The sequence below is a fragment of the Pseudomonas sp. HOU2 genome, from assembly GCF_040729435.1.
Taxonomy (GTDB): domain Bacteria; phylum Pseudomonadota; class Gammaproteobacteria; order Pseudomonadales; family Pseudomonadaceae; genus Aquipseudomonas.
Window position 1 is genome coordinate 5,447,613 of the sequence record NZ_CP160398.1, and the last position, 115,343, is coordinate 5,562,955.

Genomic DNA, 115,343 nt, shown 5'->3' on the forward strand with positions numbered 1-115,343 from the left:
CAAAAGCGGGAACAGACATTGATGACTCCAGGGTTGCAGTGGGAATGGGCAGGAGTATCCGCGTCTGTGTCCTTGAGAAAAACCGCTGGTGGGGCAAAGCACTGTTGAGCAGAAGTCATGAATCTTTCGCCGCCAACAACACTCCTGTAGGAGCTGCGGCACGCTGCGATCTTTTGATTTTAAAAACGACAAGATCAAAAGATCGCAGCGTGCCGCAGCTCCTACAGGGCTTTGTAGACAGGTGCATCACTGTTCTGCAGATGGAACACTGAAGCTGGTTTTTGCCGTCTAGTCCTCCAGCCGTCATGGATTTATGCTCAATCCATTGCGTCACCCACCTTTTGGAGGCAACCATGAAAAACATCATCGGTATCTACACCAGCCCTCGCGGCCATTGGGTCGGCGATGGTTTCCCGGTGCGCACCCTGTTTTCCTATGACAACCTGGGCAAACACATCAGCCCGTTCCTGCTGCTCGATCACGCAGGTCCGGCCGAATTCACCCCGACCACTGAGCGTCGCGGCGTCGGCCAGCACCCGCACCGTGGTTTTGAAACGGTGACCATCGTCTACGACGGCGAAGTGCAGCACCGCGACTCCACCGGCAGCGGCGGCACCATCGGTCCCGGCGACGTGCAATGGATGACGGCTGCCTCCGGGATCCTGCATGAAGAGTTTCACTCGGATAACTTCGCCAGAACCGGCGGCAAGCTGGAGATGGTGCAGTTGTGGGTCAACCTGCCGGCCAAGGACAAAATGGCTGCACCCGGCTATCAGACCATTGTTGATCGCGACATCCCGAATATTGCGCTGAAGGATAATGCCGGCAATCTGCGCCTGATCGCCGGCGAGTTCGAGGGGCATAAAGGCCCGTCGCAGACTTTCACGCCGATCGACGTCTGGGACCTGCGGCTGAATGCCGGCAAGCTGCTGACGCTGGATCTGCACGAAGGGCGCAACACCGCGCTGGTGCTGTTGAAAGGTTCGGTGCAGATCAACGGTGTGGAAACTGCAGGTGTCGGGCAGTTGGTGCTGTTCGAGCGCGACGGTCGTCAGTTGACCCTTGAGGCCAGTGAAGACGCCGTGGTGCTGCTGCTCAGCGGCGAACCGATTGACGAGCCGATCGTCGGCCATGGCCCGTTCGTGATGAACACCGAGCAGGAAATTCACCAGGCATTCGCTGACTTCCAGTCCGGGCGTTTTGGCCAGATGCACGGCTGATTGGCCTTTGTGGGAGCGGGCACTGCAGCGAGCCACAAATCCCAACCCAGACCCTGATCCCCTGTGGGAGCGGGCTTGCCCGCAAAAGCGTACGGCCAGTCGATGCTTATTTGGCTGACCCACCGCCTTCGCGGGCAAGCCCGCTCCCACATTGGTTTTCGGGTGTTTTTGCGCGGGCGTTCATCCTCTGAAATCAATTACTCCTACACTTGCCCAATCTGTGCGATCTTCTCGCGATTGGGCCCTGTCGGAGTGCTTTGATGTTGTCTTTTTTGACCGAACATCCGTTGTTTTGCGCGTTGATCCTGATCCTCCTCGATCTGGGCTTGTGGCGCCTGATCAGCTCCCGTGGCAGCGAGTGGAAGCTATTGGTGCGGGTGCTGATTTTCAGCCTGTTCAGCGTGCTGTTGTTCAACGAAGGCCTCAATCCGATGGAGCCGGCGCCATGGGCTGACAACGTGCCGTTGCACCTGGCGGCGACCGGCTTGCAGATCGGCTGGTGGCTGTTCGGCGCGCGCACCCTGACCGTGCTGATCGGCGCGGTGATGATGCAGCGCGTCGGGCACACCGGGCGGCTGTTGCAGGATCTGCTTGGTGCGGTAATTTTCCTGATCGCCATTATCGCGGCGCTGGCCTACGTGCTGGATCTGCCGGTCAAAGGTGTGCTGGCGACGTCCGGGGCCCTGGCGATCATCGTCGGTCTGGCGTTGCAGAGCACCCTCAGCGACGTGTTCTCGGGGATCGTGCTCAACACCACCAAGCCCTATCAGATCGATGACTGGATCTCGATCGACGGCACCGAAGGCCGGGTCATCGACATCGACTGGCGCGCCACGCGTCTGCAGACCAGCCAGGGCAGCATGGCGGTGATTCCCAACTCGCTGGCGGCCAAGGCCAAGATCATCAACTTCAGCCGACCGAGCAACATGTTCGGGGTGGCCGTCAGCGTCCAGGTCAGCCCGCACGCGCGCCCAAATACGGTGATCGATGCGCTGGAGCGGGCGATGCAGGGTTGCCGCCCGCTGCTGGACAATCCCTCGCCGAGTGTCGCGCTGAAAAGCTCCGGCAGCGCCGGCGCGGAATATGAAATCAGCGGTTTCGTCTCGTCGATGGATCAGAAGCGCTCGGTGCGTAATCAGCTGTTCGATCTGGCTTATCGGCATCTGCAGGCATCCGGGGTCAATCTGTTGTCGAGTGTCGAACCGATCGTCGCCGGCAACCTCTCGCGGCCACGGGCGCTGCTCGACAGTTCGCCGATTTTCTCCACCCTGCGCCAGGAAGAGAAAGACACCTTCAGCCAGAACATGACCCTGCAAACCTTCCGTGCCGGCGAGACGATTCTCGAGGCCGGGGAGGTCAGTGATCATTTGTTCATCATCGAATCGGGTGTGGTCACCGTGACCTTGACCCGCCATGGCAGCCCGTTCGAATCCGGGCGCATGGGGCCGGGGGAGGTGATCGGCGAGGCCGGCATCCTCTCCGATTCGTCAGTGCCGGCGACCTTCGCGGCGAAAACCTTCTGCGCGCTGTATCGCATCGAGAAGACCTACCTGAAGCCGTGTCTGGATGCCCGCCACGACATCAACGAGGCGATGAAAGCCTTGCTCGATTATCGCCTGCACAAGGCCCAGACCCTGACGCAGGACGTGCCGGTCGTGGTGGCGAAAACCGGGTTCCTGCACTGGTTGCGCAATCGCGTGTGACGGGTGGTCTACTCGTCTTCCGGGAGATTGGCTATTTGTCCGGGGCAGTGGCGGGACTACCTTAGTCACACATTCACTGGCCCCGGAAATTCAATCATGAAAGCTCGTACCGATTTCTACACCGCTTCTCCAGACGCCCTGAAAGCGATGATCGCCCTGGAGACCGCGGTCTCGAAACTGCCGCTGGAAAAGACTCTGGTGGAACTGGTCAAGCTGCGCGCTTCGCAAATCAACGGCTGCGCGTTCTGCATCGACATGCACACCGCTGATGCAATCAAGGGCGGCGAAACTCCGCGCCGGCTGTTCGCCGTCACCGCGTGGCGTGAAGCGCCATTCTTCACCGAGCGTGAACGTGCGGCGCTGCTGTGGACCGAATCGCTGACCCAACTGAGCCTGACTCACGCCCCGGACGAAGACTACGACATCGTCGCGGCGCAATTCACGCCCAAGGAGATGGTCGACCTGAGCGTGGCGATCAGCACCATCAACAGCTGGAACCGTCTGGCGGTGGGCTTCCGCAAAACCCCACAGCTCTAAGCCGCAACACATAACCCCCTGTAGGAGCTGCCGAAGGCTGCGATCTTTTGATCTTGTTTTTAAAAATCAAAGTCAAAAGATCGCAGCCTTCGGCAGCTCCTACAGGGGCCGGTCGTTTTGGAAGTCTGGATCAATGTGCATCCGCACTCGGCGCCGTCGGTGGTTGTACCTTGCGCATCAAGGGCACCATCGCCGTGGCGATGATGAAGCACAGCATGATCATCAAGAAGGTATCGCCGTAGGTCTGGGTCTGTGCCTCGCGGTAAGTCAGCAGCCACAGCTGACGCAGGCCGGCGGTGACGCCGACGTCACCGCTCTGACCCAGCGTCGCCAGGTTGCCACCGACCTGCGCCAACCACTGATTCAGCGCCTCGTTGCTGCTGTTCAAATGCTCGGCCAGGCGGGTGAAGTGCAGGTTGGTGCGGTCATTGAGGATGGTCGCGCACGCGGCAATCCCGATAGCTCCGCCCAGATTGCGCATCAGGTTGAACAGCCCCGAAGCGTGCTTCAAGCGTGCCGGTGCCAAGCCTCCCAACGTCAGTGTCACCGCCGGTGGCACCGCCAGTTGCTGGGCGATCCCGCGCAGCGCTTGCGGCAGCAGCAACTGACCGGCGCCCCAGTCGTGAGTGATCGGACTGAATTCCCACATCGACACGGCAAACAGGCCCAGCCCGATCATCATGATCCAGCGCAGATCCATGCGATTGGCGAGAACGGCATACAGCGGAATCGCCATGATCTGGAACACCCCGGTGGAAAAAACCGCCAGACCAATGTCCAGCGCGCTGTAGCCACGCACCCGTCCGAGAAACAGCGGGGTCAGGTAAATCGTTGCGAACAGGCCGATCCCGGTGACAAAGGAAAAGAAACAGCCCAGGGCAAAGTTGCGATCCTTGAGCGCGCGCAGATCGACGATCGGGTTGGCCACGTGCAAGGTGCGCCCGATAAAGGCCAGCCCCGCCAGACCGCTGATCCATGCCGTGGTCAGAATCGTTTGATCGCTGAACCAGTTCCAGCGCGGGCCTTCTTCGAGGGTGTATTCCAGGCAGCCGAGAAACAGCGCGAGAAACACCATGCTCAGGTAGTCCGCGCCCTTGAGCAGCGCCAGTTCCGGCTGGTCGATCTTCACCAGCATCGGCACCGCCACCGTGACGAAAATCCCCGGCAGCAGGTTGATGTAGAACAGCCAGTGCCACGAGGAAATGTCGGTGATCCAGCCGCCGATCACCGGCCCCAATGTCGGCGCCAGCGACGCCACGGCACCGATGGTCGCGGCGGCGATCACCCGCTGTTTGCCGCTGAAGAAAAAGAACGCGGTGGTGAACACCAGCGGAATCATCGAGCCGCCGAGAAAGCCTTGCAGCGCACGAAAGGCGATCATGCTCTGGATGTTCCAGGCCACGCCGCAGAGCAGACTGGCCAGGGTGAAACCGACCGCCGAGGCGCAGAACAGCCAGCGCGTGGAGAACACCCGCGACAGCCAGCCGGACAGCGGAATCACGATGATTTCGGCGATCAGGTAACTGGTCTGCACCCACGCGGTTTCGTCGGTGCCGGCCGAGAGTCCGCCGCCGATATCGCGCAGCGAGGCCGAGACGATCTGGATGTCCAGCAGCGCAATGAACATGCCGATGCACATGGTGGCGAAGGCGAAGACCTTGGTCGCGGTGGCCATGTCGGCGGCGTTGAACGGTTGCGCCGCGGCGGTGAGGGCGGTGCTCATGGCGCGACGGCCACGGCGCTGGTTTGAGTTGGCGCGCGGGTGTCGACTTCTGCGGTGACCGACAGCCCCGGCCGCAGATGGCCGAGCACGCCGTCAGCCGGGTCGAGCAGAATCCGCACCGGCACCCGCTGGACGATTTTGGTGAAGTTGCCGGTGGCGTTCTCCGGTGGCAGCACGCTGAATTGCGAGCCGGTGGCGGGGGCGAGGCTGTCGAGACGGCCGTGAAATTCCTGGCCGGAGAGCACGTCGGCGCGGATGCTCACCCGTTGCCCGGGTTGCATCCGCGCCAGCTGGTCTTCCTTGAAATTGGCATCCACCCACAGACCGCTGGCCGGTACCACCGACAACTGCTGCGAACCCGCCTGGGCATAGGCGCCGACCCGCGCGCGGCGGTTGCCGATCACCCCGTCGACCGGCGCGCGCAGTTCGGTGTAGCCGAGGTTCAATTGGGCCAGATCACGCTCGGCCCTGGCTTGTTGCAGGGCGGCGCGGGCCTGTTGTTTCTGGGTGTCGATCACCGCCAGTTGGCGCTGGGCGGCGAGCAATTCCGCCTGGGCACGGGCACTCAGGGCCTGGGCGGTCTTGAAGGTGGCGTCGGCGCGTTGGGCGCTTTCCACCGACACGGCATTGGTGCTCACCAGGCGTTTGTAGCGCGCATTGTCATCCCGCGAGCGGGCGGTTTCAGCACCGGCAGCATCGATGCCGGCCCGGGCCTGGCCGATCACCGCTTGCTGCAGTTGTTCAGTGGCGTCGAGGTTGGACAGCAGGGCTTCTTCAGCGGCGACCGCGCCCTCGGCCTTGGCGAGGTTGGCGCGATAGTCGCGCGCGTCGAGGCGGATCAGCACGTCGCCGGCCTTCACCGATTGGTTGTCACTGACCAGCACTTCTTCGATATAGCCGGCGACTTTCGGCCCGATCACCGTGACGTCGCCACCGATGTAGGCATCGTCGGTCTCTTCGAGAAAACGCCCGGTACCCCACCAGTGCGTGGCATAGACCCCGGCAACCAGCAGAGCAATCAGGCCCACGCCGGGCAGCAACAGGCGTTTGCGCAGCGGCGGTTTGGCGGTGGGGAGCGCAGCAGACAGGTCGGGCTCAAGGGTGGGCATGCTGGTCATGGCGTAATACCTGCGCAAATCAAGTCGTTATTACGGCTGTAATATGACGCGAGTAATATTTTGTGGCAATTGAATTTTTGTGCCGATTGTCAGTTGCTTATTTGAGCCACTGGCCGGGCGTGGTGCCGCTCATGGATTTGAAGAAAGCGATGAACGCACTGTCGCTGGCGAAGCCCAGTGCGTAGCCGCAGTAACTGAGGCTGCGCCCGGTGGCGAGCAATTCCATGGCGCGCATCAGCCGCCACTGCTGGCGCCATTGTTGATAGCTCATGCCGGTATCACGCTGGAAGATCCGCCCGATGGTGCGGCTGCTGGCGCCAATCTGCTGCTCCAGCGTCTGCAGTTCCGGCGGCAGTTGCTCGGGTGTCGACAGCAACGGGGCCAGGCGTTTGTCCCGGGGCAGGGGCAGCAGCATCGGTTGCTGAGCGGCCTCCCGAATTTCGCTCAGGCACAGGCCCAGCAGATGAAACAGTCTGCCGTGCTGCCAGTCGCTGTCGAAATCAGCCTGCGCCATCGGCTCCAGCACCGCGCGCAACAAGGGGCTGACTTCAATCACGCACACCTGCTGCGGCAGGTTGTGGCACAGCTCGGGCACGAGCCAGATCGAGCGGTAATCGACGCTGTGCTGCATCACCGCGCGATGGCTGACACCGCCGGGAATCCACGCCGCCCGCGACGGCGGCAGCAGGCACAACTGCTGCGCGAGGGTGATGCGTGTGCAGCCTTGCCGGGTGTAGAGCAATTGCCCGCGCTGATGGCTGTGCAGGCCGGAGTCGTGATCGCCGAGGGTGGAGGCGATGCCGATGACCGGCGCGCTGAAGTGATCAGGGTCGAAGGATGCGTGGGCGTCGAGCCAGGCCATGGTTTGTCCGATTTCAACGATAAATTGGCAAGGCTCGGATAATACGTCAGTCCAGACTTTTTAGACTCCTCGGCGTTTTCACATGAGGAGTCAACATTATGAACAACCGACATTTATTGTTGCTGGCGATTGCCCTGCTGATGTTTCCGCAGATCGCCCAGACCCTCTACAGCCCGGCGCTCGGCGACATCGGCCGAGCGTTCGGCGTCGGGCCGCAGGAGGCTGCGCAGACGTTGTCGGTGTATTTCCTGGCGTTCGCCTTTGGCGTGGTGACGTGGGGGCGAGTGTGCGACCGCATCGGCCGGCGCCCTTCGATGCTTGCCGGTCTGGCGCTCTACATGCTGGCCTGCGTCATCGGCTTGAGTGCGCGTAGTTTCAACACATTGTTGATGGCCCAGGCGTTGGCGGCATTTGGCGCGGCGGTCGGCTCGGTGGTCACCCAGACGCTGTTGCGCGACCGCTTTCAAGGCGCGGAACTGGCGCAGGTGTTTTCCCTGGTGGGCATGGCGCTGGCAGCCAGCCCGGCAATTGGTTTGTTCAGCGGCGCAGGGTTGGTGGAGGGGTTTGGTTATCGCGGGGTGCTCGCGGCATTGCTGCTGATCGCTTTGGCGCTATGGTCATGGAGTTGGTGCGCTTTACCCGAAACCCGCACGACCGCACCGGCCTCGGCGGGGCTGCTGGAAACCCTCGCGCGCATGCTCGGTGATCTCGACATCTGGCGTTCGGCACTGTGGATCGCCCTGTTCAACGTGGCGCTGTTCAGCTATTACAGCCTTGGTCCGTTCCTGTTCGAACGACTTGGCTTGAGTGGCTCGGAGTTCGGCTACAGCGGCGTAATTCTGGCGTTGGGCTCAGGGTTTGGAGCATGGCTCAACCAGCGCTTGCTGCGCCGCGGTTGTCACGCGCTGCAACTGATTCGCCTCGCCGCAGTCATCGGCTTGCTCGGTGGGCTGGGTGTGTGGCTGATGCAGGACAGTGGCGCGTTTGTGCTGGCGATGTTGCTGGTGGTACTGGCCTTCGGCATGGCGATTCCGAATATTCTTGGTTCGGCATTGGCCAATTACAGCGACCGATTGGGCACCGCCGGGGCACTCTTGGGGCTGATTTATTACCTGCTGATCGGCGCGGGGCTGATGCTTGCCGGTTGGACCCAGGCCCTCGGGGAAACCCTGATAGCGTGCAACGGCGTGGCTTTGCTGCTGACAATCAAGGCTGATAAATCAATTGTTTAAGAAATGTAAGCAGCGTAGGAAGCGTCTTGCATTTGTGTAGGAAGGCTCTGACTATCACTCGCATTGATGAGGTGGCATTACGCTACTTTATGATTGCAAGGATGTTGCGTGCCGTATTCGCTTCGCGTTGTTTTTCGTCTTCGTTCCACGCTTTGCCCGCTGTTGTCGGCCTTTGTGTTGAGTGTGTGCGCGTCCTCGATTCAAGCGGCTGACCCCGTTGCGCCGGGCCAGGAAGTGCTGCGCCAACAGCAACAGCAACAGCGCGATCTGCAACAACTGCAGATGGAACAACGCAAGCGCCAACTGGAGCGCGGTGCGTTCGGTCCGACGCCTGCCGCTCCGGCCCTCCCGCAAACCGTCACCCCCGATGAACGCTGCTGGCCGTTAAGCGGCACGCGTATCGGCGGCGTCACGCTGATCGACAGCGACAAACTCAACGCCCGGATCAAACCGCTGCTGGCGCCGTGCATGGGTGTCGGCCAGATCAATCATCTGCTGGCGACCATCACCGCGATCTACGTCGAGCAAGGCTACATCGCCAGCCGCCCGTACCTGTTGAGCGCGCCGGCAGCGGGGCAGTCGCTGGACATCATGATCGACGAGGGCTACATCGAGTCCATCGAACTGGCCGATCAGAGCCTGCCGGTGTCGCTCGGTGGCGCGTTCCCGCATATGCTCGGCCAGCCGCTGAACCTGCGCGATCTGGAGCAGGGCCTGGATCAGTTGAACCGCTTGCGTTCGATTGACCTGACCGCCGACATCGCCCCCGGCAGCCTGCCCGGCGCCTCGCGAATCATCCTGCGCTCGCGCACCTCCGGGCAGTCGCGCTGGGCGTTGGGCCTGGGCATGGACAACCTCGGCAGCGCCAGCACCGGACGCGATCGCAATACCGTCAGCCTGAGCTTCGACAGCCCGTTGCAGCTCAACGATCTGTTGAGCCTCAGCGCCAGCGACACGTTGAATCAGGGCGACCGCTACAGTCGCAACGCCAGCCTGTATTACGCGATTCCCTACGGCTACTGGACCTACAGCGCGTTCGCCAGCCATGCCGAATATCGCGCGCCGTTCAAACTGCCCAGTGCGACCTTGTACAGCACCGGCATCACCGATCAACTGAGTCTGCGCGCCGACCGCGTGTTGTGGCGCGACCAGAGCCGCCAGCTCAGCGCCAACCTGCAACTGGCACACAAGGACGTCGACAGCTATCTGGAGAATGTCCGCCTGGGCATTCAAAGCCCGACCCTGACCGTGGCCGAAGCCGGACTCAATCTGTTCTGGCTCGACCGTGCGGTGTGGAACCTTGACTTCACCTATTCGCAAGGCCTGCGCTGGCTAGGCGCCGATGACGACGCCAATCATGCGGTCAACAATTTGCCCAAAGCGCAGTTTCGCAAGTACCGCGCCGGCCTCAGTCAATGGCGCAACGGCCAGTTCGGCACGCAAGCGTGGCAGTGGCAAAGCCAGCTCAATCTGCAATACAGCCTCGACCCGTTACCGGCCATCGAACAGTTGCTCGGCACCGACGATTCGGCGGTGCGCGGTTATCGGGTGAGCAGTGCATCCGGTGCCAGCGGCGCGATCTGGCGCAACACGCTACGTCTGCCGCTGCGTACCGACTGGCCGCTGCAGATCACCCCGCGCGTGGGCCTGGACAATGGCTGGCTCAAGGCCGATCACGGTGCTCAGGGCCAACGCCTGAGCGGTGCCAGCGTCGGGCTGAATCTGGGCTGGAAGAATCTGCAAGTGGACGTCGATTACCAGCGCGCCCTCAACACCCCCAGTGGTTTGCAGCACGAGCCAGAGACCTGGCTGATGCGCGTGGGGTTGCAGATATGAGCAGCACCGAAACTCATCAAGCAGTGAACAGACAGCCGTCGGATCTGAGCGCGACAGCCACGGCCAAGACTAAATCGCGCGCCGTGATGCCGTACTTACATGGAGACGTTTTTATGCCAGCACACACCTTTGCATTCCATCTTTCTCCTCGGGGCAAATTGCGCTGGGCGATCGCCAGCCTGTTCTTCGCCGTGCACCTGCCCAGCGCCATTGCCGGCGGTGTGGTGGTTGCGCCCGGCCCCGGCGGCACCGCGCAATTGCAGACCCAGGGCGGCGTGCCCATCGTCAATATCGTCGCGCCCAACGGCTCGGGCCTGTCGCACAACCAGTTCCTCGACTACAACGTCGACCGTCAGGGCCTGGTGCTGAACAACGCCTTGCAGGCCGGGCAATCGCAGCTCGCCGGGCAACTGGCGGCCAACCCGCAACTGCAGGGCCAGGCGGCGAGCGTGATCCTCAACGAGGTGATCAGCCGCAACCCTTCGGCCATCAACGGTGCCCAGGAAATTTTCGGCCGCGCCGCCGATTACGTGCTGGCCAACCCCAACGGCATTTCGGTGAACGGCGGCAGTTTTATCAATACGCCGAACGCCAGTCTGCTGGTCGGTCGTCCGGAGTTGAACGACGGCAAACTGCAAGCCTTGAACACCCGCGACGCCAGCGGTCAGTTGCAGATCCACAGTGGTGGCCTGCGTAACGCCGAAGGTTCGGTCAACCTGATCGCCCCGCGTATCGACAGCCAGGGCCGCATCGATGCCCGCGATCAACTGAACCTCACGGTCGGACGCAATCAGGTGGATTACGCCAGCGGTCAGGTCAACGCCGTGGATCCAGCGGGCAACACGAAAGATCAACGCATCGACGCCAGCCTGTTCGGTGCGATGCAGGCCGGACGCATCAATATCGTCAGCACTGCCGAAGGCGCGGGCGTGCTTGTGGGTGCGGTGCAAGTGGCCGGGCGTGATGGCGTGCAGATCCGCTCGGCGGGCGACTTGAGTGTCAGCGGTGAAGCGATCCCCAACAGCCTCGAAGTGACGCGTGCCGGCATTCGCAGCAGTCAGGGTGATGTCGGCCTGCACAGCGGCAACGACCTGACGCTGGCGGCCACCGATGTCAGTGCTCGCGACGTCAGCGTCAATGCCAAGCGCAACCTGACCTTGAGTACCGTCGAAAGCCGCAAGCTCCAGGAACAGCGCGAAAACTGGAGCAACAGCACCATTGGCATCACCTGGGAAACTTACGATCGCACCCAGACCGACAGTGAAACTCGCCAGCACGGCAGCCAGATCGTCGCCAGCCGCGACGCCAGGCTTACTTCCGGAAAAGACACCGAACTCAAAGCCGCCAAAGTTGAAGCAGCGAAAAATCTCGATGTGCAGAGCGGCGGTGATCTGCGCCTGACCGCAGCTACCGAAAGCCACACCCAGACCGATCAGGGCAACCATCGCAAGCATCTGTGGAAGGCCGACTGGAATAACAGCAGCGAAGAACAGCGCAGCATCGGCAGCCAGTTGAAGGGCGGCAACATCGCTCTGCAGACCGCCGCGTTGTTGCGTGCCGAAGGCGCCGAACTGAACAGCGTCGGCGATGTGAAACTGGCGGGCAAGCAAGTGGACGTCACCACGGCTACGCGCACCAGTCGCAGCAATAACAACAGTTATTCCGGCGATCTGGTCGGCGGCGGATTCTTCGGCAAGGCCGGTGATGCCGACAAGGGCCAGACCCGGCATCAGGGCAGCAAAATCAACGCGGCCGGCAAACTGCTGGTGAAGGCTGACGACGTGCGCATCAGCGGCAGCCAGGTCCGTGGCGGCACCGAGGCCAGCGTGATCAGCGATCAGGGTTCGCTGGTGATCGACGGCGTGCAGGACACTTCGCACAGCAACAACCACGACAAGGACAGCAAGTTCTTCGGCATCACCAAGGACGAGTCGCGGCAGAACTCCAGGGACAGCACCACAGTGCGCAGCGAGCTGGTTTCCGACAGCAACCTCAAGCTCAAAAGCGCCAAGGACATCGAAGTAGCCGGCTCCACGGTCAAGGCTGGCGGCGCGCTGACGGCGGACGCTGCCGGTGATGTGAGCGTGCATTCCACGCAGAACACTCACGACAGCAGCTCGACCACCGAGACCCGTGGCTTCGATGCCTACGCCAAAGAGCAAACGCCGGAGCAATACCGTGCCGGGGTGCACTACGAAGACAAGCAGCAGACTGTCACGCGCAACGACGTCAACCAGCAAGGTTCGAGCCTTAGCGGCGCCAGCGTGCAAGTGAAGGCTGGCGGCGATCTGACAATCAAGGGCGGTGAAGTCAAATCCACCGCGGGCGACACCACGCTGAGCGGCAAGAATGTGTCGTTGCTGGCCGAACAGGACAGCCACAAAACCTCATCCGACACCTCCAGCACCGGCGGTGGTTTCTACTACACCGGCGGCCTCGACCGCGCCGGCAGTGGCGTCGATTTCGCTCACAGCACCACGCAAGACAGCAGCAGCAAAACCACCGCGCAAACCAGCAACGTGCAGAGCAGCGGCAGCCTGACCATCAACGCCGACAAACTGCTGACCGAAGGCGCGCAGGTCAAGGCTGGCAACGGCCTGAATGTCGCGGCCAACGAGATCGACAACCGCGCCGCCAGCAACACCGAAAGCAGCACGCACAACCAGAGCAACTGGTCGGCGGACATCGGCGCCAACGTCGAATACAAGGACATCGCCCGCCCGATTGCCGGTGCGGTCAAGGATGTGCTCAACGCCAAGGTGCCGGACAAGGAAGCCCTGAGCAATCTCGGCCAGCCGAACGTCGGCCTCGACGTGGCGATCGGTCACGGCAGCGCCGACAAGACCGAGCAGAGCAGCACCGCCGTGGTCAGCCGTTTCGACGGCGGCAGTATCGAGGTGAAAACCGCCGGCACCCTGCACGACCAGGGCACTCAGTACAGCGCGAGCAACGGCAAGGTCAACATCAGCGCCGACAAACTGGTTGCCGATTCCGCGAGCAACACTCACAGCAGCACCGATAACTCAGTGGATGCCAAGGTCGACGTACGCGTCTACACCAAGACCGGCGAGGACGTGAACGTCGCCGGCAGCGGCGCCGGTGGCAACAGCTACAGCAGCAAGGACAGCAGCACCGCAGTGGTCGGCGGTTATGCCGGCAATAAGGGCGTGAACATCAACGTCGGTGCTGACGCGCAATTTGCCGGCAACCATTTCGACGGCGGGCAGGGTGGTGTGAACATCACCACCGGCGGCGATCTGGCGCTGAATCAGGCCAATGACCGCCAGAGCAGCAGCGACTCCAGCCTGCGCGGCAACGGCTCGCTGACGGTCGGTACCTTGCCGGGCACCGACGGCACCAACGTCGACCTCGGCGCCGGGTTCCAGCTCGATCACAGCGGCAAGCAGACCACTGACACCCAGGCTCACGTCGCGAGCATCAGTGGCAACGGCCCGGTGCAACTGAGCAGCGGCGGCAATCAGTTTCAGCAAGGCACGAAGATCGACAGCGCCGGCGCCATCGATCTGCACGCTGACGGCAAGCTTGATCTGCAAGCGGCCGTTGATACCCACACCGCGACTGGCAGCAATCTCGGCGGCGGTTTGAAGGGCGGCGGCAGCAAATCCAGCAGCGAGAAGAGTCGTGATCAGGGCGGCAATCTGAGCGGCAACTTCAACATAGGCCGCATCAACGAAAACTCGCAAACCCTGACCGGTGGCCAACTCAATAGCCAGAGCCAAATCGCCTTGAGCGGTGATGCGGTGCACCTGCAAGGCACGCAAGTCGGCGCGCCGAGCGTCAGCATCGATGTGCAGAAGGGCGGTTTGGTTCAGGAGTCGGCGCAGTCCACCGAGAGCCGCAACAACTGGAACGTCGCGCTGAATGCCGGCGGCAACCTGAGCAGCAAGACCCCGACCGCAGCCGATGAAAAGGCCAGCAGTGACCACGGCTTCAACGCCGGAGCGAAGGTTGGCGTCGATTACCTGCAAGGCACCACCCAGCAAAACAGCCAGATCAAGGCTGGCAGCGTGGTGCTCAACAGTGCCGGTGATGCACAGCTGTCGGGTGCGCGGATCGACGCGAACACTGTCAGTGGCAAGGTTGCCGGTGACCTGACCGTCGAAAGCCGTGAGGACTCGACGACCCAAGCCAAGGTCGATGTCGATCTGGGCTTGACGGCGAAGAAGAACCCACCGAGCGACAAGGAAAAGCTCGCCGGCACTGACTACAAACCAACGCTGAAAGCGCAGGGCGAATACGCGCACAAGGACAGCGTGGTGCAGGCATCCGGCATCAGTGGCAATCAGGGCGTGAATCTTGCGGTGGGCGGCGCAACGCAGCTGACTGGCGCGCGGATTTCATCGCCTGAGGGCAAGGTCGATCTGGGCGGTTCGAAGGTCGGTAGCAGCGATCTGGTCAACCGTGACTACGGGGTGAAAGCAGGGCTGGACCTGCCGCAGAAAACCGAGGAGAACGCACCGAAGGTGTCGTTCGATAACGGCAATCTGAAAGTCGGTCCGGTGACCCTGAGCGGCCATCTGGATAGCCAGACCCTGCAAGCCGGGATCGACGAAAAAGGCTGAGCAGCACCGCTATAAAAAATTGTGGGAGTGAGCCTGCTCGCGATAGCGTCAGTTCAGTCAGCGATGTTGTTGACTGAACCAGCGCCTTCGCGAGCAGGCTCGCTCCCACATTGTTTTGATAGCGGTGAGACCTTGGGGTCAGTTCGACGCCTTCGCCTTACCCGCACTCATCAGCACGACCACCGCCAGCAGCGCGGACAGGATCGAACCCAGCAACACCCCAACCTTCACCGAATCGACCAGATGCGCTGCTCCGGGGAAAGCCAGTGCGCCAATGAACAGGCTCATGGTGAAGCCGATCCCGCAGAGCAGGGCGACGCCGTACAGTTGCAGCCAGCTCGCGCCTTGCGGCAGTTGCGCCAGGCCGCTGCGAATCGCCAGGGCACCGAGGCCGAGGATGCCGATCTGCTTGCCGAACAACAGGCCCAGCGCCACGCCCAGCGGTACCGGCTCAAGCAGGTTGCTCGGAGAAATGCCGGTCAGCGACACGCCCGCATTGGCGAAGCCGAAAATCGGCACCACGGCGAACGCCACCCACGGATGCATTTTTTCTTCGAGGTACAGTAGTGGCGAATTGTGCTCGTCTTCCGGGTTACCCAGCGGAATGCACAACGCCAGAATCACTCCGGCGAGGGTCGCGTGGATCCCCGATTGCAGCATGAAGAACCACAACAGGGCACCGGCGATCAGGTACGGCCACAGCTTTCTGACGCCGCAGCGGTTGAGGATCACCAGCAGTGCAATCACCGCCAACGAGGCCAGCAACATGCTCACTGACAGGCCGCTGGTGTAGAAAATCGCGATGATCACCACCGCGCCCAGATCATCGAGGATGGCCAGCGCCGAGAGGAAGATCTTCAGCGAAACCGGTACCCGTTTGCCCAGCAGCGACAGCACGCCCAAGGCAAAGGCAATGTCGGTGGCGGCAGGAATCGCCCAACCGCTGAGGGTCTGCGGATTGCCCCAGTTGATCGCGACGTAGATCAGGGCCGGGACCAGCATCCCGCCCAGCGCGGCGAAGCCCGGCAGCGCACGCTGGCCCCAGCTCGACAACTGCCCGGCGAGCATCTCGCGCTTGATCTCCAGACCCACCAGCATGAAGAAGATCGCCATCAGACCGTCATTCACCCAGTGCTCGATCGACAGACCGGCGACTTTGATGTGCAAAGTCGAGAAGTACGTGGCCGCCCACGGCGAGTTGGCGACCAGCAGCGCAGCCAGGGCAGCGGCCATCAGAATCAGGCCACCGGCGGATTCGGCGGCGAAAAATCGCGAGAGAAAGGCCAGGGCAGAAGGCGACTCCTGGCGGGCAGGGGCAGTCTGCAGGCGTGACGGATCGTGGCTCATAGGCACAGCAACTCCGCGCGGCGGCCCGACCTGCGCTGAATTAAACCTGCCCTGCCGCGTTGTTGCGGTGGCACCCGGGCGGCATTTTACACAATAGGCGGGCCGGCTGCGAAAAACTCGACGACGTGGGTCGCTGCCCGGCAATTTCTCGATACGTGGAAATTGGCTTGCTGATGTGTGCTTAGCTGTGCGCCGTCCGTTTCAGCCTCTGACCCTCTATAAAAATGAAAGCAATCCTCATCGCCTTATCCGCTTTTTTATCAGTCATTCAGACCTCCCTGTCCGTTGCGGAAAATGCCAACGGCAAGACTCTCTACACACAGCGATGTGCCGTGTGCCACGGCGCCGATATCAAGGCAACCGGGCCATTGGCCAACAAAAGCAATCCGCCGACACCAGACCTGACAACCTCCGCGTTCAAGAAACGGCTCAATGATTATCCGGGCGTTATCGTGTCCTCGATCATCCTTCGTCCGAATGGCAACCTGATTCCAAAAACCTTGCGGGATAACGGCGTAAAGATCGCGCCGCACGCCTGGAGCGTTCAGGATTTTCGCGATCTGGATCAATACATGAGTGAGGTGATTGCAAAATCACGCTGATCCCGGGATCAGCGGCGGGCTCGGCTCCAAGGAATGAATTGCCGGGCTTAATAGGAAGCATTACTATTCACGCCCCTTTCCACCGCACGCTGCCATGAATCCCATGCTGCCCCGCAGACCCGGCTTTTTCGAGCATTACGAAGAGTTGATCGGCACCTGGACCCGGCGCCTGCGCAATCGTGCGCAGGCCGAGGATCTGGCGCACGACACCTTTGTGCGGGTGCTTGAATCCGATTCGGCAGCAGTGCAGCAGCCACGGGCGTATCTGCACCAGACCGCACGCAACATTGCGGTCGATGGTTATCGGCGTGAGGATCGGCGGGAAGCCATGGAGTCGCAGGCGATCGATCACAGTGTGTCGTCCACCGGCGACCCGGAGCATTACATGCAGGCGATCCAGTTGGCCGACTCCATCGAACGGGCGCTGCAGGAACTGCCGCTCAACTGCCGGAAGATTTTCGTCTGGCAGAAGATCGAAGGGCTGACGCAGGCGGAAATCGCCGAACGCCTCGGGCTGTCGAGGAACATGGTCGAAAAGTATATGATCCGCACCCTGCGCCACTTGCGCGATCGCCTTGACGGCATGCAGTCATGAGCGGTCGCCGCTTTTCATCCCCAGCCCGACAGGACATTCCATGATGGATACCCGTGATTGTGCGTGCGGGCAAACAACGGTGCGCGATGAAGCGGCACGCTGGTTTGTGCGTCTGCAGGAGCCGCTGATCAGCGCCGACGAACAGCAGCGTTTCGACGTCTGGCTGAACCAGCATCCGCAACACCGTGACGAATTCCAGTTGCTGCAAGGCTTGTGGACGGCGGCGGATCTGCTGCCGGCGCCACGCCTCAAGGCCCTCGTCGAAACCCCGCCAGACCGCCGCGAGCGTCGTCCGCTGCTGCGCTATGCCGTGGCAGCCAGTGTGCTGGCGGTGGCGCTCGGCCTCGGTTTGTTCAGTGGTTTGAATCATCCGGATGGCTATAGCGCCGAGTTCGCAACGGCGCTGGGTGAGCGCAAACATGTGGCGCTGCCGGACGGATCGGTGATCGACCTGAACAGCCGCAGCCGTCTGCAGGTGCGTTATGAGAAGGATCGCCGGCTTATCGAACTGTCCGAAGGCGAGGCGATGTTCAGCGTTCAGCACGACACCGCGCGCCCGTTCGTGGTCGAGGCCGGCAGTGGCAAGATCACCGTAACCGGTACGCGGTTCGACGTGCGCCGCGATGTCACGCAAACCCGGGTCGCGGTGGAGCAGGGCACGGTCAAGGTGCAGGGGCGCACTGCGCCGGACGACCAATTCATCAACCTGACCGCGGGCCTCGGCACACATGTCGATGCCGAAGGCAAAGTCGCTGCCGCCTACGCGGTCAACCCCGCCGAACTGACGGCGTGGCGCAGCGGCAAACTGGTGTTCAACGACGCCAGCCTCAGCGAGGTAGTAGCCGAAGTCTCGCGTTATCGTGACAAGCCGCTGACGGTCAGCAACCCGGCCGTGGCCAGTCTGCGCCTGACCAGCGTGTTCAAATCCGACAACACCGACGCCTTGCTCAAGGCCCTGCCAAACATCCTGCCGGTGGCCGTCCGCACCCTGGCCGATGGTAGTCAGGAAATAATTTCAAAATAACATTCAGGTTTTTTTCGAGTTCATCGTCTTCCTGTTCAACTGCAACTGGTTTGCATTAACAGACGCACACTCTTGCGCTCCACAGGACTACGTTCGACGTGAAAAACACCTCAGCCCACAACAAAAAATCCCCTTGGTTACCGCTGGCCCTGGCGCTGGCGGTCAACGCTGCCATGCCACTGGCGTATGCCGCCGACGCCATTCATATCCGCGCCCAGCCGCTGGGCCAGGCTCTGAGTGAACTGGGCCAGCAAACGTCGTTGCAAGTGTTTTTCAGCCCGGAACTGGTGGCCGGCAAACAGGCTCCAGCGGTCGATGGTGACATTTCCCCGGAGCAGGCACTGCGCCAGTTGCTCCAGGGCAGTGGCCTGGATTATCAGATCAACGAAGGCTCGGTGACCCTGTCGCCGGCCGCAACTGCCGCCAGCAACGGCCCGCTGGAACTCGGCGTGACCGACATCAAAGTGGTCGGCGACTGGCTCGGTGACGCTGACGCCGCCGTGGTGCAGAACCACCCGGGCGCACGCACGGTGATCCGCCGCGAAGCCATGGTCGAGCAGGGCGCGATGAACGTCAGTGACGTGCTCAAGCGCGTGCCCGGTGTGCAGGTGCAGGACTCCAACGGCACCGGCGGCAGCGACATCGCGCTGAACGTCGGCGTGCGGGGCCTGACTTCGCGCCTGTCGCCACGCTCCACGGTGCTGATCGACGGCGTGCCCGCTGCGTTTGCGCCGTACGGCCAGCCGCAGCTGTCGATGGCGCCGATCTCCTCGGGCAATCTCGACAGCATCGACGTGGTACGCGGCGCCGGTTCCGTGCGTTACGGCCCGCAAAACGTCGGCGGGGTGATCAACTTCGTCACCCGCGCCATCCCGGAAAAAGCTACCGGGGAAATCGGCACCACCCTGGAAACCACCCGTTACGGCGGCTGGAAGCACATCGACACGGCGTTTCTCGGCGGTACTGCCGATAACGGCATGGGCGTGGCGCTGCTGTACTCCGGGGTCAACGGCAACGGTTACCGCGAACGCAACAACGGCAACGACATCGACGACGTGCTGCTCAAGACCCATTGGGCGCCGACCGATCAGGATGATTTCAGCCTCAACTTCCATTACTACGACGCCAGCGCCGACATGCCCGGCGGCCTGACGCAGAAGCAGTACGACGACAAGCCGTACGACTCGGTGCGCGACTACGACAACTTCAGCGGTCGGCGCAAAGACGTGTCATTCAAGTGGATCCGCCAGATCGACGAGCGCACCCAGGCAGAAATTCTCACCTACTACACCGACAGCTTTCGCGGCAGCACCATCGCCGCCCGCGACCAGAAAACCCTCAGCTCGTACCCGCGTTCCTACTACACCCTGGGTGTCGAGCCGCGAGTGTCGCGGGTGTTTGACGTCGGCCCGACCACTCAGGAAGTCAGCGTCGGTTATCGCTACCTGAAAGAGGCGATGCACGAGCAGTCGAGCCGTCTGGCGCTGGTCAACAATCAGCCGGTGGTCACCCCGACGTCCGACGGCCATGTGTTCCAGGACCGCACCGGCGGCACCGAGGCCAACTCGGTGTACGTCGACAACAAGGTCGACGTCGGCAACTGGACCATCACCCCCGGCATTCGCTTCGAGCACATCAGCACCGACTGGCATGACCGCGCCGTGCTCGACACCGCAGGCAAACGCGTGCCGGAGAAAAACCGCAGCATCGAAAGCAACGAACCGCTGCCGGCGCTGAGCGTGATGTATCACCTGTCGGACGCGTGGAAACTGTTCGCCAACTACGAAACTTCGTTCGGCAGCCTGCAGTATTTCCAGCTCGGCCAGGGCGGCTCGGGTGACCAGACCGCCAACGGCCTGGAACCTGAAAAAGCCAAGACCTACGAGATCGGCACGCGCTACAACGATGACGTGTGGGGCGGGGAAGTGACGTTGTTCTACATCGACTTCGATGACGAGTTGCAATACATCAGCAACGATGTCGGCTGGACCAACCTCGGCGCGACCAAGCACCAGGGCATTGAGGCGTCGGTGCATTACGACATGGCGGCGCTCGATCCGCGTCTCGACGGTCTGACCGCCAACGCCGGTTTCACCTACACCCGCGCCACCTACGAAGGCGAGATTCCGGGCTTCAAGGGCCGTGATCTGCCGTTCTATTCGCGGCAGGTGGCAACCGTGGGCTTGCGCTACGACGTCAACCGCTGGACCTACAACATCGACGGTTTCGCTCAATCGAAACAGCGCTCGCCGGGCACCGGGGTCAACGCCGATGGCAGCTTCAACGGCAACTACATCACCGAAGGCACGGCCGACGGGCAGTACGGCGACATCCCGGGTTACGTGACCTGGAACGTGCGCGGCGGGTATGACTTCGGGCCACAGGTGTCGAACCTGAAACTCGGCGCCGGGGTGAAAAATGTCTTCGACAAGCAGTATTTCACCCGTTCCAGCGACAACAACTCGGGGATGTATGTCGGTGCGCCACGGACGTTCTTTGTGCAGGCCAGCGTCGGCTTCTGATAACGCCTGACCTGTGGCGAGGGAGCTTGCTCCCGCTGGACTGCGCAGCAGGCCCGATTTTTTGGGGTCGCTTCGCAACCCGGCGGGAGCAAGCTCCCTCGCCACAATGATGGGGTTCAGACCTTGAGGACTTTGCCGCCGATCGCCACGGCTACCAACAGCAGCGCCATCAACCCGAAAGCAAAACTCAGACTGCTGGCATGCGCAACAAAGCCGATCACCGCCGGCCCCGCCAGAATCCCCGCGTAACCCAAGGTGGTAATGGCTGGCACTGCGATGCTTTCCGGCATCACCGTCTGCTTGCCCACCGCCGTGTACAGCACCGGCACGATGTTCGAACAGCCGGCGCCGACCAGCGCATACCCCAGCAGCGCCGCTTCCCAGCTCGGGGCGAAGGTCGCCAGAAACAGACCTGCCGCCGCCAACAGCCCGCCGAACAGAATGACCCGCGTGGCGCCGACACTGCGCACGATCCGGTCACCCAGCAAGCGTCCGGCCGTCATGGTCAGGGCAAATGCGGCGTAACCCAAACCCGCATACGCCGTGTCGATCCCGCGTTCCTGCGCGAGGAACACCGCGCTCCAGTCCAGCGCCGCGCCTTCGGTGAGGAACACGATGAAGCACATCCCGCCGATGAACAGCACAATGCCGTGGGGAATCGCGAACGCCGGCCCGGAACTTTCACTGCCGTACGGCAACATGTGCGGCACCGCTTTGAACAGCGCACCGATCAACACCGCCACCACCACCAGCATCGCCGCCAGCGGCGTCAGCCCGAGGCCGAGCAGGGCACTGACACCCGCTGCGCCGACAATCCCGCCAAGGCTGAACAGGCCATGAAACCCCGACATCATATTTTTGCCGCTGGCCCGCTCGACAATCACCGCTTGCAGGTTCACGGTCGAGTCCACCGTGCCGAGCCCGGCGCCGAACATGAACAGCGCGGCGATCAGCGCCGGTATCGACGACACCGTCGCCAGCAACGGCAGCGCCGCGCAAATCAGCAGGGTGCCGCCGGTGGCGACTTTGCGGCAGCCGAAGCGCGTGGCGAGAATACCCGCCAGCGGCATCGCCAGAATCGAGCCGACTCCCAGGCACAACAGCAACAGGCCCAGCGTGCCTTCATCGAGTCCAGCCCGGGCCTTGGCGTACGGCACCAGCGGCGCCCACGCGGCAATCCCGAGGCCGGCGATGAAAAAAGCGATGCGCGTCGACATCTGTTGCAGGCGTCCGGGGACGAAGGTGTCTTGGGGGTTGAGGCTGGTCATATCGATCCTTGGCAAAAAACGTCGCGTCCCCGAATGACAGTGATAGCGCGTCGAGGTTCGATCGCAGGTCTCGGGGCGGTGCAATCGACATCCTAACCTGTGGCAGCGAGCTTGCCCGCGAATGCGGTGGTTCAGGCAATGAATATGGCGACTGACACGCCGCTTTCGCGAGCAAGCTCGCTCCCACATTGGATGACCGGTGTTCACAACTGCCCGTTCTGTGCAGAACCCTGTGGGAGCGGGCTTGCCCGCGATTGCGGTGGTTCAGGCAATGAATATGACGGCTGACAAACCGCTTTCGCGAGCAGGCTCACTCCTACAGGGGATCGCGGTTTACAGTGATGGCTTCGACAAGGTGAGTGAGGCCGGTGATGACGCAGTTCTACGATGCGCGGGGCAATATTTACGGGGTGGTTTCGCCTGAGGCGCTTCGCGAGGCGGGGATCGATTTGCCGAACGATGCCGCGCAGTGTGCTGTGTCGAGACCGGCATGGAGTCGCGCAGCCATTGCGCTGTGCTGCGACTGGCCCGAAGGGCAGCGTCCAGCGGGGAGCAAATCCCATCGCAGCGATGGCCTGCTGATCGGCCCGTTCCAGGCAGCGCCGCCGTTCGACGTGCTGATCGTCAACACCGACGGCACCTTGGCCGAGCGCAGCGGCAATGGCCTGACGATCTTTTCCCAGGCGTTGCTGGAGCAGGGGCTGATGCCGGCGGAAGGGGTGGCGCTGCGAGTGCATCACGACAAGGGTGACGCTGTGGAAACCTCGGTCAAACCGGCTGAAATCGAAGGTGACAGCGGCTTCTGGCTGGACCTCGGTCAACCGGTCTTCGGGCCGTCGGCGGTGAATGCGCAGAATATTGAAAGTCGCGAGTTCAACGGGCGTGAAGTGAGCCATGTAGAACCCTTGGCCCAGCTCGATCCTGCGTGGCAGCACAGCCAGTTCGTGCGCATCGGCAACCCGCATTGCGTGACCTTGCTCACCGACGTTGCCGCGTTGCCGAGCAACCCGCAAATGCGCGAATCGCCCTGGGCTGAAGGCCTGACCCGAATCGCCTACGCCATGCCGACTGGCGCCGGCCAGCCATGCCCGGCGGGCGTCAATCTGCAATGTGCCGCGCTTGAGTCAGCGCAGCGCATCGTCGCCCGCGTGTTCGAGCGTGGCGAAGGGCCGACGGCATCTTCAGGCACCAGTGCCGGTGCGGTGGCCTGCGCAGCATGGGCGGTGGGTTGGGTGGCGAGCGGCGAAGTGCACGTCGTCATGCCGGGCGGGACGGCGCCGGTGTTGCTTGAAGAAGAGCAGGGCGAATTGGTGCGGGTCAGGCTGTTTGGTACGGCGCGATTGATCGACTGAACCGGCTAACGCCTTCGCTGGCAAGCCAGCTCCCACAGAGTTATATGGTGAACACAAATCACGCGTTCACTGCTGAATACTGTGGGAGCTGGCTTGCCAGCGATGAGGCCATCAGCCTGACAACCATTTCAGATCTGTCCGCCGCTGAACTCCACCACCGGCATCTGCCGCTGCATCAGCACCTTGCCGCCGCGAATCGAATACAACGGCAAGCCTTGGCTGCGAATAACCTCGTAATCGCTGTCCGCCGACAGAATCAGCAGGTTCGCCGGGCGCCCCTCTACCAGGCCATAACGCTCGCCCAGGTGCATGGCCTTGGCACTGTTGTCGGTGACCAGATCCAGCGCGTTCTGCAGGTTGCGGTAACCGAGCATGTGGCAGATGTGCAACCCGGCTTCCAACACGCGCAGGATGTTGCCGTTGCCCAGCGGGTACCACGGATCGACGATCGAGTCCTGGCCAAAACACACGTTCATCCCGGCTTCGAGCAATTCATTCACACGGGTCACGCCACGGCGTTTCGGGAAGTTGTCGAAACGTCCCTGCAGGTGAATGCTTTCGGTCGGGCACGAAACAAAACTGATCCCGGAGTGCCCGAGCAGGCGGAACAGTTTGGCGCAGTAGGCGTTGTCGTAAGAACCCATTGCCGTGGTGTGGCTGGCGGTGACCCGCGCGCCCATGTCGCGGCTGCGTGCCTCTTCGGCGAGCACTTCGAGAAAGCGTGAGTGCGGGTCGTCGGTCTCGTCGCAATGCACATCCACCAGGCACCCGGTGCGCTCGGCCAGATCCATCAGAAACTTCACCGAACTGACGCCCTGATCACGGGTGTACTCGAAATGTGGAATGCCGCCAACCACGTCGGCGCCCATGCGAATCGCTTCTTCCATCAGCTCGCGACCGTTGCGGAACGACTCGATGCCTTCCTGCGGGAACGCGACGATTTGCAGGTCAATCAGGTGCCGGGTTTCTTCGCGCACTTCGAGCATCGCCTTGAGTGCGGTGAGTTGCGGGTCGGTAACGTCGACGTGGGTGCGCACGTGCTGGATGCCGTGGGCGGCCAGGGCCTGGATGGTCTTTTTGGCGCGGGTTTTGGTGTCCTCTTCGGTGATGGTGACCTTGCGCTCACCCCAGCACTCGATGCCCTCGAACAGCGTGCCACTCATGTTCCAGCGCGGTTCGCCAGCGGTGAGGGTGGCGTCGAGGTGGATGTGCGGCTCGACGAAGGGCGGCACCACCAGATTGCCGCCGGCGTCGAGGTCGCCGGGGTTGAGGGTCGGGGCTTCGGTCTGGCGGCCGATGCTGCGGATCAGGCCGTCTTCCAGGTGCAATTCGTGCAAACCGTCCTGGTTGCGCAGTCGGGCGTTGATGATGTGCATCAGGCGAATCCTTCTTATAGGTCTTGTAATGGCACGGTGGCGCGACGGGCGCCGAGCAGGCCGGTGACGATGACATACGTTAGCGCGGCGGCGGCAATCCCTACCAGCGGCGCGACCCACGGCGAGTGGAACGCCGCGAGCGTACCGACCGCGTAAGCCCCCAGCCCCGGCCAGTTGAACGCCGGCAGCCGTGCGTCGGCCAGACGCGGATAACGCCCACGCCAGCGGAAGAAAAAGTCGGCCATGATCACCCCGCCAATCGGCGGAATCACCGTGCCCAGCAGAATCAGGTACGGCACCAGCATGTCATACATGCCCAGCAGCGCGAGCAGGGTGCCGATCACCGCACCTGCGAGGGTCACGGTCTTGCGCCGTCCGGTGCGCAGCAGGTTGCAGCCGGCGACGGCGAAGTTGTAGATGGTGTTGTCCTGGGTGCTCCAGATATTCAGTAACAGCATGGCCATCGCGGCCATGGCGAAACCTTGCAGCAGCAACACTTCAACCACGTCGGGCTGCTGATAGACGATCGCACCGTAGGCGCCGATCAGCACCATCAGGCCATTGCCGATGAAAAATCCGATCAGGCTGGCCAACACGGCAACCCGTGCCGAGCGTGAGAAGCGGGTCCAGTTGGTCGCCTGGGTCGCGCCGCTGACGAAGGTGCCGAACACCAGCGTGATCGCGGTCGACCAGTCCAGCGAACCCGTCGGCACCACGCTGAGCAAACCATCGAGGCCACCGACTTTTACCGTCGCGACCCACATCGACAGCATCAGCAGCAACATCATCGCTGGCACTGCGATGTACGACAGAATCTCCAGGCCGCGATAGCCGACATACGCCGTGGCGCAGAACACCAGGCCGAACAGCACCATCAAACCGAGCACCGTGCCTTGCTCCAGTTCGAAGTATTTGCCCAGCACCACCGCCGCCGTCGCGGTGCCCCAGGCGTACCAGCCGATCTGGGTGAAACCGAGGATCAGGTCGCTGAGCTTGCTGCCGACTTCACCAAAACAGAAGCGCCCCATCAGTACCGAGTTGAGACCGCTCTTGAAGGCGATATAACCCAGCCCCGCCGCATACAGTCCGAGCAGCAAGTTACCGACGACGATCACCGCCATCATCTCGCCAAAACTGAACGCCACACCGAGCTTGCCGCCGGCGAACATGGTTGCGGTGAAAAACGTGAAACCGAGCAACACCATGGCGGTTGAGGCCAGACCTTTGCGGGCATGCATCGGCACTTCGCTGAGCGGGTAGTCGTTGCCGGGGTCGTTCTGCGTCATGGGGCGTTCCTTGCTGAAGAGGGGGGACGCGGTGTGGGTTGCAGTGGTCGTGCCAAATGCTGATTGGCGCCGGTTATGTATAGACGAGGCACGCCGTCAGGCGCGAAAACAGTGCATCTGAAAGCACCAAAGCCCAATGTAGGAGCTGCCGAAGGCTGCGATCTTTTGATTTTGATCTTTAAAAACAACATCAAAAGATCGCAGCCTGCGGCAGCTCCTACAGGGGGATTTATGTGGGTCAGAGAAATCTGAGCAGGGCGGCGACGATGGCTTCCGGGGCGTCTTCCTGAACGAGGTGGCCGGCGTTGGCGATTGGGTGAAATTGCGCGCCGGGGATCATCTTGTGCAACGCCCGGCCGCGCTCGATGGGAATCCACTGATCCGCTTCGCCCCAGAGAATCTGCACCGGGCAGCGGATGCTCGGGTACAGCGGTTCGGCCTCGCGGGTGTAGCGCTCGTCCATTTGCGCGATCTGCCGATAGAACGCCGCTTGCCCCGGATCGCCGAGCCACGGCTGCACGTAGGGCGCCAGTTCATCATCGGGAATGTCGCGGTGAATCGCCCCGCGAATGTAGGTCGGGACGATGGCGCGCTGAATGTAATCCGGCAGGCCGTTGAACGCCGCTTGATGCTGGCGCACGTGTTGCACGAACGGCGAACCCCAGGGCGTCAGCGCCACCGGATCGATCAGCGTCAGGCTGCGGTAGTCCTTGCCATCGAGCAAATGCGTGCGCAGTGCGGTGGCACCGCCGAAGTCGTGGGCGACCACGTCCGGGCGCTGGATGTTCCATTGATCGAGCAACTGCGCGAGCAGTTGATTCTGCACGCCGAGGGAGACATCGGCATCCGGTTGTGCGGAGCGCCCGTAACCCAGCAGGTCGAAATAATGCACGCGGTGGCTGGCAAAGAAATACGGCGCGATGCGGTGCCACACATAGGATGAAAACGGTGTGCCATGCACCAACACCAGCGGCGGGCCGTCACCGCGCACGGCGTGGCGCACCGGATGCCCGTTGAACTCGAAGACCTGATCCAGCAGCCAGTCAGTCATCGGCCTGTCCTCTTGGCGGGTTTAAGCCAAAAAGCATAGGCGTAAAAAAACAGCCATGAAGGCTGTTAACAAAGATCCCCCCTGTAGGAGCTGCCGCAGGCTGCGATCTTTTGATCTTGATCTTTAAAAACAAGATCAAAAGATCGCAGCCTTCGGCAGCTCCTACACAGGGATTTGTTTGGATCATTCACCGCGATAGATGCAACCGCTGGTGCAGGTCTCGTGAATGCGGATGGCGCTGAGTTCCGGCAGCAGTGGCTTCAGTTCATTCCAGATGAATTTGGCCAGCACTTCGCTGGTCGGGTTTTCCAGGCCGGGAATGTCGTTCAGGTAGTTGTGGTCCAGACGCTCGTACAGCGGCTTGAAAATCGCCTTGATCTCGGAAAAATCACGGATCCAGCCGGTGTGCGGATCGAGGTCGCCGCTCAAATGAATCGCCACTTTGAACGAGTGACCGTGCAGACGCCCGCACTTGTGGCCGTCCGGTACGTGCGGCAGGCGGTGGGCGGATTCGAATGTAAATTCCTTGAAGATTTCCACAGTATTTTCGGCTCTGTTCAGGTGGCGTTCGCCGCAGCGATTCGGGCAGGCGGCGAGTTTACCAGCTTGTGTTTGGCGATGCGGGAAAACACTGACTAAAGGGTCAGCAAGCGCTCGGCGAGGCGACCGTTGGCGGTCAGTTCGAGAAACTCGTCGCCCAGCCGGCGGCTTTCGTCCATCGCCGCGTGCCAGTATTTCTGCCGGCTCGGCGCATCGCCCATGAAGCGCTTGAAGTCGTTACGGTCGGGCAGTTTGCCGTAGGGCAGGCGCGCCAGATATTCCTTTGATGGCGCGAGCAACAGCACGTCCTGCAAGCGCTCGACCGAAGCGCGGCGCCACGGCAGGGTCTTGTCGAACCAGCCGGGGATCACCCGGTCGGTGAAGTGCGGATAAAGCACGATGCCGTCGCCGCTGTAGGGCAGGTCGAGGTGATAGTCGAGCAGCCCGCCGTCGCGGAACGTGCCGGCCCCGGCGCCCGGCAGGTCGCGCACGCCTTCCATGACCATCGGAATCGACCCCGAGGCCAGCAGCGCCTGACGCAGGTTGCCGGCATTGAGGGCGACGAAGCGCGACGGGAAGTCATTCAGCGCATTCACCGGCGGGGCGAGGCGCGGGTCGTGAATGATCAGCCGTTCGAAGTGCCGCGACAGGCGCGCGCGACCGCGCAGGTTATCGGCGATCACCGAACCCAGTGCCAGGCCGAGGCGGCCGCGATGGTCATCGGCCAGGCGTCCGTGGCTTTTGACCACCATGATGTTCAGGCGGTAGTCGGCATTGTTGAGGATGCTGGCGTCGCGGCCGTCGAGCAGGTCATTGAGCATGCGCTGCGAGCTCGCGCTGATCTCTGCCATGGTCACGCCTTTGTTGAAATTCTGCTCGGCGTACAACTGACCGAGGCGGCAGATGCCTTCGGCGGCGTCCGGCAGGCAGGCACTGGCGAAGCGCCAGGAACCGACCGAAGCACCGATCAGCGAGCGCTCACGCGGTGCGCTCGGCAGCCATTCACCGAATAACGCCAGGTCCAGCCCCTGAATCCCCAGAGCCTTCGGCCCGCCGGCCGCACCGGGCAGGGTGCCGACGTCGGCGGCGTTCAGCCCTTGGGCACGAATGCGTGCCATGGCCCGAGGGCCGGCCTTGAGGGTGAGGGCGGGGAACTTGATGTGGATGGCGGTCATACCGGTCTCGATCGTTAGCAAGCGAACAATTATAAGCACATGTTACCGAACTCTGTAGGAGCTGCCGCAGGCTCGGGCCGCGTTCGGACGATCTTTTGATCTTGCCCTCTAAAAGTCAAAAGATCGCAGCCTGCGGCAGCTCCTACAGGGCAATGATGGCAATTCAGTTTCAGTTAAGTTGCTCCCGCTAAGGTGCCCACCGTAGCTGCACATAAAAATACGGAGACACCCATGAAAACCCTGACTGCCCTGTCCATTGCCGCGATCATCGGCCTGACCGCCAGCCTCGCCCACGCTCGCGATCTTGGCCCCGATGAAGCCCTGCGCCTGCGCGACGCTGGTACTATCGTCTCCTTCGAGAAGCTCAACGCCACGGCGCTGGCCAGACACCCGGGCTCGACCATCACCGATACCGAGCTGGAAGAGCAGTACGGCAAGTACGTTTACCAGGTCGAAATGCGTGATCCGCAAGGGCTGGAGTGGGATCTGGAATTAGACGCGGTCACTGGGCAGGTTCTCAAGGATCATCAGGATACGTAATGAAGGTTAATGTTCGCGCCACCAGCCGTACGGCGTTGGCGCTTGTGATTGTTTGCTCGGCGGCGATGGCCCGCGATCTCGATCAGGACGAGGCGTTGAAGCTGCGTCAGCAGGGGGTGATCCTGCCGCTGGAGCAGGTGCTGCAACAGGCGCTGGATCGCTATCCGGGGGCCAAACTGCTGGAAGTCGAGCTGGAGGAAAAGCACGACGTCTATGTTTACGAAGTCGAACTGCTGACGGTCGAGGGCGTGGCGCGCGAGCTGCACCTGAAGGCCGACAGCGGCGAACTGCTCAAAGACAAGGAAGATTGACCGATGCGTTTGCTTCTGGTGGAAGACCACGTGCCGCTGGCTGACGAACTGATTGCCGGCCTGCAGCGCCAGGGCTACGCGGTGGACTGGCTGGCGGACGGCCGCGATGCGGTCTATCAGGGCAGCAGCGAGCCGTATGACCTGATCATTCTCGACCTCGGTCTGCCCGGCGTTCCCGGACTGGAGGTGCTGGCGCAATGGCGCGCCGGTGGCCTGTCGACCCCGGTGCTGATCCTCACCGCTCGCGATTCCTGGGCCGAGCGCATCGAAGGCCTGAAGGCTGGCGCCGACGATTACCTGACCAAACCGTTCCACCCCGAAGAGCTGCACCTGCGGGTGCAGTCGTTGCTGCGCCGCTCCAAGGGCCAGGCCAATCAGCCGACGCTCAAGGCCGCCGGTCTGCATCTGGATGAAGGTCGCCAGTGCGTGATTCGCGACGGCAGCGAGATTCAGCTGACCGCCGCCGAATTCCGCCTGCTGCGCTATTTCATGCTGCACCCGGAACAGATCCTGTCGAAAACCCACCTCGCCGAGCACCTCTATGACGGCGAGACCGAGCGTGATTCCAACGTCCTCGAAGTTCACGTCAACCACCTGCGGCGCAAACTCGGCAAAGCGGTGATCGAAACCCGTCGCGGCCAGGGTTACCTGTTCGGCGGGCAAGCTTCGTGAGGTCGATCCAGCGCCGTTTGAGCCTGGGCTTGATCAGTGTGATGGTGATCGTCGGCCTGGTGCTGGCGCAAACCAGCCTGTGGTTGTTCGAAGTCGGTTTGCAGCGGTATCTCGAAGCGGGCCTGCGCAATGACAGTGAAAGCCTGCTGGTGGCACTGGTGCGTGGCCCGCAAGGTTTGCAACTGGATGAGCGGCACCTGTCGCCGGCCTATCAGCGACCGTTCTCAGGGCATTACTTCCGTATCGATTTTGCCGACAGCCATTGGCGTTCACGCTCGCTGTGGGATCAGGATCTGCCGCTGCTGGAACACCCCGGTTTGCACAGCAACCTGCAACTGGGGCCGGACGGTCAGCAGTTGCTGGTATTGCGCTCGGACTATCGACGTCTGGGGCAGGCGATCTCGATCAGCGTCGCCCAGGATTACACTCCGGTGCGCGAGAGTTTCCAGCGCATGCGCCAGATCGGCCTCGGGCTGGGCCTGGCCGGTTTGCTGCTGATTCTGCTGCTGCAACGGCTGACGGTGCGGCGCGCGTTGAAGCCGCTGGAACGCGCGCGCGAGCAGATCGCCCAGTTGCAGCAGGGCCAGCGTTCGCAACTGGACGATCAGGTGCCGGTGGAACTGGAGCCGCTGGTGGCGCAGATCAACCATTTGCTGGCGCACACCGAAGACAGCCTCAAGCGCTCGCGCAATGCGCTGGGCAATCTGGGGCATGCGCTGAAAACGCCGTTGGCGGTGCTGCTGAGTCTGGCCTCGAACGAAAAACTCGATGCCCACCCGGAGCTGCGCCGAATCCTCAAGGAGCAACTGGAACAGGTGCAACAGCGGCTCAGTCGTGAGCTCAATCGCGCACGGTTATCCGGTGATGCGCTGCCGGGTGCGCTGTTTGATTGCGATGCGGAACTGCCGGGATTGCTGGCAACGCTGAACATGATCCACGGCGAGCATCTGGCGTTGAGTTACGTCGCGCCGCCGGGGCTGCAACTGCCGTGGGATCGCGAGGACTTGCTGGAACTGCTCGGCAACCTGCTCGACAACGCCTGCAAATGGGCGGATGCCGAGGTGCGTCTGAGCGTGATCGAACGGACTGACGGCTACGCCCTGAGCGTTGAAGATGACGGGCCGGGGATTCCTGAAGAGCAACGCACGCAGGTGTTCAGCCGTGGCACGCGGCTCGATGAGCAGACTGACGGGCATGGCCTGGGACTGGGGATCGTGCGCGATATCGTCGAGACGTGGGGCGGGTTGCTGGTGCTGGGCGAGAGCGAGTGGGGCGGGTTGAAGGTGGTGATCGAATTGCCGAAACGCTGATCCCGGATCCCCACAATCCCCCTGTAGGAGCTGCCGAAGGCTGCGATCTTTTGACTTTGATTTTTTAAAACCCAAGATCAAAAGATCGCAGCCTGCGGCAGCTCCTACAGGGGAGGTTAATGCCGTCAGACCCGGAACTGGTCCATCAGACTCTGCTGCTGATTCGCCAGGCTGTTCAGCGACTGGCTCACCCGCGCCGACTCATTGGCCTGTCCGGACAGCGATTCGGTCACGTCACGAATGGTCGCCACGTTGTTGTTGATCTCCTCGGCCACCGCGCTTTGCTCTTCCGCCGCGCTGGCGATCTGCAGGTTCATGTCGCTGATCACCGTCACTGCATCGCCGATCTGGCGCAGTGCGGTCACCGCTTGCCCGACCTGTTCGACACTGCCCTGAGCCTGACGATGGCTGTTGCCCATCGACCCGACCACATCCTGGGTACCAGTCTGCAATTGCTCGATGACCTGACGGGTTTCTTCCACCGACTCTTGGGTGCGGCGGGCAAGGTTGCGCACTTCGTCGGCGACCACGGCAAAACCACGCCCGGCTTCACCGGCGCGGGCGGCTTCGATCGCGGCGTTGAGGGCCAGCAGGTTGGTCTGTTCGGCGATGGCGCGGATGGTCTCCAGCACGGTGCCGATCTTCTCACTGTTGGCGGCCAGACCTTCGACCTGCACCATGGCAGCGCTCATGTCGGCGGCCAGGGTGTCGATGCTCGCAGTGGTGCGGTCGATCACGGTCAGGCCCTGACGGGTGGCGCGATCGGCGTCCTTGGCGGCTTCGGCGGCTTGCGCGGCGCTGCGTGCAACGTCCTGCGCGGTGGCGCTCATTTCGTGAGAGGCGGTGGCGACCTGATCGACCTGGCGGTATTGCTGCTCCATGCCGGCGCTGGTCTGGGTGGCGATGGCCGAGGACTGGTCGGCGGTGTTGCGCGCGTCCTGCACCGAGCGTTTCACTTCGGCGATGATCGGCTGCAACTTGTCGAGGAACTTGTTGAACCAGCCGGCCAGTTGACCGAGTTCATCCTGCTTGTCATAGGCCAGACGGCGGGTCAGATCGCCCTCGCCACTGGCGATGTCTTCAAGCATGTGCGCCACGCCAAGAATCGGCTTGGTCACACTGCGCGCCATCAGCCACACCAGCAGCAGGCCGACCAGCGCCGCGAGCACGCCGAGGCTCAGTTCGATCAATGTGCCCGAGTTGTTGCTCGCATCCAGTTGCTGCTTGAGCGCTTCGGCGCGGCTGACCAGGACTTTTTCCGGCACATCGAGCAACACGCCCCACGCCGGCCCGCCGGGGATCGGCTGGAACGGCGACAGCACTTTCAACTGGCCGTTGCCGTGCAGGCTGCTGACGCTGCTGCTGGCGCCGAGTTGGCGCAGCAGTTCGGCGCCGCTGACGGTGTCCACGGCATCCAGGCGCTTGCTCAGTTTGCTGGCGTCCGGGCTGTAGCCGGCGAGCAGGCCGGTGGGGCTGATGATGCTCACGGCGGTCTGGCCGTCGTAGAGTTTTTTGCTCGCGCCCTGGCTGATCGCCTGCAGGCTGTTGAGGTTGATGTCCACCGACAGCGAGGCGATGACTTTGCCGTTGACCATCAGCGGGAAGACGATGCTGGTCATCAGCACGTTCTGACCGTCGATCACATAGAAGTACGGTTCGATCACGCACGGTTTGAGCGTGGTGCGCGGGCAGGTGAACCAGGCGTTGGCCGCCTGACCGCTGGGGCCGGTGCTGGTGTCAGCCATGTCGCTTTCCGGCAGGGCCATCGAGGTGACTTTGCCGGGAGTCGGCTGCGACCAGTACAGGGCGAAGCGGCCCTTGTCGTTGCTGCCCAGTTCGGCCTGACCGGCGAACAGTTCATCCTTGCCGTCCAGCGCGTTGGCTTCGAACACCAGCGACAGACCGAGCAGCTCCGGGTTGGCCTGCAGTGCGGACTTGACCTGACGGGTCATGTCTTCGCGCAGGTCGAAGGCATCGAGGAAGCGCTTCTCGGCCTGCTCGCGCAAAAACAGCACCTGACGCGAGAAACCGTGACCGTATTGATAGGCGTCCATGAACTGCTGGCGAATCCCGGCAGCCTGCACCTCACCCTGCGATTCAATGCGCGCCTGGGCCGACTCGGTCAGCATCTCCATGCTCGACGCCTTCACCAGCTCGGAGCTGTGCTCCATGCGGTACAGCGAAAGACCCACCAGCAGGGTCACGATGCCCGCCAGGCACAGGCCGGCGAGCAGGGTGATTTTCCATTGAATGGAAAGTTGTCTGAGCGACATGGAGACGTCCTTATTCGATAAATATCTGAGACTTTGCACTGTAACGGCCGCGTTTCGGCTTTCTTTATTGTTCAGGCGCAATATGACCGATTGCCGCAGCCGAGTGACATTTAGATCCCTGTGGCGAGGGAGCTTGCTCCCGCTGGGGTGCGTAGCGCCCCTAAATCCTGCTAACGCGGTCATTCAGGCATAACGCGTCTACCGGTTTTGCGACTGCTGCGCAGCCGAGCGGGAGCAAGCTCCCTCGCCACAGGGATCTCCTGCGCATCACCGGGTTGTGCATTGCCAGTTACATTTCAGTTCAGCGGCTCGCTTTGACACCGCCGCCACTCTGCGGCACAGTGCGCGCCCTTCTAATAAGACCCTCTTTGCAAATCCGCCGGTTAACCGTTGGCGGACTCATCCTGTCTGGCGGTGATGATTTCATCGCAGTGTTTTTGAGGTAGTGAAATGAATGCAGTGATTGCTGCGGTCGGCGTCATGCTGATCCTCAGCCTGTCCCGCGTGCACGTGGTGATCGCGTTGATCGTCGGTGCACTGGTCGGCGGCCTGACCGGTGGTCTGGGCATCGACGCCACGCTCAAGGCGTTCAACAGCGGCCTGGGTGGTGGGGCCACGGTGGCGTTGTCCTACGCGTTGCTCGGCGCTTTCGCCGTGGCGATTGCCAAGTCCGGCCTGGCCCATGCGCTGGCCGACAAGGCTCTGGCGATGGTTGACCGCCAGCATTCGAGCGGCGGCGGCAGCGTCAAATGGCTGCTGATCGGTCTGCTGTGGGTGGTGGCGATTGCCTCGCAGAACATTCTGCCGATCCACATTGCGTTCATTCCGCTGCTGGTGCCGCCGCTGCTTTATGTACTGACCAAGTTGCAGTTGGATCGCCGGCTGATCGCCTGCGTCATGACCTTCGGCCTGATCACCCCGTACATGGTGTTCCCGGTGGGTTTCGGCAACATCTTCCTCAATCAGATTCTGCTGGCCAACGTCAGCAAGGCCGGGGTCGATATCAGCCAGATCAACGTCATGCACGCCATGGCGATTCCGGCGCTGGGCATGGTCTTCGGCCTGTTGCTGGCGGTGTTTTTCAGCTATCGCAAGAAGCGCGTTTACGATCTGCAGAAGATCGAACAGGTCGAGCAGGTCAGCGTGGCGTACAACCCGAAGACCATCGGCATTGCCGGTCTGGCGATTGCCGCCGCGTTCATCATTCAGTTGCTGCTGGACTCGATGATTATCGGCGCACTGGCCGGGTTCCTGATTTTCTCGGCCTCGGGCATCGTCAAATGGCGTGAGACCGACGACCTGTTCACCGAAGGCATGAAGATGATGGCGATGATCGGCTTCATCATGATCTCCGCCTCGGGTTTCGCCGAAGTGCTCAAGGCCACCGGCGAAGTGCGCTCGCTGGTCGAAAGTGCGGCGGCGTGGATCGATCACAGTCAGGCGATCGGCGCGCTGTTGATGCTGCTGGTGGGCCTGATGGTGACCATCGGTATCGGCTCGTCGTTCTCCACAGTGCCGATTCTGGCGGCGATTTTCGTGCCGCTGTGCGTGCAACTGGGCTTCAGCCCGATGGCCATCGTGTGCATCGTCGGCACCGCCGGGGCGCTGGGCGACACCGGCTCGCCGGCCTCCGACTCGACGCTGGGCCCGACCTCCGGGCTGAACGTCGATGGCCAGCACCACCACATCTGGGACACCGTGGTGCCGACCTTCCTGCACTACAACCTGCCGTTGTTGGCGTTCGGCTGGGTGGCCGCGATGGTCCTCTGATCCCTCTGAAAACTGTGGGAGCTGGCTTGCCAGCGATGGCGTCGGCACATTCAATATTTATGTGGCTGACACACCGCCATCGCGGGCAAGCCCGCTCCCACAGGGATATGCAGTGTCTGCAGACTCAACTTTTGCTATTGCGTGCCGTTAACGCCTTTAACCACGCCAATAAAACCAAAAGAGTGAGCCCCCCCATGCGCTTGAGTCTCAAGGCCAAAGTCCTGTCCCTCGCCGTCCTGCCGGTGCTGCTCTTTGCGCTGGTCATCAGCCTGACCACGCTGTTCATCCTTCAGCAACAGGCGCACACCGAGGTCGAGCAGACCCGCGAGCGCCTGCTCGCCGACGCCAAGGCCACGCTGCAAAGTTACGTCGCCGTGGCCATGACCACGATCAAGCCGCTGTACGACGCAGCCGCCCCCGGTGACAACGCGGCGCGGGCGCAGGCGATCAAGCTGCTGTCGGGCATTCGCTACGGCAAGGACGGCTATTTCTTCGGCTACGACTCCGAGACCGTGCGCCTGTTCAAGGCCAACGACCCTGAAGGCGTGGGCAAAAGCTTCAAGGACAACCGCGATCCCAACGGCGTCTACGTCAACCTCGGCCTGGTGAAAGTGGCGAAGGACGGCACCCACTATCTGCAATACAGCTCGCCGTTGCCGGGCAACGCCAGCGTGCTGGTGCCGAAACTTGGCTACACCGAATACCTGGCGAAGTGGGACATGGCGGTCGGTACCTCGGTCAACCTCGACGGTATCGAAGCGCAAGTCGCGGTGGTCGAGGCGCAAGTTCAGGAGCGAATGAAAGGCGTGATCCTCAGCATTGTCGGCGTGGCGCTGGTGGTGTTGCTGGTGATTGCCATCGCCGGGATGCTGCTGGCCAACACCATTCTGCGCCCGCTCAATCTGATGAAAGCCAATCTCGACGACATCGCGGCGGGCGAGGGCGATCTGACACGCCGGTTGAACATCACCAGCCAGGACGAACTCGGCGAACTGGCCGGCTCGTTCAACCGCTTCGTCGACAAGATCCACGGCCTGGTGCGGCAGATCACCGAGATGACCACGCAACTGACTGGCCTGGTGAATCAGGTCTCGGATCAGGCCCAGCGCTCCGACCAGGCCATGGAGCGTCAGCGCCACGAGACCGATCAGGTCGCCACCGCGATCAATGAGATGTCCGCCGCCGCCCAGGAAGTCGCCAAGAGCGCGCAGAACGCCGCGGTCGCCGCGCAGCAGACTGATGAAGAAGGCCAGAGCGCCAAGCGCGTGGTGGCCGGCAGCATCAAACAGATTCATGCGCTGGTGGATGACATTCGCAGCAGCGGCGTGTCGCTCGACAGCCTGCAGCAGGACGTGTCGTCGATTGTCGGCGTGCTCGGGGTGATTCGTTCGATTGCCGAGCAGACCAACCTGCTGGCGCTGAACGCCGCGATTGAAGCGGCGCGCGCCGGGGAGGCCGGGCGCGGCTTTGCGGTGGTGGCGGACGAAGTGCGCGCGCTGGCCAGCCGTACGCAGATCAGCACCCAGGAGATTCAAGGGATGATTGATCGCCTGCAAGCGGGTACGCAGTCGGCGGTCGAGGCGATGCGCCGTTCCAGTGAAGCGGGCGATGGTACCTCGGCACAGGCCAATCAGGCCGGGGCGTCGCTGGACGCCATGGCTGACTTGATCGCGACCATCAACTCGATGAACGCGCAGATCGCCAGCGCGGCCGAGGAACAAACGGCGGTGGCCGAAGAGATCAACCGCAGCGTGCATCAGATTGCGGTGGCGGTGGACAGCGTAGCGGACGAGACCCAGTTGGGCGCGCAGACCTCGCGCAGCCTCGCCGACCTCGGCCAACGCCTGGGCAAACTGGTGGGCCAGTTCCGTATCTGATAATTGTGTGAATCCTCAAGCGGGCCCTCACCCTAGCCCTCTCCCGGAGGGAGAGGGGACTGACCGCAGCGTCTCGCGTCATACATCGACCTGAAAAAAACCAGTCGATTCTGGATTCAAAGCCGATCGTTCACGTCAGCGTATCTCTTGACTATCCCCCGATCAGTCCCCTCTCCCTCCGGGAGAGGGCTAGGGTGAGGGGCTTTTGATTTTCAGCTTCAAGGTCTGTCCCAGTACGGCACTTCACCAAAGCACTCGACAAAGAAATCAATCACCGTCCGCACCTTCACCGACAACCTTCGACTCCCCGGCCACAGCACCGCAATCTGCTGCGGCTCCAGGCTGTTGGACACCTGATACTCGCCCAGCACCGGCACCAGCGTGCCTTCACGTACCGCCTCACCAATCAGCCATGACGGAAACATCACCAGGCCCAGGCCTTGCTCGGCCGCTTGCGTGAGGGTGTCGGCGTGGTTGCCGGTGATCCGGCCTTTGACCGAGTAAGGCGTCCAGTCATCCTGACCCTGGCGGAAAAACCAGCGTTGCTGGCCGGTCGCGCCTTTGTAGGCCAGGCACTGGTGCTGCGCCAGATCCTGCGGGTGTTGCGGAGTACCGTGGCGCTCGAGATAGGCCGGGCTGGCGGCGACCTGAAAGCGATGCGGCGCGAGAATCCGCGCCTGCATGCTCGAGTCGTGCATCGGACCGATGCGAAACAGCAGGTCGGCGCCTTCCTGCAACGGGTCGACGTAATGGTCGGTCTGCTGGATGTCCAGTTGCAGCTTCGGATAACGCGCGCACAGTTTGCCGAGCCACGGCGTCAGATGCCTTTGACCGAATACCACCGGCGCGTTGATCCGCACCAGCCCGGTGGGTTCGCTTTGCTGTTCCTGCAACGCCTGCTCGGCTTCCTCCAATTGCACCAGCACCAGCCGCGCATGGTGGCCGAGCATGCGTCCGGCCTCGGTCGGCGTCACGGCGCGGGTGTGGCGGTAGAGCAGTTGCTGGTTCAGCGCCTGCTCCATCAACTGGATCTGCCGCGAGATCGAAGAGGGCGCCACGCCCTCGCGGCGGGCGACTTCGGAAAAACTGCCGTGGTCGAGCACCGCCACGAACAGCCTGAGTGCCTTGAAGCCCAGTTCATTCAGCCCATGCATGGATCGTCCTGTTGTGCGAGTTGCGCAAAAGTGTTGTCCGGATGCTCCCATTTATCGCACAGCTATGCCAGCCGATAATCCGCGCCATCGTTTACTTGCGTGGGTTTTGGATGATGCAGACATTGGATGAAGTGAGTGTGCCGGCGCCGGCGACCCGGTCGTGGTTGCGCCTGTTGTTGCTGCCGCTGGTGATTCTGGCCGGCATGAGCCTGTCGGTGGAGGCCGGGTTGCTGGGGCCGTTGGGGGAGCAGGTCGGGCATCTGTGGGCGACTTTGAGCATCTTCGGCGTAGGTTCGGCGATTCTGTTTTTGCTGCTGTTGTTCGCCGGCCCGCAGAAAGGCCCGGCGCTGACCGATCTGCCGCGCTGGCAATTGATCGGCGGGTTTCTGGGGCCGATGTACGTGGTGGTGCTGACCCTGGCGACACCGCATATCGGGATTGCGATGACGATGATCGCGATTTTGTCCGGGCAGGTCGGCAAGAGTGTGCTGATCGACCATTTCGGCTGGTTCGGCGCGACGCGCAAGAAGGTCAATGCCGAGCGGTGGCTGGCATTGGTGTTGATTGTGGTGGCATTGGTTCTGATTGCGCGGGGTTGAGAATATGAGTCTGGTTATTTTGTTGGCTGTGGTGGTGTTGGCGGGCGCGGTGTTGAGTGTTCAGGCGGCGATCAACGGACGCCTGGGTGAAACGGTCGGGGTGTTGCGCAGCAGTCTGCTGACGTTTTTCGTCGGGGCGGTGGTCACCGGGTTGTTGATTGTGTTTTTTGAGCCGGCGCATGCGGTGAGTTTGCTTGATGTGCCGAAGTGGCAGGTCTGTGGGGCGCTGTTTGGGGTGGTTTACATGATGGTCATGGTTGGTGCGGTGCCTGTTGTGGGGACTGCGGTGGCGACGGTGGCGGTAATTGTTGGTCAGCTGGGGATGGGGATGTTGATCGACAATTTTGGCTGGTTGGGGAATCCGGCGATCGAGCTTTCGTCTTCTCGGGTGTTGGCGATGGTGTGTCTGGGGTTGGCTTTGGTTTTTATGTATCGGAGTAGTGTTCGTCGCTCTGATTGAGTTTTCGGTGTAGATCCGTTTTTTGGGTGAAGGCTGATTAGGGTTCCGCCCTTACGGCGGGTCACTTTTTCCAGACGCCGAAAAAGTAACCAAAAAGGCTTTACCCTGACGTTCGGCCCTCGCCTGGGCTCGGGTTCCTTCGCTCCGGGATTCATCCGGGGGGCAGCGCCTACGGTTTGCTTCGCTGCACCTCCTCTCGCTGTGTTTGGCTGCGCCAAACGGTCGCTGCGCTCCCACCCCCGGATAAACCCCTCCACTCAGCCTGCCGACGGGCCCTGAGATCAAAAGCTTTACTCGAGCTAACGCTCATCGTGTTGAGTGGTGGAAAAGCGTGCGCTCGGCTTTTGCTTTTCTGTAGGAGCCAGCCTGCTGGCGATGGCGGCCTACGAGCCGACCAGTCTCTAACTCAATTCACTCAGTCCAAATGTGGGAGCTGGCTTGCCAGCGATGGCGGCCTGTCAGCCGACCAATTTCTTAATGAATGTACCCAATCCCATGTAGGAACTGCCGAAGGCTGTGATCTTTTGATCTGCTTTGGCTTTGGCTCTTGATGTGGCTTTTGATCTTCAGCCCCTTCGGCAGGCCGAGCGTAGGTGTCCATCCGGGGGTTAGGCGCGCAGCGCCATGCGGCGAAGCCGCATCCATCGAGAGGAGGTGCAGCGAAGCAAACCGGAGGCGATGCCCCCGGATGGACACCGTAGCGAGGGAACACTGAGCCTCAGCGAAGTGCCGTACGCCGGGGCAAGACTTTTTGGTTACTTTTGAGGCGTTTGTCAAAAGTGACTCGCTGTAAGAGCGAAACCGCCAGCGGTAGCACCCGCAGAAACGGATATTCACCCAATATCGCCAGCAGGCACCCAATACCCCAAAAAAACCAGATCAAAAGATCGCAGCCTGCGGCAGCTCCTACACTGGTATTTACGGCTTATCCCAAAGCCCAGACAACCACCACAAAAGGAGTCTGTCCCATGCCCGATAGAAAATGCGATTGCCCCAACTGCAAATGCACCATCAAAGAAGGCGACCACTCTTACGCCGTACACGGCAAACACTATTGCTGTGAAGCCTGCGCGCACCACCACAAGGACGGTGCGGAGTGTTCAAGCAAAGGCTGCCATTGCGCCCACCCCAAATAACCGCGCGCATAAAAAAGTGGAGCCTAATCAGGCTCCACTTGCAGTTTCAGGCTTTCATCATCCAGCCGTTCGGTATGGCGGACCGTGCCTTGCAGTCGTCGACCGTTAACCCGCACCACCACGGTTTTCGCCTGGTCGAGGTCTTCCGGTAACGGCGCCGGCACGCGCAGGGCGAAGCTATAGGGGTCGCCTTCGACAGCCTCAAGACCCACCCGACAGTCCACGCTTTTGGTGATACGACCGAACAGGGTGTCCAGTCCGTAATCCAGATGCGCCGGGCTGAAGATGCTGGTCATTGTGTACGCCCCCAAAGAGTCCCCATCGTCTGACGAGATTCTAGCTCGCCGGTCGCCATGTGACATTTTCCACGCCGAATTTCTCCGCCATCGGTTTGCTGGTCTTTTGCACTTTTTCCCGGCCAAAGCGCGGGATGCGACCCACGCCGGCGTCGCAACTTGCCCAGTGCCACGCCTCGGCATTGTCCATCTTGTCCGAGCGGATAATGAACGACTTAGGCGTGCCGTGAAGGGTGTAATCGATGACAAACAGTTTTGCGTTGTTCATAAAGCCCGTATTCCTCCCTGTGGTATTAGAAGGATCGCGGCGCGTCGGGAAAATTCACTCGGATTGTCCGACGGTATCTATCGTTGGCGACGCATGGACGCAGTGGTTACCATGGCCGCTCCGCCAACCCCAATGAATGCTCGCCATGGCCCTCGCCGCACCCCCCGATCTCACGGATACCGATGTGCCGGTGCAACCGCTGGCGCGTACCTATCCGCGTGGTCTGTTCATCGAGCCGCACGAGCATGTCTGGGGGCAGTTGCTGTATGCGATGAGCGGGGTGATGTGGGTCGAGACCCCGCATGAGGCGCTGGTGGTGCCGCCGCAGCGCGCGGTGTGGTTGCCGCCCGGGGTGCCACACGGGATTCGGGTGGTCTCGGACTTGCAGATGCGCAATATCTACCTGCGCCCGGTGCTGGCGGCAACGCTGGATCCGACGGTGCAGGTGATCGAGGTCGGTGGGCTGCTGCGTGAGTTGATCGTCGGCCTGGTGGAGCAGGGCGATAACGGTGAGCCGGGCTATTACGACGCCCTGGTCGGGCTGGCGTTGCTGGAGCTCAAGCGCGCCCGGCGCTCGCAACTGAAGATCGCGCTGCCGGACGATTCCGACCGGCGCCTGATGAACCTTTGCCAGGCGGTGATGGCCGCGCCGTCGCTGGAGATCCCGTTCGAGCAGCACGCGGAAAACGCCGGGGCCAGCGTGCGCACGTTGGCGCGGCTGTTCAAGGACAGTCTCGGCATGGGCTTCGCCGAATGGCGGCGGCAGGTGCAGCTGGCGACGGCGGTGGCCGAGTTGATTCAGGGCGTGCCGGTGAGTGTGATCGCTCGCGAGCTGGGGTATTCGCCGAGCAGTTTCAGTGACATGTTCCGGCGCGAGCTGGGCGTGGCGCCTTCGCAATTCTCCACGGGCTGAACACAATCCTGTGGGAGCTGGCTTGCCAGCGATGGCTTCGGCACATTCAACGTCTTCATGGCAGACAAGCGCTATCGCTGGCAAGCCAGCTCCCACAAGGTCATGTGGTGACTTTCCAAGTTGGCCGAAATTCAGAAGTCCTTGGCCGATACCGCTGCCCATCCTTCCCTAGACTCTGCCCATTCTTTTAACGCGGCGGAGTTTCCTCCATGAACTACCTGATTTCGCTGGCCATCGGTCTGGGTGTCGGCCTGCTTTATGGCGCACTGGATTTCCGTTCCCCGGCGCCACCGGCCATCGCGCTGGTGGGGCTGCTCGGCATGCTCGCGGGTGAGCAGTTGTGGCCGATGGGCCGGCAACTGGTCGCCGGTTGGTTGTCCTGAATTCTCTTTTTTTCCTTTGGTGGATGTCCTCATGAAAGCACTGCAATTCGATAAAACCGGCGATCTGTCTTCCCTGCGTTTCGTCGACGTACCGACCCCAATGCCCGGCACTGATGAAGTGCTGGTCGAGATCAAGGCGGCCGGTCTCAATCCCAGTGACGTGAAGAACGTGCTCGGGCGGTTTCCGTACACCACATTGCCACGGATTCCCGGGCGTGATTTTGCCGGTGTCGTGGTCGAGGGACCGCAGGCGTTGCTCGGTCAGGAAGTCTGGGGCACCGGGCGTGAGCTGGGTTTTTTCGCCGATGGCTCCCATGCGCAATTCGTCAAATTGCCGGCCAATGGCGTGGCGCACAAACCGTCGCACTTGAGTTTTGCCCAAGCGGCCAGCCTCGGCGTTCCGTACACCACGGCGTGGGATGCGCTGGAACGCAGTCTGGTGGCCGCTGAAACCCGTTTGCTGGTGATCGGCGGCGGTGCGGTGGCCACGGCGGCGTTGGCGCAGGCCAAGGTGCGCGGCGCGCAGATACTGGCAGCGGCGCGTCGGCCGGAGCAGGTCAAGGCGTTGCAGGCGCAAGGCTTCCAGACGATTCAGCTGGATAAACCCGAAGACCTCGGTGCGCAGGTCAACGCGGTGTACAGCGGTGGCGCCGACGTGATCTTCGACACCACCGGTTTCTGGCTGCCGGCCTCGGTGGCGGCATTGGCCGCGTTCGGGCGCATCGCGATCATCGCCGCACCGGTTGACGGCCATGTGCAGTTGCCGGCGTTGGCGTTGTACCGCAAGGGTGGATCGGTGGTGGGGATCAACTCGCTGTTGTACGGCGTGCAGGCCTGTGCGGCGATGCTTGAGCAGTTCGGGCGGTTCTTTGATGAGGATCTGTTGCCGTTGCCGCAGGGGTTGGTGGAGGTGCCGTTGGCGGAGGGGTTGCAGCGCTATGCAGAGGTGAATCAGGGCAGTGGCGACAAGGTCATCCTCATCCCCTGATCTTCCAGACACCGCATAACCTGTGGTAGCTGGCTTGCCAGCGATAGCGGTAGAACAGTCAATGAAGATGTTGACTGAACTGGCGCCATCGCTGGCAAGCCAGCTCCCACAGGGTTCGTTGTTGTATTCAGGATTGCGGAACGCCGTTTTCCCACGCCGACCAGTTTTTCAGAATGTCCTGCACCAGCGGATTGCCCGCGCGATAGAGGTTTTCCAGCGCCGGCACAAAGCCGCCCTGATCGGCGTACTTCAGCAGATTGTCCACCTCACTGCCGCCCGGCGCCGGACGGTCGAAGTCAGAGCCGGCACGTACCACCGCCAAACGCTGCACATCCACCAGACCTTCGCGACTGGCGCGCAACAAGGCCTCGTAGGTCGAATTGTCTTCCTGTTGCGTGGTGCAATATTCGCCCTGGTTGTCGGTCAGCAATTTGGTCCAGACCTCGGCGCGTTCGCTCAGGCGTGTACCGGAGAACCAGGTGTTGCCCGCCAGCGTGTCGCAACGCGTGACCACTGGCGGCTGGTTGGCCGGGGCCGACGGGTATTTCCGGCGCCACGCCGCCGACTCCTTGCTCTCGCTCAGTTCGACCTTGTGGCTCAGGGCGAAGGCTTTGGCCTGCAGTGTCGGGTTGAGTTCGAAGACTTCGGTCTTGTAGTCCAGCGGCGGCTTTTCGTTCGGCCCCTTGGTGTTGATGCCGAGGTAGCCGGTCGGCCAACTCGCCGGCGCATCGCGCGAATCCAGCTCCCATTGCGTGCCGAATTCCACCAGATAATGCGCCCACGCGGCGGTGCCGATGGTGCCGTGTTTGGGGCTGATGCCGGCGATCCCGGCGATCAGGAACCAGCTTTTGCGCAGGTCGAATTTCGGCGACAGGGCCAAGGCCAGGGTTGAAGCGGCGGCGTTGGTCTGGCCCATGCCGGTGGTCAGCAGGCACACCTGTTGTGCGTTGCAGCGGATGGTCGGGTACTCGGCGGACAGGCCCGGTACGCGGATTTCCTGCTTGAGATCGAGGCGCTCGATCCAGTTCTGTGCCTCGGGGGCGAACATGGTGATCAGCACCACTTTCGGCTGGATCGGCGCTTCAGTCGCCCAGGTGGTGGAAGAGAGCAGGGCCGCAGCGGCCAGGGTCAGACGCGTCATTGCTTGCATGAGAATCTCCTGATTTCAGAACTGGTAGCCGATGCCGGCGTAGTAACCCCAACCATTGGAGCGTGCGCGGAAATTGCCGTCGCCGAAGTTCAGCTCGCTGCCGTCTTCCCAGTTGCCGCCGTTGTGGAAGTAACGGCCGACCAGGGTGAAGCGCAGGTGGGTGAACGAATACAGCAGCACGTTGGTCGCCACCGTGGCATTGGCGGTGCGTGCCGGGTTGTCCTTGTGGATGTCCGAGCCGAAGTCGAAGTTGGTGAAACCGATGTAGGTCAGCGACGCGCCGTTGCTGAATTTGTCGATGGGCACGATGTACTTGAGCTGCGCGCGGTAGCCGTCCCACGAATACTCATTGCTCGCGCCATAGTTTTCCCACTGGTAGCGCCCGTACAGATTGGCCGACAGGTTGACCCGCGAATGGGTGTCGATGTCGGTGCCGAAGCCGCTGTACAGGGTGTTGGCGCGGTTCTCCTTGCGGCTGCCGTGATCGTAGATCCAGTCGAACGCCACGTACCATTCCTTGAACGGGCCGATGGCCAGGCTGCGGCCGGCGAGGTAGTCGATGGAGATGCGCGGCTCGTGTTCCATGAACACTGGTGAGCCGTGATCCCACACGCCTTTGTCGTGGCTGTTGCCGATGTTGAAGATCTTCGGAATGTCGACGTAGCCATACAGCTCGAACGGGCCCTTGCGCCCGAAGTACTCGTATTCCAGATAAATATCGTCGGCTGGTTGCGGGCCGAAGCTGATGTCCTTGCTGCCGATCAGTGTCAGGTCCTGGTTGTACCAGTCCGACAGATAAGCGCCTTTTTTCGGCGGGGCCGCTTCCGGGCTGAGGGCTTCACCCTGGGCAGATTCGTCGGGCAGGGCCGGTTGTGCCAGTGCGCTGTGGCTGAGAACTCCGGTAACGCCGGTCAGTAGCAGGGAAACAGCAAACGTGCGCGCAAATGGGGCGCGAAGAAGAGAAGCAGCGTGCATTCAAAGTCCTTTTTTTGCGGATCGAGGCCCGGGTTCTGCGGGTCTGTACGGTTTTGTTACGAAAAAGCCGTTATAGGCAGGTCGCAAACGTTTGCACAACACGTACCAAGTCGCCCACGGTGCCCTGTGTAGGAGCTGCGGCACGCTGCGATCTTTTGATTTTGCTTTGAAGATCAGGATCAAAAGATCGCAGCGTGCCGCAGTTCCTACAGGGTGATGAAGCGTACATGGAGATCAGTGTTTACTGGCCGAAACCCCTGTTCTAGACCGCCCTAGTATTAAAGTATTAACACCATTTAATCAGTGCTCCATCGCGGGGCGTCTACTAGCTTGTCAGGCATGACGCGGTTTTGTGATGACCGTCGCAGTCTTGATTCGCGTGTGGAATAAGCACGGCTACACGCCTTCAAGGAAGAATTTGGCCACGACAAGGAGTAGCCCGTGGAAGCAAGGTTTGGTGTCGCCCTCGTTTCGCGTTTTTCCCCACTTTCCCTTGCTGTGCACCTGAGCGTCGCCGGACTGTTGTTCGGCGGGGTCAGCGCGCCTGCATTGGCCACGTGCTCCACGGCAGGCTCTACGGTGACCTGTACCGGGGTGCCGACGCTGCCGCTGTTTCTCAACAATTTCGCCAGTGCCACCAGCGGCCTGACGGTCAACGTAAACTCCGGGGCGCAGATGAACGCGACGCTCGGCGGCCACGTGATGGACCTGACCGGAGTCAATATCAGCCTGAACAACTCCGGGACGATCGACCCGGCGCTGCTCGGGCTGGTGTCTGTTTTGAGCGGCGGTGCCTTCATCGGTACGGGCGCAACCAGTACGGTCAGCGTGCTCAACAATGCCAGCGGGATCATTCGCGGTACCGGCATGCTGCTCGGGCTCAACCTGACCAGCCTCGATGGTCTGGGTATTGCGGTGAACAACGCTGCAGCCGGCACCACCAGCATCACCAACAACGGCACCATCACCTCGACCGGACTCTCGGTCGGCGGCATCACCCTGGCCGACACCCCGGTGGTCGGCGTGTACGGCGGTTCGCAGGTCAACATGACCAACAGCAGCACCGGCGTCATCAACGGCCGGATCGCCTTCGAGACCTCGGCGGCGGGCAACACCTTCACCAACGCCGGTACAATCACCGGCGGCGTGTCGATGGGCGCGGCCAGCACCAACACCTTCACCGCTGTGACCGGTTCTTCGGTGCAGGTCGGCGACGGCGTGCAGGTCAGCGTCGGCCTCGGCGGACTGATCGGCATCAACCTGACCTTCGCCCCCACCGGTACCGTCGACGGCGGCGCGGGCGGTACCAACAGCCTGATCCTGCAAAACCCGGCCGGCGTCGGCGGCGGCACCACCGGGGTCGGCACGGCATCGAGCGCCACTTACGTCAACTTCAACAACCTGACCATCAACAGCGGCACTTGGACCTTGCAGGGGCCACTGGTCAGCGGCGCGACCACGCTCAATGGCGGTGTCGCCCAGTTCAACAACAACGCCACGTTCGGCAGCGGTGTCCTCACCTCCAACGGCGGGATCCTCCAGGCCAGCAACGCCGGATTGAACCTCAGTAATCTGATCTCCCTCGGCGCCGGTGGCCTGACCGTGCAGGGCACCAACGCCACCACCCTGAGCGGGGTGATTTCCGGCAGTGGCGGCCTGAGCAAAGTCGGTGCCGGGCAACTGAGCCTCAGCGCTGCCAACACCTACCTGGGCAACACCACGCTCAACGGCGGCACCGTGCAGTTGGGCAACAACCTGGCGCTGAGCACCGGTACCGTCAACGTCACCGGCGCGACCACCTTGAGCGCGCCCGGCACGATCAACCTGAACAACGCCATCAGCCTCGGCGGCACATTGACGGCCGGCGGCACTGGCGCTCTGACCCTCGGCGGCTTGATCACTGGCAGCAGCGGCCTGACCAAGACCGGCACCGGCAGCCTGACCCTCAGCGGCGCCAACAGCGGTTATACCGGCACTACCACTTTGAGCGCCGGCAGCCTGCTGGTGACCAACAACAACTCGCTGGGCAGCGGCGCGCTGAATACCGCTGCCGGCACCAGTCTGGACAGCACTGCCAATGTCACGCTGGCCAACAACATCGGCATGACCGGCGCGCTCAACGTGCTCGGCAGTAACGCGCTGACCCTGGGTGGCGTGTTGTCCGGCACTGGTGGCATCACCAAGTCTGGCACCGCGAACCTGACCCTGACTGGCAACAACACCAACAGCGGCAGTACGGCGCTTAACGCCGGTAGCCTGTTCGTTGGCAGCAACACCGCGCTGGGGACCGGTGCGCTGAGCGCGGCAGCCGGCACCACGCTGGATGCGACCACCGCCGTGACCCTGGCCAACGCCGTCGCGCTGGCGGGAGGAGTGACCATCGGCGGTACTCAGGCACTGGGCCTGAGCGGTGTGGTCAGCGGCGTCGGCAATCTGATCAAGAACGGCACCGCGAACCTGAGCCTCAGCGGCAACAACACCTTCTCCGGCGGCACCGCGCTCAATGCCGGCACGCTGATTGTCGGCAGCAACACCGCATTGGGCACTGGCGCATTGACCACGGCGGCGGGCAGCACGCTTGATGCCAGCACCGCGGTGGCGCTGACCAACGCGGTTAGCCTCGGCGGCAATCTGAACATCGGCGGCAGCGCCAACCTGACCCTTGGCGGCATCGTCAGCGGCAGCGGCGGACTGACCAAGAACGGCACAGCCAACCTGATTCTCAATGGCGCCAACACCTTCCTCGGTGCCGTCGCATTGAACGCCGGCACCATTACAGCCGGTGCGAATGCGGCGCTCGGCAGCGGTAACATCACCGTCGGCGGCGTGGCGACGCTCGACAGCAATGCGGCGGTAACGCTGAACAACAACGTCATTCTCAACAACAGCCTGGGGATTGGCGGCAGCAACGCGCTGACCCTCGGCGGCGTGATCAGCGGTACCAGTCAACTGGTGAAAAACGGCACCGCCAATCTCACCCTCAACGGCACCAACACCTACAGCGGCGGCACCACCCTGAATGCCGGCAGCCTGACCGTCGGCAATGGCGCGGCATTGGGCACCGGTGCCTTGTCGGTGGAAGGTGCGGGCACCCTCAACAGCAGCTCCGCCGTAACCCTGAACAACAACGTGATTCTCAATGCCAACCTCACCACCGGTGGCGCCAATGCGCTGACCCTTGGCGGGGTGATCAGCGGCGTCAACGGATTGATCAAGACCGGCGCATCAAGCCTGACCCTGACCGGCAACAACACCTACACCGGCACCACCGCGCTGAATGCCGGTTCGCTGGTGGTCGGCTCCAACACCGCACTCGGCACCGGCACACTGAATGCTGCGAACGGCACCACGCTGGATGCCAGTACCGCTGCGACCCTGGCCAACAACGTCAACCTCGGCGGCACCCTGACCGTCGGCGGCAGCAATGCGCTGACCCTCGGCGGGGTGGTCGCCGGCATCGGTGGGCTGACCAAGAACGGCGCGGCCGACCTGACACTCAACGGCGCCAACACCTATTTCGGCAACACTGCACTGAACACCGGCAAGCTGATTGTCGGCAGCAACACCGCGCTGGGCGTCGGCACGCTGAATGCGGCGGCCAACACCACGCTCGATGCCAACACTGCCGTCAGCCTGAACAATGCCGTGGCCTTGGCCGGTGCCTTGAATGTAGGGGGCACGGCAGATCTGACCCTGACCGGTCTGGTGAGCGGCGCCGGCAGTCTGGTGAAAGACGGCGCGGCCAATCTGATTTTGAATGCGGCCAACAACTATGCCGGCGGCACCACGCTGAATGCCGGTACTGTGACCGTCGGCAACAGTTCGGCACTCGGCAGCGGCGCGCTGACCGTCGGCGGTGCAGCGACGCTGGACAGCAACTCGCCGCTGGTCAACCTGAGCAATGCCGTTGCGCTCAACGCCGGGCTGACGGTCGGCGGTACGCAGAACCTCGGCCTCGGTGGCGTGGTCAGCGGTACCGGCCAATTGATCAAGAACGGCGCAGCGAATCTGACGCTCAATGGCAACAACACTTTCAGTGGTGGCACTACTCTCAACGCGGGCACCCTGACCCTGGGCAATGCCAACGGTCTGGGCAGTGGTGGCCTGACCGTCGGCGGCGCGGCGACTCTCGATAACAGCGCCTCGTTCGGCATCGGCAACGCGATCACCCTCAACGCCGGGCTGACCGTCGCGGGCAATAACGACCTGAGCCTCAACGGCATCATCGACGGCGCCGGCAGCCTGACCAAGAGCGGTCTGTCGGATCTGACCCTGGCCGGCAACAACACCTTTACCGGCGCTGTGAACATCGTCTCTGGCAGCGTTACTACCCTCAACACCAACGCGCTGGGCAACACTTCTGGCGTCAACATCAGTGCCGGTGCCGGCCTGAATCTCGGTAGCGATGCCAGCCTCGGCGCGCTGACCGGCAGCGGCAGTGTGCAACTGACCGGCAGCAACACGTTGACCGTCGGTGGCGGCAACGTCACCAGCACCTTTGATGGTGATCTCAGTGGCAGCGGTGGCCTGACCAAGGTCGGCACCGGCACCTTGAACCTCACTGGCATCAACGGCATCACCGGCAACACCGCGATCAATGGCGGTACCGTGGATCTGTCCGGTTCGCTGGGCAGTGCGCAGGTCAACGTCAACACCGGCGGTACCCTGACCGGTAGCGGCTCGGCGCTTGGCACGGTGAACATCAACAACGGCGGTCATCTGGCGCTGTCCTCGGGCAATACCTTGTCGGCCAGTAGCCTGACCCTTGGTGCCGGCAGTAATGTTGACGTCGCCCTGGCGACACCGTCGACCACCTCGCTGATGAACGTCGGCGGCAACCTGACACTGGACGGCAATCTCAACGTCAGCGATGCCGGCGGTTTCGGCGTCGGTGTGTATCGCCTGTTCAACTACACCGGAGCCCTGACCAATCTGGGCCTGGACGTCGCCAGCGTGCCGGTCGGCTATGGCCTCGGCGATCTGGTGGTGCAGACCGGTGTGGCCAATCAGATCAACATTCAGGTGTCGGCACCGAACGTCAACATTCGTTACTGGGACGGCAGCCAGACCATTGCCAACGGCGTGGTCGATGGCGGCAGCGGCACGTGGAACGCGGTCGGCACCAACTGGACCGATGCCAACGGTCTGGTCAACCAGCCATGGGCCGGTGACTTCGCGGTGTTCCAGGGCGCTGCGGGCACTGTGACGGTGAACGGCACGCAAGCGTTCACCGGCATGCAATTCCTTACTGATGGCTACAGCCTGGTCAACGGTGCGGCGGGGCAACTGACCGCCGTCAATGGCACCGGCGGGACCACGGCAGTGCGGGTCGATCCGGGCGTGACCGCGACCGTCGGCGTCAATATCGATGGCAGCGGCATCCTCAACAAACTCGACACCGGCACGCTGGTGCTCAACGGCGCCAACACCTACAGCGGCGGCACGCAGCTGGACGGTGGCAAGATCATTGTCGGCAGCAACACCGCGCTGGGCAGCGGCACACTGACCGCCAACGCCGGTACGCAACTGGACAGCAACACCGCCGTAACCCTCGGCAACGCCGCCACACTCAACGGCAACCTGACCGTGGTCGGCAGCAACGCGCTGACTCTCAACGGGGTCGTTGGCGGCACGGGTGGCCTGATCAAGAATGGCGCGGCCAACCTGACCCTCGGTGGCAACAACGCCTTCCTCGGGCCGGTGGCACTGAACGCGGGCGGTCTGATTCTGGCGTCGAACAGCGCGCTGGGCTCGGCCACCCTGAACGCGGCGAATGGCACCACACTGGATGCCAGCGGCGCCTTCACGGCGGGTAACGCGATCAACCTGGCGGGCAACCTGGGTATCGTCGGCAGCAACGATCTGACACTGAGCGGCGCGATCAATGGCGCCGGCAGCCTGACCAAGAATGGCGCGGCCAACCTGATCCTGAGCGGGGCCAACAACTTCCTCGGCGGCGTCACCCTCAACGCCGGCACCCTGACTGCCGGCAGCAACGGCGCCCTCGGTCTGGGCAACCTGACCGTGGCCGGTGCCTCGGCGCTGGACAGCAACACCTCGGTGTCGCTGGGCAACAACGTGGTGCTCAACGCCAATCTGACCAATACCGGCAGCAGCGACGTAGCGCTCAGCGGCGTGGTCAGCGGCACCGGGGGGCTGATCAAGAACGGCGCGTCGAACCTGACGCTCAACGGCATCAACACTTACACCGGTGGCACCACGCTGAATGCCGGTACGCTGACCCTTGGCACTGGCTCGGCACTGGGCAGCGGTGCTCTCACCGTTGCCGGTGCTTCGAGTCTCGACAGCAGCGCGCCGCTGGTGCTGGCCAACAACATCAACCTCAACGCCAACCTCGGTCTGAGCGGTAACAACAACCTGACCCTTGGCGGCGTGATCGCCGGGGCCGGCACTCTGACCAAAAACGGTCTGGCCGACGTGACGCTGTCCGGCAATAACACCTTCAGCGGCACTTTCGATGTGCAATCCGGCAGCCTGACCACCCTCAGCGGCGCGGCATTGGGCAACAACGCCACGGTCAATCTCGCGGGCGGCGCGGCGCTGAATCTCGGTGCTTCGGGCAGCCTCGCCAGCCTGACCGGCAGCGGTACCGCGCTGGTCGGCACCGGCAACACCCTGAGTCTGGGTGGCAACAACGTCAGCAGCACCTTCGCCGGCATCCTCAGCGGTGACGGCGGGCTGACCAAACTCGGCACGGGTACGCTGACCCTCAGCGGCATCAGCGACCTGACCGGCGATACCAACGTCAACGCCGGCACCCTGCAGGTCAACGGCTCGCTGGCCAGCACCAACGTGCTGGTCAACAGCGGCGGCACCCTGGGTGGCAGCGGCACCCTGACCGGTGCGGTGACGGTGGCCGATGGCGGGCATCTGGCCGGCGCCACTGGCAGCACCCTGTCGGTGAACTCGCTGGTGTTCAACGGCAATTCCAACTTCGATGTCGGCCTGGGTACGCCGGTCTCCGGTGGCGGTAGCGCACTGGTGAATGTCGGCGGCAACCTGACCCTCGACGGCACCCTCAATGTCAGCGACATCGGCGGTTTCGGTAGCGGTGTGTATCGCCTGATCAACTACACCGGCGGCCTGACCGACAACGGCATGCTGATCGACACGGTGCCGGGCAGCGTCACCCCTGGCGATCTGACCCTGCAAACCGCGCTGGCCAACCAGATCAACCTGCTGGTCACCGCACCGGGCGTCACCGTGCAGTTCTGGGACGGCAACCAACTCGTCGCCAACGGTTCGGTCGATGGCGGCAGCGGCACCTGGGGCACCGGCACCACCAACTGGACCGACGTCAACGGCACCACCAATCAGGCCTGGACCAACAACTTCGCGGTGTTCCAGGGTGCGGCAGGTACGGTCACCGTGAACGGTGCACAAACCATCACCGGCATGCAGTTCGTTACCGATGGCTACAACCTGCAGAACGGCACGGCGGGTTCGCTGAATCTGGTCAACGGTTCGCTGGGCAACGCCTCGGTACGGGTCGATCCGAACGCCACCGCGACCGTCGGCGTTGCGCTTAACGGCAGCGGCACCCTCGGCAAATACGACAGCGGTACGCTGGTGCTCAACGCCGCCAACGGCTACACCGGCGGCACCGCGCTCAATGGCGGCAAGATCGTCGTCGGCAACAACGCCGCGCTCGGCACCGGCGTGTTGACCGCTGCGGACGGCACTGCACTGGACAGCAACGCAGCGGTCAGTCTCGCCAACGCTGTGGTGCTCAATGGCGGCTTGACCGTCGCCGGCTCCAACGCATTGACCCTCGGCGGTGTAGTCAGCGGTAGCGGTAGCCTGATCAAGACTGGCGCATCGAGCCTGACGCTCAACGGCAGCAACACTTACAGCGGCGGCACTCAGCTCGCTGGCGGCACATTGGTGCTGGGCAATAACAGCGCGATCAGCAGCGGTGCATTGAACGTGACCGGCAACGGTAGCCTCGACAGCAGCTCGGCGCTGCAACTGGCCAACGCGATCAATCTGGGGTCGCAACTGACCCTGGCCGGCAACCAGAACACCACGCTGCTCGGCGCCATCACCGGCACCGGCAGTCTGGTGAAAAACGGCAGCGCTGACCTCGTGCTGAGTGGTGCCAATACCTACAGCGGCGGCACCACGCTGAACGCTGGCACTACCACTGGCGACACCAGCAGCCTGCAAGGCGCCATCGTCAACAACGCAGCGCTGACCTTCGCGCAAAACGCCGACGGCAGCTACACCGGCAACCTCACCGGCGCCGGCACGCTGAACAAGACCGGCACCGGCCAGTTGCTCCTGACCGGCAACAACACCTTCACCGGCAACACCTCGGTGCAGGCCGGCAACCTGATCGTCAATGGTGTGCTCAACAGCGCCAACGTCAATGTCGCCAGCGGCGCGAAAATCGGCGGCAGCGGGCAACTGGGTGGCAACGTACAACTGGCCAGCGGTGCAACGCTGAGCGGTGGCGGCACGGCCACGCCGTTGTCGGTCGGTGCGCTGACATTGTCCTCGGGCACCAACCTGGACTTCAGCCTCGGCTCGGCCGCCAGCTCCACCACGGTGGTCAACGTCGCCGGCAACCTGACCCTCGACGGCACGCTGAACATCAGCAATGCCGGCGGCTTTGGCACCGGGGTCTATCAACTGTTCCGTTACGGCGGCAGCCTGACCGACAACGGTCTGGTCTACGGCAGCCTGCCGGTATCGGCGGCCAATCTGACCCTGCAAACCGCGATTGCCAATCAGATCAACCTGCTGGTGCAGGGCAGTCCGGGTGAAGTGCAGTTCTGGAACGGCGGCACCACCAATCCTGACGGCAGTATCGGTGGCGGCAGTGGCGTGTGGGGCCCGGGCACCAACTGGACCGATCCGAGCGGCACGCTGGCGCTGGCGTCCAATGGTCAGTTCGCAGTGTTTGGTGGCCAGGCCGGTACCGTCACTGTGCAGGGCAATCAGAACTTCACCGGTCTGCAGTTCCTCACCGACGGCTACAGCCTGGTGCCGGGCGCTGGCGGTACGCTGACGCCAGTCAACGGTGCGGACGGCAGCCTGGCGCCGGTGCGGGTCAATGCCGGGGCTAGTGCTGAAATCGACGTGCCGCTGATCGGCACCGGTGGTATCGAGAAACTCGATTCCGGCACCCTTGTGCTGACGGGCGCCAACACCTACAGCGGTGGCACCACCGTCAGTGGCGGTACGCTGATCGGTAACACCACCAGCCTGCAAGGCAACATCACCGACAACGCCACACTGGTGTTTCAGCAGAACGCCATTGGGCAGTTCAACGGTGTTCTCAGCGGACTCGGAGCGATGGCCAAACGCGGCGCCGGCACGTTGTTGCTGACCGGCAATCAGCCGTTCAGTGGCACCGTCTCGGTCGATCAAGGCGTGTTGCAAGTCGGCAGCCGTGCGGCCCGGGCTTCGTTGGGCGCACAAGTCACGGTCGCCAATGGCGCAGGCCTGAGTGGTAATGGCAGCGTCGGTTCGGTGGTCAACCATGGTGTGGTGGCTTCCGGGGGGGCTGACGGCACCTTGAGCGTGGCCGGCAACCTGACCAACAGCAGTGATGGTGTGCTGGCGCTGACGGTCAGTTCGCCAACCGCGACACCGTTGGCGGTGGGTGGTACGGCGGCATTGGGCGGCGGTCTGGTGGTCAACAGCCTGGCGCCGTTCACCGGCAATACCACTTACTCGTTGATCACCGCGGGCGGTGGTGTGACTGGCACCTTCAGTGCCGCCGATCTGCCGCAGTACGCGTTCCTCGACAGCTCGCTGGTCTACGGCGCCGACTCTGTCACCCTGGCCGTGAGCCGCAACGGCAACTCGTTCGCCGATGTCGCTAACACGGGCAACCAGCGCGGCACCGCCACGGCACTGTCCAATAACGGTGTGGCCGGTGCGGCGTTGCAGAACCAGATCGTCAACCTCAGCGTGGCCGGTGCGCGTAATGCGTTCGACAGCCTCTCCGGGGAAATCCATGCCAGTACCGCCAGCGCCATGCTTGAGGATTCGCGCTTCATCCGTGAAGCGGTGAATGACCGCATGCGTCAGCCATCGTGCAGCGCGGCGGACGATCCGCGCAGAACCCTGGCACCGAGCGACACGCAACTGAGCAGCAATGGCTGCCATGGGGAAATGGTCGGCTGGATCCGGGCCATCGGTGCCTGGGGTGACATGGGCGGCGACAGCAACACGGCGAAGGTCGATCGCAACCTCGGCGGTTTCATGCTTGGCACCGACAAGGCGCTGGATGACACCTGGCGTGCCGGGATGGCGGCCGGCTACACCCGCAGCAATCTCAATGCGCATGATCGCAACTCGGATGCCAAGGTCGACAGCTACCACCTGGCCGGTTATCTGAACTCGCAATTCGATGCACTGGCAGTGCGCCTCGGCGCGGCTTACAGCTGGCACAGCATCGAGACCAAACGCGATGTCAGCGTCGGCAGCTACAACGATCGTCTGAAGGCCGATTACGACGCACGCAGTGCACAGGTGTTCGGTGAAGTGGGTTACGCGATCAACGCCGGCGGTGTTGCCATCGAACCGTTCGCAGGGCTTGCCTACGTCAACTACGACAGCGATACCGGCAAGGAAAAAGGTGGAGTGGGGCGCCTGAAGGCCGACGCCGATCAGGACATCACCTACTCGACCCTCGGCGTGCGTATCGGCAAATTGGTGACCCTGGCCAATGGCAGCCAACTGACGCCACGCGCGGCCATCGGTTGGCGGCATGCCTACGGCGACACCAAACCTGACGCCGACCTGACCTTCATCGACGGCGGCGCCTCGTTCAGCACCCAGGGCGTGCCGATCGCCAAGGACAGCGCATTGCTCGAAGCCGGCGTGGACTTCCAGGTCACCCCGACCGGCAAACTGGGCATCGGCTACTCGGGCCAGGTGTCCAGCGACAACAATGACAGCGCGTTCAACATCAGCTTCAGTCAAAGCTTCTGAATCATGGTCGAAGTACTTTAGCCGCCCGAAAGGGCGGTTTTTTTTGCACAATCAAAAGCCTTTGTGGCGAGTGATTTATGCAGTGAGGCAGGAACAAAATGGATCTGTCGAAGTATTTGTTACATCTGGAAAACCGCCTGCTGTCGCGCGCCGTGCGCGAGGACGTCGCTGAACTGGCGCGATTGATCGCGGACGACTCTGTCGAATTCGGCGCCAGCGGCGGCATTTGGAACAAATCCGCTGTGCTGGAAGCGCTGCCGCAGCAAGCGTTCGCCCAACGTACCGTCAGTCAGTTCACGCTCAAGCAATTGTCGGAAGATTCGGCGCTGGTGACGTATCACTGCCATACCGTCGCTGTCGGCCAGCGGGTGCCGGCGGACAGCCTGCGCAGTTCGGTATGGCGGCGGCAGGGGGAGCAGTGGCAGATGGTTTTTCATCAGGGCACCTTTTGTGCCCGGCCGTGAAACCGTGGGGACCCGTTGATAGCTTTCGCGAGCAAGCTCGCTCCCACAGGGGATCTTCAGTGAAAGCAGGATTTGCGGATGGCAGTGATCAAATGTGGGAGCGAGCTTGCTCGCGAAGGGGGCCGAACACTCAGCGCAAAAATCTGCTGGCCCGCGCTCTGCTAGAATCCGCCCCATCAACTGCCAGAGACTCTCCCATGAGCGAGCCGATTCGTCTGACCCAATACAGCCACGGTGCCGGTTGTGGCTGCAAGATTTCCCCGCAGGTACTGGAAGTGATTCTGGCCGGCAGCGGTGCGCAGAACCTTGACCCGAAACTGTGGGTCGGCAATGCCTCGCGTGATGACGCGGCGGTGTACGAGATCGATGCCGAGCGCGGGGTGGTGTCGACCACGGACTTCTTCATGCCGATCGTCGACGACCCGTTCGACTTCGGCCGTATCGCCGCAACCAACGCGATCAGCGACATCTACGCGATGGGCGGCGACCCGCTGATGGCGATCGCGATCCTTGGCTGGCCGGTGAATGTGCTGGCGCCGGAAGTGGCGCGGGAAGTGATTCGCGGCGGGCGTGCGGTGTGTGACGCCGCCGGCATTCCGCTGGCCGGCGGGCATTCGATCGATGCGCCGGAGCCGATCTTCGGCCTGGCCGTGACCGGTCTGGTGGAAAAGCGCCACATGAAGCGCAACGACACCGCCACCGCCGGTTGCCTGCTGTATCTGACCAAGCCGTTGGGCATTGGCATCCTCACCACCGCCGAGAAAAAGGGCAAATTGCGTCCCGGCGATGTCGGTGTGGCCCGCGACTGGATGTGCACCCTGAACAAGCCCGGCAGCCGTTTCGGCAAACTCGCCGGGGTCGCTGCGATGACCGACGTTACCGGTTTCGGTCTGCTCGGGCATCTGGTGGAAATGGCCGATGGCAGCCACCTGACCGCACGCATCGGCTACAACCATGTGCCGCGTCTGGACAGCGTCGAGTACTACCTCGAACAGGGCTGTGTGCCCGGTGGTACGTTGCGTAACTTCGACAGCTATTCGAGCAAGCTCGGTCGTCTGCAGGAGTTGCACAAGCGCGTGCTGTGCGACCCGCAGACCAGCGGCGGCCTGCTGATTGCGGTCACTCCCGAAGGTAACGACGAGTTCCTCGCCGTGGCTGCCGAACTGGGCCTGAACCTGGCGCCGATCGGCGAGCTGGTCGAGCGACAGACCCACGCAGTCGAGGTGATCTGATGTCACGCGACTGCACCGATTACCGCGATATTTTCCTCAACGACCGGCCAATGATGGATGCGCGTGCGCCGATCGAGTTTGCCCACGGCGCGTTTCCCGGCGTGGTCAACCTGCCGCTGATGAACGACCGCGAGCGCGAGCAGGTCGGAACTTGCTACAAGCAGCATGGACAACAAGCGGCCATCGCCCTCGGTGAGCGGCTGGTGTCTGCCGACGTGCGTGAGCAGCGCATTCAGGGCTGGGTCGAGTTTGCCCGGGCACATCCCGACGGCTACCTGTATTGCTTTCGCGGCGGCCTGCGTTCGCAGATCGTCCAGCAATGGATCAAGGAGCAGGGCGGGATCGATTATCCGCGGGTCGGCGGTGGCTACAAGGCGATGCGCACGTTCCTGCTGGAGACCATCGATCAGGCCGTGGCCGAGTGCGATCTGGTGCTGCTGGGCGGAATGACCGGCACCGGCAAGACCGAATTGCTGGTGCAGTTGCGCAATGGTCTGGATCTGGAAGGCCACGCCAATCATCGGGGATCGAGTTTCGGCAAACGCGCCACCGGGCAACCGACCAATATCGATTTCGAAAACCGTCTGGCCGTTGATCTGCTGAAAAAACGCGCCGGCGGGATCCAGCAGTTTGTGCTGGAAGACGAGAGCCGGGTCGTCGGCAGTTGTGCCTTGCCATTGCCGCTGTACCGGGGCATGCAAGTGGCGCCGATGGTCTGGCTCGAAGACAGCCTGGAGCAGCGGGTCGAGCGGATCCTGCAGGACTATGTGGTCAACCTGCACGCCGAGTTCGTCGCGGTGCATGGCGAGCAGGGCTTTGCGCTGTATGCCGAACGGTTGATCGCGAGTTTGAACAATATCCAGCGCCGGCTGGGTGGCGAACGCCATCAGCGGATGTTCCTGCAGATGGAAGAGGCCTTGGCCGAGCAGGCGCGCAGCGGATCGGTCGAGGCGTTCCGTGACTGGATCAGCGTGTTGCTACGGGAATATTACGACCCGATGTATGCGTTCCAGCGTGAGAAGAAGGGCGGGCGGATCGAGTTTGCCGGGGAGCGCGGGGCGGTGCTGGAGTATCTGCGCGAGCGGGTGAATCAGCGGGTTTGAGGGGGTTCTTGCGGGCCCAATCGCTGGCAAGCCAGCTCCCACAGTGTTTTGTGGAAACCGTAAATATGGGCTTCACACAAACCCTGTGGGAGCTGGCTTGCCAGCGATGAGGAACCGACAGACCGCCAATCACTCAAGTCGGACAAGTCACCTTGCCGTTGTCCAGCCCCTGCTTGTAGCTGTGGCTCTGCAAACTGGCCTTGCCGTTGTGCCAGGTCAGGGTCAGCACGTACAGCGAATCGAAATCGCCTGACGCCCAGTCATCGGTGATGGTCTGCTTTTCGCCGACCGCCTTGCCGGCAACCTTGTTGATCAACTCCGGCAGATAACCGTGCGACCACGCGGTGTAGATCGTCGCGTTGTGGTACTTGTCCTCGGTCAGCTCGCGCGCCAGGTCACTGGTGTCGTTGGCGGAGAACTCGATGTTCACCGGCAGGCCGAGCTTGATCGCCGCGGGGCTGATGGTCATCAACGGACGGATGTAGCTGTAGGAGTTGTCCAGCTCGCCTTCCTCGACGTTGCGCGTCGGGTTGGCGGCGAATACGTAGTCCGCCTTGCCGAATTTTTCCGGTAGCAGGGTCGACAGCTCGATCGCCCGGTTCAGGCCCTGACAGTTGAGCTGGCCGAGACCGCCCTCGGGTTTTTCTGCGTGGCGCAGGAAGATCAGGGTTTGCGTACCGTCCACCGGTTGCGCGCGAATCTGGCTCGACTCGAGCGACAAGGTCAGCGCACTGACCGCCAGCAGGGAGGGCAGGGCCACGTAGGCGCGGTGTTTGAAGCGTTTGGCGAAACTCATGAGGTTCGTCATTGAATATAGGATTCTTCAGCAAATTCGGTTGGGGCTGACCAACCCTTACACCACGGGCTCCCAGCACCGGGTGTTGTCCATGTCGTGTCGTATTTCCCTTGCAAAGACATAGCTCAGAGTCCACTGAGGCCGCTTGGTTCATGCACCTTACCCGCAGGATGTTACGGTTCGTGTAGGAGCTGCCGCAGGCTGCGATCTTTTGATCCAGCTTTTAGAAACCAAATCAAAAGATCGCAGCCTGCAGCAGCGCCTACATTATGATCAGTGTTTTCCTTGTGACTGGATGTTTGCCATGACCGATCTGTCCGCGTTCCCGATCACCCAGAAATGGCCGGCGCAGTACCCCGACTGGATTCAGCTCTATTCGCTGCCGACTCCCAACGGCGTCAAGGTCTCGATCATGCTCGAAGAGATCGGCCTGCCGTACGAGCCGCACCGTGTGGGCTTCGACACGCAGGATCAGCTGTCTCCCGAGTTTCTGTCGCTGAACCCCAACAACAAAATCCCGGCGATCCTCGATCCCCACGGCCCCGAGGACCAGCCGCTGCCGCTGTTCGAGTCCGGCGCGATCCTGATCTACCTCGCCGACAAGAGCGGTCAGTTGCTGGCGCAGGAAGGCGCGCTGCGTTACGAGACGATTCAGTGGCTGATGTTCCAGATGGGCGGTATCGGCCCGATGTTCGGCCAGCTCGGTTTCTTCAACAAATTCGCCGGCAAGGATTACGAGGACAAGCGTCCCCGTGACCGCTATGTCGAGGAGAGCAGACGCCTGCTCAGCGTGCTCGACAAACGTCTGGAAGGTCGCGACTGGATCATGGGCGAGCGCTACACCATCGCCGACATCGCCACGTTCCCGTGGGTGCGCAACCTGATCGGGTTCTATGAGGCCGGGGATCTGGTCGGGATCAGCAATTTCCCCAACGTGACCCGGGTGCTGGAGCGCTTTCTGGCGCGCCCGGCTGTGGTGCGCGGGTTGACCATTCCTTCCTGACCTTCACCCGACCCTGTGGGAGCTGGCTTGCCAGCGATGAAGCCGGCACAGTCAATATCTATGTTGCCTGACCCACCGCTATCGCTGGCAAGCCAGCTCCCACAGGTAATCGGATTGTTCCGAGGATTATTGCACCGCCGGTAATGCTGTCTTGATTGATCCAGGTTTGTACCTGCGCCCAACGAAGGCATAAGCTTCGCCCCCTACGACTTTCGTCTCATCTTCCGATTTCAGGAAAGCCCCATGTCCAGCCAGTTCCCCGAAGCACGTCCCCGCCGTCTGCGCCGCAATGCGAGCCTGCGCAGCCTGTTCCAGGAAACCGAGTTCAGCCTGAATGATCTGGTGCTGCCGATTTTCGTCGAAGAAGAGATTGACGACTTCGTGCCGATCAAGAGCATGCCGGGGGTGATGCGCATTCCCGAGCGCAAGCTGGCCAGTGAAATCGAGCGTTATGCCCATGCCGGGATCAAGTCGGTGATGACCTTTGGCGTGTCCCATCATCTGGACGCCAACGGCAGCGACACCTGGCGCGAAAACGGCCTGGTCTCGCGCATGTCGCGGATTGCCAAGGACGCGGTGCCGGAAATGATCGTGATGTCCGACACCTGCTTCTGCGAATACACCGATCACGGCCACTGTGGCGTGATGCACAACCACGAAGTCGACAACGACCAGACCCTGATCAACCTCGGCAAGCAAGCCGTGGCGGCGGCGCGTGCCGGCGCTGACGTGATCGCCCCGTCGGCGGCGATGGACGGCCAGGTGCGGGCAATTCGCCGGGCACTGGATGACGCCGGTTTCACCCAGATTCCGATCATGGCCTACTCGACCAAATTCGCCTCGGCACTGTATGGCCCGTTCCGCGAGGCCGGTGGCAGCGCGCTGAAGGGCGACCGCAAAAGTTATCAGATGAACCCGATGAACCGCCGCGAAGCCCTGCGCGAATCGCTGCTCGACGAACAGGAAGGCGCCGATGCGCTGATGGTCAAACCGGCCGGCGCGTACCTCGACATCATCCGCGACATCCGTGAAACCTCGAACCTGCCGCTGTCGGCGTATCAGGTCAGCGGCGAGTACGCGATGATCAAGTTCGGCGCGCAGGCCGGTGCAATCGACGAGGATCGCGTGGTGCGCGAAAGCCTGGGCGCGATCAAGCGTGCGGGGGCGGATCTGATCTTCACCTACTTTGCGATGGATCTGGCGCTGGCCGGGATCTGACAGACACCGAAATACCTCTGTGGGAGCTGGCTTGCCAGCGATTGCGTCGGTACAGTCAAAATCAATGTTGGCTGATCCACCGCTAACGCTGGCAAGCCAGCTCCCACAGGAATTCAGGGTGTTCTTGGGTCAGGGGCAGGCGAAGAACGGCGTAATCCCGTGATCCCGGAAATACCGCTCGATCACCTTCGGATCCGCACTGTTATCGGCAATCGCCACATAGGTATCCGGGCGCAGCAGATAAAACCCGTTACGCGCCAACCCCGCCGTGTCAAACGCCGGTCGCCAGTCGAACACGTGCAGCGGCAGATGGTGTTCGTGGCACCAGGTGATCATTTCGTCACTGGTATCGCCGTAAACATGCACCTGCCAGCACGGCTGGCGCAGCGGTTCATAGTTATCCCCCTCACCATCATGCGCCCACGGCAAGCGGTCGCCGCCGTGGACGTGGCCGGCCGTGCCCTGGCTCAGCGGCATGCCGCGATAGTTGAGGGTGACTTGCGAAACGGTGCGAAAAAGGAATTCGCGGCTGGCCTCGAAGGTTGCCATTTTCGGGATCAGAAACGGTGCCAGGCGCGTGCGCAGCAGATCGGCGATGCGCCCCTCGGCGGTGACGAAACTGAACACTTTGTCGGTGGTCGACACCAGGCGGCGAGCGAAGGCAATTCGCTCGGTTTCGTAAGTGTCGAGCAGCTTCGCCGTGGCGCTGCCGTTGAGCACGGCGGCGAGTTTCCACGCCAGATTGATCGCATCGCCGATGCCGGTGTTCATGCCCTGGCCGCCGGCGGGGCTGTGCACGTGCGCGGCGTCGCCGAGCAGAAACGCCCGGCCGCTGCGAAAGTGCTCGGCCACGCGGTGATGCACGCGGTAGGTGGAGAACCAGTTGACCTCGTCGATGTGCACTTTCAGGTGCTCGATGGCGCGGCTGCTGACGTCGGCAAATTGCAGGGTTTCGGCGCGGTCGGCACGTTCGTCGCGCACCGTGCCGATCAGTCGGGCGCGGCCTTCACCGGCCAGCGGGAACACCGCGAGAAAATCCGCTTCGTCCAGATCCAGGTGCAGTTCACCGTTGAGCGCCGGGCCGCTGGCCTGCACATCCGCCACGTAGAAAATCTGCTGATAGGTGCCGCCCGGAAAGCCGCTGTCGAGGGCTTTGCGCACCACCGAGCGGGCGCCATCGCAGCCTGCCAGATAGCATGCCTGACACATTTCCTGTTGCCCGTCGGGCAAGCGCAGATGCGCGCTGAGCCCATCGCCGGTTTCTTCGAAACTCTCGAGTTCGGTATTGCGCTCAACCACTACGTCGTAGTCTTCGAGGCGTTCGAGCAGCAGCCGTTCGTGCTGATCCTGGGGAAAGATTTCGATGAACGAGTAGGGCGTCAGGCCTTCGCCGATGCGCTGCAACGGCAACTGCGCGACCGGTTTGCCCTTTACCCAGAAATTCGCCGCCGCGACCTTGTGGCCGTTGCGCACCACGGTGTCGGCCAGGTCCAGCTGGCGGTACAACTCCAGGGTGCGCGCCTGCACCGCCAGTGCTCGTGAGGTGGTGCCGGGCGCGGAGGTCTTGTCAATGATGCGCACGCGCACGCCCAGTTTGCTCAGCCACAGGGCCAGCACCAGACCGGTCGGGCCGGCACCGATGATCAGTACGTCGCTGCGGTTCATGGGCCTGTCCTCCGTTGGCTGTGCAGCAAGTATGGATCAGCAGGGCGGGGCGGCCAGTTTGTCGGCCAGACGGAAAAAGGCCCCGCGGCGGTGGCGCTGCCGAGCCTTATTGATATCTGGCTGAGATTTTGTGGCGAGGGAGCTTGCTCCCGCTGGGTCGCGAAGCGGCCCCCCGCTTCTTTGATCAAAGCGGACTGCTGCGCAGTCCAGCGGGAGCAAGCTCCCTCGCCACAGGGGGTGTTCAACAGCGGGTTAGAAATCGATGGTGCCCGACAGCTTCGCCACCCGTGGCTCACCCTGGGTCAGATAGCCGCCCTGCGCCGATTCCCAATACTTCTTGTTGGCCAGGTTCTCGACGCCCAGGCGCAACGTCACGTCTTTCTGCGCGACCTTGAAGGCGTAACGCGCACCCGCGTCGAAGCGGTTCCAGGTCGGCAGGCTGAGGTTGTTGGCCGCGTCGGCGTACTGGCCGCCGGTGCGCAGCATCCGCGCATTCAACGCTACGCCTTGCAGGCCCGGTACATCCCAGTCGGCGCCGGCGTTGAACTGGAAGCTCGGCACGCCAATGGCGCGGTTGCCGTCGTTGGCGCCGTTCTGGGTGTTGCGCAGCTCGGTGTCCATCAGCGTCAGGCCGCTGATCAGGCGCAGGCCATTGATCGGCTCGCCGAACACGTTCATTTCCACGCCTTTGTTGATCTGTTCGCCTTCACGCACGTAAGTGCAGGTGGTGGCGCTGTTGATTTCGCAGTAACCGTCGCTTGGCTGTTCTATGCGATACACGCCCAGGCTCGCGCCGTAGCTGCCCATGTCGACCTTGACCCCGGCCTCTGTCTGCTTGGAGCGCGCCGGTGCGTAGACTTCGTTGCCGTTGGTCACGCGCAAACCGCCGGTGCTGGTCGGCGAGGTCGGGCCTTGCGCCAGGCCTTCGATGTGGTTGGCGTAGAACGACACATGTTCCCACGGCTTGAACACGATGCCGTAGACCGGCGTGGTGATCGATTCGTCGTAGCTCGACTTGCGGCTGCCGCTGCCGTAACTGGCGTAGTTGTAGCCCTGCACCACCAGTTGCTGACGACGCAGGCCGGCGGTGATCAGCAGGCGGTCGTCGAAGAAACCGAGGGTGTCGGAGAGCGCGAGGCTGCGGTTGAAGGTCTTGCCGACGATGCCCGGATCGCTGAGGTCGCCGCCGGAAAAATTGCCGACCGGCGACGGCGTTTCCACCGGGTGGTAGATGTTGTTGGCGTACTTGGTCAGGTCGAAATCGTAGGCGCTGCGCTGTTCCGCCCACAGGCCGCTCAGACCGAAATTGAGCTTGTGGCTGACCGCGCCGGTGTTGAACTTGCCGTTGAGCCCGGCCATCAGGCTGGTGTTGTCTTCATCGTGCGGAATGAACGAGCCGGTGGTGTACGAAGCGCCATTGTTGCCCACCAGCGTGGTCGAGTTGTAGCGGCCGACTTCGCGGGTGTGTTTGGCGCCGCCGGCGACGTACGCGGTCCAGTTGTCGTTCAGGTCGTATTCGGCGCGGAGCATGCCGAAAGTGTCCTCGATGTCGGTGTAACCCCATTTCGGCGCGTAGTTGGTGTCGGCCGATGGCGCGTCCGGAATGTGCGTGGCAGTGCCGAGGTTGACCGAGTTGCGGCCGCCGTTGACGCGCTCCTTCTGGTAGGCGAAGTCACCGGAAATACGCAGCGCGTCACCGCGATAATCGAGGCCGACGCTGAACAGTTTCGAGCGCTGGTTTTCGTGGTCGATGCCGGTGTCGCCTTCGCGCTGGGACAGGTTGATCCGCGCGCCGAAGCGGTTGTCTTCGCCGAAACGCTGGCCGATATCGAAGTGCTGACCGATGCGACCTTCGCTGTTGATGTCGGTGGTGTAGCGGCGCAGCGGCTCGTCGCCGGCACGCTTGGGCTGCAGGTTGACGCCGCCACCGATGCCGGAACCGGTCGGGGTTACGCCGTTGATGAAAGCGTTGGGGCCTTTGAACACTTCCACGCGCTCCAGGGCGTCAGTGGAAATGATCTGCCGCGGCAGCACGCCGTACAGGCCGTTATAGGAAATGTCGTCACCGTTGAGCGGCAGGCCGCGGATCATGAACACCTGCGCCTGGTTGGAGAAGCCCGAAGCCTGGCGCACCGACGAATCGTTGAGCAGCACGTCGGCAACGTTTTCCGCTTGCTGGTCCTGAATCAGCTGTTCGGTGTACGACGCGGCGCTGAAGGGCACATCCATCATGTCCTGATTGCCCAACACGCCGAGCTGACCGCCACGCGCTACCTGACCGCCGGAATAGGCCGGGGGCAGGGCGTTGGGCGTCGGTGCCTGGGCGTTGATGTTGACGTCTTCCAGCACCAGCGCTTTGTTATCGCCTTCGGCGGCGTGAGCGGTGACAGTCAGGGAGCACAGCAGGGCGAGAAGCGTCGGGCGAAAAGGGACAGCGAGACGAGCTGAGGCGGGCATGTCGATACCTGGAGGCGTACGGCCGGTGAGAAAAATTGAACGGCGCGGGGGAACTCCTTGCGCAAATACGACTCCAGGCGCAAATGATAGTAGTTCGCAGTAACGTTTTGCAAACTGTTTATCTTGCTGAAATTCCAGATCCGAATGAAAACCTGTGGCGAGGGGATTCATCCCCGATGGCGCGCGGAGCGGGCCGCTTTAATATTGGAGGGCTGCTGCGCAGTCCATCGGGGATAAATCCCCTCACCACAAAGGTCACAGTCCTAGCCTGCGTCACTCCTTTGATCGTATGGTGAACCCGCCTCAATGCACGCCAAGGAGCGCCATGCACACCCCTCGATTACTCATTACCCTCGCCGCGCTGCTGGCGCTCGCCGGTTGCGCCGGCCAACGCAGCCAGGAGCCGGCGCCACGTGCGCCCGCCGAAGTAAAGGCCGAAATCGTCCGGCTGATGCCGACAAAAGTGCCCGACCGCCAAGGCTGGGCCACCGACATCTACGCCGCATTCGCCGCGCAGCACATCAGCCCGACCACGCAAAACCTCTGTTCGGTGCTGGCCGTGGCCGAGCAGGAATCAACCTATCAGGTAGACCCGACGGTGCCGGGGCTGGGCAAGATCGCTCGCGACGAAATCGACCGCCGCGCCGGCAAGGCGCACATCCCCGGAATGCTGGTCAGCGCCGCGCTGGCGGTGCGTTCGCCCAGCGGCAAAAGCTACAGCAAACGCCTCAACGCGGCACGCAGCGAGAAAGAGTTGAGCGCGATCTTCGACGATTTCATTGGCATGGTGCCGATGGGCCGCACCTTGTTCGGCGGCTTCAACCCGGTACACACCGCCGGACCGATGCAGGTCAGCATCGAATTCGCCGAGCAGCACGCCAAGGATTATCCGTACCCGGTCAACGGCACGATCCGCCACGAAGTGTTCACCCGCCGTGGCGGCATGTACTTCGGCATCGCGCATCTGCTCGGTTATCCGGTGAGTTACCGCGAGCCGCTGTACCGCTTCGCTGATTTCAACGCCGGCTGGTACGCCAGCCGCAATGCCGCATTCCAGAATGCCGTCAGTCGTGCCTCGGGCATCCCGCTGGCGCTGGATGGCGACTTGATCCGCTACGACTCGATCATGCCCGGCACGACCGAACTGGCGGTGCGCACCCTCGGCAAGTCGCTGGGCATGCGCAACCCGACCATTCACGATCAACTGGAGAAGGGCAAGACCCTGGAATTCGAAGAGACCAAACTCTACCAGCGCGTGTTCGAACTGGCCGAGCAGGCTGAAGGCAAGACCTTGCCACGTGCGGTGTTGCCGGGGATCGTTTTGCAGAGCCCGAAAATCACCCGCAAACTGACCACGGCGTGGTTCGCCAAACGCGTGGATGAGCGCTACAAACGCTGCATGGCCAAGGGCGGGTGAGCCGCCGTTACAGCACTCTGACTGCGCGGCGGCCCGGTTGGCTTGCCCCAGTCAACCTGTGGGAGCGAGCTTGCTCGCGAAGGCGTCGTGTCAGTCGATATTCATGTCACAGGTATATCGCATTCGCGAGCAAGCTCGCTCCCACAGGGATTTCTGTCGAGCGTGAGGCCGGAGGCTTTCAGCAGTTCCTGAGTGTAGGGATGTTGCGGCGCAGCAAAAATCTCCCGCGACGAACCCTGTTCCACCACCTTGCCATCCTTGATCACCATCAGGTCATGAGCCAGCGCATGCACCACCGCCAGGTCATGGCTGATGAACAGATAGGTCAGCCCATGCTTGATCTGCAGTTGCCGCAACAAGTCCACCACTTGTTTCTGCACCGTGCGATCCAGCGCCGAGGTCGGTTCGTCGAGCAGGATCAGCGCCGGCTCCAGCACCAGTGCGCGGGCGATGGAGATGCGCTGGCGTTGGCCGCCGGAAAATTCGTGGGGGTAGCGATGACGGCTGTTCGGGTCGAGACCGACTTCTTCAAGTACGCGAATCACTGCTGCTTCGCGCTCGACCTCGGTGCCGATGCCGTGGGTCAGCAAGCCTTCGGCAATGATCTGCTGCACCGACATGCGCGGGCTCAGGCTGCCGAACGGATCCTGGAACACCACCTGAATCTGCCGCCGCAAAGGCCGCATCAAGCGTTGATTGAGCAGGCTCAACTGCTTGTTGCCGAAGCGGATATCGCCCTCGGATTCCACCAGCCGCAGGATCGCCTGGCCCAGCGTCGATTTGCCCGAACCGGACTCGCCGACAATCCCCAACGTCTTGCCGCGTTGCAGGCGGAAACTGACCCCGTCCACCGCTTTGATGTAATCCTGCGAACGACTGAACAGCGCCTTGGGCAGGGCAAACCAGACCTTCAGATCATCGACTTCCAGAAGGTTGTGCTGGTACGGACTCGGCACCGGCGCACCGCTGGGTTCAGCTTCGATCAGCAAGCGGCTGTAAGGATGCTGCGGCGCGCGAAACAGCGTCTCGCAGTCAGCCTGTTCGACAATTTCGCCGTGGCGCATCACACACACCCGTTGCGCGATGCGCCGCACCAGATTGAGATCGTGACTGATCAGCAGCATCGACATGCCGAGCCGCTGTTGCAGCTCGATCAGCAGCTCGAGAATTTTCTGTTGCACGGTCACGTCCAGCGCCGTGGTCGGCTCATCGGCGATCAGCAGTTCCGGCTCATTGGCCAGCGCCATCGCAATCATCACCCGTTGCCGCTGACCGCCGGAGAGCTGATGCGGGTAGGCTTTCAAGCGCTGCAGCGGTTGGCGAATGCCCACCAGTTCCAGCAGATCCAACGTGCGCTCACGGGCGGCGCGGCCCTTGAGGCCCTTGTGAATTTCCAGCACTTCGCTGACCTGGCGTTCCACGGTGTGTAGTGGATTGAGCGAGGTCATCGGCTCCTGGAAAATCATCGCAATCCGGTTGCCACGCAAACCGCGCATCTGCTGCTCGCTGGCATCCAGCAAGTTCACCCCGTTGTAAGCAATCGAGCCGCTGCTGCTGACGGTTTTGCCCGGCAACAGACGCAAAATCGAATGCGCCGTGACCGATTTGCCCGAGCCGGACTCACCGACCAGCGCCAGACACTCGCCACGACGGATATCGAGGTGCAAACCGTGCACCACTTCCTGCCCGGCGAAGGCGACACGCAGGTCGCGGATTTCCATCAGGTTGTCGCTCATCTCAGCTCCTCGGATCAAGATCGTGGATCAAACGCATCTCGGCAAGCCTCACCGATGAACACCAACAACGACAAAATCAGCGCCAAGGCAAAAAACGCCGTCAGCCCCAGCCACGGCGCTTGCAGATTGCGCTTGGCCTGGCCAATCAGTTCGCCCAGCGAGGCGGTCCCGGCGGGCATGCCGAAACCGAGGAAATCCAGCGCGGTGAGGGTGGCGATGGCGCCAGTCAGAATGAACGGCAGGTAGGTCAGGGTGGAGGTCATCGCGTTGGGCAGGATGTGCCGCAACATCAGTTCGCTGTCGGTCAGCCCCAGCGCCCGCGCGGCTTTGACGTATTCCAGATTGCGTCCACGCAGAAACTCGGCGCGCACCACATCCACCAATGCGAGCCAGGAAAACAGCGCCATGATTCCCAGCAACCACCAGAAGCTCGGCGAGACAAAACCGGACAGAATGATCAGCAGATACAGCACCGGCAGCCCCGACCAGATCTCCAGCACCCGTTGCCCGAGCAAATCGACCCAGCCGCCGTAATAACCCTGCAAGGCTCCGGCAACGATGCCGACCAACGCACTGATGCCGGTGAGGATCAGCGCAAACAGAATTGAAATCCGTGTGCCGAAAATCACCCGCGCCAACACGTCCCGCGCCTGATCGTCGGTGCCCAGCCAATTGCTCGATGAGGGAGGGCTGGGGGCCGGTTCAGTCAAGTCGTAATTGACCGTGTCGTAGCTGAACGGGATCGGCGGAAACAGCATCCAGCCGCCCTGATCCTCGATCAGCCCGTGCACGTAAGCGCTGGCGTAATCCGGCTGGAACGGCAGTTCGCCGCCGAAATCGGTTTCCAGGTATTCGCTGAGGATCGGGAAGTACAAGGCGCCGTGGTAGCGGATCACCAACGGTTTGTCGTTGGCGATCAGTTCGCCACCGAGGCAGATCAGGCACAGCCCGAGGAACAGCCACAACGACCAGCGCCCACGGCGATTGGCCTTGAACTGCGCGACCCGGCGCTGACCCAGAGGAGAGAGTGTGAACATCAGGCAGTCCTCGCCGAGAAGTCGATGCGTGGGTCGAGCAGGGTGTAGCAGAGGTCACCGATCAGCTTGATCAACAGGCCGAACAGGGTGAACAGGAACAACGCGCCGAACACCACCGGATAGTCACGCGACACCGCCGCCTCGTAACTCATGCGCCCGAGGCCGTCGAGGTTAAAGATGGTTTCGATCAGCAAGGAACCGGCGAAAAACACCTCGATCAGCGCCGAGGGCACCCCGGCCACCACCAGCAGCATGGCGTTGCGAAATACGTGGCCGTAAAGCACGCGGCGCTCGGTCAGACCTTTGGCCCGCGCGGTGATCACGTACTGGCGGCTGATCTCGTTGAGAAAGCTGTTTTTGGTGAGGATGGTCAGGGTGGCGAACCCGCCGATCACCAGCGCCGTGACCGGCAACACCAGGTGCCAGAGGTAGTCGCCGACCTTGCCCAGGGTGCTGAGGCTGTCGAAGTTATCCGACACCAGGCCCTGCACCGGAAACCAGTTGACGTAGCTGCCGCCGGCGAACACCACGATCAGCAGCATCGCAAACAGAAACGCCGGCATCGCGTAGCCGATGATGATCGCCGTGCTGCTCCAGACATCGAACGCGCTGCCGTTGCTGATCGCTTTGCGGATGCCCAGCGGGATCGAAATCAGGTAGGTGATCAGCGTCGCCCACAGGCCGAGCGACAACGACACCGGCAGTTTCTGCACGATCAGATCGGTGACCTTGGCGCCGCGAAAGAAACTGCTGCCCAGATCCAGCTGTGCGTAGTTTTTCAGCATCAGCCACAGGCGTTCGTGCATCGGTTTGTCGAAACCGTAGTGATGCTTGATTTCCTCGATCAGCGCCGGGTCCAGCCCGCGACTGCTGCGCCCGGCACCCCCCGTCGCGGCGATTTCGCCACCACCGCCCATACTGTGCCCGCCAAAACCTTGCAGACGGGCGATGGCTTGTTCGACCGGGCCACCCGGCGCGGCCTGCACGATGAGGAAATTGACCACCAGAATGCACAGCAGCGTGGGAATGATCAGCAACAGACGTCGACTCAGATAACGCAGCATGTCACTGGCCCCCCGCGAGCTGGGCGTGCATCTGTTGCGTGGTCAACGGCTTGGCCGAGACCTCCCACCAGGTGTTGAGGCCTTCGTCGTACGCCGGTTGCACCGGCGGCGTGCCGAAGCGGTTCTGATACACCGTCGGCGTGCCTTTGGAGTAGTAGTTGGGAATCATGTAGTAACCCCATTGCAGCACCCGGTCGAGGGCGCGGGCGTAATGCACCATGGCGTCGCGGGTATCGGCCTTGACCAGCCCGTCGATCAGTTGATCGACCGCCGGGTTGGCCAGCACCATCGAGTTCGAACTGCCGACTTGCGTGGCACTTTGTGAGGCATACAGGCTGTACAACTCGCGGCCGGGAGAGACGATCGGATCGCCGCTGCGCGGGAAACTGGTGACGATCATGTCGTAGTCGCGGGCGTTGAGCCGATTGACGTATTGCGCCGAGTCGATCCGCCGTAGATTGAGGGTGATGCCGATCTGCGCGAGGGTGCGTTTGAACGGCAACAGCATGCGGTCGAAACCGCCCTGACCGTCGAGGAAGGTGAACTCCAGAGGTTCGCCGGCGGCGGTGACCAGTCGACTGTGTTGCGGCGTCCAGCCGGCCTCGGCGAGCAGCTTCAAGGCTTGCAACTGCTTGTCGCGGATGTAACCGCTGCCGTCGGTTTTCGGCGCCTGATACACCGTGGTGAACACCTCGTCGGGAATCTGTCCGCGCAACGGTTCGAGGATCTTCAATTCCTCGGCGTCGGGCAGGGCGGTGGCGGCCATTTCACTCTTGGGCCAGAAGCTGTTCTGGCGCACGTAGAAGCCGCGCATCATCTGTTTGTTGGTCCATTCGAAATCCCACAGCAGGCTGATCGCCTGACGCACACGGCGATCCTGAAAGATCGGGTTTTGCAGGTTGAACACGAAGCCTTGAGCGGCGGTGGGTTTTTCCGGAGCGAGGATCGCCTGTTGCAAGCGACCGTCACGCAGCGCAGGGCTGTCGTAGCCGACCACGTAGCCGGACGAGGAAAACTCGCGGTTGTAGTCGAAGGCCCCGGCCTGCAATAGCTGCCGGGCGACGTCGGTGTCACCGTAGAAATTCACCGTGAGCGTGTCGAAGTTGTACATGCCGCGACTGACCGGCAGGTCCTTGCCCCACCAGTCCGGGTCGCGCTGGAAACTGATGCTGCGTCCGGCATCGACTTTGCTGACCCGATACGGGCCACTGCCCAGCGGCGGTTCGAAGCCGCCGCCGTTGGCGAAATCGCGCGTCTTCCACCAGTGTTCGGGCACCACGCGTAGCGTCGCGAGGTCCAGCGCCAGGGTGCGGTTGAGGTTGTTCTTGAAGGTGAAGCGCACCTGCCGTGGGCCTTCGATCAGCACGTCCTGCACGTCGGCGTATTGCTGGCGATAACTGAGGCTGCCCTTGGTCATCAGCAGGTTGAAGGTGTAGCGCACGTCCTCGGCGGTGATCGGCGTGCCGTCGGCGAAGCGCGCCTTGGGGTTGAGGGTGAAGCGTACCCAGAGGCCCTCGGCATCGCGTTCCATCTGTTGCGCGACCAGCCCGTAAACGGTGTAGGGCTCGTCCAGCGAACGGAACGCCAGCGGCGCATACACCCAGTCGTTGACCTGCACCACGGAAATGCCTTGATCGGCATACGGCGTGATGTAGTTGTACTGGCCGATCTCCATCGACGCGCGGCTGAGTGAACCGCCCTTGGGTGCGTCAGGATCGACGAAATCGAAATGCTCGAAACCCGCCGGATACTTCGGCGCCTCGCCGTATACCGTCAGTGCGTAGCTGCCGGCGGCCATTGCCGAGGGGCCGGTGCATAGCAGCGCACTGCCGAGCAGCAGAGCGGCCATGTTGCGCATGAAAGTCATGAAGTTCTTCCTCTAAGCCCGAAAACTCACTGCAACGCTGAAAACTGTGGCGAGGGAGCTTGCTCCCGCTGGGCTGCGAAGCAGCCCCAAAAAAATCGGATTAACCCTGCAGATTTTTGTGAGTGCTGCGCACTCAAGCGGGAGCAAGCTCCCTCGCCACAAAGGTTTGCATTCACCCGGTGTCGCGGTGTAATGCCTTGATCGGCATACGGAGTGATGTAGTTGTACTGGCCGATTTCCATCGACGCGCGACTGAGCGAACCGCCCTTGGGCGCATCGGGATCGACGAAATCGAAATGCTCGAAACCCGCCGGATACTTCGGCGCCTCGCCGTATACCGTCATTGCGTAGCTGCCGGTGGCCATTGCTGAGGTGCCGGTGCATAACAGTGCGCTGCCCAAAAGCAGGCCAGCCATGTTGCGCATGAATCTCATGAAGTTTTTCCTCTAAGCCCGAAAACTCACTGGCAACGCTGAAACTGTGGCGAGGGAGCTTGCTCCCGCTGGGCTGCGAAGCAGCCCCCAAAAAATCAGATTAACCATGCAGATTTTTGTGAGTGCTGCGCACTCAAGCGGGAGCAAGCTCCGTCGCCACAAAGGTTTGCATTCACCCGGTGTCGCGGTGTAATGCCTTGATCGGCATACGGGGTGATGTAGTTGTACTGGCCGATTTCCATCGACGCGCGACTGAGCGAACCGCCCTTGGGCGCATCGGGATCGACGAAATCGAAATGCTCGAAACCCGCCGGATACTTCGGCGCCTCGCCGTATACCGTCAGTGCGTAGCTGCCGGCGGCCAGTGCCGGCACGGCGGCGCAGAGCAAAGCGCCGAGCAGCAGGCCTGCCATGTTGCGCATGAATCTCATGAAGTTTTTCCTCTAAGCCCGAAAACTCACTGCAACGCTGAAAACTGTGGCGAGGGAGCTTGTTCCCGCTGGGCTGCGAAGCAGCCCCAAAAAATCGGATTAACCCTGCAGATTTTTGTGAGTGCTGCGCACTCAAGCGGGAGCAAGCTCCCTCGCCACAAAGGTTTGCATTCACCCGGTGTTGCGGTGTTTTGTGCTTTAGAAGTGATACGTCATGCGCGCAAACAGCGTGCGGCCCAGTGGGTCGGTGTAGCGCGGGTCATAGCCGCTCTGGAAGTTGTAGGCCTGGTTGGAGAACGGTGGGTTGCGGTCGAACATGTTCTTCATCCCGGCATCGACATCGAGCACCTTGTTGAAGGTGTAGCCGGCCGACAGGTCCCAAACCGAATACGACGCCACGCGCGCATGGGTATCGCGGTCGTAGTCGTTGTAACCGGTGGTGAAGCGGTTGGTCAGCGACGCGCGAGCCGCGCCGAAGGTCCAGCTGCCGGTGAGGTTGTGTTTCCAGCGCGCGATCACCCCATCCCCTTCGAAGTCGCCGACCTTGTCGGTGAACGGGCCTTTGATGGTGCTCTGGAAGTCGTAACTGTCGACGTAGGTGCCTTGCAGTCCGAGACCGAACTGGCCGTAAGGGGTGTTCGGGAAGCGGTAGTCCAGCGACACATCGACACCGTTGGTTTCGACGATGCCGAGGTTGGCGTTGCCGGTGACGATGTAGTTGAGCGTACCGTCGGCGTTGCGCACGAAGCGATCCGGGTAGCTGCCGGCCTGATCGAACACGGTGGATTCAGGGAACGGCTGGATCTGGTTGGAAATGTGAATCCACCAGAAATCCAGACCCACCGACAGGTTGCTGACCGGCTGATAGACGAAGCCCAGCGTCACGTTGCGCGCCTTCTCCGGGGCCAGGTCTTCGTTACCGCCAATCTGGTTGAGGAACTGCTGGCCGCAATCGCGCCCGCCGTTGCCACCCGGTTGCACCACGCCACCGGTACACAGCACCGGGTCGTTGTAGTAGCCCTGGGTGTAGGTGATGCTGCGCGGCGAATACAGCTCGTAGAGCGATGGCGCCCGGAAGCCCTCACTGTAGGCGCCGCGCACCACCAGCTCCTTGAGCGGCTGATAACGGAACGAGTATTTCGGGTTGGTGGTGCTGCCGAAGTCGCTGTATTTGTCGTGACGCACGGCGGCGGACAGTTCGAGGCTGTCGAGCACCGGCACGTTGATTTCGGCGTACGCGGCCTTCACGCTGCGGTCGCCCTCGACGCTGCCGGCCGGGTCGATACCGAGGCTCTGAATGTCGCCGGCAAACTGTTCGAAGTCCTGGTGGAATTTCTCTTTGCGGTACTCGCCGCCCAGCGCCAGCCCGGCGGGGCCGGCACCGAACCAGTCACCGATCTCGCGGCTGATCCGCCCGTCGAAACCGGCGACGCGGCCGACAGCGGTGGAGTACGCGCCGTGGTACATGGCCTGGTCGATGTACTGCTGACCGGCGGCCGATTGCGGGCCGAACGGGTTGAGCAGACCACTGGCCAGACCGTTGATCATCGCCTGATCGCTGACATATCCGCTGGTGACGCTGGAGACGATTTTGTTCTGGTTGTACGAGGCGCCGACGTTGTAATCCCAGCCGCCGACCAGACCGTCGAAGCTCAGCAGAAAGCGCTGGCTGGTGTTCTGGTCTTTCGATTCACGCGGGCCGGCAGCAGTCTCGCGCCAGTTGACATCGACCGGCTGCGTCGGGTCGAGGGCGAAGCCGGTCGGGCCGGGGGTGATGCCGTTGCCGGGGTAGTAGGGCGACGACGAGTCCAGGCTCAAACCGGTGAGCGGGGCCGGGCCGACCGCCGTGGCGTTGTTGTTGCGCGACCAGAAGTATTCGAGGTTGACGTTGTGGTCATCCGCCAGCTTGCCGGTGGTCTTGCCGAAGAACGACGTCTTTTCGGTTTGCGGAATCAGGTCGATGTATTCACGGGTACTGAAACGGCACAAGCCGTCGCGGGCCACCAGGTTGGGGCCGTTGCAATTGCTGTTGGCCAACGGGTTGGTGGCGTTGCCGTTCTGGCTGTAGTTGCCGGGGAACGCGGTGCCGGAGGTCTGGTCCAGGCCACGACCGGGCACGTAGTCGCGGGCGAAGGAGCGGTCGTTGGCGTCGAGGTTCTGCTGCTTGTTGTAGTTGAACACGCCGAGCACGTTGAAGCGGTCTTGCTCCAGATCTCCGTAGCCCCAACTGGCGCTCATGTCTTTGCTGGCACCGCCGCCGCTGTGGGTCGGGGTTTCGCCACCGAGGGTGAGCTGGCCATCGGTCAGGGATTTCTTGGTGATGAAGTTGATCACGCCGCCGATGGCGTCGGTGCCGTACAGGGCTGATGCGCCGTCGCGCAGAACCTCCACGCGCTCGATCGCGGCAAACGGGATCATGTTCAGATCCACCGCGCCGCCGGCCGAGTTGGTGCCGGACAAGGCATTGTTGGCCAGGCGTCGACCGTTGAGCAGCACCAGGGTCTTGTTCGCGCCGATGCCGCGCATGTCGGCAAACGAAGCGCCACCGGTGGCGGCGCCGACCGAGCCGGCGCTGTTGTTGATCGACTGGCTGCCGGTGATCCGCTGCACCAGCTCGGCGGTGGTGGTCACGCCCTGTTTGCGCAGCTCATCGGCCTTGAGAATGGTGATCGGCACCGCCGTTTCCGCGTCGACCCGGCGAATCGCCGAACCGGTCACTTCCACCCGTTGCAGTTGCGTGGTCGGCGCCACCACCGCTGCCGCAGCGGGCACGGCCGCGTTGTCATCCTCGGCGGCTTGCACAGTCCCGGCACCCATCCCCATGGCCACCAGATACAACGGAACAAAACGATGACGAGAGATCGTGGCCACCAAAGGTTTGAGCGTAAAGCGTGGAGTGTTCATCAGCATGGTTGTTTCCGACTTTGTTAGACGTTATCGAAATGGCCTTGTGAGCCCTGATTGCGCAGGTCACGGGGGTGCCGCGCCGCGAAAAACCACTTTCTTCAAGCAAGCCGATCCCCTCCGAACACGCGTGGCGTTTTTTCGGTCGGCTGATTGCGACGGGATTCTTCAGCGGTGTCGGGCGCGCTTCTCAACGCGCGCCCGGCACCGCACTCAGTGGGTGGTCATCACCGAAATCTTGCTGATGCCCGAACGTTCGATGGACGCCATGGCCTTGGCCACCTGACCGTAGTTGACGTTGGCGTCGGCCTGCAGCTGCACGCGCACTTCGGCGTCCTTGGCCTTGACCTCCTTGAGACTGGCCTCCAGCGATTCTGGCGCCAGTTCGGTTTTTGCCAGATAGAACTTGCCGTCCTGATCGACGCTGACCACCACCGGGTCTTTCTTTTCGGCGGGGGCGACGGCATCGGTTTTCGGCAGGTTGACCTTGATCGCGTTGGTCATCAGCGGTGCGGTGACGATGAACACCACCAGCAGCACGAGCATCACGTCCACCAGCGGCGTGACGTTCATTTCGCTGAGCACTTCATCGCTGTCTTGGGTGGAAAAGGACATCAGCTGGCCTCCCGCACGGCGGCTGTGGTTTTACTGGCGATGGCCTGACGGCTGATGGAAAACGCACTGCGTGAGGCGAGTGCGTCGAAGTCGTGAGCGAAGTCATCCATGTCTGCCGAGGCGAGTTTCAGGCGGCGCAGGAAGAAGTTGTAAATCAGCACCGCCGGGACCGCGACGGCGATCCCCACACCGGTGGCGATCAGTGCATGACCGATCGGGCCGGCGACCGCTTCAAGGCTGGCCGAACCGGTTTCGCCGATGCTTTGCAGGGCTTCCATGATTCCCCACACGGTGCCGAACAGACCAATGAACGGCGCGGTGCTGCCGATACTGGCGAGGATCGCCTGACCGTTTTCCAGCGAGCGACGTTCTTTCTGGATCTGCTGGCGCAGGTTGCGTTCCAGGCGATCGGAACGGTTGATGGTGTGCGCCAGTTGTTGCGTGGTGCGCGGCGATTCTTCCACCAGCAAGGCTTCGAAACCGCTGCTGGCGATGCGTGCCAGCGAGCCCGGATACTGGCTGGCGTGTTCGGCCGCCGTGAGCAGATCCGGTGCGCCCCAGAAGGCTTTGCTGAACTGTTTGTTCTGGGCTTTCTGGCGCAGGTATTGCGCCGACTTGACCAGCAGGATCGCCCAGCTGACCACGGAAAACAGCACCAGGCCCCAGAGCACACCGGGGACAATCATCGAAGACAGTGAATTGTTCATCGCTACACCTCGCTTGCATTAAGTCGGTTGTGAGTTCGTCGGGTTGTGCCGTTATTGCGGCAATTTGAAATCGATGGTCTGGGTGGCGAAGCCGTCAATCGGCGTGTCACCGCGTTTGGCCGGAATGAACTTCCAGTTCTTTACCGCCGCGACGGCGGCGTCATCCAGTTGCGGCTTGCCGCTGGACTTGGTCACTGTCACCGAGCCGGCGCGACCGTTGGCCAGCACCTGAATGCGCAGCACCACGCTGCCTTCCCAATTGCGCCGCAGCGCCAGCGACGGGTATTCCGGCGGCGGGTTGCCAAGGCTGGCAAGGCCGGAAATCGCTGCCGATTCCTTGACCGGGCCAGGCGCGGCGGCCGGGGCCGGTGGCGCGCTCGGTGTCGCCGGCGCAGCGGGAGCGGCCGGTTGTGCCGGGGCGGGCGGAGCTTTCGGCGGCTCGACTTTCTTCACCGGTTTGGGCTTCTCGACCGGTTTCGGTTTTTCGATCGGCTTGGGTTTCTCTGCCGGTTTTGGCGGGGGCTTGACCGCGTCTTCATCTTCCACCGGTTGTTCCGGTTCCGGTGGTGGAGGGGGCGGCGGTGGCGGTTCCGGTGTGGGCGGTGCCGGCGGCGTCGGGCTGCTCAGCTCGACGGTCATTTCCGGAATCTGCGGCGGAATCGGCAGTGGCTCGGGCCGGGTCTGCTGGAAAAACCACCAGGCGCCGCCGTGTATCAGCGCTGACACCGCCACCAGCAACAGCATCTGTTGCTTGCTCAACCCGCCAGGCTGCGAAGTGTTGGCCGTGAAGGCCGGCCTGTCCGGTGGCGGCGGGATTGGCGCTTCCCGTAACGGCCCCGGCAGGGCTCTGTGCTTTACCGCATCGTTCATTAAAGCTCCCTCGGGTTGATGAAGGGCAATAAGCTGCCGTCCGAACATAGGGGTGATGTTCGAGTGGGTGGGTGCAACTTTCTTCAAGGTGTGCGCAGGCCGATAGTTGAACTATCTATTGAGCCGGGCTTGCTTACAGTTACTGGCTTAGAGCCATCGACTTCGAGTGTTCATTAGCCATTCCCTGGTTGTTCTGGTGCTTAATGTAGGAGCTGCCGGAGGCTGCGATCTTTTGATCTTGAAAAGCAAAGATCGCAGCCTGCGGCAGCTCCTACAGTTGATTACTCGAATTTTGTTTTGCAACCGCTGTGCCAAATGTTGCCGAAATGTAGAGCGGTTATTTCATGGCTGTTACCCATGTCGCATTTATATAAATTTTATTGGCGGGCCGAGTTTTCTTTAGTGCATGACTGTCCACGACCCCAAATTTCGGGGCTTTTTTACGGGCGAGTCAGGCCTGGCGCTGTATCGGGCAGATTCGCCAGATAGAGCCGCTGAGCTCGGGTCTGCCGGGGCATTTGCTGGTGCGCGGCGGACTGATTTGGTGCGGGTCAATGGATTAGCGGGTCACAGGTTGTATTCCTTGTTTTTGTTTAACTGAAATCAATGGTTGGATATTGGTTAGTTGTGATCGGTGGAGCGCTTTTGGTGCAATAATGAAAAACTGAAGTTATTGTTCGACAATCCTGCTATTGGTCTTCGAACTGTTGTTGGTGCACTAACTTCATGGGTGGTATTTAAAAAATAAATAGTGTGCTGCCGCTGGCGCAAGCAATGGCGCCAGACACAGGGCATGAGTGTCGGGTTCAGGTAATAAGGTAAGGGTATTGATTGCCGGGACTGTTACGGCGAACTCGGCTTTGCGCCGATGGATACCAACAGGCTTTGCAGAGCGTTTGAAGATTCACGCGGTGAACTCCTTGTTGCCAGCTCGGATACGCGAACTTTTGGTTCGGTATCGCACCTTACAAGAACGCGGATAGCGTTCGATGATTGCTCTTGGTGCGGGATGGGCACCGCCAGCGCTGTTTTGCGAGGTTTGAATTCGCAAGTCGCGATTGCATGGGAAAAACGTGCCAAAGCGGATACACCCGCTATAAATAGGGCTACACAGATCTGTCGAGATCGAGGAGGGGGCATGTATCAACTGTACGGACATCGCAATTCAGGTGCCGCAGCCATCGAGGTGGCGCTGGAGTTATGCCAGATCGCCTATCGCTTTATCGATATCGAAGCCTCAAGCGAAGCCGCCGAGGCACTGGCGCATCTCAATCCACTGAAACAGGTGCCAACCCTGCAATTGCCCGATGGCAGTGCGATCACCGAAAGTGTGGCAATTCTGATTCATCTGGGCCTGAGTTTTCCCGAGTCCGGTCTGTTGCCGGCCAAGGCGGCTGATCGCGATCAGGCGATTCGCGGCATGGTCTACATCGCCAGCAATTGCTACGCGGCCATCGGTGTCATCGATTACCCCGAGCGCTGGCTGGTGATGCCGGACGAAGCCTCACGGCAAAACCTGATGGCCGGCGCCCGTGAGCGTTTGCACTGGAGTTGGGAAGTGTTTGCCGACCAGTTTTCCGCCGAGTTGTACCTGGACGACGAAACGCCCGGCGCGCTGGACGTGCTGGCGGCCGTGGTGACGCGCTGGTCGGGCAGCCGCGAACACCTGCGCCAGAGCCGTCCGGGGTTCTATGCGTGGTTGCAGCGCATCGACCGGCACCCGGTGCTGGCACCTGTCTTCGCCCGGCACTGGCCGGTTTGACCACCACAAGATCCTGTAGTGAGGGGATTTATCCCCGATGGGGCGCGAAGCACCCCCAAAAAAGCCGGGACCGCTGCGCAGTCCATCGGGGATAAATCCCCTCACCACAGGGCTCACTCCTGAAGGAGGGAAGGACTTATTCCCCGCGAATGTACTGCTCCAGCTGCTTGATCAGCTCCGCCTGTTCGGCAATCGCCTCCTTCACCAGGTCACCGATCGACAGCAGGCCGATCAGTTTGCCGTTCTCCACCACCGGCAAGTGGCGCAAGCGTTTGTCGGACATGATGCCCAGGCAGGTGTCGACGGTCTGGTGGGTGTCCACGGTGATGACGTCCTTGACCATGATGTCGCGCACCGGTGTGCCCACCGACGAGCGCCCGTGCAGTACCAGTTTGCGTGCGTAATCACGCTCACTGATGATGCCGACCACTTTGTCATCTTCCATCACCACCAAGGCCCCGACGTTTTTCTCGGCCATTTTCATCAGCGCTTCGAGCACCATGTGACCGGGATCGATATGGTGCACTTCCTGATTTTTCTGATCTTTGAGCTTGAGCAGTTGGGCGACGGTCTTCATGGCGGTTACTCAGGTGTTGTCGTTGTTCTTCAAGCATCGTAGACGCTGGCGCGCAGGGCAAGGTGGCAAAGCGGCAGATAGCACGCAAAAAACGTCATTTGGCGGTTTTTCCGGCCTGTCTCCAACCCTGTGGCGAGGGAGCTTGCTCCCGCTGGACTGCGGAGCAGGCCCAAACCCTGAGCATTCGGTTTGCCTGATTTACCGCATTGCCTGATTTTACGACTGCTGCGCAGCCGAGCGGGAGCAAGCTCCCTCGCCACAGGGGATGGGGTTATCTCGGACGATGCCGCGTAGAATGCCCCTCTGATTCAATTCCTGAGGTTGCAGTGGTGGATTTACAGCAGGGCTTCGTCCTGACCCGGCATTGGCGCGATACCCCGGTCGGCACCGAAGTCGAGTTCTGGCTGGCGACCGACGCCGGGCCGCGCCGTGTGCGGCTGGCGCCGCAGACGTCGGTGGCGTTTATCCCCGCCGCACAACGCGAAGCGGCCGAGCGTCTGCTGCACGACGAAAAGAACGTCGAACTGCGCCCGCTGGCCCTGCAGGACTTCGAACATCGCCCGGTGCTGGGCCTGTATTGCCAGCAACACGGCCAGTTGATGCGCCTGGAAACCGCGCTGTCCCGCGCCGGCGTCGATGTCTTCGAAGCCGATGTGCGTCCGCCCGAGCGCTACCTCATGGAGCGTTTCATTACCGCGCCGGTGCTGTTCAGCGGTACTGCCGATGCCGACGGCGTATTGCTCAATGCTCAACTCAAACCCGACCCCAAGTATCGACCCAAACTGCGCCTGGTTTCGCTGGACATCGAAACCACTGAAACCGGCGAGCTGTATTCCATTGCCCTCGAGGGCTGCGGCCAGCGTCAGGTGTACATGCTCGGCGCACCCAACGGTGACGCCAGCATCATCGACTTCGACCTCGAATACTGCGACTCACGCACGCTGATCCTGAAAAAGCTCAACGACTGGTTCGCCCTCCACGACCCCGACGCAATCATCGGCTGGAACGTCGTGCAGTTCGATCTGCGCATCCTTCACGAACACGCGCGACGCCTCGGTGTGCCGCTGAAAATCGGCCGTGGCGGAGAGGAGATGCAGTGGCGCGAACACGGCAGCCGCACGCACTACTTTGCCTCGGCGGCGGGGCGCTTGATCATCGACGGCATCGAGTCCTTGCGTTCGGCGACCTGGAGTTTCCCCTCGTTCAGCCTGGAAAACGTCGCCCAGACCCTGCTCGGCGAGGGCAAGGCGATCGACAACCCGTACCAGCGCATGGACGAAATCAACCGCATGTTCGCCGAGGACAAACCGGCGCTGGCCAAGTACAACCTCAAGGACTGCGAGCTGGTCACGCGGATCTTCGCCAAGACCGAACTGCTGACCTTTTTGCTCGAACGCGCCAGCGTTACCGGCCTGCCGGCGGATCGCAGCGGCGGCTCGGTAGCGGCGTTCACCCATTTGTATATGCCGCTGATGCACCGTCAGGGTTTCGTCGCGCCGAACCTGGGCACCAACCCGCCACAGGCCAGCCCCGGCGGCTTTGTCATGGACTCGCAGCCGGGGCTGTACGAGTCGGTGCTGGTGCTCGACTACAAGAGCCTTTACCCGTCGATCATCCGCACTTTTCTGATTGACCCGGTGGGCCTGATCGAAGGCCTGCAACGCCCGGACGATGCCGATTCGGTGTCGGGGTTTCGCGGCGCACGTTTCTCGCGCACCCGGCATTGCCTGCCGTCGATTGTTGCGCGGGTCGCCGAGGGCCGCGAGACCGCCAAGCGCGAGCACAACGCACCGCTGTCGCAAGCGCTGAAGATAATCATGAACGCCTTCTACGGCGTGCTCGGTTCCAGCGGTTGCCGGTTTTTCGATACGCGTTTGGCGTCGTCGATCACCCTGCGCGGCCACGAGATCATGCTACACACGCGGCAGCTCATCGAAGCGCAGGGCCACGCGGTGATCTACGGCGACACCGATTCGACCTTCGTCTGGCTGCGCCGGCCGCATGGGCAGGAAGAAGCGGCGCAGATCGGCCAGGCGCTGGTCAGGCACGTCAACGATTGGTGGCGCGAACATGTGCGTGAGGAATACGGCCTGCAAAGCACCCTCGAATTGCAGTACGAAACCCACTACAAACGCTTTCTGATGCCGACCATTCGCGGAGCCGAGGAGGGCAGCAAGAAGCGCTACGCCGGACTGGTGACCCGCGCCGACGGCAGCGAAGAAATGGTCTACAAAGGTCTGGAAACCGTGCGCACTGACTGGTCGTTGCTGGCCCGGCAGTTCCAGCAGGAACTCTACGAGCGGATTTTCCAGCGCAAGCCGTATCAGGATTACGTGCGCGATTACGTGCGCAAGACCCTCGCCGGCGAATTCGATGAGCGACTGGTCTACCGCAAACGCCTGCGCCGCACTCTCGACGACTACGAACGCAACGTGCCGCCGCATGTGCGTGCGGCGCGGCTGGCCGATGATTACAACGCCCGGCACGGGCGCCCACGGCAGTATCAGAACGGCGGCTGGATCAGTTACGTCATCACCCTGGCCGGGCCGGAACCGCTGGAAGTGCGCCGCGCCGCGATCGACTACGACCACTACATCACCCGCCAGCTGCAACCGGTGGCGGATGCGATTCTGCCCTTCGTCGACGACGATTTCTCAACCCTGATCGGGGGGCAACTGGGCCTGTTTTGAGTCCAGCAGTTGCAGGGTCCATTCGTCGAGGATGCCGTGGAAGTAGCGCTCCAGTGCCTGAGCGAACTGGCAATCTTCGGCGCTGAACTGCGCAAACAGGGTCATCGAGGAGTGGAATTTCAGGTCATCGGGGTGGCCGAAAATCTCGGCAATCGAGCGCTGGCGCACTTTCAGCACCAACTGCGTGCAGGTACGCAGCCGCGCACCGAGCAGGTCGTGGGCCAGATAGGCCTGCGCCTCTTCGGCGGACTGAATGGCGAAACGCCGGGACATCTCGCTGCCACCGAGCCCTGCGAACTGCGGGAACACAAACCACATCCAGTGGCTGCGCTTGCGCCCCTCACCGAGTTCACGCTGAATCCGTTCGAACACCGGGTCCTGCGCCTGGACGAAACGCTGCAGGTTGAACGGGTCATGCTGATCAGTGCTTCTCATGACGAAGCCCTCGCCAGCAGCCGGCATGTCAGACCATCGCCAGCCGCTGCTTGCGTTGTGGCGCTTTGAATACCTGATCCAGCGCCGCCAGATCCCCGGCGTCCAGTTGCAGCTGCGCCGCCTGAGCATTGAGTTGCACGTGTTCCGGTCGCACAGCCTTGGGAATCGCAATCACCCCATCCTGACGCAGAATCCACGCCAGCGAAACCTGTGCCGGGGTCACGTTGTGACGAGCGGCAATTTGCTGTAGCGCCGGTTCGGCGAGCATCGTGCCGCCCTGGCCGATCGGGCAGTACGCCATCAACGGCATACGCTGTTGCTGGCACCAGGGCAGCAGATCGAATTCGACGCCACGCTCTTCGAGGTTGTACAGCACCTGATTGGTGGCGCAGGCCGGGGAGGCCAGTTCTTGCAGATCGTCGACATCGAAATTCGACACGCCCCAACGGCCGATCTTGCCGTCCGCGCGCAAACGTTCGAAGGCTTCGACGGTTTCTTCCAGCGGATACTGACCGCGCCAGTGCAACAGATAGAGGTCGATGTAATCGGTGTCGAGCCGGCGCAGACTGCGCTCGCAGGCTTGCGGGATGCCTTTGCGGCTGGCGTTGTGCGGATAGACCTTGCTCACCAGAAATACCCGGTCGCGCAGACCGGCGATGGCTTCGCCAACCACGCTTTCGGCGCCGCCCTCGGCGTACATTTCCGCTGTATCGATCAGGGTCATGCCCAGTTCGATGCCTTGGCGCAGCGCGGACACTTCCCGCGGGTGCGCCGCGCGATCTTCGCCCATGCGCCAAGTGCCCTGGCCGATCACTGGAACCTGCACGCCTGCCAGTTCAAGGGTACGCATTCAAACCTCCTGTGCTGATGGTCGATACCTTAGTGGGCAGCAGGATAGCGCAGGGGTTCCAATGGAGGTCGATGAACCTGTGGCGAGGGAGCTTGCTCCCGCTGGACTGCGCAGCAGGCCGCTGCTTTCCAACTTAATGAAAAGCGAGGGCCGCTTCGCGCCCCAGCGGGAGCAAGCTCCCTCGCCACAGGAGATGAGTGAGGTCAGTTATTTTGTGGTGAATTTCAAGACGACGCTTTGTGTATAAGCCTGCCCCGGATCCAGCCGCGTGCTCGGAAAATCCGGCTGATTCGGCGCATCCGGATAGTGCTGGGTCTCCAAAGTAAACGCGCCCCAGTGCGGATAGACCTTGCCACCCTTGCCCTTGACCGTGCCGTCGAGGAAGTTGCTGGTGTAGAACTGCACCCCCGGCTCGCTGGTGAACAGCTGCAGATGCCGCCCGGACTGCGGATCGCTGACCTCGGCGGCAACTTTGCTCACATCCCCCTTGGTATCTAGCACCCAGTTGAAATCGAAGCCGCCCTGTTTCGGTTCGGCGAATTTCAACTGCGGGTGATCGGCCTTGATGTGCGTACCAATGGCGGTGGGCTTGGTGAAGTCCATCGGCGTGCCGGCCACTGGCGCCAGTTCGCCGGTCGGGATCAGCTTGGCGGTGACTGGGGTGTAGCGGCTGGCGTGCAGGGTGGCGATCTGTTTCAGCACATCACCATTGCCGGCGCCGGCGAGGTTGAAGTAGCTGTGGTTGGTCAGGTTGAGCACGGTCGGTTTGTCGGTGCTGGCCTGATAGTCGATGCGCAGTTCGTTGCTGTCGGTCAGGCGGTAGGTCACCTGCGTGGTGAGGTTGCCGGGGAAGCCCATTTCACCGTCCGCCGACAGATAGGTGAGGGTCACGCCGACGGAATCCTTGTCCTTGGTTTCCTGCGCTTTCCAGACCTTCTTGTCGAAGCCTTGGGTGCCGCCATGCAAGGCGTTGGACTTGTCGTTCTGCGGCACCTGATAGCGTTTGCCGTCGAGTTCGAACGCACCGTCCGCGAGTCGATTGCCGAAACGGCCGATGGTCGCACCGAAATACGCCGTGCCTTTCTGGTAACCCTGAACATCGTCGAAACCCAGCACCACATCGGCGGCTTTGCCGTGTTTGTCCGGCACCAGCAGCGATTGCAGGGTGGCGCCGTAGGTGATGACGGTCGCCTGCATGCCGTGGCTGTTGCGCAGGATGTATTGCTCGACGGGCGTGCCGTCATTGGTTTTGCCAAAGGCTTTGTGTTCGGCGCTGAGGCCGGCCGCGTTGGCGGAGAGGGTGGCGATCATCAGGGACAGTCCGAGGCCGGAGAGCAGGTGACGTGATTGAAGCATGGTTGACCTTCCTTTTTGTTGTTGTTTTCAAAACACCACAATTCCCCTGTAGGAGCTGCCGCAGGCTGCGATCTTTTGATCTTGATTCTAAAAACGAAGGTCAAAAGATCGCAGCCTTCGGCAGCTCCTACACGGTACTAGTCAATCTATTTGTGCAGGTAAAGAAGGTTTATAGCGGATTTATCGTGTATTTCAACAATAAAGACTGACTAATTGGCTTGGCGCTCCTTCGCCGTCAATCGACCGGGAAAATCCGCCACTGCACTTTTCCGGATTCGGCGGCTCTATCCATGGCCAGGATGCGGCGACGCCCGCCGCGCAGGAATGTGCCTGTTCGAGAATTCATGCCGAGAGCTTTTCACCCGATCGCCCGATTTTTTCGCCGCCCGTGCCTGTTGCTGGCCTGTCTGTCATTGCTGTTTGTCAGCGGGTGCACGCACCAGACCGGCAACGGTTTCATCGCTCAGATGCGTGACGGTCAACCGCAGGAATTCCTGCAGACCAGCGTCGATCGCATGGCCACGTTGGCGATGCGCGACAACCTCAACAGTCTTTATCGATTGATGGGCAAGCTGTATTTGCGCAACCCGGAAGAGCTGCGCAAGTCGGGCTTCCTCGACATCAACACGGCGGTGAAACAGGTGCGCCTTGCCGTCGAGCAGCAGCAACCGTTACCGGTGTTGGGCGGGCGCAAAGATCTGGCGGCGCTCAGCTACGCGATGAGTCCGGAGTTTCTCGGGGATCGGGTTGGCGCCTTTATCTATGCCATCGGCAGCATGCTGGTCACCGCCCACGGCAATCGCATCGAGTTCTACATGACTGATGCGATCAACCCGACCTTCGTCCACAACGCCGCGCGCAACATCGAGAAAGCCACGTGGATTCTGGCCCAGCGGCAGAACAAGGAGGGCCAGCCGCTGCTGTTCTCCAACGAAATCTCGGAGGAGGGCAGCAACCTGAGTTTCGCCACCGAGTTCGGCAAGATCGTTGCACGGCTCGACCTGTTGTCGCAGATGCTCGACGAGCGTTACCGGCGCATCGGCCTGAACTACGCGCAGAGCCTGCTGTTCCTGAATTTCCTCCCGGTGCAGTAATCCCTGTAGGAGCTGCCGCAGGCTGCGATCTTTTGATTTTGTTTTTTAAGATCAAGATCAAAAGATCGCAGCCTGCGGCAGCTCCTACATGTTGTCAGTCATGAGGGATAGGTTGTATACAATTCTCCGTCACATTTGACTCAAATGGAGCTGCACCTGTCATGACCGACTCCGCAAGCACCGACTTCACCCGCACTGACTGCGTCATCCGCACCGAAAAACTGCCCTATGCCGCATTACTGGCGTTCGCCATGACCGGCTTTATCGCCATCCTCACCGAGACCCTGCCGGCCGGGCTGCTGCCGCAGATCGGCGCCGGGCTTGGGGTCAGCGAAGTGCTAGCCGGGCAACTGGTGACGCTGTATGCACTGGGCTCGATTGTCGCGGCAATTCCGCTGACCGTCGCCACCCGGGGCTGGCCACGGCGGCGGGTGCTGTTGATGACGGTTGGCGGGTTCCTGCTGTTCAACACCGTGACCACGTTCTCCAGCCATTACGGCCTGACCCTGGCCTCGCGGTTTCTCGCCGGGATGGCGGCGGGGCTGTCGTGGGGAATCATGGCCGGTTACGCCCGTGGCATCGTGCCAGTGCACCAGCAGGGACGGGCACTGGCAATCGCCATGCTCGGCACCCCGGTGGCGCTGTCGCTGGGCACCCCGGCGGGGACCTGGCTGGGCAACCTGATCGGCTGGCGCGCCTCGTTCGGGATCATGTCGGCGCTGGCATTGGTGCTGGCTGCGTGGATTGTGCTGGCGGTGCCGGACCGTCCGGGGCAGGCCAGCAGCGAACGCCTGCCGCTGCTGCAATCACTAAGCCTGCCGGGCGTGCGGCCGGTGCTGTTCGTGGTGCTGACCTGGATGCTCGGGCACAACATTCTCTACACCTACATCGCGCCATTCCTGATGCAGGCCGGGCTGGCCGAGCGCGTCGATCTGGTGCTGCTGGTGTTCGGCCTGTGTTCGCTGGTGGGGATCTGGATCATCGGTTTGCTGGTGGATCGCTGGTTGCGCTGGCTGACGCTGATCAGCCTCGCGGTGTTTGCCGTGACCGCACTGGTGCTGGCGCTGATATCCCCGTCGCCGTGGCTGATCTATACCTGCATGGCCGTGTGGGGCCTGTCATTTGGTGGTTCGGCGACGTTGCTGCTGACGGCGGCGGCGGATTCGGCCGGCGAGCATGTGGACGTGGTGCAGGCGATGCTCACCACCTCGTGGAACGTGGCGATTGCCGGTGGCGGCCTGTTTGGCGGGTTGCTGCTGGATCGGGCGGGCGCGATGTCCTTTCCATGGGCGTTGTTGATCCTGTCGCTGATCGCGCTGGCGACGGTGTGGATCAACCGTCATCACAGCTTCAAACCGGGCCGGCGCCAGCACTGAACCACACCTCCACTGTAGGAGCTGCCGCAGGCTGCGATCTTTTGATCTTGCCTTTAATCAAGATCAAAAGATCGCAGCCTTCGGCAGCTCCTACAGTGTTAGATGTAGGAATCGGGCATAACGATAGACCGCATCGATATATGTGGTTATATGAAAAATCGCTATGCTGCGGGCCAGATTTTTCCTGTCGTTTTTCTGGACGTCTTAATGGAATTGGCAAATTTCGGCCTGGTGATCGCCGGGCTGGTGGTGGGTTTTATTGTCGGTATGACCGGTGTCGGCGGCGGTTCGTTGATGACGCCGATCCTGTTGTGGTTCGGCATCAACCCGGCAACAGCGGTGGGCACCGACCTGTTGTACGCGGCCATTACCAAATCCAGTGGCGTGCTGGTGCACAAGAAGAACAACAACATCGACTGGGCCATCACCGGCTGGCTGACCCTCGGCAGCGTGCCGGCTGTGGCGATGACCTTGTGGTTTCTCAGCACGCTGCACACCGCGCCCGAAGCGATGAACGCGATCATCAAACAAGCCCTGGGCTTTGTGCTGTTCGCCACCGCGTTGGCGATTCTGTTCAAGAAGCGCCTGCTCGAATTCGCTCACAAACGCGCGGGCGGCAATTACAACCCGAGCGGCGCGCGCCTGAATGTGATGACGGTGATCACCGGGCTGATCCTCGGCACCATGGTCGCCCTGACCTCGATCGGCGCCGGCGCCCTGGGCACGGTCGCGCTGTTCATCCTCTATCCGCTGCTGCCGACCCGGCGCCTGGTCGGCACCGAAATCGCCCACGCCGTGCCGCTGACCCTGGTTGCCGGTCTGGGCCACGCGAGTATGGGCAACATGGACTGGGGCGTGCTGGGCTTTCTGCTGATGGGTTCGTTGCCGGGCATCTGGCTGGGCAGCCACCTGACCGGGCGTATCTCCGACGAATTACTGCGCCCGTGCCTGGCGACCATGCTGCTGTTGATCGGCTACAAACTGGCTTTCTGATGTAGGAGCTGCCGAAGGCTGCGATCTTTTGATCTCCGTTTTTACGATCAAGATCAAAAGATCGCAGCCTGAGGCAGCTCCTACGCTGCGGTATGAAGGATGTTGAATTTCATGACGGTCACCGGCAAATCCTCGTAGACCAGATCCTCGACCACCTCCCAACCCAACCCCGCATACAGCGATTGCGCGGCGTCGGTGTACAGATACAGCTGCGGCACTCCCAACGTTTTGGCTTCAGCGACGATCCGGTTAACCAGCTGCGAAGCAATTCCGCGTCCGCGTTCTTCGGCTTTCACGTAGACGCCCGCCAGCCACGGCGTCAGTTGCGGGCGGATCTTCATGTCGCTGTCGATCAGCAGCGCGCCGCCGAGCAACCTGCCGTCTTCAATAGCCACCACCACGCTGGGAATTGCACCCTTGCCACAGGCGGCGCGCATCCGCTCGGTGCGGGCCTCAAGGGTATCGCCGTCACGGAATTCGCCCCATTCCTTGAAGTTGAGTTCGGCCAGTTCCTCAATCAAATGCGGGTGATCGCACAGGTAATCGATGTGCATGGGTTGAACTCCATTTCGTGGGCGGAACAGCCAGCCTAATGTGCTCACAAAAGGTAATCAAATCCGCGTCACGATTACGCCGATGCGGTTGCGCAATGTCGTGGCTGACCTAAGCTTCTGACAAGGCGAAACATATTTGCCGGGCACGACCCCGGAACAATCGCCGCGATGCGCAATCATTAGAGCGTGGATATCAAAAGGAGATGCGCATGCTCATCAGGTCACTGACCCTGACACTCTTGCTGGCGATTGCCGGCCCCTTGTTCGCCGCTGACAATGACTCGCCCATAGCCGGGGATGTGGGACGGGCCCGACCGTTGATCGTAATCGCACAAAGCACCGTCGATCCGGTGTGGGTGGGGTTGAAAAAGTCGCTGGAAGATCCTGCCAACAAGAAAGGTGTGACTGATCGCAACATCAAGGTTTACACCATCCTCAACATGGCCGGTCAGCTCGATGGCAAAGACCTCGGTCAGCAGGACACCATGGCTTTGCTACGGTCGCTGAAACTCGGTGCCGGCGCGTACCCGAAAGTGTTCCTGCTGGGCAAGGACGGCGAGGCCAAGCTCTCGGCCTCGGGCGATGAAGCGAAGTCGGTGGACCTGAAGAAGATCTTCGACACGGTTGATGCATTGCCGGCGAGCGAGAAAGAAATCAGCGCACCGACGGTTGCTGAAACCAAGGCCACGGCCGCCGAACCTGCAGCCAAGAAAGGCGAGAAGGGCGCCAAGCCAACCAAACCGGCGAAACCGAGCAAGCCACCGGAAATGCCGGATGATTGATGGCATGGCCTGATTCAAAAAAAATGGGCGAACTCTGCAGGTCGCCCATTTTTATTGCCCGTCAAAAAGATCGCAGCCTTCAGCAGCTCCTACATGGGATCGGTGTAGGAGCTGCCGAAGGCTGCGATCTTTTGATTTTCAGTCGGCTAAAGCGCTGAGGATCGTGTGAGCAATCTTCACCCGCTCCGGAATCGGAAAGTTCTTGTTCGCCAGAATCACCACGCCGACATCCTTCGACGGCACAAACGCCACGTAACTGCCAAAGCCACCCGTAGACCCGGTTTTGTTCAGCAGCACATTATCCGCCTGCGGTTGCGGCGGGGTCAGCCACTGCACCTTGTGCGGCTGCATGGCCATTTCCGTGCTGTTGCCGGCCAGCAAACGATCGAGGCTGATCGGGTAACGGTACATTTCCCAACCCAGACCCTGAGTCATGTCGCCGACGCTGTAGTAACCGGTGTGGGTGTTGGCGATGGCTTTTTGCAGCGGGGCCTCCAGGCTTGCCGGTTTCAGGTTGACCTGCACGTAACGCAGCATGTCGGCGGCGCTGGTTTTCACGCCGTAAGCTTCTGAATCCATCGCGCCCGGGGTGACGCGCACCGGTTGGTTGTTCTTGTCGTAGCCCTGCGCGTACAGGCTCATTTGCGCTTTCGGCACTTGCAGGTAGGTGTGTTGCAGGCCAAGTTTCGGCAGCAGGGTTTCGCTCATCGCCTGATCATAGGGCTGGCCAAGGGTCTTGGCGGCGAGATAACCGAACAGGCCCAGGCTCGGGTTGGAGTACAGGCGCTGGCTACCGGCCGGGAAGCTCGGTTTCCACTGTTGGTAGTAGCCGAGCATCTTGTCCGCCGAATCCCACGGGTCAGGGAATTGCAGCGGCAGGCCGCCGGCGCTGTAGGTGCCCAATTGCAGCACGCTGATGTTGTCGAAAGCGCTGCCCTTGAGTTCCGGCCAGAGCTGGCTGGCCTTGGTCGACAGGTCCAGTTTGCCGGTCGCCTGCGCATAGCCGGCCAAGGTCGCGGCGAAGGTTTTGCTCACCGAGCCGATCTCGAACAGGGTGTTTTCGCTGACTTTCTGCCCGGTATCCTTGGCGGCGACGCCGTAATTAAAGTAATGCGGTTGGCCGTTGATGGTGATAGCCACGGCCAGGCCCGGAACCTGCTGTTGCTGCATCACCGGGGTGACGGCTTTATTCACCAGAGCTTGCAGTTGCTCGTCGCTCGGCGTGGCAGCCATGCACGCGTTAGCAGCGAAAATTACGCCGAATGCGCTGCAGGAAATGACTTTTCTCGGGTTGATGAAGGACATGAGTGAACCACTCTCCATGAGTGTTGAGGGTGATATCCCGCTACACTGCGGGCAATTGAAACGTTGCTCGACTGATCAGCGCCGACAATTTAGGCAGTCTGGCACTCGTCGACAAACGATGATATTTCGCATGAGCCATTAGAAAAATTTGGGACCTGGCATGATTCGACCTCAACTGCCGCTCAATGCGCTGCGCGCATTCGAAGCCTCGGCGCGGCATCTGAGCTTTACCCGCGCCGCTGTGGAATTGTGCGTGACCCAGGCGGCGGTGAGCCATCAGGTCAAAAGCCTTGAGGCGCAGCTCAATGTCACCCTGTTCAAACGCCTGCCTCGTGGGCTGATGCTGACCAGTGAAGGGGAGACCCTGTTGCCGGTTTTGACCACCTCATTCGATCACATCGCGCAGATGCTCGAGCGACTGGCCGGCGGTCAGTATCGGGACATGTTGACCGTGGGTGCCGTCGGAACCTTTGCGGTCGGTTGGCTGCTGCCACGGCTGGCAGACTTCCAGGCGAAACATCCGCTCATAGATTTGCGCCTGTCGACCAATAACAACCGGGTCGACGTCGCCGCCGAGGGGCTGGATTACGCGATTCGTTTTGGCGCCGGGGCGTGGCACGGGATCGAGGCAACGCGTCTGCTGGATGCGCCACTGTCGGTGTTGTGCGTGCCGGAAATTGCCCGGCAGTTGCATACCCCGGGCGATCTGCTGCAACAGCGCTTGCTGCGTTCCTATCGCACCGATGAATGGCCGGAGTGGTTTCATGCCGCAGGCCTGGCGACCCACGCGGCGCCGCCGCAGAGCATTGTCTTCGATTCGTCGCTGGCGATGATGGAAGCCGCGCTGCAGGGCAGCGGAGTCGCATTGGCACCACCGCTGATGTTCGCCCGGCAACTGGCAGCGGACGTGATTCGCCAGCCGTTTGCGATTGAAATCACCACCGGCAGTTATTGGCTGACGCGCCTGCAGTCGCGCCCGGAGACGGCGGCAATGCTCGCCTTCAAAAACTGGCTGCTACAAATCTCTGCCTGACCCAAATCCTTTGTAGGAGCTGCCGCAGGCTGCGATCTTTTGACTTTGATTTTTGAAGATCAAGATCAAAAGATCGCAGCCTGCGGCAGCTCCTACAGGGGGAAGGCATCAGCGCACCAGACACGGCCGCTTGTTATCGAACGTCCACCCCGGTATCAAACACTGCATCGCCACGCTGTCATCCCGTGCGCCGAGACCCATGCCTTTGTACAGTTCGTGGGCCTTGGCCACCTGATCCATGTCCAGTTCCACACCCAGCCCCGGTTTCTGCGGCACTTGCACGCAACCGTCGACAATTTGCAGTGGTGCCTTGGTCAGACGCTGGCCGTCCTGCCAGATCCAGTGCGTGTCGATGGCGGTGATGTCGCCCGGTGCCGCCGCCGCGACGTGGGTAAACATTGCCAGGGAAATATCGAAGTGGTTGTTGGAGTGTGAGCCCCAGGTCAGGCCCCACTCATGACACAACTGCGCGACACGTACCGAGCCCTGCATGGTCCAGAAGTGCGGGTCGGCCAACGGAATGTCCACCGACTGCAGCTGAATGGCGTGGCCCATCTCGCGCCAGTCGGTGGCGATCATGTTGGTCGCCGTCTTCAGCCCAGTGGCGCGGCGGAACTCGGCCATGACTTCACGCCCCGAGTAACCGTTTTCCGCACCGCACGGGTCTTCGGCGTAAGCCAGCACCTTATGTTGATCGCGGCACAGGCGGATCGCTTCTTTCAGTGACCAGGCGCCGTTCGGATCGAGGGTGATTCGCGCCTCGGGAAAGCGTTCGGCCAGAGCCGTCACGGCTTCGATTTCCGCGTCGCCACTGAGCACGCCGCCCTTGAGTTTGAAGTCCTGGAAACCGTATTTCGCCTGCGCCGCTTCGGCCAGACGCACCACCGCTTCGGCGCTCATGGCTTTCTCGTGACGGACGCGGAACCAGTCGTTATCGGCATCCGGTTCGCTGCGGTAGGCGAGGTCGGTCTCGCGTTGATCGCCGACGTAAAACAGATAACCGAGCATCTTCACTTGGTCGCGTTGCTGGCCTTCGCCGAGCAGCGCCGCGACCGGTACGTCGAGGTGTTGCCCGAGCAGGTCGAGCAGGGCGGCTTCGAGTCCGGTGACCGCGTGGATGGTGATGCGCAGGTCGAACGTCTGCAGGCCACGGCCGCCGGCGTCACGCTCGGCGAAGGTCTGGCGCACCTGATTGAGGATCTTCTGATAGTTGCCGATTGTGCTGCCGAGCACCAGGCTGCGGGCATCCTCCAGCGTCTGGCGGATGCGCTCGCCACCGGGCACTTCACCGACGCCAGTGTGGCCGGCGTTGTCCTTGAGAATGACGATATTGCGGGTGAAAAACGGCCCGTGGGCGCCGCTCAGGTTGAGCAGCATGCCGTCGTGGCCGGCCACGGGAATCACCTGCATGTCAGTGATGATTGGCGCTTTGGCGGTGTCGTGTGCGGTCATGTTTTTATCCTTGTCAGCATCTTTAAAAAGGAAGTCATGCGTGCTTTGGCGCGGCCTCGGCCACGGCGAGGTCAGCAGCGTGTTTCGGGGTGGTGCGTGCAGCGAAGACGATGATCGCGGCGATGATCGAGGTCGCGGCCAGGCCGTAGAGGCCGCCCTGAATCGAGCCGGTGTGTTCTTCGAGCAAGCCGAAGGTGGTCGGCGCGACGAAGCCGCCGAGGTTGCCCACTGAATTGATCAACGCAATTACTGCCGCGGCGATCCGTGCATCCAGATAGGCCTGCGGAATCGGCCAGAACAAAGACGAGGCGGACTTGAAGCCCAGCGCGGCAAAACAGATCGCGACAAAGGCGAAGATCGGCCCGCCGGTGGTGGACATGAACATCCCTGCTGCGGCGATCAACAACGCGGTGGCGACCCAGGCTTGCTGGTGCTTCCACTTGGCCGAGAAAGCGGCGAAGGCGTACATGCCGACGATCGACAGCAGCCACGGGATCGAATTGAACAGCCCGACCTGGAAGTCACTCATCTCGCCCATTTTCTTGATGATGCTCGGCAGCCAGAACGTCGCGGCGTAGATGGTCAGTTGAATGAAAAAGTAGATCAGGCAGAACAGGATGATTTGCCGGTCCTTGAGCAGTTTGCCCATCGATGGGCGGATCGGCGTCGCGGCTTCGCGGGCCTTCTGTTCATCGTCGATGGCGTTGACCAGTGCGTCCTGTTCGGCGCGGGTCAGCCATTTCGCGTCGTGGGGTTTGGCGTCGAGCCAGAACCAGACGAACACGCACAGCCCGACGGAAAACATGCCCTCGATGAAGTACATCCATTGCCAGCCGTGCATGCCGAGGCCGTTGATCTGCAAGAGCAGGCCGGACAACGGGCCGGAAATCAGCGAGGCGACTGCCGATCCGCTGAGGAAAATCGCGATCGCCTTGCCGCGTTCGGCGCCGGGCAGCCAGCGGGTGAAGTAGTAGATCACCCCGGGAAAGAACCCGGCTTCGGCCACGCCGAGCAGAAAGCGCAGGATGTAAAAGTGCGTTTCGTTCTGGATGAACGCCATGCCGGCGGCGACCAGGCCCCAGGTAAGCATGATGCGGGTGAGCCAGATGCGCGCGCCGACTTTCTGCAAAAGCATGTTGGACGGCACTTCGAACAGCGCATAACCGATGAAGAACAGACCGGCGCCGAAGCCGTAGGCGGCAGCCCCGATGCCCAGATCATGTTCCATGTGAGTGCGGACGAAACCGATGTTCACCCGGTCAATGTAATTGACGATGAACATGATCACGAAGAGCGGCAGGACGTGGCGTTTCACTTTCGAGATGGCGGACGCGAGTGTCGAATCGACGCCCTCGTTCATCCCGGAGACGGAGGTTTTCACTTGGTTTTTCTCCCACTGATTATTTTTATGCGGGGTAGGGCTGAGTGTTGCGTTGTTGATAGACATCATACAACTGAGATTTTTTGTCCTACAAGTGGGGTATAGCGATTAAATTTGTCTGGTGGGCAGATTTCTTATTTCTTTTTGGCGGTTTACCCCGTTTTTGTTGACCTAGATTGCTCGTGTCAGCCGCGTTTCATCGTTTTTCATGTCAACGTTCAAACAGCTCAGCCACCTTGTCTATTCCGGTTTTTTGAATTTTATTGAATGTTGTCATACAAGTTGGTGGCTATTTCAGCACTAAAATCGATCTCGTCAGCCACCGCGCAGTGCTACGATCGACAAGCCCCGATGACCGGAACCGATCATGCAAGAAGACCTCGACGCCCCTGCGCCCAAACGTGCACACAACCTCGCACACGATCTGGTGGAGAAACTTACCCAGAGCATCCTGCTTGGCCAGTTGTCGCCCGGTGACAAGCTGCCGTCGGAGAACGCCATCGTTCAGGAGCACGGCGTCAGTCGCACGGTGGTGCGCGAAGCGATTTCCAAGTTGCAGGCCTCGGGCCTGGTCGAGACGCGGCACGGCATCGGCAGTTTCGTCATCGAGCGCGCTGCCGAGCAGGGCTTGCGCCTGAATGTCGACACCGCGCTCGGACTACGCAGCATTCTGGAATTGCGCATGGGTCTGGAGACACAGGCCGCGGCGCTGGCGGCGCTACGGCGCAGTGAGCAGCAATTGCTGCAGATGCGTCAGGCGCTGGATGACTATCAGCGTCTGCTGGACAGCAATGACAGTTGTGTCGAGGCTGATCGACGTTTTCATCTGCTGATCGCCGAGGCCACCGGCAACGTCTGCTTCAGCGAAATCATGCAGCACCTGGGCAGCGCGATGATTCCGCGTCAGCGGCTCAATGCCGCCGAGCGTGGCGCGGCGGATCTGAGCAAGCTGGGGCAGTTGGCCCATCTGGAGCACGAAGCGATCCTGAATGCGATCAAACGGCAGGATCCGGACGCAGCGCGCGCGGCCATGTGGCTGCACTTGACCAACAGCCGCGACCGCTTCAGTGCGCAGGGCTGATGGCCGTTGGTCTGCTCGATAGCACCGCCTGCGCAGGCACGCTTCCAAGCTGTATGGCCCGGGTTCTCCGGACCTCCTTGGTGAGGTGTGTCATGGCTAATGATTTGCTGTTTCAAGGTGGTGTGCTACCGACCGATCCGACCCGTCCAGTACCCGGCACGGATGAGCCGACACTGACCGATCACGATGCGCCGCCGGGCATGAGCCCGGGACGTGATCCGTTGAGTGATGCCGATCGGCCGGAAGACTGGAAGGACCCGGCGGCGGACGATGATGTGCCGCCGGCGGATGAGCCGACGCCGTTGTCGGATGATCGCAGATAGTGAAAAAAACCGGCCTTGGTGCCGGTTTTTTTGTGGGTGGTCAGTTGCAGTGTGTGTTGTTCATGTGGGCCTCATCGCGGGCAAGCCCGCTCCCACAGTGGTCAGTGGTGTCATGCCGCATGTCCTGTGGGAGCTGGCTTGCCAGCGATGGCGGCCACAATGTCGCTGAAAATCAGAGATCAGACTTCAAGGGTACGAACCACCACCCGCCGCTCCAGATTCAACGCCAGCACACTGATCAACACCACCGCCGCGCCAATCAGAACCATCAGCGACGGCTGCTCGCCGAGGCCCACTGAAGCAATCCCCATCGCCGTCGGCGGTATCAAATAAAGCGTCATCGTCGCCCGGCTCAAGTCCACATGCCTGAGCACAAAGCCCCAGGCCAGATAAGCCAGCGCGCTGGGAAACACCCCTAACGCCAGCACCGCGCACTGCACGCGCAACGGCGCCTTCAGCACTGCATCGCTCAGCCCCGGCAGATAAATCAGCAACAGCAGCGTCCCCGACCACACCGCATAACAGGCCAGACTGAAGCCGTCATAACGTCGGGCGTGGTGTTTTTGCAGGGCGAAGTAAATGCTCCATGACAGCGCCGCCAGCAGAATCAGCAAGCCGTGCGCGTCGATCTGCCCCAGGCCACGATCACCACGCCGACCAGCCCCAGCAATACGCAGCCCCAACGCCAGACACTGACCTGATCCTTGAACACGTAACGCGCCAGCAGCGTACTGAACAGCGGGCTCGACTGCGCCAGTACGCTGGAGGCGCCGGCGCTGACGCTTTGCTGGCCGATGTTCAGCGCCACGTGATGCAGGCTGACCGCGAACAAGCCCAAGGCGAACAGCAGCGGCACATCGCGCGGTTGCGGCAGGCGAATACCTTTGAAGGCAGCGATGACAGCCATGAACACCGACGCCAAAAGAAACCGCAGCAACGCCAGATGCCCGGGGTCGTAGGCTTGCAGGCCGATGTGAATGCCGGTCGGCGAATAGGCCCAGCAGCCGACCACGAAAGCCATGGCCAGAATGATTTTTACAGGAGAGGGAGACGGCATGATCGGCGCACCGCAGAGGTTGATGCGCCGAGTATCCGGGCGCGCAACAATTCGCCACAACTGACTTATACTGCGCTGAATGTTCACTTTGAGTGATGAGTATGGAGCTGGCGCAGATCCGCATGTTCAAGACCGTGGCCGACGAGGGCAGCATTGCCCGCGCCGCTGAAAAGCTGTTTTGTGTGCCGTCGAACATCACCGCACGGATCAAGGCGCTGGAAGCGGAACTCGGCGTCGCGCTGTTTCTGCGCGAGGGGCGCGGGCTGCGGATCAGCCCGGCGGGGCAGACGTTTCTGGCGTATGCCGAGCGGATTCTGGCGCTGACCGCCGAAGCCAAACGCGCGGTGGATCCCGCCGCCGAACCCTCCGGGCCGCTGCGTATCGGCGCGATCGAATCCTCGGCCACCGGGCGTTTGCCGCGTCTTTTGGCGAGGTTTCACAAGCGCTTTCCGCGAGTGGCACTGGAGCTGACGACCGGCACCTGGAGCCAGTTGCTCGACGATACTGTCAACCATCGCCTCGACGGCGCCATCGTCGCAGTGGACGTCGAGCGATCGCAGCTCAAACGCACACCGATGTACCGCGAAGAACTGCTGCTGATTGCCTCGACGTCATTCGGGCCGGTGCGCGACATCCACGATCTGCAGGACAAAACCGTGTTCATGTGGCCGCAAGGCTGCCCGTATCGGGCGGCGCTGGAGCACTGGTTGTTGCGTCAGGGCCAGGCGCTGCCGATTGTCAGCCTGGCGAGTTACGGGGCGATTGTCGGTTGCGTAAGTGCCGGCGCCGGGGTCGCGCTGGTGCCCAAAGGGGTGTTCGAGCAATACGCCAAAGGCGCTGGCTGCGTGGGCTATGAGTTTCCTGAACTGACAGCGATCGACAACCTGTTTTACTGGCACGAAAACGCCGGGGTGCACCCAGCGCGTGAGGCGTTCGTGGCGATGTTGCGCGAAGAATTCCTCTGACTCCATCCGTGTAGGAGCTGCCGCAGGCTGCGATCTTTTGATCTGGCTTTTCAATAACAAGATCAAAAGATCGCAGCCTGCGGCAGCTCCTACAGGGATGGGTTCAGGGAGTTAGGTCGCGCATCAGCAGGCCAAAGCGCAAATCCACCGCATCCGGAATCGGCAGGTACACCGTGTGCCCGTCGCCGGGCGCGACTTCGATGGCTTCGCCCTTGGCACTCTGCAACTGGTGCAGATCGAAATGGAAGTTGCCCTTGGGCGTCATCAGCTCCAGATGATCGCCCAAGGCAAAACGGTTCTTCACCTTGACCTCGGCCAACCGGTCGCGGCGCTCGCCGGTCAGTTCGCCAACGAACTGCTGACGCTCGGACACCGAGCTGCCGTTCTGATAATTCTGGTATTCGTCATGCACATGGCGGCGCAGGAAACCTTCGGTGTAGCCGCGCTGGGCCAGTGATTCCAGATCGGTCATCAGGCTGCGATCAAACTCGCGCCCGGCCATCGCGTCATCAATTGCCCGGCGATAGACCTGAGTGGTGCGCGCGCAATAGAAGTGCGATTTGGTCCGGCCCTCGATCTTCAGCGAATGCACGCCCATGCGCGTCAGGCGCTCGACATGCTGCACCGCGCGCAGATCCTTGGCGTTCATGATGTAGGTGCCGTGCTCGTCTTCAAATGCCGGCATCAACTCATCGGGGCGATTGGCTTCCTGCAGCAGGAACACCTGATCGGTCGGCGCGCCGATGCCCAGGGTCGGCTCCGGCTGGAAGGTCTGCACGATCTCGCCGAGCTGGTTTTCCGTGGCTTGCTGCGCCGAATACTTCCAGCGGCAGGCGTTGGTGCAGGTGCCCTGATTGGCATCGCGCTTGTTCATGTAGCCCGACAGCAGGCAGCGCCCGGAGTAGGCCATGCACAGCGCGCCGTGAACGAAGACCTCCAATTCCATGCCCGGTACCTGTTCACGGATTTCGCCGATTTCTTCCAGCGACAGCTCCCGCGAAAGGATGATCCGGCTCAGCCCCTGTTGCTGCCAGAACTCGACGCTCGCCCAGTTCACCGTGTTGGCCTGCACCGAAAGGTGGATCGGCATCTGCGGAAAATGCCGGCGCACCAGCATGATCAGACCCGGGTCGGACATGATCAGGGCGTCCGGTGCCATCTCGATTACCGGCGCCAGATCCTTGAGAAAAGTCTTCAGTTTGGCGTTGTGCGGGGCGATGTTGACCACCACGTAAAAGCGCTTGCCCTGAGCCTGCGCTTCGCGAATGCCGAGGGCGAGGTTGGCGTGGTCGAATTCGTTGTTGCGCACCCGCAGGCTGTAGCGCGGCTGGCCGGCGTAGACCGCATCGGCACCGTAGGCGAAGGCGTAGCGCATGTTCTTCAGGGTGCCGGCGGGGGCGAGCAATTCCGGGGCGGCGAGGGGGAGGTCTGGCTTCATGGCGGCATCGGTCGCAAAAGCGCGGCAGGGTAGTGCAGCGGCAAGTGCGGTTTATTGATCTGGATCTACGTTTGAGTTTGCGAAGTTTATCTGTGCAGAAAGGGCACAGATCATGTCCCGGTTCCACTGTGTTCGGTTTGACGATGGCTGCCTAACATTCGCTTATCAAATCAACCGAAGGAGGACTTTCCCATGCAGAACTTTACGCGCCGCTTTCTCACCGCTTGTGCATTTTCCGGTGTACTGGCCAGCACCGGGGCCATCGCCGACAGCCACCCGACCATTCGGGCGATGTCAGGCGCTACGCCGGTCGATCACCTGCCAGCCGGCAAATCGGCCCTGATCGTGATCGACTTTCAGAATGAATACTTCAGCGGCAAGATGCCGATCCCGGACGGTGCCGCTGCGCTGGCGAAAACCCGTGAGCTGATCACGTTCGCCGACAGCCACAAAATCCCGGTGTACCACGTGCAGCACATTGCACCGGCCGGTTCTGCGGTGTTTGCCATTGATGGCGAGACGGTGAAGTTTCACAAGGACATGCAGCCGCGCCCACAAGACGTTGTCCTGCAAAAAAACACCGTCAGCGTGTTCGCCAGCACCGACCTTGACCAGCAACTGAAAAAGGCCGGCATCCAGACCCTGATCATATCCGGCCTGATGACCCACGCCTGCGTGGCGGGTGCCGCGCGGGATGCCGCGCCTTTGGGCTACGCCGTGATTGTCGCGTCCGATGCCTCGGCGACCCGCGCCATCACTCGGGCCAACGGCGTGTCCATCGACAAGGATTCGCTGCACAAAGCCGCGCTGGCGGAAGTCGAAGACACCTTCGGCGACGTGTTGGGCACTGCGCAGATCGTCAAACTGCCGGTGCGCTGATTAGCCGGGCTGCATCGTCCAGGCAATCTATGCTCCATGAACAAAGATGGCACTCGCGCGCGCCCCGGCTGACTAAGGTTCGGGGCGTGCGAGACGCCTGACTGACATGGATCGGACATGAACGAAAAAACCCTGCAATTCAAATCCCTCACCGTGCTGTTGTTGCTGGTGACGGTCGCCTTCATCTGGATTCTGCTGCCGTTCTACGGCGCGGTGTTCTGGGCGGTGATTCTCGGCATTCTGTTTGCGCCGATGCAGCGCAAGTTACAGATCAAATTCGGCTGGCAGCGCAACCTGACAGCGCTTTGCACGTTGGGCATCTGCCTGGTCATCGCGATTCTGCCGGTGATCATCCTCAGCGTGCTGTTGGTCCAGGAAGGCGCGACGCTGTACAACAACATCGAAAGCGGCCAACTCGACATCGGTGCCTATCTGGCGCAGTTCAAACACAGTCTGCCCCCGTACTTTCAACATCTGCTCGATCGCTTTGGCATGGGTGAACTCAACGGCCTGCGCGAGAAAATCGTCAAGGCGTCGATGCAGGGCAGCCAGGTGCTGGCCAGCCAGGCGTTCAGTTTCGGCCAGGGTACGTTCGAGTTCGTGGTCAGCTTCGGCATCATGCTGTACCTGCTGTTTTTCTTTCTGCGCGATGGCGCTGAACTGGTGCGCAAGATTCGCACCGCAGTACCGCTGGAAGAGAATCACAAACGCCGTTTGCAGTTGAAATTCAATCGGGTGGTCCGCGCGACGGTCAAGGGCAACCTGGTGGTGGCGGTCACTCAAGGGGCACTGGGCGGGGCGATTTTCTGGTTTCTCGACATTCCCAGCGCGTTGCTCTGGGCGGTGCTGATGGGCTTTCTGTCACTGTTGCCGGCGGTGGGCGCGGGGATCGTCTGGGCACCGGTGGCGGTGTACTTCCTGCTCAGCGGGATGATCTGGCAGGGCGTGGTGCTGGGGCTGTTCGGGGTGTTTGTGATCGGCCTGGTGGACAACGTGCTGCGCCCGATCCTGGTCGGCAAGGACACGCGCATGCCGGATTACATGATCCTGATCTCGACCCTCGGCGGCCTCGCAGTGTTCGGCCTCAACGGTTTCGTGATCGGGCCGCTGATCGCGGCGCTGTTCATGTCCAGTTGGGCGCTGTTCATCGAGACCAAACCGAGAGTCCAGTTGCCTTAAGCGTGGAATGGCGTGCTGACGATTTTCTGCGACAGGGCCTGCGCTGCGGGCAGTGAAGTGAGCGGGCCGCTGATCGGCTCGCCATCGCGCACCAGATACCAGCAGGCGAGCAATCCCGACGCTCGGAGCGATGCGGGAACGGCGCTGCCGACCACCGACATGATTTGAACCTGAGCCATGACAAGTACCTCCATCAATCTGTGGAGCTACCTTAGGGATTCGCTGCGCTCAGGGACAATCAACGCTTTCGATAGTGGTCATTGATCACAGTGAGGACTGTGTCAGTCGACAACCTGGTCGAGCATGTGCACCACTTCACGCTCATTGAGCAGGCCCTTGTGCACGAGATTCTCCGCCAGCAGCGAAAGAAACTTGGCGCAGCGGTGGCCTTCCAGGTGTTTCAGTTCAGTCAGCGCGCTGTACACCTTGCTTGAAGTGCACAGGCCGACGATGCGGTGCGGATTCTGTGTAGGCATGGGTCGTCCTTGTTTTTATCAACCTGTTGTTTACGGACGGATTCAGATTGCGGTTCCGTCATGACAAATAGATGACCGTTTTGTGTTTTGCCCTCGACGGTCAAGTCCATCATGCCGACTTTAGCTGCCGGGACTGTCCTCACAGCGACCTTGGCGAGATTTTTTCAGACTTTGCCCGACCGACGGTCATAAAAAAGCCCCGCTATAAAGCGGGGCTCGTTGTTCGTGATTACCAGCGCGGGCCACCGTAGTAGCCGTGTGGCCGGCCGTAGTAGCCGCGTGGTGGGCCGTAGTAGACCGGGCCAGGCACGTAGACCGGTTGTTGCACATAGACCGGCGCCGGTTGGTAGTAGACCGGTGGCGGCGGTTGTTGCACATAAACCGGTGCCGGCTGAGCGTAAACAGGCTGTTGCACGTAGACCGGCCGGTCCTGATTGATCAATGCCGAGCCGATGATGGCCGAGCCGACGATCGCACCAAACACTGCCGGACCCTGCCAGCCACCGCCGTGGGCTTCTGCCTGACCTGTGATAGCGAATGCACCAATCAACAAGGCCACGATGGGGAGTTTACGAATCATGATAATTCCTCGGTTCTTCGACCCGGCGTCCGGGCCTGCACCAGGCCCAAAGTTGTCGCGGGGATACTTCTATGACAGCGAAATTCTGAAAATCAGCACAGCCGCTGGGTAAATTTTGTGTAAGGTCTGTACCGGCTTCTTTACCGGTCGGTCAAAGGGGCTCGCGGCCCGTTGCAGACAGGCGCTTATGATCGTCCAGAACCCGATGGAATGGCTAACTCCGTCCATCCGAAAGTCCGTTTTGAAGGAGAAGTTTCATGCAGATGAATCCCAACAAAGACACCCAACTGTGCATGTCCCTGTCCGGGCGCCCGGGGAATTTCGGTCTGCGCTTTCATAACCATTTGTACGAGCAGTTGGGCCTGAACTTCTATTACAAGGCGTTCAGCAGCCAGGATCTGCCGGGAGCCGTCGGCGGCATTCGTGCGCTGGGGATTCGTGGTTGTGGCGTGTCGATGCCGTTCAAGGAAGCGTGCATCGCGCTGGTCGATGAGCTGGATGCGTCGGCAGCCGCGATCCAGTCGATCAACACCATCGTCAACACCAACGGCCATCTCAAGGCCTACAACACCGATTACATCGCCATCGCGCAATTGCTGGAAACCCACGCGGTGCCAAAGGATACGACGTTCGCCCTGCGCGGCAGCGGCGGCATGGCCAAAGCGGTGGCCAGTGCCTTGCGCGATGGTGGCTACAAGAACGGCTTGATCGTTGCGCGTAACGAGCGCGCCGGACGGGTTCTGGCGGACTCGCTGGGCTATCGCTGGCAGGCGGAGCTGGGCGAAGAGCGGCCGCAGATGCTGATCAATGTCACCCCGGTGGGCATGGACGGCGGGCCGGAAGCCGGGCAACTGGCGTTCGAACCAGAAGTGATCAAGGCCGCCGACACCGTGTTCGATGTGGTGGCGATCCCGTCGGAAACGCCGCTGATCGTGCGCGGGCGAGCCGAAGGTAAAAAGGTCATCACCGGGCTGGAGGTGATTGCGATCCAGGCGCTGGAGCAATTTGTGCTGTACACCGGAGTGCGGCCAAATGAAGAGCAGTTTGCGGCGGCGGTGAATTTCGCCCGCAGTTGATGTTCAGGACTGTATGTGTTGAATAAGTTGGCCCCATCGCTGGCAGGCCAGCTCCCACAGGTGTCAGGTTGCAACACTGATAGGTGAGCAACCACAAATTCTGTGGGAGCTGGCTTGCCAGCGATGAATTCAACCCGGTTTATCGGGTTACCTATACTGCAGCCCCAGCAAGCCCAGACTTGCCCCTCACAAAAAACCTGATCGAGGCTCCCCATGCATCCGCCCATCCTCAACCTGCACCAGGTCGAACTCGAACCCCTGCCCGAAGCCCTTGCCCCGGAAGGCGAAGCCGCCGGTCGCTACCAGCAGCGCCTGGCGCGCATCGGCCAGCAGCTTGGCGCGCAGAAGCTGGGTTACCGCTTGTACGCGTTGCCACCCGGCATGCGTGGCAGCCCGTTTCACAGCCATCGGGTCAATGAAGAGATGTTCTATGTCGTAGCCGGCGAGGGCGAAGTACGGTTGGGCGCAGAGCGCTTTGCGATCCGCGCGGGTGATGTGATTGCCTGCCCGCCGGGTGGCCCGGAAATGGCGCACCAGATCATCAACACCAGCGATGCCGAGTTGCGTTATCTGGCGGTCAGCACCCAGCAGCAACCGGATATCTGCGAATACCCGGACTCCAACAAATACGCGGTGATGGACAACTTCAAGGTCGATGCCCAAGGCAATGCGTCAGGCTTTGTTGCCGTGGCGCGGCAGGCGGATGGGGTGGATTACTGGGATGGTGAATAACCCGTAGATCTCATGTAGGAGTGAGCCTGCTCGCGATGGCGGTCTGTCAGGCACTGAAATTCTGAATGAACCGGCGCAATCGCGAGCAGGCTCACTCCTACAAGGTATTGTGGTGATTATTCGAGGCGCGCCAGACGCTCTTCCAGTGCGGCAATCCGTGCTTCCAGTTCTTCGATGCGTTCAACTGACACACCGCTGGTCGCGCGCTCTCCAGGATTCTGCCGCGCCGCCAGGATCGCCTCGATATCTGCCGGATCGCTCAGTGCATGGGTGTAGCGGTCTTCACGCTGACCGGCCTGACGGGGAATCAAAACCGCCAGCCCACGCGCGATCAAGCGCTCGAGCTGATGCACCACCTGCTCGGCATCTTCGAAATCATGCATGCGGCCACTGCGGGTCAGCAGCTCATTCACCGTTTGTGGGCCACGCAGGAACATCAAACCGGTGAGAATGACCTGGGCCGGCACCAGCTCCAGCGCCTTGTCGAGCTTGTGCTCCCAGCGATCAGCGCGACTGCCCATGACCAGTTTCGCGTAACCGTGGCTTTCCAGCGCTCGCAAGCTTTGGCCAACCTGACCTTGAGTCAGGTTCATCACCGGTTCGCGGCTGGTTTTCTGATTGCAGGCCAGCACCAGCGCATTAAGGGTCAGCGGATAGGTTTCCGGGCTGGTGGCCTGTTTTTCGATCAACGCACCCAGAATGCGGATTTCCGTGGCGTTGAGCCGTGGTTCGTCGGTGGTGGTTGCTAGTTCGGTGGTCATCGCGCGTTCCCTCAGCAGTCGAAGGCGCCTAGCCTAATCCTTGGCTAACAAAAGGCAAGCCGTGTGGTCATCAAGCATGGCTATAATCGCCTCCACGTTCCACCCAGCCACTACACGAGACTGCCATGACCATTTCCCTGTACGCCGCATCCGTCCCGGTTTTTCAACAAATGCTCAACGCCCTGAGCGATGTCCTGAAAAAGGCTGAAGCCCACGCCACCGAAAAAAACATCGACCCGAACGCCTTCCTGCAAGCGCGCCTGTACCCGGACATGTTCCCGCTGGTGCGTCAGGTGCAGATCGCGGTCGACTTCGCCAAAGGCGTGTCCTCGCGTCTGGCCGAAGTCGAAATCCCGAAATATGACGACACCGAAACTACCTTCACCGAGCTGCAGGCGCTGATCGCCAAGGTCCTGGCCTACATCGGCGAGATCAAGCCGGAGCAGATCAACGGCAAGGAAGGCATCGAGATCGTGACCCGTCCGGGCACGCCGAAAGAGAAGCGCTTCAGCGGCCAGGCCTACCTGCTGAGCTACGGTCTGCCGCAGTTCTTCTTCCACGTGACCACTGCCTATGACCTGCTGCGTCATAACGGTGTTGAAGTGGGCAAACGCGATTACATGGGCGCGTACTAAATCGTTAGAAGCCCTCACCCTAGCCCTCTCCCAAGGGGAGAGGGGACTGATCGCGTTGTTTGTTCGAGATACGCCGACCTGATCTATCGAGTCGAACTCAAGACTTGAATGCGACAAAGATCGGCTCCCTTTCCCCCTCGCCCCCTTGGGGGAGAGGGTTGGGGTGAGGAGGGAAAGATCTCAGCCACAAAAAAGCCCGCCAAGGTTCACTCCTTGGCGGGCTTTTCATTGCAGCAATTGTTACGCAGTGCGCTGGGCTTTCGCTTCTTCACCCAGGCAAGCCGCTGCGGTGAACAGCACGTCAGTGGACGAATTCAGCGCAGTCTCCGCCGAATCCTGCAGCACACCAATGATGAAACCAACCGCCACCACCTGCATGGCAATCTCGCTCGGGATGCCGAACAGGCTGCACGCCAGCGGAATCAGCAGCAGCGAACCGCCGGCCACGCCCGACGCGCCACAGGCGCAGATCGCCGCGACGACGCTGAGCAGGATCGCGGTCGGGATGTCCACGGCAATCCCCAGCGTGTGTACCGCTGCCAGGGTCAGTACGGTGATGGTGATCGCTGCGCCGGCCATGTTGATGGTTGCGCCCAATGGGATCGATACCGAGTAGGTGTCTTCGTGCAGGCCCAGACGTTTACTCAGTTCCAGGTTGACCGGAATGTTCGCCGCCGAGCTGCGGGTGAAGAACGCGGTGATGCCGCTTTCGCGCAGGCACTTGAGGGTCAGCGGGTACGGGTTGCGACGCAGTTTCCAGAACACGATCAGCGGGTTCATCACCAGCGCGACGAACAGCATGCAGCCCAGCAGTACGCCGAGCAGGTGCGCGTAACCGATCAGTGCGCCGAAGCCCGAGGTCGCGAGCGTCGAGGCCACCAGACCGAAAATGCCCAGAGGTGCGAAGCGAATCACCACGCGCACGATCAGCGTCACGCCGTTGGACAGATCGCCAACCACTTCGCGGGTGGTGTCACCGGCGTGGCGAATCGCGACGCCCATGCCGATCGCCCAGGCCAGAATGCCGATGAAGTTGGCGTTCATCAGGGCGCTGACCGGATTATCGACCACGCTCAACAGCAGGCTCTGCAAGACTTCAGTGATCCCGCCCGGCGCGGTCACCGCGACGTTGTCGGTGGACAGCACCAGATGCGAGGGAAACGCCATGCTGGCGACAACCGCGACCACCGCCGCAGCAAAGGTACCGAGCAGGTACAGAAACAGAATCGGCCGGATGTGGGTTTCCTGACCGTGCTTGTGGTTGGCAATCGACGCCATCACCAGCACGAACACCAGAATCGGCGCCACGGCTTTCAGCGCCGAGACAAACACCTTGCCGATGAATGCGGAGCCTTTCGCCGCTTCCGGAGCGAACAGCGCCAAGGCGATACCGGCAATCAGGCCGATCAGGATCTGCGTGACCAGGCTGAGGTTTTTCAGGCGTTGCAATAGAGAAGGGGATGAAGCGGTCATAACGGCATCTCTGATTTTTTATAGGGTGCAAGGTTGCGTGAAACCGGTGATACATCGGGGGCAGATCACCGGCACGAACCGAAAAGGCTGACGCGCCATCAACGCTGTTAAACAGGCCGCTGAATAGGGTGTACGTTTTTCAGGGCGCGGACTTTATCACAGCGTAGGCGTTATCCTTCAGGCCTGTGACGATCTGCCACCGGATAGATCGGCAAGTCGGCAGGTTTGTGCAAGTCAGTCCGGAAACACTCTGTTAAGATTCACCATCCTCATCTTCATAGTCTGCCAGCGGGCCTTTCGGTCATCGCTGGTGTCGTCGTTTTGCTGGAGTTGCTCATGCTGTTGCCCATTCTTCTGTTGTCCGCCGCCGGATTCACGGTGCTGACCACAGAATTCGTCATCGTCGGCCTGTTGCCGGCCATTGCCCGTGACCTGGCGGTAACCATTCCGCAGGCGGGTTTGCTGGTGACTCTATTCGCTTTCACGGTGGCGATGTTCGGTCCATTTTTGACCGCGTATTTCGCCCGGTTCGAGCGGCGCAAGCTGTTCATCACCATTCTGATCATGTTCGGCCTGGCCAACACCGTTGCGGCGCTGGCGCCGAACATCTGGGTCATGGCCATTGCCCGTCTGATTCCGGCGCTCGGCCTGCCGGTGTTCTGGGCCTTGGCCAGTGAGACCGCAGTCGACATCGTCGGCCCGGATCACGCTGGCCGCGCGATTGCCAAGATCGGCTTCGGCATTGTTTGCGCGACGGTGTTCGGCATTCCGGTGGGCACGTTGATTTCCGATGCGTTCGGCTGGCGCAGTGCGTTCGCGATTCTGGCGGTGATCGCTTTCGCCAAGGCCTTGCTGCTGTTTGTTTACCTGCCGAAAACCAGCCTGCACCAGCATCAGGTCAGTTTCGCTTCGCAGTTCAAGATCCTGCGCAACCCGCTGATGATCGGTCATGTCGTATTGTCGATCCTGGTGTTCAGCGGCATGTTCACCGCTTACACCTATCTGGCCGACATCCTTGAGCGTCTGGCCGGGTTCAGTGGCACGGTGGTTGGCTGGTGCCTGATGGGCTTCGGTGCGGTCGGGCTGATCGGCAACTCGCTGGGCGGCCGTGCGGTGGATCGTCATCCGTTGGGCGCCTCGGTGCTGTTCTGCGCGTTCATGATTGCCGGCATGGTCTCGCTGGTGCCGAACATTCACTCGACGGTGGGGCTGGCGGTGGCCATGGGCATCTGGGGTATCACCCAGGCTGCACTGTTTCTGGTCAGCCATGTACGGCTGATGAAAGCCGCACCAGAAGCGCCAGCCTTTGCCGCCTCGCTGAATATCGCCGGGGCCAACCTCGGGATCGGCCTCGGTGCGATGATCGGCGGACGGGTGATCGACAGTGCCGGCCTCGGCTTTCTGGGGTTCGCCGCTGCCGGTTTCATTTTGTTGTCGGTGTTCCTTGCCATGGTGTTGATGACGCTCAAGCCGCGCGAAGCGTGCGTCCAGGCGTCATAACGCGGTAAACAGCTCGCGTCGGGCACCTTCGGTAATCGCAACGATGCCGGGGTGCTTGACCTTGCGCTCCACCGAAATGGCATAGAACGACTCGGTCACCGCGTCGGTCTGGCCAATCACTTCGACGCCGTACTGGCGTTTGACTTCATCGGCAATCACGCTCGGGCCGATGAAAATCCCGCTGCCCGATTGGCCGAAGGCCTGCATCAGGGCGCTGTCATCGAACTCCCCGACGATCCGCGGCTGGATCTGCTGCTCGGCGAACCAGCGTTGCAAACGGCTGCGCACCACGGTTTCGGCCCCGGGAATCAACAGCGGTGCACCGTTGAGGCTGCGCGGAAAATCCTGCCCGTATTGCGCCGCCAACTGCGCGGTGGCGAAGAAACTGATCCCGCATTCGCCGAGCTTCTGGCTGTAGCCCTTGATGTCGAGGTGCGACGGCATGGGGCTGTCGGATATCACCAGGTCCAGACGCTGGATCGCCAGATCCGCCAGCAGGCGTTCGAGTTTGTCTTCGCGGCAGGTGATGCGCAGTGGCTCGTGCAGCTCCATGGTCGGCGCGATCAGGCGGTAGACGATGGATTTGGGCACCACATCCGCCACGCCGACGCGGAACAGGATCTGCTGCTCGTTGGGCTGGGCACGCAGCATCAGCTCCAGTTCACCGCCCAACTGAAACATCTGTTCGGCGAAGGGCAGGGCCTGGCGCCCGGCTTCGGTCAGTTCCAGCTGACGGCCGACCCGTTGAAACAGTTCGATACCGTACGTTTGTTCAAGCAGCGATATCTGCCCGCTGATGGTCTGCGGCGTGAGGTTAAGTTGCTCGCAGGCACGCACGATGCTGCCGGTCTTCGCCACCACCCAGAAATAATGCAGCTGTCGGTAATTCAGCACTCTACGCCTCCCCCCTGTAGGAGCTGCCGCAGGCTGCGATCTTTTGATTTTTTAGAGCAAGATCAAAAGATCGCAGCCTTCGGCAGCTCCTACATTGATTGTCATAGTTCGTTTGAACCGAAGTATAGCCGCTAAAAATACGAATTTTCCTGAAGTGTTTGTCTCCCTAGAATGCCCAGCCATCGACGGGTGGTCTGTGACCCTGTCTGTTCATTCGAAGGAAAGCCTCATGAAATACACAATCCCTGCACTGATGTTTACGTCTTTACTGCTTATGGCCGGTTGCGATCAGGCCGAGAAAAGCGCCCAGCAGTTGATGGGCAAGGCGGCCGAGAGCGCCAAACAGGCAATCGACGATACGCATAAAGCGGCAGAGCAGGCGCTCAGCGACGCCACTGGCGGCCTGATCGAGAAAAAAGAAACACCGGAGAAAGATGCGGAAAAATCCGAATCTTCCTCCAAGACCATCTAAACCGTCTTACAAAGAGTCAGGACTGACCCATGGAATATCTGTTAGAACTCGCCGCCAGCCCCGCCGCCTGGGTTGCCTTGGCCACACTGGTGGTGATGGAGATCGTGCTCGGCATTGATAACCTGATCTTTATTTCGATCCTGACCAACAAGCTGCCCGTGCAGCATCGGCAGAAGGCGCGGCGCATCGGTATCGGCATGGCGCTGATTCTGCGTCTGGCCCTGTTGAGCACCATTGCCTTCATCGTGCAGTTGACTGCCCCGGTGTTCGAAATCATGGGCCAGGCGTTCTCCTGGAAGGACATGATCCTGATTGCCGGTGGTCTGTTCCTGGTGTGGAAAGCCACGACCGAGATCCATCACAGCATGGACCCGGCGCCGGAAGACCCGAAAAGCGCGACATCGACCGTGACCCTGGGCTTTGCTGCCGCGATCGGTCAGATCCTGATGCTGGACATGGTGTTTTCCATCGACAGCATCATTACCGCGGTGGGCATGACTGAGCACTTGCCGATCATGGTGATCGCGGTGGTGGTCTCGGTGATGGTGATGCTGTTTGCGGCTGAGCCTTTGGCCAAGTTCATCAACGACAACCCGACGGTGGTGATGCTGGCCCTGGGCTTCCTGATCATGATCGGCATGACGCTGATCGCCGAAGGCTTCGGCGCCCATGTACCGAAAGGGTATGTGTATGCGGCCATGGCATTCTCGGCAGCGATTGAAGTGCTGAACATGCTGTCGCGCCGGGCGAAGCAGAAGAAGCTGGCGCAGCAGGCTTAATCTGCAGCAAATCAAAAGGCCGGCTGGACGTCAGTAGTCCAGCCGGCCTTTTTGCTTTATGTCTCATGCCTCATGGCTTATGCCGTATGGCTGGTGACTTATGTAGGAGCTGCCGAAGGCTGCGATCTTTTGACTTTGAAGATCAAATGATCGCAGCCTTCGGCAGCTCCTACAGGGGTTTTATATCAACTGACCTATCAATGCGCAGTCGCGTGGCTGGCGCTTTGTCTTTCAGGTTTTTGTGCCGCTGCCGAATCGACCGGGTGATGGTGGCGCCGCGCAATACGCAGCACGCCCCACAGCATGGCGCTGGCCACTGCCAGCCAGCCGGCAATCAGCATTACGATAGTCATGGTCAGGCTCATCAGTGCCTCCTCTTTGCCCTGCGTCGGGCACTCACTTTTTCAATTCGCTCTGTTTCAGTGACAGTCTAGACAATGGGGTGTTTCAGACTATTGACCAAAGGTCGGTGATGACCAATCAGTTCGCTCTATGCAATCGATCGGTCTGCGGTTTAAGGCTATACCGCAGGCGTGCGCCGCCCTATGATCGCAGGCGTTGCCGGAACACGATGACCGGCGTCTGATGAGAGTGACGATGGTGCAGGTATTTTCTCGATTGCGAGGGGCGCTGCTGATTGCCGGTTGCGCGGCCGTGTTGGCAGGGTGTGCGGGCAGCGTGGCGCCGCAGGTCAAGCGCCTGCCGGAGCGGGTGGAACTCAGCGGCACGTTCTATCGCGGCGAAGCCAATCAGAGTGGTCCGCAAGTGCTGGCCAGCCTGTTATCGCAGCAGGGCATCATGATCACCCCGGGCTTGCTGGAGAAACCGTTGCATCTGCCGGGGGCACAGGATCAGTTGCAACAGAATCTGCAGAACCTGGCCCGCGATTACGGCATGGTGGTCTATCCGCTGGACAAGAACCTGCCAGCCTTGTTGACCCAGGTGGCGGCCGGTTATCCGGTGATGGTGCGCTTCAGTGAAGGCTCGGCGTTCTGGGCTGAACCGCGTTACGCGATCCTTTCCGGTTACGACCGGCTGAAACAGAAGGTGCTGTTGCGCGCCGGGATGAATCGTCGCGAACTGATGAGCTTCAGTTCTTTTGAATCGGCGTTCGAAAAGTCGGGTGGCTGGGCGGTACTGATCCAGAAGCCGTCGCAGATTCCCGCCGAGGTTGATCGCCAGCGCTGGCTCACGGCAGCGGATGAGCTGGCGCAGGCCGGGCAGGAACGTGAAGCGGCGCAAGCCAAAAAGGCGTTGGCCGCACATTAAGGCTCCGTTCGTCATCTGCCGGGCACCCTCACGCCCGGCAGGTCTCTCACTGATAGAGCCCGAATGTGCGGGTGATTCAGGAGGCGAGCATGGCAGATTCCCCATCCCCGAAAGGCCCACAC

At 61.6% G+C, this 115,343-nt stretch carries 94 protein-coding genes and 3 pseudogenes (2 of these 97 cut by a window edge); 50 read left to right on the top strand and 47 right to left on the bottom strand.

Going from position 1 to position 115,343, the window contains the following annotated elements; all coding sequences use genetic code 11:
- On the bottom strand, positions 1-19 hold the 5' portion of the coding sequence (gene dkgB, locus ABV589_RS24555; protein ID WP_367084014.1) for a 2,5-didehydrogluconate reductase DkgB. 785 nt of this gene lie to the left of the window's left edge; only the first 19 of its 804 coding nucleotides appear in the window; its start codon is at positions 17-19; the stop codon falls past the left edge of the window.
- A gap of 334 nt (positions 20-353) precedes the next feature.
- Here dkgB and ABV589_RS24560 point away from each other — a divergent pair, with 334 nt between their 5' ends.
- The 3 genes from ABV589_RS24560 to ABV589_RS24570 all read left to right on the top strand — a co-directional run bounded on the left by ABV589_RS24560 (position 354) and on the right by ABV589_RS24570 (position 3,460).
- Positions 354-1,220 (top strand): pirin family protein, encoded by an 867-nt coding sequence (locus tag ABV589_RS24560; RefSeq protein ID WP_367084015.1) that lies wholly within the window; start codon positions 354-356, stop codon positions 1,218-1,220.
- 260 nt (positions 1,221-1,480) lie between these two features.
- A complete protein-coding gene (locus ABV589_RS24565) occupies positions 1,481-2,923 on the top strand; it encodes a mechanosensitive ion channel domain-containing protein (RefSeq protein WP_007968281.1) in 1,443 nt (480 codons plus the stop codon).
- Between the two features lie 96 nt (positions 2,924-3,019).
- Entirely contained in the window at positions 3,020-3,460 is a 441-nt protein-coding gene (locus ABV589_RS24570) for a carboxymuconolactone decarboxylase family protein (RefSeq protein ID WP_007968280.1), read from the top strand.
- A gap of 130 nt (positions 3,461-3,590) precedes the next feature.
- Here ABV589_RS24570 and ABV589_RS24575 read toward each other — a convergent pair whose 3' ends face one another.
- The 3 genes from ABV589_RS24575 to ABV589_RS24585 all read right to left on the bottom strand — a co-directional run bounded on the left by ABV589_RS24575 (position 3,591) and on the right by ABV589_RS24585 (position 7,163).
- Positions 3,591-5,183, bottom strand: coding sequence for a DHA2 family efflux MFS transporter permease subunit (locus ABV589_RS24575; protein ID WP_367084016.1), 1,593 nt, complete (start codon positions 5,181-5,183; stop codon positions 3,591-3,593).
- A complete protein-coding gene (locus tag ABV589_RS24580; RefSeq protein ID WP_367084017.1) occupies positions 5,180-6,301 on the bottom strand; it encodes an HlyD family secretion protein in 1,122 nt (373 codons plus the stop codon). The genes ABV589_RS24575 and ABV589_RS24580 overlap by 4 nt, the downstream gene beginning before the upstream one ends.
- Positions 6,302-6,398: 97 nt before the next feature.
- Positions 6,399-7,163 carry a helix-turn-helix transcriptional regulator gene (locus tag ABV589_RS24585; RefSeq protein WP_367084018.1) on the bottom strand — a complete coding sequence of 255 codons (765 nt, stop codon included), beginning with the start codon at positions 7,161-7,163 and terminating at the stop codon, positions 6,399-6,401.
- Between the two features lie 98 nt (positions 7,164-7,261).
- Between ABV589_RS24585 and ABV589_RS24590 the strand changes: the two genes are divergently transcribed.
- From ABV589_RS24590 to ABV589_RS24600, 3 genes are all read left to right on the top strand, one after another.
- A complete protein-coding gene (locus ABV589_RS24590) occupies positions 7,262-8,395 on the top strand; it encodes an MFS transporter (protein ID WP_367084019.1) in 1,134 nt (377 codons plus the stop codon).
- A 108-nt stretch (positions 8,396-8,503) separates the two neighbouring features.
- Positions 8,504-10,231, top strand: a complete 1,728-nt coding sequence (locus tag ABV589_RS24595) for a ShlB/FhaC/HecB family hemolysin secretion/activation protein (RefSeq protein WP_367084020.1) — start codon at positions 8,504-8,506, stop codon at positions 10,229-10,231.
- A 113-nt stretch (positions 10,232-10,344) separates the two neighbouring features.
- A complete protein-coding gene (locus ABV589_RS24600) occupies positions 10,345-14,814 on the top strand; it encodes a hemagglutinin repeat-containing protein (RefSeq protein ID WP_367084021.1) in 4,470 nt (1,489 codons plus the stop codon).
- A gap of 138 nt (positions 14,815-14,952) precedes the next feature.
- On the opposite strand, the gene nhaA is transcribed toward ABV589_RS24600, so the two are convergent.
- Positions 14,953-16,161 (bottom strand): Na+/H+ antiporter NhaA, encoded by a 1,209-nt coding sequence (gene nhaA / locus ABV589_RS24605; RefSeq protein WP_367084022.1) that lies wholly within the window; start codon positions 16,159-16,161, stop codon positions 14,953-14,955.
- A 224-nt stretch (positions 16,162-16,385) separates the two neighbouring features.
- Here nhaA and ABV589_RS24610 point away from each other — a divergent pair, with 224 nt between their 5' ends.
- The 4 genes from ABV589_RS24610 to ABV589_RS24625 all read left to right on the top strand — a co-directional run bounded on the left by ABV589_RS24610 (position 16,386) and on the right by ABV589_RS24625 (position 20,904).
- Positions 16,386-16,763, top strand: a complete 378-nt coding sequence (locus tag ABV589_RS24610) for a cytochrome c (protein ID WP_367084023.1) — start codon at positions 16,386-16,388, stop codon at positions 16,761-16,763.
- 94 nt (positions 16,764-16,857) lie between these two features.
- Positions 16,858-17,358: a sigma-70 family RNA polymerase sigma factor gene (locus tag ABV589_RS24615; protein ID WP_003223490.1), complete on the top strand. Its 501-nt coding sequence runs from the start codon at positions 16,858-16,860 to the stop codon at positions 17,356-17,358.
- A 40-nt stretch (positions 17,359-17,398) separates the two neighbouring features.
- Entirely contained in the window at positions 17,399-18,382 is a 984-nt protein-coding gene (locus ABV589_RS24620) for a FecR family protein (protein ID WP_367084024.1), read from the top strand.
- 98 nt (positions 18,383-18,480) lie between these two features.
- Entirely contained in the window at positions 18,481-20,904 is a 2,424-nt protein-coding gene (locus tag ABV589_RS24625; protein ID WP_367084025.1) for a TonB-dependent siderophore receptor, read from the top strand.
- Between the two features lie 116 nt (positions 20,905-21,020).
- Here the strand turns inward: ABV589_RS24625 and ABV589_RS24630 are convergent, their stop codons facing one another.
- Positions 21,021-22,172, bottom strand: a complete 1,152-nt coding sequence (locus ABV589_RS24630; RefSeq protein WP_367084026.1) for an MFS transporter — start codon at positions 22,170-22,172, stop codon at positions 21,021-21,023.
- A 371-nt stretch (positions 22,173-22,543) separates the two neighbouring features.
- On the opposite strand from ABV589_RS24630, the gene ABV589_RS24635 reads away from it, so the two are divergent.
- The gene (locus tag ABV589_RS24635) at positions 22,544-23,524 is read left to right on the top strand and encodes a diaminopimelate epimerase (RefSeq protein ID WP_367084027.1); all 981 of its coding nucleotides are present in this window, start codon (positions 22,544-22,546) and stop codon (positions 23,522-23,524) included.
- A gap of 128 nt (positions 23,525-23,652) precedes the next feature.
- Here the strand turns inward: ABV589_RS24635 and codA are convergent, their stop codons facing one another.
- From codA to ABV589_RS24660, 5 genes are all read right to left on the bottom strand, one after another.
- Entirely contained in the window at positions 23,653-24,900 is a 1,248-nt protein-coding gene (codA, locus tag ABV589_RS24640; RefSeq protein ID WP_367084028.1) for a cytosine deaminase, read from the bottom strand.
- Between the two features lie 14 nt (positions 24,901-24,914).
- On the bottom strand, positions 24,915-26,186 hold the full coding sequence (gene codB, locus ABV589_RS24645) for a cytosine permease (protein WP_367084029.1): 1,272 nt from the start codon (positions 26,184-26,186) through the stop codon (positions 24,915-24,917).
- Positions 26,187-26,424: 238 nt separating this feature from the next.
- Positions 26,425-27,237, bottom strand: a complete 813-nt coding sequence (locus ABV589_RS24650) for an alpha/beta hydrolase (protein ID WP_367084030.1) — start codon at positions 27,235-27,237, stop codon at positions 26,425-26,427.
- Positions 27,238-27,420: 183 nt separating this feature from the next.
- On the bottom strand, positions 27,421-27,777 hold the full coding sequence (queD, locus tag ABV589_RS24655) for a 6-carboxytetrahydropterin synthase QueD (RefSeq protein WP_007955941.1): 357 nt from the start codon (positions 27,775-27,777) through the stop codon (positions 27,421-27,423).
- A gap of 95 nt (positions 27,778-27,872) precedes the next feature.
- Positions 27,873-28,952: a patatin-like phospholipase family protein gene (locus ABV589_RS24660; RefSeq protein ID WP_367084031.1), complete on the bottom strand. Its 1,080-nt coding sequence runs from the start codon at positions 28,950-28,952 to the stop codon at positions 27,873-27,875.
- Between the two features lie 231 nt (positions 28,953-29,183).
- Here ABV589_RS24660 and ABV589_RS24665 point away from each other — a divergent pair, with 231 nt between their 5' ends.
- Genes ABV589_RS24665 through ABV589_RS24680 form a run of 4 tightly spaced genes read left to right on the top strand, consistent with a single transcriptional unit; the run spans position 29,184 to position 31,785 of the window.
- Positions 29,184-29,492 (top strand): PepSY domain-containing protein, encoded by a 309-nt coding sequence (locus ABV589_RS24665; protein WP_367084032.1) that lies wholly within the window; start codon positions 29,184-29,186, stop codon positions 29,490-29,492.
- Entirely contained in the window at positions 29,492-29,803 is a 312-nt protein-coding gene (locus tag ABV589_RS24670) for a PepSY domain-containing protein (protein ID WP_210557541.1), read from the top strand. Before ABV589_RS24665 ends, ABV589_RS24670 begins: the two co-directional genes overlap by 1 nt.
- 3 nt (positions 29,804-29,806) lie before the next feature.
- Positions 29,807-30,475: a response regulator transcription factor gene (locus ABV589_RS24675; RefSeq protein ID WP_003223514.1), complete on the top strand. Its 669-nt coding sequence runs from the start codon at positions 29,807-29,809 to the stop codon at positions 30,473-30,475.
- Positions 30,472-31,785 (top strand): sensor histidine kinase, encoded by a 1,314-nt coding sequence (locus tag ABV589_RS24680; RefSeq protein ID WP_367084033.1) that lies wholly within the window; start codon positions 30,472-30,474, stop codon positions 31,783-31,785. The genes ABV589_RS24675 and ABV589_RS24680 overlap by 4 nt, the downstream gene beginning before the upstream one ends.
- A gap of 125 nt (positions 31,786-31,910) precedes the next feature.
- On the opposite strand, the gene ABV589_RS24685 is transcribed toward ABV589_RS24680, so the two are convergent.
- Positions 31,911-34,058, bottom strand: a complete 2,148-nt coding sequence (locus ABV589_RS24685; RefSeq protein ID WP_367084034.1) for a methyl-accepting chemotaxis protein — start codon at positions 34,056-34,058, stop codon at positions 31,911-31,913.
- A 450-nt stretch (positions 34,059-34,508) separates the two neighbouring features.
- Between ABV589_RS24685 and ABV589_RS24690 the strand changes: the two genes are divergently transcribed.
- Both ABV589_RS24690 and ABV589_RS24695 read left to right on the top strand, forming a co-directional pair.
- Entirely contained in the window at positions 34,509-35,828 is a 1,320-nt protein-coding gene (locus tag ABV589_RS24690; protein ID WP_367084035.1) for a Na+/H+ antiporter NhaC family protein, read from the top strand.
- Positions 35,829-36,022: 194 nt separating this feature from the next.
- A complete protein-coding gene (locus tag ABV589_RS24695) occupies positions 36,023-37,705 on the top strand; it encodes a methyl-accepting chemotaxis protein (RefSeq protein WP_367084036.1) in 1,683 nt (560 codons plus the stop codon).
- Between the two features lie 218 nt (positions 37,706-37,923).
- Here the strand turns inward: ABV589_RS24695 and ABV589_RS24700 are convergent, their stop codons facing one another.
- Positions 37,924-38,859 (bottom strand): LysR family transcriptional regulator, encoded by a 936-nt coding sequence (locus tag ABV589_RS24700; protein WP_367084037.1) that lies wholly within the window; start codon positions 38,857-38,859, stop codon positions 37,924-37,926.
- Positions 38,860-38,972: 113 nt separating this feature from the next.
- On the opposite strand from ABV589_RS24700, the gene ABV589_RS24705 reads away from it, so the two are divergent.
- From ABV589_RS24705 to ABV589_RS24715, 3 genes are all read left to right on the top strand, one after another.
- A complete protein-coding gene (locus tag ABV589_RS24705; RefSeq protein WP_367086228.1) occupies positions 38,973-39,458 on the top strand; it encodes a DMT family transporter in 486 nt (161 codons plus the stop codon).
- A 4-nt stretch (positions 39,459-39,462) separates the two neighbouring features.
- Positions 39,463-39,918 (top strand): DMT family transporter, encoded by a 456-nt coding sequence (locus ABV589_RS24710; RefSeq protein ID WP_098968038.1) that lies wholly within the window; start codon positions 39,463-39,465, stop codon positions 39,916-39,918.
- A gap of 968 nt (positions 39,919-40,886) precedes the next feature.
- A complete protein-coding gene (locus tag ABV589_RS24715; protein WP_007969539.1) occupies positions 40,887-41,054 on the top strand; it encodes a metallothionein in 168 nt (55 codons plus the stop codon).
- Positions 41,055-41,077: 23 nt separating this feature from the next.
- On the opposite strand, the gene ABV589_RS24720 is transcribed toward ABV589_RS24715, so the two are convergent.
- Both ABV589_RS24720 and ABV589_RS24725 read right to left on the bottom strand, forming a co-directional pair.
- Positions 41,078-41,350, bottom strand: coding sequence for a hypothetical protein (locus ABV589_RS24720; protein WP_367084038.1), 273 nt, complete (start codon positions 41,348-41,350; stop codon positions 41,078-41,080).
- A 40-nt stretch (positions 41,351-41,390) separates the two neighbouring features.
- Complete coding sequence (locus ABV589_RS24725) at positions 41,391-41,618, bottom strand: DUF6555 family protein (RefSeq protein ID WP_003223528.1); 228 nt, start codon at positions 41,616-41,618, stop codon at positions 41,391-41,393.
- Positions 41,619-41,754: 136 nt separating this feature from the next.
- Here ABV589_RS24725 and ABV589_RS24730 point away from each other — a divergent pair, with 136 nt between their 5' ends.
- From ABV589_RS24730 to ABV589_RS24740, 3 genes are all read left to right on the top strand, one after another.
- Positions 41,755-42,531 (top strand): helix-turn-helix transcriptional regulator, encoded by a 777-nt coding sequence (locus ABV589_RS24730; RefSeq protein ID WP_367084039.1) that lies wholly within the window; start codon positions 41,755-41,757, stop codon positions 42,529-42,531.
- Between the two features lie 209 nt (positions 42,532-42,740).
- Entirely contained in the window at positions 42,741-42,914 is a 174-nt protein-coding gene (locus ABV589_RS24735) for a DUF1427 family protein (protein ID WP_007969534.1), read from the top strand.
- Positions 42,915-42,945: 31 nt separating this feature from the next.
- Complete coding sequence (locus ABV589_RS24740) at positions 42,946-43,902, top strand: zinc-binding alcohol dehydrogenase family protein (protein ID WP_367084040.1); 957 nt, start codon at positions 42,946-42,948, stop codon at positions 43,900-43,902.
- Positions 43,903-44,029: 127 nt separating this feature from the next.
- On the opposite strand, the gene ABV589_RS24745 is transcribed toward ABV589_RS24740, so the two are convergent.
- Complete coding sequence (locus ABV589_RS24745; protein WP_367084041.1) at positions 44,030-45,052, bottom strand: purine nucleoside permease; 1,023 nt, start codon at positions 45,050-45,052, stop codon at positions 44,030-44,032.
- Positions 45,053-45,067: 15 nt separating this feature from the next.
- Positions 45,068-46,027, bottom strand: a complete 960-nt coding sequence (locus ABV589_RS24750; RefSeq protein WP_027613853.1) for a nucleoside-specific channel-forming protein Tsx — start codon at positions 46,025-46,027, stop codon at positions 45,068-45,070.
- A gap of 441 nt (positions 46,028-46,468) precedes the next feature.
- On the opposite strand from ABV589_RS24750, the gene ABV589_RS24755 reads away from it, so the two are divergent.
- The 4 genes from ABV589_RS24755 (at position 46,469) to mnmH (ending at position 59,791) form a co-directional block, all read left to right on the top strand.
- Positions 46,469-56,992 carry an autotransporter-associated beta strand repeat-containing protein gene (locus ABV589_RS24755; protein ID WP_367084042.1) on the top strand — a complete coding sequence of 3,508 codons (10,524 nt, stop codon included), beginning with the start codon at positions 46,469-46,471 and terminating at the stop codon, positions 56,990-56,992.
- Positions 56,993-57,090: 98 nt separating this feature from the next.
- Positions 57,091-57,456: a DUF4440 domain-containing protein gene (locus ABV589_RS24760; protein ID WP_367084043.1), complete on the top strand. Its 366-nt coding sequence runs from the start codon at positions 57,091-57,093 to the stop codon at positions 57,454-57,456.
- A gap of 197 nt (positions 57,457-57,653) precedes the next feature.
- Positions 57,654-58,688 carry a selenide, water dikinase SelD gene (selD, locus tag ABV589_RS24765; protein ID WP_367084044.1) on the top strand — a complete coding sequence of 345 codons (1,035 nt, stop codon included), beginning with the start codon at positions 57,654-57,656 and terminating at the stop codon, positions 58,686-58,688.
- On the top strand, positions 58,688-59,791 hold the full coding sequence (gene mnmH / locus ABV589_RS24770; protein WP_367084045.1) for a tRNA 2-selenouridine(34) synthase MnmH: 1,104 nt from the start codon (positions 58,688-58,690) through the stop codon (positions 59,789-59,791). Before selD ends, mnmH begins: the two co-directional genes overlap by 1 nt.
- A 133-nt stretch (positions 59,792-59,924) precedes the next feature.
- Here mnmH and ABV589_RS24775 read toward each other — a convergent pair whose 3' ends face one another.
- Positions 59,925-60,599 (bottom strand): histidine phosphatase family protein, encoded by a 675-nt coding sequence (locus ABV589_RS24775; protein WP_098968050.1) that lies wholly within the window; start codon positions 60,597-60,599, stop codon positions 59,925-59,927.
- 292 nt (positions 60,600-60,891) lie between these two features.
- Between ABV589_RS24775 and ABV589_RS24780 the strand changes: the two genes are divergently transcribed.
- Positions 60,892-61,590 (top strand): glutathione binding-like protein, encoded by a 699-nt coding sequence (locus ABV589_RS24780; protein ID WP_367084046.1) that lies wholly within the window; start codon positions 60,892-60,894, stop codon positions 61,588-61,590.
- Positions 61,591-61,833: 243 nt separating this feature from the next.
- A complete protein-coding gene (gene hemB / locus ABV589_RS24785) occupies positions 61,834-62,808 on the top strand; it encodes a porphobilinogen synthase (protein ID WP_367084047.1) in 975 nt (324 codons plus the stop codon).
- Between the two features lie 129 nt (positions 62,809-62,937).
- Here the strand turns inward: hemB and ABV589_RS24790 are convergent, their stop codons facing one another.
- Both ABV589_RS24790 and ABV589_RS24795 read right to left on the bottom strand, forming a co-directional pair.
- The gene (locus ABV589_RS24790; RefSeq protein WP_367084048.1) at positions 62,938-64,473 is read right to left on the bottom strand and encodes an FAD-dependent oxidoreductase; all 1,536 of its coding nucleotides are present in this window, start codon (positions 64,471-64,473) and stop codon (positions 62,938-62,940) included.
- A 252-nt stretch (positions 64,474-64,725) separates the two neighbouring features.
- Complete coding sequence (locus tag ABV589_RS24795; RefSeq protein ID WP_367084049.1) at positions 64,726-66,930, bottom strand: TonB-dependent siderophore receptor; 2,205 nt, start codon at positions 66,928-66,930, stop codon at positions 64,726-64,728.
- 325 nt (positions 66,931-67,255) lie between these two features.
- On the opposite strand from ABV589_RS24795, the gene ABV589_RS24800 reads away from it, so the two are divergent.
- Entirely contained in the window at positions 67,256-68,347 is a 1,092-nt protein-coding gene (locus tag ABV589_RS24800) for a DUF1615 domain-containing protein (protein ID WP_367084050.1), read from the top strand.
- 101 nt (positions 68,348-68,448) lie between these two features.
- Here ABV589_RS24800 and ABV589_RS24805 read toward each other — a convergent pair whose 3' ends face one another.
- The 10 genes and pseudogenes from ABV589_RS24805 to ABV589_RS24850 all read right to left on the bottom strand — a co-directional run bounded on the left by ABV589_RS24805 (position 68,449) and on the right by ABV589_RS24850 (position 80,012).
- A complete protein-coding gene (locus ABV589_RS24805) occupies positions 68,449-70,083 on the bottom strand; it encodes an ABC transporter ATP-binding protein (protein WP_367084051.1) in 1,635 nt (544 codons plus the stop codon).
- A 14-nt stretch (positions 70,084-70,097) separates the two neighbouring features.
- Positions 70,098-71,120 carry an ABC transporter permease gene (locus tag ABV589_RS24810; protein ID WP_367084052.1) on the bottom strand — a complete coding sequence of 341 codons (1,023 nt, stop codon included), beginning with the start codon at positions 71,118-71,120 and terminating at the stop codon, positions 70,098-70,100.
- Positions 71,120-72,184, bottom strand: a complete 1,065-nt coding sequence (gene yejB / locus ABV589_RS24815) for a microcin C ABC transporter permease YejB (protein WP_367084053.1) — start codon at positions 72,182-72,184, stop codon at positions 71,120-71,122. Before yejB ends, ABV589_RS24810 begins: the two co-directional genes overlap by 1 nt.
- 1 nt (position 72,185) lies before the next feature.
- A complete protein-coding gene (locus ABV589_RS24820) occupies positions 72,186-74,051 on the bottom strand; it encodes an extracellular solute-binding protein (RefSeq protein ID WP_367084054.1) in 1,866 nt (621 codons plus the stop codon).
- A 191-nt stretch (positions 74,052-74,242) separates the two neighbouring features.
- A pseudogene (locus tag ABV589_RS24825) lies at positions 74,243-74,485 on the bottom strand (ABC transporter substrate-binding protein); the annotation flags it as partial.
- 188 nt (positions 74,486-74,673) lie between these two features.
- Positions 74,674-74,916, bottom strand: a pseudogene (locus ABV589_RS24830) (ABC transporter substrate-binding protein); the annotation flags it as partial.
- 198 nt (positions 74,917-75,114) lie between these two features.
- Positions 75,115-77,826, bottom strand: a complete 2,712-nt coding sequence (locus ABV589_RS24835; RefSeq protein WP_367084055.1) for a TonB-dependent receptor — start codon at positions 77,824-77,826, stop codon at positions 75,115-75,117.
- Between the two features lie 207 nt (positions 77,827-78,033).
- Complete coding sequence (locus ABV589_RS24840; protein ID WP_003223575.1) at positions 78,034-78,435, bottom strand: biopolymer transporter ExbD; 402 nt, start codon at positions 78,433-78,435, stop codon at positions 78,034-78,036.
- A complete protein-coding gene (locus ABV589_RS24845) occupies positions 78,435-79,142 on the bottom strand; it encodes a MotA/TolQ/ExbB proton channel family protein (RefSeq protein WP_007966644.1) in 708 nt (235 codons plus the stop codon). The genes ABV589_RS24840 and ABV589_RS24845 overlap by 1 nt, the downstream gene beginning before the upstream one ends.
- Before the next feature lie 51 nt (positions 79,143-79,193).
- Complete coding sequence (locus tag ABV589_RS24850) at positions 79,194-80,012, bottom strand: energy transducer TonB (RefSeq protein WP_367084056.1); 819 nt, start codon at positions 80,010-80,012, stop codon at positions 79,194-79,196.
- Positions 80,013-81,150: 1,138 nt separating this feature from the next.
- Between ABV589_RS24850 and ABV589_RS24855 the strand changes: the two genes are divergently transcribed.
- Complete coding sequence (locus ABV589_RS24855) at positions 81,151-81,774, top strand: glutathione S-transferase (RefSeq protein WP_367084057.1); 624 nt, start codon at positions 81,151-81,153, stop codon at positions 81,772-81,774.
- A 136-nt stretch (positions 81,775-81,910) separates the two neighbouring features.
- Here ABV589_RS24855 and ABV589_RS24860 read toward each other — a convergent pair whose 3' ends face one another.
- Positions 81,911-82,351: a CBS domain-containing protein gene (locus ABV589_RS24860; RefSeq protein ID WP_027613875.1), complete on the bottom strand. Its 441-nt coding sequence runs from the start codon at positions 82,349-82,351 to the stop codon at positions 81,911-81,913.
- 329 nt (positions 82,352-82,680) lie between these two features.
- Here ABV589_RS24860 and ABV589_RS24865 point away from each other — a divergent pair, with 329 nt between their 5' ends.
- Positions 82,681-85,041 (top strand): DNA polymerase II, encoded by a 2,361-nt coding sequence (locus ABV589_RS24865; RefSeq protein WP_367084058.1) that lies wholly within the window; start codon positions 82,681-82,683, stop codon positions 85,039-85,041.
- Here ABV589_RS24865 and ABV589_RS24870 read toward each other — a convergent pair.
- The 3 genes from ABV589_RS24870 to ABV589_RS24880 all read right to left on the bottom strand — a co-directional run bounded on the left by ABV589_RS24870 (position 85,006) and on the right by ABV589_RS24880 (position 87,682).
- Complete coding sequence (locus ABV589_RS24870) at positions 85,006-85,476, bottom strand: DUF1810 domain-containing protein (RefSeq protein WP_367084059.1); 471 nt, start codon at positions 85,474-85,476, stop codon at positions 85,006-85,008. The two genes, ABV589_RS24865 and ABV589_RS24870, sit on opposite strands and share 36 nt — an antisense overlap.
- 28 nt (positions 85,477-85,504) lie before the next feature.
- Positions 85,505-86,326 carry an aldo/keto reductase gene (locus tag ABV589_RS24875; protein WP_367084060.1) on the bottom strand — a complete coding sequence of 274 codons (822 nt, stop codon included), beginning with the start codon at positions 86,324-86,326 and terminating at the stop codon, positions 85,505-85,507.
- A 207-nt stretch (positions 86,327-86,533) separates the two neighbouring features.
- Entirely contained in the window at positions 86,534-87,682 is a 1,149-nt protein-coding gene (locus tag ABV589_RS24880) for an aldose epimerase family protein (RefSeq protein ID WP_367084061.1), read from the bottom strand.
- Positions 87,683-88,026: 344 nt separating this feature from the next.
- On the opposite strand from ABV589_RS24880, the gene ABV589_RS24885 reads away from it, so the two are divergent.
- The 3 genes from ABV589_RS24885 to ABV589_RS24895 all read left to right on the top strand — a co-directional run bounded on the left by ABV589_RS24885 (position 88,027) and on the right by ABV589_RS24895 (position 91,145).
- Complete coding sequence (locus ABV589_RS24885) at positions 88,027-88,776, top strand: hypothetical protein (RefSeq protein WP_367084062.1); 750 nt, start codon at positions 88,027-88,029, stop codon at positions 88,774-88,776.
- Positions 88,777-88,937: 161 nt separating this feature from the next.
- Entirely contained in the window at positions 88,938-90,152 is a 1,215-nt protein-coding gene (locus ABV589_RS24890; RefSeq protein ID WP_367084063.1) for an MFS transporter, read from the top strand.
- Positions 90,153-90,359: 207 nt separating this feature from the next.
- Positions 90,360-91,145 carry a sulfite exporter TauE/SafE family protein gene (locus ABV589_RS24895; RefSeq protein ID WP_064586898.1) on the top strand — a complete coding sequence of 262 codons (786 nt, stop codon included), beginning with the start codon at positions 90,360-90,362 and terminating at the stop codon, positions 91,143-91,145.
- Between the two features lie 80 nt (positions 91,146-91,225).
- Here the strand turns inward: ABV589_RS24895 and ABV589_RS24900 are convergent, their stop codons facing one another.
- A complete protein-coding gene (locus ABV589_RS24900; RefSeq protein ID WP_367084064.1) occupies positions 91,226-91,699 on the bottom strand; it encodes a GNAT family N-acetyltransferase in 474 nt (157 codons plus the stop codon).
- A gap of 209 nt (positions 91,700-91,908) precedes the next feature.
- Here ABV589_RS24900 and ABV589_RS24905 point away from each other — a divergent pair, with 209 nt between their 5' ends.
- Positions 91,909-92,481 carry a DUF4174 domain-containing protein gene (locus tag ABV589_RS24905; RefSeq protein ID WP_367084065.1) on the top strand — a complete coding sequence of 191 codons (573 nt, stop codon included), beginning with the start codon at positions 91,909-91,911 and terminating at the stop codon, positions 92,479-92,481.
- 138 nt (positions 92,482-92,619) lie between these two features.
- On the opposite strand, the gene ampC is transcribed toward ABV589_RS24905, so the two are convergent.
- On the bottom strand, positions 92,620-93,786 hold the full coding sequence (gene ampC, locus ABV589_RS24910; protein ID WP_367084066.1) for a class C beta-lactamase: 1,167 nt from the start codon (positions 93,784-93,786) through the stop codon (positions 92,620-92,622).
- A gap of 160 nt (positions 93,787-93,946) precedes the next feature.
- Between ampC and ABV589_RS24915 the strand changes: the two genes are divergently transcribed.
- Entirely contained in the window at positions 93,947-94,819 is an 873-nt protein-coding gene (locus ABV589_RS24915; protein WP_367084067.1) for a LysR family transcriptional regulator, read from the top strand.
- A gap of 108 nt (positions 94,820-94,927) precedes the next feature.
- Here ABV589_RS24915 and gudD read toward each other — a convergent pair whose 3' ends face one another.
- Together gudD and ABV589_RS24925 are read right to left on the bottom strand one after the other, a co-directional pair.
- Positions 94,928-96,271: a glucarate dehydratase gene (gudD, locus tag ABV589_RS24920; protein WP_367084068.1), complete on the bottom strand. Its 1,344-nt coding sequence runs from the start codon at positions 96,269-96,271 to the stop codon at positions 94,928-94,930.
- A gap of 34 nt (positions 96,272-96,305) precedes the next feature.
- Complete coding sequence (locus ABV589_RS24925; RefSeq protein ID WP_367084069.1) at positions 96,306-97,652, bottom strand: MFS transporter; 1,347 nt, start codon at positions 97,650-97,652, stop codon at positions 96,306-96,308.
- Between the two features lie 367 nt (positions 97,653-98,019).
- Here ABV589_RS24925 and ABV589_RS24930 point away from each other — a divergent pair, with 367 nt between their 5' ends.
- Positions 98,020-98,733 carry a FadR/GntR family transcriptional regulator gene (locus ABV589_RS24930; RefSeq protein WP_367084070.1) on the top strand — a complete coding sequence of 238 codons (714 nt, stop codon included), beginning with the start codon at positions 98,020-98,022 and terminating at the stop codon, positions 98,731-98,733.
- 92 nt (positions 98,734-98,825) lie between these two features.
- Positions 98,826-99,056 (top strand): hypothetical protein, encoded by a 231-nt coding sequence (locus tag ABV589_RS24935; RefSeq protein ID WP_367084071.1) that lies wholly within the window; start codon positions 98,826-98,828, stop codon positions 99,054-99,056.
- A gap of 179 nt (positions 99,057-99,235) precedes the next feature.
- Here ABV589_RS24935 and ABV589_RS24940 read toward each other — a convergent pair.
- A pseudogene (locus ABV589_RS24940) lies at positions 99,236-100,113 on the bottom strand (DMT family transporter).
- A gap of 101 nt (positions 100,114-100,214) precedes the next feature.
- Here ABV589_RS24940 and ABV589_RS24945 point away from each other — a divergent pair.
- On the top strand, positions 100,215-101,078 hold the full coding sequence (locus ABV589_RS24945) for a LysR substrate-binding domain-containing protein (protein WP_367086229.1): 864 nt from the start codon (positions 100,215-100,217) through the stop codon (positions 101,076-101,078).
- Between the two features lie 103 nt (positions 101,079-101,181).
- Here the strand turns inward: ABV589_RS24945 and yegQ are convergent, their stop codons facing one another.
- Entirely contained in the window at positions 101,182-102,516 is a 1,335-nt protein-coding gene (gene yegQ, locus ABV589_RS24950) for a tRNA 5-hydroxyuridine modification protein YegQ (RefSeq protein ID WP_098968080.1), read from the bottom strand.
- A gap of 192 nt (positions 102,517-102,708) precedes the next feature.
- Here yegQ and ABV589_RS24955 point away from each other — a divergent pair, with 192 nt between their 5' ends.
- Both ABV589_RS24955 and ABV589_RS24960 read left to right on the top strand, forming a co-directional pair.
- The gene (locus ABV589_RS24955) at positions 102,709-103,395 is read left to right on the top strand and encodes an isochorismatase family protein (protein ID WP_367084072.1); all 687 of its coding nucleotides are present in this window, start codon (positions 102,709-102,711) and stop codon (positions 103,393-103,395) included.
- A gap of 117 nt (positions 103,396-103,512) precedes the next feature.
- Positions 103,513-104,574: an AI-2E family transporter gene (locus tag ABV589_RS24960; RefSeq protein WP_367084073.1), complete on the top strand. Its 1,062-nt coding sequence runs from the start codon at positions 103,513-103,515 to the stop codon at positions 104,572-104,574.
- On the opposite strand, the gene ABV589_RS24965 is transcribed toward ABV589_RS24960, so the two are convergent.
- The 3 genes from ABV589_RS24965 to ABV589_RS24975 all read right to left on the bottom strand — a co-directional run bounded on the left by ABV589_RS24965 (position 104,571) and on the right by ABV589_RS24975 (position 105,630).
- Complete coding sequence (locus ABV589_RS24965; RefSeq protein WP_003223603.1) at positions 104,571-104,753, bottom strand: hypothetical protein; 183 nt, start codon at positions 104,751-104,753, stop codon at positions 104,571-104,573. The genes ABV589_RS24960 and ABV589_RS24965 overlap by 4 nt on opposite strands.
- Positions 104,754-104,855: 102 nt before the next feature.
- Entirely contained in the window at positions 104,856-105,050 is a 195-nt protein-coding gene (locus tag ABV589_RS24970; protein WP_025108897.1) for a hypothetical protein, read from the bottom strand.
- A gap of 229 nt (positions 105,051-105,279) precedes the next feature.
- Positions 105,280-105,630: a hypothetical protein gene (locus tag ABV589_RS24975; RefSeq protein ID WP_007965394.1), complete on the bottom strand. Its 351-nt coding sequence runs from the start codon at positions 105,628-105,630 to the stop codon at positions 105,280-105,282.
- Between the two features lie 257 nt (positions 105,631-105,887).
- Between ABV589_RS24975 and ABV589_RS24980 the strand changes: the two genes are divergently transcribed.
- On the top strand, positions 105,888-106,706 hold the full coding sequence (locus tag ABV589_RS24980) for a shikimate 5-dehydrogenase (protein ID WP_367084074.1): 819 nt from the start codon (positions 105,888-105,890) through the stop codon (positions 106,704-106,706).
- 213 nt (positions 106,707-106,919) lie between these two features.
- Positions 106,920-107,438, top strand: coding sequence for a cupin domain-containing protein (locus ABV589_RS24985; RefSeq protein WP_367084075.1), 519 nt, complete (start codon positions 106,920-106,922; stop codon positions 107,436-107,438).
- A gap of 116 nt (positions 107,439-107,554) precedes the next feature.
- Here ABV589_RS24985 and ABV589_RS24990 read toward each other — a convergent pair whose 3' ends face one another.
- Positions 107,555-108,199, bottom strand: a complete 645-nt coding sequence (locus ABV589_RS24990) for a DUF480 domain-containing protein (RefSeq protein ID WP_367084076.1) — start codon at positions 108,197-108,199, stop codon at positions 107,555-107,557.
- Between the two features lie 125 nt (positions 108,200-108,324).
- Here ABV589_RS24990 and ABV589_RS24995 point away from each other — a divergent pair, with 125 nt between their 5' ends.
- Complete coding sequence (locus tag ABV589_RS24995; RefSeq protein WP_367084077.1) at positions 108,325-108,834, top strand: DUF1993 domain-containing protein; 510 nt, start codon at positions 108,325-108,327, stop codon at positions 108,832-108,834.
- A gap of 240 nt (positions 108,835-109,074) precedes the next feature.
- Here the strand turns inward: ABV589_RS24995 and sstT are convergent, their stop codons facing one another.
- Complete coding sequence (gene sstT, locus ABV589_RS25000) at positions 109,075-110,307, bottom strand: serine/threonine transporter SstT (protein ID WP_096795703.1); 1,233 nt, start codon at positions 110,305-110,307, stop codon at positions 109,075-109,077.
- 336 nt (positions 110,308-110,643) lie between these two features.
- Here sstT and ABV589_RS25005 point away from each other — a divergent pair, with 336 nt between their 5' ends.
- Positions 110,644-111,807, top strand: coding sequence for an MFS transporter (locus ABV589_RS25005; RefSeq protein WP_367084078.1), 1,164 nt, complete (start codon positions 110,644-110,646; stop codon positions 111,805-111,807).
- On the opposite strand, the gene nhaR is transcribed toward ABV589_RS25005, so the two are convergent.
- Complete coding sequence (nhaR, locus tag ABV589_RS25010) at positions 111,802-112,701, bottom strand: transcriptional activator NhaR (RefSeq protein WP_007965381.1); 900 nt, start codon at positions 112,699-112,701, stop codon at positions 111,802-111,804. The genes ABV589_RS25005 and nhaR overlap by 6 nt on opposite strands.
- Before the next feature lie 229 nt (positions 112,702-112,930).
- Between nhaR and ABV589_RS25015 the strand changes: the two genes are divergently transcribed.
- Together ABV589_RS25015 and ABV589_RS25020 are read left to right on the top strand one after the other, a co-directional pair.
- Positions 112,931-113,173, top strand: a complete 243-nt coding sequence (locus tag ABV589_RS25015) for a hypothetical protein (RefSeq protein ID WP_007965379.1) — start codon at positions 112,931-112,933, stop codon at positions 113,171-113,173.
- Positions 113,174-113,202: 29 nt separating this feature from the next.
- Positions 113,203-113,952, top strand: a complete 750-nt coding sequence (locus tag ABV589_RS25020) for a TerC family protein (RefSeq protein WP_367084079.1) — start codon at positions 113,203-113,205, stop codon at positions 113,950-113,952.
- Between the two features lie 197 nt (positions 113,953-114,149).
- Here the strand turns inward: ABV589_RS25020 and ABV589_RS25025 are convergent, their stop codons facing one another.
- Positions 114,150-114,305 carry a hypothetical protein gene (locus ABV589_RS25025; protein ID WP_367086248.1) on the bottom strand — a complete coding sequence of 52 codons (156 nt, stop codon included), beginning with the start codon at positions 114,303-114,305 and terminating at the stop codon, positions 114,150-114,152.
- Between the two features lie 244 nt (positions 114,306-114,549).
- Between ABV589_RS25025 and ABV589_RS25030 the strand changes: the two genes are divergently transcribed.
- Together ABV589_RS25030 and ABV589_RS25035 are read left to right on the top strand one after the other, a co-directional pair.
- A complete protein-coding gene (locus ABV589_RS25030; RefSeq protein WP_367084080.1) occupies positions 114,550-115,221 on the top strand; it encodes a peptidase C39 family protein in 672 nt (223 codons plus the stop codon).
- A gap of 89 nt (positions 115,222-115,310) precedes the next feature.
- A protein-coding gene (locus ABV589_RS25035; protein WP_007965370.1) for a DUF6021 family protein crosses the window boundary here: on the top strand, positions 115,311-115,343 show its start. Its footprint extends 174 nt past the window's final position; the window shows 33 of its 207 coding nt (coding positions 1-33); its start codon is at positions 115,311-115,313; the stop codon falls past the right edge of the window.

Excerpts from the sequence above, each read along its gene's own strand:
- ABV589_RS24590 (WP_367084019.1), top strand. The coding sequence starts at position 7,262 with ATGAACAACCGACATTTATTGTTGCTGGCGATTGCCCTGCTGATGTTT.
- ABV589_RS25030 (WP_367084080.1), top strand. The coding sequence starts at position 114,550 with ATGGTGCAGGTATTTTCTCGATTGCGAGGGGCGCTGCTGATTGCCGGT.
- ABV589_RS24730 (WP_367084039.1), top strand. The coding sequence starts at position 41,755 with ATGCTCGCCATGGCCCTCGCCGCACCCCCCGATCTCACGGATACCGAT.
- codB (WP_367084029.1), bottom strand. The coding sequence starts at position 26,186 with ATGACGCAGAACGACCCCGGCAACGACTACCCGCTCAGCGAAGTGCCG.
- gudD (WP_367084068.1), bottom strand. The coding sequence starts at position 96,271 with ATGACCGCACACGACACCGCCAAAGCGCCAATCATCACTGACATGCAG.
- ABV589_RS24980 (WP_367084074.1), top strand. The coding sequence starts at position 105,888 with ATGCAGATGAATCCCAACAAAGACACCCAACTGTGCATGTCCCTGTCC.
- ABV589_RS24880 (WP_367084061.1), bottom strand. The coding sequence starts at position 87,682 with ATGCTTCAATCACGTCACCTGCTCTCCGGCCTCGGACTGTCCCTGATG.
- ABV589_RS24580 (WP_367084017.1), bottom strand. The coding sequence starts at position 6,301 with ATGACCAGCATGCCCACCCTTGAGCCCGACCTGTCTGCTGCGCTCCCC.
- ABV589_RS24585 (WP_367084018.1), bottom strand. The coding sequence starts at position 7,163 with ATGGCCTGGCTCGACGCCCACGCATCCTTCGACCCTGATCACTTCAGC.
- ABV589_RS24850 (WP_367084056.1), bottom strand. The coding sequence starts at position 80,012 with ATGAACGATGCGGTAAAGCACAGAGCCCTGCCGGGGCCGTTACGGGAA.
- mnmH (WP_367084045.1), top strand. The coding sequence starts at position 58,688 with ATGTCACGCGACTGCACCGATTACCGCGATATTTTCCTCAACGACCGG.
- ABV589_RS24900 (WP_367084064.1), bottom strand. The coding sequence starts at position 91,699 with ATGCACATCGATTACCTGTGCGATCACCCGCATTTGATTGAGGAACTG.
- ABV589_RS24775 (WP_098968050.1), bottom strand. The coding sequence starts at position 60,599 with ATGACGAACCTCATGAGTTTCGCCAAACGCTTCAAACACCGCGCCTAC.
- ABV589_RS24810 (WP_367084052.1), bottom strand. The coding sequence starts at position 71,120 with ATGTTCACACTCTCTCCTCTGGGTCAGCGCCGGGTCGCGCAGTTCAAG.
- ABV589_RS24985 (WP_367084075.1), top strand. The coding sequence starts at position 106,920 with ATGCATCCGCCCATCCTCAACCTGCACCAGGTCGAACTCGAACCCCTG.
- ABV589_RS24845 (WP_007966644.1), bottom strand. The coding sequence starts at position 79,142 with ATGAACAATTCACTGTCTTCGATGATTGTCCCCGGTGTGCTCTGGGGC.
- ABV589_RS24800 (WP_367084050.1), top strand. The coding sequence starts at position 67,256 with ATGCACACCCCTCGATTACTCATTACCCTCGCCGCGCTGCTGGCGCTC.
- ABV589_RS24750 (WP_027613853.1), bottom strand. The coding sequence starts at position 46,027 with ATGCACGCTGCTTCTCTTCTTCGCGCCCCATTTGCGCGCACGTTTGCT.
- ABV589_RS24615 (WP_003223490.1), top strand. The coding sequence starts at position 16,858 with ATGAATCCCATGCTGCCCCGCAGACCCGGCTTTTTCGAGCATTACGAA.
- ABV589_RS24875 (WP_367084060.1), bottom strand. The coding sequence starts at position 86,326 with ATGCGTACCCTTGAACTGGCAGGCGTGCAGGTTCCAGTGATCGGCCAG.
- ABV589_RS24960 (WP_367084073.1), top strand. The coding sequence starts at position 103,513 with ATGAACGAAAAAACCCTGCAATTCAAATCCCTCACCGTGCTGTTGTTG.
- ABV589_RS24735 (WP_007969534.1), top strand. The coding sequence starts at position 42,741 with ATGAACTACCTGATTTCGCTGGCCATCGGTCTGGGTGTCGGCCTGCTT.
- ABV589_RS24780 (WP_367084046.1), top strand. The coding sequence starts at position 60,892 with ATGACCGATCTGTCCGCGTTCCCGATCACCCAGAAATGGCCGGCGCAG.
- ABV589_RS24885 (WP_367084062.1), top strand. The coding sequence starts at position 88,027 with ATGCCGAGAGCTTTTCACCCGATCGCCCGATTTTTTCGCCGCCCGTGC.
- ABV589_RS24945 (WP_367086229.1), top strand. The coding sequence starts at position 100,215 with ATGGAGCTGGCGCAGATCCGCATGTTCAAGACCGTGGCCGACGAGGGC.
- ABV589_RS24895 (WP_064586898.1), top strand. The coding sequence starts at position 90,360 with ATGGAATTGGCAAATTTCGGCCTGGTGATCGCCGGGCTGGTGGTGGGT.
- yegQ (WP_098968080.1), bottom strand. The coding sequence starts at position 102,516 with ATGAAGCCAGACCTCCCCCTCGCCGCCCCGGAATTGCTCGCCCCCGCC.
- yejB (WP_367084053.1), bottom strand. The coding sequence starts at position 72,184 with ATGCTGCGTTATCTGAGTCGACGTCTGTTGCTGATCATTCCCACGCTG.
- ABV589_RS24905 (WP_367084065.1), top strand. The coding sequence starts at position 91,909 with ATGCTCATCAGGTCACTGACCCTGACACTCTTGCTGGCGATTGCCGGC.
- ABV589_RS25005 (WP_367084078.1), top strand. The coding sequence starts at position 110,644 with ATGCTGTTGCCCATTCTTCTGTTGTCCGCCGCCGGATTCACGGTGCTG.
- ABV589_RS24570 (WP_007968280.1), top strand. The coding sequence starts at position 3,020 with ATGAAAGCTCGTACCGATTTCTACACCGCTTCTCCAGACGCCCTGAAA.
- ABV589_RS24995 (WP_367084077.1), top strand. The coding sequence starts at position 108,325 with ATGACCATTTCCCTGTACGCCGCATCCGTCCCGGTTTTTCAACAAATG.
- ABV589_RS24890 (WP_367084063.1), top strand. The coding sequence starts at position 88,938 with ATGACCGACTCCGCAAGCACCGACTTCACCCGCACTGACTGCGTCATC.
- codA (WP_367084028.1), bottom strand. The coding sequence starts at position 24,900 with ATGCACATCATCAACGCCCGACTGCGCAACCAGGACGGTTTGCACGAA.
- ABV589_RS24670 (WP_210557541.1), top strand. The coding sequence starts at position 29,492 with ATGAAGGTTAATGTTCGCGCCACCAGCCGTACGGCGTTGGCGCTTGTG.
- ABV589_RS24715 (WP_007969539.1), top strand. The coding sequence starts at position 40,887 with ATGCCCGATAGAAAATGCGATTGCCCCAACTGCAAATGCACCATCAAA.
- ABV589_RS24965 (WP_003223603.1), bottom strand. The coding sequence starts at position 104,753 with ATGGCTCAGGTTCAAATCATGTCGGTGGTCGGCAGCGCCGTTCCCGCA.
- ABV589_RS24630 (WP_367084026.1), bottom strand. The coding sequence starts at position 22,172 with ATGACCAGCCTCAACCCCCAAGACACCTTCGTCCCCGGACGCCTGCAA.
- ABV589_RS24675 (WP_003223514.1), top strand. The coding sequence starts at position 29,807 with ATGCGTTTGCTTCTGGTGGAAGACCACGTGCCGCTGGCTGACGAACTG.
- ABV589_RS24665 (WP_367084032.1), top strand. The coding sequence starts at position 29,184 with ATGAAAACCCTGACTGCCCTGTCCATTGCCGCGATCATCGGCCTGACC.
- ABV589_RS24975 (WP_007965394.1), bottom strand. The coding sequence starts at position 105,630 with ATGATTCGTAAACTCCCCATCGTGGCCTTGTTGATTGGTGCATTCGCT.
- ABV589_RS25025 (WP_367086248.1), bottom strand. The coding sequence starts at position 114,305 with ATGACTATCGTAATGCTGATTGCCGGCTGGCTGGCAGTGGCCAGCGCC.
- ABV589_RS24930 (WP_367084070.1), top strand. The coding sequence starts at position 98,020 with ATGCAAGAAGACCTCGACGCCCCTGCGCCCAAACGTGCACACAACCTC.
- nhaA (WP_367084022.1), bottom strand. The coding sequence starts at position 16,161 with ATGAGCCACGATCCGTCACGCCTGCAGACTGCCCCTGCCCGCCAGGAG.
- ABV589_RS24710 (WP_098968038.1), top strand. The coding sequence starts at position 39,463 with ATGAGTCTGGTTATTTTGTTGGCTGTGGTGGTGTTGGCGGGCGCGGTG.
- ABV589_RS24610 (WP_367084023.1), top strand. The coding sequence starts at position 16,386 with ATGAAAGCAATCCTCATCGCCTTATCCGCTTTTTTATCAGTCATTCAG.
- ABV589_RS24565 (WP_007968281.1), top strand. The coding sequence starts at position 1,481 with ATGTTGTCTTTTTTGACCGAACATCCGTTGTTTTGCGCGTTGATCCTG.
- ABV589_RS24760 (WP_367084043.1), top strand. The coding sequence starts at position 57,091 with ATGGATCTGTCGAAGTATTTGTTACATCTGGAAAACCGCCTGCTGTCG.
- sstT (WP_096795703.1), bottom strand. The coding sequence starts at position 110,307 with ATGACCGCTTCATCCCCTTCTCTATTGCAACGCCTGAAAAACCTCAGC.
- ABV589_RS24690 (WP_367084035.1), top strand. The coding sequence starts at position 34,509 with ATGAATGCAGTGATTGCTGCGGTCGGCGTCATGCTGATCCTCAGCCTG.
- ABV589_RS24725 (WP_003223528.1), bottom strand. The coding sequence starts at position 41,618 with ATGAACAACGCAAAACTGTTTGTCATCGATTACACCCTTCACGGCACG.
- ABV589_RS24970 (WP_025108897.1), bottom strand. The coding sequence starts at position 105,050 with ATGCCTACACAGAATCCGCACCGCATCGTCGGCCTGTGCACTTCAAGC.
- ABV589_RS24660 (WP_367084031.1), bottom strand. The coding sequence starts at position 28,952 with ATGACCGCCATCCACATCAAGTTCCCCGCCCTCACCCTCAAGGCCGGC.
- ABV589_RS24840 (WP_003223575.1), bottom strand. The coding sequence starts at position 78,435 with ATGTCCTTTTCCACCCAAGACAGCGATGAAGTGCTCAGCGAAATGAAC.
- ABV589_RS24820 (WP_367084054.1), bottom strand. The coding sequence starts at position 74,051 with ATGACTTTCATGCGCAACATGGCCGCTCTGCTGCTCGGCAGTGCGCTG.
- ABV589_RS24740 (WP_367084040.1), top strand. The coding sequence starts at position 42,946 with ATGAAAGCACTGCAATTCGATAAAACCGGCGATCTGTCTTCCCTGCGT.
- ABV589_RS24855 (WP_367084057.1), top strand. The coding sequence starts at position 81,151 with ATGTATCAACTGTACGGACATCGCAATTCAGGTGCCGCAGCCATCGAG.
- ABV589_RS24700 (WP_367084037.1), bottom strand. The coding sequence starts at position 38,859 with ATGCATGGGCTGAATGAACTGGGCTTCAAGGCACTCAGGCTGTTCGTG.
- ABV589_RS24835 (WP_367084055.1), bottom strand. The coding sequence starts at position 77,826 with ATGCTGATGAACACTCCACGCTTTACGCTCAAACCTTTGGTGGCCACG.
- ABV589_RS24695 (WP_367084036.1), top strand. The coding sequence starts at position 36,023 with ATGCGCTTGAGTCTCAAGGCCAAAGTCCTGTCCCTCGCCGTCCTGCCG.
- ABV589_RS24935 (WP_367084071.1), top strand. The coding sequence starts at position 98,826 with ATGGCTAATGATTTGCTGTTTCAAGGTGGTGTGCTACCGACCGATCCG.
- ABV589_RS24790 (WP_367084048.1), bottom strand. The coding sequence starts at position 64,473 with ATGAACCGCAGCGACGTACTGATCATCGGTGCCGGCCCGACCGGTCTG.
- ABV589_RS24870 (WP_367084059.1), bottom strand. The coding sequence starts at position 85,476 with ATGAGAAGCACTGATCAGCATGACCCGTTCAACCTGCAGCGTTTCGTC.
- ABV589_RS25020 (WP_367084079.1), top strand. The coding sequence starts at position 113,203 with ATGGAATATCTGTTAGAACTCGCCGCCAGCCCCGCCGCCTGGGTTGCC.
- ABV589_RS24805 (WP_367084051.1), bottom strand. The coding sequence starts at position 70,083 with ATGAGCGACAACCTGATGGAAATCCGCGACCTGCGTGTCGCCTTCGCC.
- ampC (WP_367084066.1), bottom strand. The coding sequence starts at position 93,786 with ATGTCCTTCATCAACCCGAGAAAAGTCATTTCCTGCAGCGCATTCGGC.
- ABV589_RS24560 (WP_367084015.1), top strand. The coding sequence starts at position 354 with ATGAAAAACATCATCGGTATCTACACCAGCCCTCGCGGCCATTGGGTC.
- ABV589_RS24795 (WP_367084049.1), bottom strand. The coding sequence starts at position 66,930 with ATGCCCGCCTCAGCTCGTCTCGCTGTCCCTTTTCGCCCGACGCTTCTC.
- ABV589_RS24955 (WP_367084072.1), top strand. The coding sequence starts at position 102,709 with ATGCAGAACTTTACGCGCCGCTTTCTCACCGCTTGTGCATTTTCCGGT.
- ABV589_RS24745 (WP_367084041.1), bottom strand. The coding sequence starts at position 45,052 with ATGCAAGCAATGACGCGTCTGACCCTGGCCGCTGCGGCCCTGCTCTCT.
- ABV589_RS24720 (WP_367084038.1), bottom strand. The coding sequence starts at position 41,350 with ATGACCAGCATCTTCAGCCCGGCGCATCTGGATTACGGACTGGACACC.
- ABV589_RS24685 (WP_367084034.1), bottom strand. The coding sequence starts at position 34,058 with ATGTCGCTCAGACAACTTTCCATTCAATGGAAAATCACCCTGCTCGCC.
- ABV589_RS24620 (WP_367084024.1), top strand. The coding sequence starts at position 17,399 with ATGATGGATACCCGTGATTGTGCGTGCGGGCAAACAACGGTGCGCGAT.
- ABV589_RS24705 (WP_367086228.1), top strand. The coding sequence starts at position 38,973 with ATGCAGACATTGGATGAAGTGAGTGTGCCGGCGCCGGCGACCCGGTCG.
- selD (WP_367084044.1), top strand. The coding sequence starts at position 57,654 with ATGAGCGAGCCGATTCGTCTGACCCAATACAGCCACGGTGCCGGTTGT.
- ABV589_RS24635 (WP_367084027.1), top strand. The coding sequence starts at position 22,544 with ATGACGCAGTTCTACGATGCGCGGGGCAATATTTACGGGGTGGTTTCG.
- ABV589_RS24915 (WP_367084067.1), top strand. The coding sequence starts at position 93,947 with ATGATTCGACCTCAACTGCCGCTCAATGCGCTGCGCGCATTCGAAGCC.
- ABV589_RS24860 (WP_027613875.1), bottom strand. The coding sequence starts at position 82,351 with ATGAAGACCGTCGCCCAACTGCTCAAGCTCAAAGATCAGAAAAATCAG.
- ABV589_RS24650 (WP_367084030.1), bottom strand. The coding sequence starts at position 27,237 with ATGACTGACTGGCTGCTGGATCAGGTCTTCGAGTTCAACGGGCATCCG.
- ABV589_RS24600 (WP_367084021.1), top strand. The coding sequence starts at position 10,345 with ATGCCAGCACACACCTTTGCATTCCATCTTTCTCCTCGGGGCAAATTG.
- ABV589_RS24990 (WP_367084076.1), bottom strand. The coding sequence starts at position 108,199 with ATGACCACCGAACTAGCAACCACCACCGACGAACCACGGCTCAACGCC.
- ABV589_RS25015 (WP_007965379.1), top strand. The coding sequence starts at position 112,931 with ATGAAATACACAATCCCTGCACTGATGTTTACGTCTTTACTGCTTATG.
- ABV589_RS24575 (WP_367084016.1), bottom strand. The coding sequence starts at position 5,183 with ATGAGCACCGCCCTCACCGCCGCGGCGCAACCGTTCAACGCCGCCGAC.
- hemB (WP_367084047.1), top strand. The coding sequence starts at position 61,834 with ATGTCCAGCCAGTTCCCCGAAGCACGTCCCCGCCGTCTGCGCCGCAAT.